This window comes from Mycolicibacterium setense (genome assembly GCF_000805385.1).
GTDB lineage: Bacteria > Actinomycetota > Actinomycetes > Mycobacteriales > Mycobacteriaceae > Mycobacterium > Mycobacterium setense.
The window spans coordinates 57,039-171,334 of record NZ_JTJW01000009.1; the positions used below are offsets into that span (position 1 = coordinate 57,039).

Below are 114,296 nucleotides of genomic sequence, written 5' to 3' on the forward strand. Positions count from 1 at the left end.
TGGGCTCGACGCCGAACGACGCGGCGATCAGCGGGATGGCCGGGACGATGATCGTCGCGTCGAGGATCTCCATGAACAGGCTGCCGGCAACCAGCAGCGCCATGCCGCGCGGGAAGCCCGGATTTTCGGGTACCGACATCACCCCGCCCGGCGCCGTCGAACCGGGGCGGTTACCCCACAGGTAATTGAGGCGCCGACCGCGGACGGCGGACACTGGCCACCATGAGTGTCCAGACCGGCCCGGCCGTCATGGCGCAGTTCCTGCCCCAGTCTCCTTTCGTCACCAAACTCGGCATCGTCGCCGAGAACCTGGACGGCCCCGAGGTGCGGCTGCGGCTGCCGTGGGATCCCGCGAACATCACGATCGCCGACATGGTGCACGGCGGTGCGATCGCGGCGTTGGCCGACGTCACGGTGATGGCCGCGGCATGGGCACAGGCCGAGGTTCCGGATTCCCTTCGCGGAGTGACGGTCTCGATGACGATCAACTATCTGGCACCGGCCCGGGCGACCGACCTGCTCGGCGTCGGGCGTGTGCTGCGTCAGGGTAGGTCCTTGGTGAATTGCGAGGTCGATGTCGTCACGCCCGACGGCGAAGCGGTGGCCAAGGCGATCGCGACGTACAAGGTGGGCTGAGCGCGCACCGAAACTCAGGTGTGCACTTCGTTGAGCTTGCCGGTGGAGACGTCGAAGATGAAGCCGCGCAACGATTCGTGCTTGGTGACGAACGGGCTGGCCTCGATCCGCCGCAATGACTGACGCACATCCTCTTCGAGGTCGACGAATGCCTCAGCCGCCCAGTTCGGCTTGATGCCGGTGTCGTCCTGGATCTGCTGTTTGAACCCGTCATCGGTGAAGGTCAACATGCCGCAGTCGGTGTGGTGGATCAAGATGATCTCCTTGGTCCCCAACAGCCGCTGACTGATGGCCAGTGACCGGATCTCGTCGTCGGTGATGACGCCGCCGGCGTTGCGGATGACATGAGCCTCACCGTCGCCCAGGCCGAGGATGCGGTAGACGTCCAACCTGGCATCCATGCAGGCCACCACCGCGACATGCTTGCTCGGCGGCAACGGCAGCGGCCCCGTGAAGGTCCTGGCATAGACCTCGTTGTTGGCCAGGTACTGATCGGTGACAGACATGCTTTGACGCTAGCCCCGTAGTGAGCGGCCCGGCTAGCGGCAGAATCACGCTGAGTCGATGGCCCGCGCCGAACGAGCGATGGCCGTCCTGCCGGGGGGCGCAGGACGGCCATCGCAGTTTCGGGGAGTGGTCAGCGACGCGGTGCCGACAGGTCGTAGACGGGCGTTTTTCCGACCATGGTCTTGGTGAAGTTCGCCTTCACCCAGTCGGTGATCTGTGCGGCACTACCGTGCTCTTCGTGCGGAGGCCCGCCGCGCCCGCCCTCTTGCCGGTCCAGGAAGTACCGGACCTGACCGTCGGCGACATACCGCTGGAACTGCGCCAGTGTCGGCGAGTTGTCGCTGCCGGTGAAGCCGCCGATCGCCATCAGCGACTCCCCTGTCTTGAGTTCGAGGTCGCTGACCATCATCGAACCCACACTGGCTGCGGCCCACCGGCCGTCGGCACCCGCGATGAGTTCGGCCAGGGCCGGGTCGTCGGCCCGCCCGAAGCCCGGCCCACCGGGCCCGCCCGGGCCACCGAAGCCCATGTCACGGTTGGGTCCCGAGGTGGCCATCGGCCCACCGCCGTGGACTTTGGCCACGGTCTCGACCGTGTACGCCGCGGTCGCACCCAAACCGAAGATCGCGGCGGCCACGACCACCACCGCGGGCAGCTTGCCCGGTCGGTGGGCGGCGATCGCCAGGGCCACCGCGGTCAGCACCGAACCGATCAGGACTATCCAGCGCAGCGCAGGCAGCCAGTCGGGGGTCCGTTCGAGCAGGACGAAGGCCCACACGCCCGTCCCGGCCAGCATGACCGCCAGCACCAGCCGCCAGACGAGCCGCCCACGCACACGCCACAATTCGGCGACAGAGATGCCCAGGACCGCGGCCACAGCGGGCGCGAGCGCCACGGTGTAGTAGGGGTGGATGATCCCGTCCATGAAGCTGAACACCACGGCGGTGACCAGAAGCCAGCCGCCCCACATCAGCAGGCCGGCCCGCAGCCCGGCGGTTCGTGTGGTCCGCCGGGTCAGCCAGAGTGCGGCCACCAGACCGATCAGCGCCGCGGGCAACAACCACGATGCCTCGGTGCCCATCGACAAGCCGAACATCCGGCCGATCCCCGGATCACCGCCGAACATCAGATTGGCGCCACCGCCGGGTCCATGACCCGGACCGGGGCCACCCGCGCCAGGACCACTGCCGGGCCCTCGGCCCTCCTGTCCCAGGATGCGTTGCAGGCCGTTGTAGCCGAATGCCAGCTGCAGCAGGCTGTTGTCGGTCGAGCCGGCGATGTACGGCCGGGAATCCGCCGGCCACAGCGCGACCAGGGCGATGTACCAACCCGACGAGACGATCATCGCCGCCGCGCCGATCAGCAAGGTGCCCAATCGTTTCCATACGCTCGCCGCGGGCGCGGCGACGAGGAACATCAAGGCCAGGCCCGGCACGATGAGGAACGCCTGCAGCATCTTTGTCAGGAAGGCGAAACCGAGCGCACATCCCGCCAGTGCCACCCACCCCGCGCTCGCCCTGCCCGACACCGGCCCGACCGCGCGGACCATGAAGTAGGCCGCCAGCACCAACAGCAGCACCAGGAGTGCATCGGGATTGTTGTAGCGAAACATCGAGGCCGCCACCGGCGTCAGCGCCAGTGCGACTCCGGCGATCAGTGCCGCTGCGGGACCACTGGTGCGCCGCACGGTGGCATACAGCAACGCCACGGCGCCCACACCCATCAGAGCCTGCGGCAGCAGCATGGTGAACTCGTTGAAACCGAAGACCCTGCCCGACAGCCCCATTGCCCACATCGCGGCCGGCGGCTTGTCCACGGTGATGGCATTGCCGGCGTCGAGCGACCCGAACAGCCAGGCCTTCCAGGACTGCGTTCCGGCCTGCGCCGCGGCCGCGTAATAGCTGTTGGCCCAACCCGACGATCCGAGCGCCCACAAATACAGCACCGCGGTGCCCGCCAGCAGTGCCCAGTACGACGGCCGAACCCAACGTGGAGTCACCGCATTCGATGGTTCCACGGTCACTGTGCCGGCATCGGGTGCCGCGTCAACGATGGTCGTCATATCCCTGTCTCTCGATTCAGCTCGGCGGCGCGCCGCATCCGCGATGGATGGAACACCCATCCTCGCAACAGGACGAAGCGCACCACGGTGGCAACAAGGTTGGCGGCCACCAACACCGCGATTTCGACCCCGCGGTGCGGCACGGGCGCCACCACATGCAGGAGCCCCAACGATCCACTGGTGATGGTCAGAGCGATCGCAAAAACTGTCAGGCCCTCAAGGTGATGCCGGGTGAGGCTGCCCGCCCCCGCGATTCCGAACGTGAACCGCCGGTTGGCGGCGGTGTTCCCGATCGCGGTCACCAACAGCGCGATCAGGTTGGCCGCCTGCGCCCCGACACCGGTACGCAGCGCCATGAACAACAACAGATAGGCCAGAGTCGAGACCACACCGACGGCGCCGAATCGCACCGCCTGGCGCAGCAATGACCCGGGAGCCGCCGATTTCCGCGACGATCCGAGCTGCGCGGCGATGGTGTGCACCGGAATCGATCCGTTGGCGAACCCGCGCAGCAACCGGCCGATGCCCTTGAGGTCGGCGGTGGCGGTGGCCACGATGTCGACCCGGCTGTCCGGATCGTCCACCCAGTCCACCGGAACCTCGTGGATACGAAGGCCGCTGCGCTCGGCCAGCACCAGCAGCTCGGTATCGAAGAACCATCCGGTATCGGCGACATGCGGCAGCAGCCGGTGCGCGACGTCGGCGCGGATCGCCTTGAAACCGCACTGCGCATCCGAGAACCGCGCCGCCAGCGTCGATTTCAGGATCAAGTTGTAGCAGCGCGAGATGAACTCACGTTTGACGCCACGGATCACCCGCGAGCCGCGGCCCAGCCGGGTGCCGATGGCCAGGTCGGAATGACCCGAGATCAGCGGCGCCACCAACGGTGCGAGCGCGGCCAGATCGGTGGACAGATCGACATCCATGTAGGCCAACACCGGGGCATCCGAGGACGACCACACCGCCCGCAGTGCGCGTCCACGGCCCTTCTCCTCCAATCGCACCACCCGCACACCGTCGAGTTCGGAAGCCAATTCGGCAGCGATGCGCGGAGTGTCGTCGACGCTGGCATTGTCGGCGATCGTGATGCGCACCGGCACAGCGAAGTTCTCTTCGAGGTAGCGGTGCAGCCGCCGCACCGAATGGGCAAGGGCGCCCTGCTCGTTGTACACCGGCACGACGACGTCGAGCACCGGAACCCCGGCCGCCCGGGCGGCCACCGCCGCGTTGGGCCGGGACGCGAATCGGAACCGCTGCTCGGGGTCTTGGACCAAGGTTGTCATGACTTCATCGTTCTCCGGCGGTGTGTGATCTGAGTTGGGCGAAGCTATGCGCCTGCTATGTGTTCGACGCACGGTGAGTCAGGTCGTAGATGGTCACCCCGTCGACGGTGATCGGGTTGTAGTGGGCCTGCACCCATTCCGCTATCTCGGTGGCCGCGCGACTGCCGGTCGGGGTATGCCCGCCGAATCCGCCCGCCATGATGCGGGATCGGATGAAGTAGTGGACCGCACCGTCATCGACCAGCCGCTGGAATTCCTGAAGCGTCGGCGCGGGATCGGTGCCGTTGAACCCGCCGACGGCCATCACCGGTGCGCGAGCGGCCAATTGGTATCCCGCGGCGTTCGACGATCCCACCACCGCGGCGGCCCACTGGTAGTCGCCGGCGTCGGCGGCGAGGGTCGCGGTCAGCGCCGGGCCGGGTTCCGGCGCCGCGAACAATCCGCCGAAACCGCCTCCGCGCGCGGGGCCCACGGACGGGATCGCCCCGGTGTGCGGGCTCGCCGCGGTGGCGATCGAGTATGCGGCCGGCCCAGCCAGACACGCCGCGAGGGCCAGCACCGCCGTCACCCGCACCAGCGGCCGGTCCAGCCGTCCCACCGCGAGCAGCAGCACAGCCGCGCCGACGCCACCAACCGCAACGGCGGCTCGCAACCACGGATACGGATCGTCATGCCGGCTCAGCAGCACCGCGGCCAGGATCGCGGTCACCAGCGCCGCTCCCGACATCGTGGTGGCGGCCCGGATGTCGGCGCGGTGCCGCCAGAGGAGCACGGCCCCGATGCCGGTCACCGCGCCAATCGCCGGGGCGAGCGCCACGGTGTAATAGGGATGCACGATGCCGTGCATGAAGCTGAACACCACAGCGGTCACCAACAGCCAACCGCCCCACAGGATCAGCGCGGCGCGGGTCGGATCCGTGCGGGCTGCCCGACGGGTCAGGTACAGGCCTGCCACCAGACAGATCAGGGCAGCGGGCAGCAACCAGGCGATATCTGCGCCCATCTGGGATCCGAGCAACCGGCCCGGCCCGACATCGAAGTTGAGATTGCCCAGGCCGCCGGTCTCCTCACCGGTCAGCCTTCCCAAACCGTTGTAACCCAAAGCCAATTCGACGATGCTGTCGTTCTGCGAGCCACCGATGTAAGGCCGCGACGATGCCGGCCACAGCTCCACCAACACCAGATACCAGCCACCGCTGAGCACCATCGCCGCGCCGGCGGCAATGACATCGAGCACACGCCGTCCAAGCGGACGGTCCCCGGCGATGAGCGCCGCGCCGGCGAAGGCCGGCAGCACCAGGAACGCCTGCAACATCTTGGCCAGGAATCCGAAGCCGACTGCGACGCCCGCGGCGACGAACCACCAACGGCTGGCATCCTTTTCGATTCCGCGCTGAATGCAGTAGGCCCCCGCGACGAGCAGCAACACCAACAGGGCGTCGGGATTGTTGAAGCGGAAGATCAACGCCGCCACCGGCGTCAGCGCCAGCACCGCACCGGCCAGCAGGCCGGCCCACGGTCCGGCCGCCCGACGCACCGCGGCACAGAGCAGCGCGACCGCACCGACCCCCATGAGCGCCTGCGGCACCAGAACACTCCACGAATTCAGCCCGAACAGCCGCACCGAGATGTCGATGATCCACAACGCCGCGGGTGTCTTGTCGACGGTGATGGCGTTGCCCGCATCGCTTGAGCCGAACAGCATCGCGGTCCAGTTCTGCGATCCGGCCTGTGCGGCGGCCGAGTAGAAGGCGTTGGCCCACCCGCTGATCGACAGGTTCCACAGATAGAGCACCGCGGTGCCGGACAGCAGCAGACCGAGGGCGATGCGTTGGGCGGTCGAGGTCGAGCTGCGAGGCGCCGACCGCTCGGGTGTCGCCACCGGCACCTCGGCAGCGGGATGCGCGGCAACAAGGGTCACCACTCCATGTTTGCCGTGGCCGCTAGGTGCCGGATTGGTCCATCCTGTGCGTGCCCTGTGAGCTCGGCCCGGGCAGGCGCACCACGAACTCGGTCGAACCCGGGCTGCTGGCAACCTCGATCGTGCCGCCGTGCGCCTTGACCACTGCGGCAACGATCGCCAGGCCCAGTCCCGTACTGCCCTCGCGCCGCGAACGCGACGAATCGCCGCGGGCAAACCGTTCGAACACGTCGGGCAACAGGCCCGGCGGTATGCCCGGGCCATCGTCGGTGACGGTGATCAGCACCGCATCCGGTTCAGGTTTCAGCGACACCGTGACCGAGGTGCCCGCAGGGGTGTGGGTACGAGCGTTGGCCAGCAGATTCGCCAGCACCTGGTGGAGCCTGGCCTCGTCGCCCTCGACCAACACCGGGTCGTCGGGCAGGTCGAGTGACCACCGGTGGTCCGGGCCTGCGATGTGCGCGTCGCTGACGGTGTCGACTACGAGCCGGGACAGGTCGACGCTCTCACTTTCCAGGGGCCGGCCGGCGTCGAGGCGGGCCAGCAACAGCATGTCCTCGACAAGCTGCGTCATCCGTGACGTCTCGGATTCCACCCGGTTCATCGCGTGGGCCACGTCAGCGGGCAGTTCGTCACGCTTGCGTTGGGCCAGTTCGGTGTAGCCGCGGATCGCCGCCAGCGGCGTCCGCAACTCGTGGCTGGCGTCGGCGACGAACTGGCGTACCCGGGTCTCACTGGCGTGCCGGGCCGACAGCGCACTCGCGATGCGGTCGAGCATCCGGTTCAGCGACGTGCCGAGTTGGCCGACCTCGGTGTGGGCGCCGGCCGGGTCGACTGGCACGATCGGCGTGGGCAGCTGCACCTCACCACGGTCGAGCTCGAGATCGGCCACTTTTCGCGCTGCCTCCGAAACCCGTGACAGCGGGGCGAGCTGGCGCCGGATGATCAGGATTCCGCCGGTCGTCGCGGCGATCAGCGCGATGGCCGCCAGCACACCGAACATTCCGAACACCCACAGCAGGGTGTCGTCGACGACGGCCGTGGGCAGCCCGGTCACGATGGTCTGTGGGCCACCGTGGCGGGGGTGCAGACCGATCAGCCGGTAGCGGCCCAGCCCGTCGAGGTCGACGGTTTCCGGAACGCGGTTCGCCGGGATCTGGGAAAGCTGTTCGGTGGCGGCCGCACTGACCTCGATCCGCTCCCCTTCGGCGGTGATCACACCCGCGTCCACCGGCCGGTTCGGCGCCACGACGGCCCCGACCGTGCGCGCAGCCTGTCCCGGTGCGTTGAGGAATCCGGGGCCCGGCCCCTGTTCGGGGTCGAAAACCACGCGGTAGCGCGGCCCGTGATGCGGTCGATCCTCGGGAGCCATCAGGACCGGCGGCGGGAAACCCTTGGGGGGCGGCGGCAACTCGAAGATGGCTGCCGAGCGCCGTCCGGCCTCGATGAGCTGCTCGTCGAGCTGGTGCATCAGAAACCGTTGCAGCGCAAACTCTGTCGCCACGCCGATGCTCGCACATACCACGGCCAGCAGCGCCACCTGGGTGACGACCAGCCGGGCCCGCAGCGACCAGGTCCGCGGTGAGAACCATCGGGTGGCGCTCGCGGTCCGCGTCATCACCTCAGCGCGCCGGCCGGAGAACATAACCCGCACCGCGCAGCGTGTGGATCATCGGTTCGCGTCCGCTGTCGATCTTCTTGCGCAGATACGAGACATACAGTTCGACGATGTTGGACCGTCCGCCGAAGTCGTAACTCCACACCCGATCCAGGATCTGCGCCTTGCTCAACACCCGCTTGGCATTGCGCATCATGAACCGCAGGAGTTCGAATTCGGTGGCGGTCAACGTGATCGGCTCACCACCGCGGGTCACCTCGTGACTGTCCTCGTCGAGTACCAGATCGCCGACGACGATCTTGGCGCCACCGTCTTCACTGGTCACCCCGGTGCGCCGCAGCAGCGCCCGCAGCCGCAGCACCACTTCCTCGAGGCTGAACGGCTTGGTCACATAGTCGTCGCCGCCTGCGGTGAGGCCGGCGATGCGATCCTCCACCGAGTCCTTGGCGGTCAGCAGCAGCAGGGGCAGGCCGGGAATCTGCTCGCGCAGTTTGCGCAGGACGTCCAGGCCGCTCATATCGGGCAGCATCACGTCGAGCACGACTACGTCGGGTGGGTTCTCCCGGGCCGCGGCCAGCGCACTCGCGCCGTCCCCGGCCGTCGCGATGTCCCAGCCCTCGTAACGCAGCGCCATCGAGACCAGTTCGGCCAGCACCGGCTCGTCATCGACCACCAGCACCCGGATCGGATTGCCGTCGGCGCGGCGCATGACGGCGCGCCCGGACTCGGAATCGGTGCCATTGGTCGTCGTACTCACCCGGTCATTATTCGTCCGCCCCATAGGCCCACACTGTGCGCTTTCTATGCGCAGGCTGTGAAGGCCTCAGAGTGCGCCCACAGCGGGCTCATAGGCAACATCTGCACCCTTGACCGCATGAGCATCCGACACACGGCCGCCGCGGTGGGCATCGCGGCGGCGATCGCCGGGCTCGGTGGCACGGCGATCTACGCCGCCACCGATACCCCCGGTGCCGGGTTTCCGGGCCCGCCGCGGGACCGGGCCGAGCCTGTCGCCGTTCACAGCGAAACGGTGCTGGCCGGCCGCGACGGCGGTTACACCACGGCGCTGACGCAGACCGGCACGATCACCGCACTGACCGCGGGCTCGGTCACCGTTCGCAGCACCGACGGCTTCACTCAGAGCTACATCGTGCCGCCGGCCGCCAAAACCCCGTTCGGGGTCGATGACCGGGTCGTGGTGCGCGCCACCCGCACGGGGCCAGCCTCAACCGACAAGCCCACCGTCACCAGTATGGGAGAGGTTCCGAACCCCGGGCCACCTTCGCCCTAGTTGCCGTACCCGTCGGGCAGTTCCACTTCCACCGTCGGCTTCGCGAACGACGTCTCCAGCTCTGTGGGAGCCGTGGTCTTGGTCACGGTTTCACCGACGTTGACCGCGGGCACGGCCGCACTGGTGGGCGCCTGGGCCATCATCGCGCCGACGGCGCCCATAGTTGCCACTGCGATCGCGCCCACACCGGCCATCGCGTAGTTGGTCCGCTTGTTGCGTTCGTCTCCTGTCACACCGAACTCCCTACCCGCAATGCACGGGTGGGGTAAACCGGCAGAATCGGGCACCGGTCGGCCGGATCAGCTCCGATCAGTGGGGTGTGGCAAATCCAGACGGCGTCGTCGCCGAGACGGTCGGCGAGGCCTCGGATGTTTCCGGAGCCGTCGGCGCAGTCGTCTCGGTGATGGTCTGTCCAGTGGTGATTGCCGGCGGTTCGACCCGCTGCTGGGCTCCGGCAGAACCGCCGCCCATGCCGATACCAATCACTGCCGTGGCTAACCCGCCGATCACGCCGACGCCGGCAGAGATCCGTTTCAGATTTCGCTGATTGTTTTCTTTCGCGCTACCCATGCGTTCACCTCCCGCCGCGTCTTATAACCACTGCGGGCGGAGGCAAAACAACTGCCTCGGGGCGATCAGTGCGTGGTGGCGAAACCTGACGGCGGCGTGTAGCCCCTCATCGCGGGTACCGCCATGGACACCGCCGGCGCGGTCGGCGGTGTGGTCTCGGTGCTGGTCTGACCGACGTTCATGTGCGCACCAGAGGCCAGGGCTTGAGAACCGGTCCCCAGCTGCCCGTCCGCGACCGCGCCGACCACGCCGAGGCCCACCACTGCCGTACCACCGGCCACCGCAGCGAGCACTTTCACATTCTTGAGTCCGCTGAGCTTCATGCGATCAGTGAACGCGCGATTTCTACGCCGACGCTGTGGCTCCGCTGTCAGTTACCCGCCGAGTCCGGACGACTGATTTACCCTGTCTGGCATGCAGCCGTGGGCGGGAAGAACCGGATGACGCGCTTTCTGGCGCGCCGGCTGCTCAATTACATCGTGTTGCTGGCCCTGGCATCGTTTCTGACGTTCACCCTGACTTCGCTGAACTTCAAACCCCTCGACAGTCTGGAACAGCGGAACCCGCGGCCACCGCAGTCGGCGATCGACGCCAAGAGTGCCGAGCTCGGTCTCGACAAGCCCATCCCGCTTCGGTACGCCTCCTGGGCCGCGGGCGCGGTCCGCGGAGATTTCGGCACAACGGTGACCGGGCAGCCGGTCGCCGACGAATTGTGGCGACGCATCGGGGTGACTCTGCGGCTACTGGTCATCGGTGCGATATCGGGCGCGGTGATCGGCGTGGTGGTCGGGGCCTGGGGTGCGATCCGGCAATACCGGCTGTCGGATCGCGTCATCACCGTGTTGTCCCTGCTGGTGATCAGCACCCCGTCGTTCGTGATCGCCAACATGCTGATCCTGGCGGCCCTCAACGTGAACTCGATGCTGGGCGTGCAAATTTTCGAGTACACCGGGGAGACGGCGCCGGTGCCCGTCGGCGGCGCCTGGGATCAGTTCGTGGACCGGCTGCAGCACCTCGTGTTGCCGACGTTCACGCTGGCCCTGATGGCGATCGCCGGCTACAGCCGCTACCAGCGCAACGCCATGCTCGACGTGCTGGGCCAGGACTTCATCCGCACCGCGCGGGCCAAGGGACTGACCCGGCGCCAGGCCTTGTTCAAGCACGGGCTGCGCACCGCGCTGATCCCGATGGCCACCCTGTTCGCCTATGGCGTCGCCGGATTGGTCACGGGTTCGGTGTTCGTCGAGAAGATCTTCGGCTGGCACGGCATGGGTGAATGGGTCGTCCAGGGCATCGCCACCCAGGACACCAACATCATCGCGGCCATCACGGTGTTCACCGGCACCGTGATCCTCGTTGCCGGTCTGCTCTCCGACGTCATCTATGCGTTCCTCGACCCGAGGGTGCGAGTCACGTGACCGAGACTTCTGCTGCCGCCACCGACGCCACCGCGGCCCGCTCGGGTCTGCACACCGAGGAGTTCGCGACCCGGCGCACCCTGGTGTTCCGCCGGTTCCTGCGCAACTGGCCGGCCGTGGTGTCGCTGACCCTGCTGGTGATCATGTTCGTGGCCTGCTACGCGCTGCCGTCGGTCCTGCCCTACAGCTATTCGGACCTCGACTACTACGCATTGCAAGAACCGCCGTCGACCGACCACTGGTTCGGCACCAACGCGCTGGGGCAGGACATCTTCGCCCAAACCTTGCGCGGCATGCAGAAATCCATGTTGATCGGTGTCTGCGTGGCGTTCATCTCGACCGTCATCGCCGCCACGGTCGGCTCGGTCGCCGGCTACTTCGGCGGCTGGCGTGATCGCACCCTCATGTGGATCGTCGACGTGCTTCTGGTGGTGCCCAGCTTCATCCTGATCGCGATCGTCACACCGCGGTTGAGCCAGTCCGACCGGGTGTTCTGGCTGATCGTGCTGCTGTCCGCGTTCAGCTGGATGATCAGTTCACGCATCGTGCGCGGGATGACCCTGAGCCTGCGGGAGCGCGAGTTCGTGTTGGCTGCCCGCTACATGGGTGTCAGTAGCCGGCGCATCATCGTGCGCCACATCCTGCCCAACGTGGCATCCATCCTGATCATCGACACCGCGCTCAATGTCGGCGTGGCCATCCTGTCCGAAACCGGTTTGAGCTACCTGGGATTCGGCATCCAGGCACCCGACGTATCGCTGGGCACGCTGATCGCCGACGGCACCAAATCCGCCACCACATTCCCCTGGGTGTTCCTGTTCCCGGCGGGGGTGTTGGTGCTGATCATCCTGTGCGCCAACCTGATCGGTGACGGCCTGCGCGACGCACTCGACCCGGGCAGCCGCGGGCTGCGGCGCCGGAGCCGGCGGCGGAAAGGCGCCCGATGACACGCCTGCTCGAAGTATCCGACCTGACGGTGGACTTCCCCACCGACACCGACGCGGTACACGCGGTGCGGGGCCTGAACTTTCACGTCGACGCGGGCGAGGTGGTGGCGCTCGTCGGTGAGTCCGGAGCCGGGAAATCGGCCGGCGCCATGGCGGTGGTCGGTCTGTTGCCGGAATTCGCGGAGGTCTCCGGATCCGTGCGCCTGCGCGGCCGGGAACTCCTCGGATTGTCGGACGCGCAACTGTCACAGGTCCGCGGCAACACCATCGGCACGGTATTCCAGGACCCGATGTCGGCACTCACCCCGGTCTACACCGTGGGTGATCAGATCGCCGAAGCCCTGCGCGTCCACAACCGCGATCTGGACCGGCGTGCGGCGCGAGTGCGCGCCGTCGAATTGCTCGAGCTGGTCGGTATCGCGCAGCCGGCACAACGAGCGCGTTCCTTCCCGCACGAGTTGTCCGGCGGCGAGCGCCAGCGCGTGGTCATCGCCATCGCCATCGCCAACGATCCCGATCTGCTGATCTGTGACGAGCCCACCACAGCTCTCGATGTCACGGTGCAGGCCCAGATCCTCGAAGTGCTCAAGACCGCGCGCGACGTCACCGGCGCCGGGGTGCTGATCATCACCCACGACCTCGGCGTGGTAGCCGAGTTCGCCGACCGGGCCCTGGTGATGTACGCAGGCCGGGCGGTCGAGGATGCGCCCGTAACCCGGCTGTACGAGCAGGCCAGGATGCCGTACACCGTCGGGTTGCTCGGCTCCGTACCGCGCCTGGATGCCCCGCAGGGCGCCCGCCTGGTGCCGATCCCCGGTGCGCCACCGTCTCTGACCACGGCGCCGCACGGTTGCCCGTTCGCCCCGCGCTGTCCGCTGGCCATCGATGAATGTGAGGCCGCAGAGCCCGACCTCGTCGAGCTGGCACCGGACCACCACGCCGCGTGTATCCGCACCGATCAGGTCGCCGGTCGCAGCGCCGCCGAGATCTATCAGGTTCCCGGCACCACGGGCACCACCGATGATGAGCCGGCCGCCGACCCCCAGGTGGTGCTGCGGGTGCTCGAGCTGTCCAAGACCTACAAGCTGACCAAAGGGGTGGTGCTGCGCAGGCAGGTCGGTGAGGTCCGCGCTGTCGACGATGTCAGTTTCGACCTGCGCAGCGGCCGCACGCTCGGCATCGTCGGCGAGTCCGGATCGGGCAAATCCACCACGCTGCATCAGATCCTGAATCTGGCTGCGCCGCAATCAGGTTCGATCGAGGTGCTCGGATCCGACGTGGCCACCCTCGACCGGAAAGCACGCCGCGCCCTGCGTACCGACCTTCAGGTGGTTTTCCAGGATCCGGTGGCGTCACTGGATCCGCGGCTGCCGGTGTCTGATGTATTGGCAGAGCCGTTGACCGCCAACGGTTTCGACAAACCCCGCATCGACGAACGGGTGGCCGAGCTGCTCGAGTTGGTGGGCCTGCGGCGCGCCGACGCCGGCCGCTACCCGGCGGAGTTCTCCGGCGGCCAGAAACAACGCATCGGAATCGCCCGCGCCCTGGCCTTGCAGCCCAAGATCATCGCACTCGACGAACCGGTCTCCGCACTGGACGTCTCCATCCAGGCCGGAATCATCAACCTGTTGCTGGACCTGCAGGACCGGTTCGGTCTGGCATATCTGTTCGTGTCCCACGACCTGTCCGTGGTCAAGCACCTGGCGCACGACGTCGCGGTGATGTACAAGGGCGCCGTCGTCGAACAGGGCTCCGGCGATGCGGTGTTCGCCGACCCTCAGCACGAATACACCCGCAAGTTGCTGGCCGCGGTGCCGCAACCCAGACCCGCCCGTTAGGTATTGCCGCATCCACGGGGTGCGGCATCTAGCATCGGTCTGGTGAACGGCTTCAAGGGGTTCAGGCTCCAGCGCATCGCCATCGTCGCAGCGGTCACCGCTCTTGCCCTGGCCGGGTGTTCGGGAGGCGACCGGGAAACCCCGTCGGCCGGCGGCAACGCCGAAGTTGGTAGCACCAACGACATCAACCCCCAGGACGTGGCGAACCTGCGCCAGGGCGGCAACCTGCGCCTGGCCTTGACCGAATTCCCGTCGAACTTCAACCCATTGCACATCGACGGCAACACCGGCGATGTCGGCTCACTGACCCGCGCCACGATGCCCCGCGCGTTCGTGATCGCGGCGGATGGTTCGGCGACGGTGAACACCGACTACTTCACCAACGTCGAACTGACGGGCACCAACCCGCAGGTGGTGACCTACACGATCAACCCCAAGGCGGTGTGGACCGACGGCACGCCGATCACCTGGGAGGACATCAAGGCCCAGAGCGAGGCCAACAGCGGGAAGGACCCCGCATTCGTCATCGCCGCGCCGAACGGCTTCGAGCGGGTGGCCTCGGTGACCCGCGGCGTCGATGACCGCCAGGCCGTGATGACCTTCGCCAAGCCCTATGCGGACTGGAAGGGCATGTTCGCCGGTAACGGCCGACTGCTGCCCAAGAGCATGACCGCGACCCCCGACGCCTTCAACAAGGCGCAGCTCAGCCAGCCCGGGCCGTCCGCGGGCCCGTTCCTGGTGTCCAACATCGACCGGGGTGCACAGCGGATCACCATGAGCCGCAACCCGAAATGGTGGGGCGCCCCACCGCTGCTGGACACCATCACCTATCTGGTGCTCGATGACGCCGCACGCATCCCGGCGCTCCAGAACAACACCATCGACGCCACCGGCACGACATCGCTGGACGAGCTGACCATCGCCCGCAAGACAGCCGGCATCAGCATCCGCCGGGCGCCATCGGCCAGTTGGTACCACCTGACCTTCAACGGCGCGCCGGGCTCGATCCTGGCCGACCCCGCCCTGCGCAGGGCGGTCGCCAAGGGCATCGACCGTCAGGCGCTGGCCAACATCACCCAGCGAGGTCTCACCGACAATCCGGCGCCGCTCAACAACCACATCTTCGTCGCGGGTCAGCAGGGCTATCAGGACAACGCCGCCTCGGTGGCCTTCGATCCCGAGAAAGCCAAGGCTGAACTGGACGCGCTGGGCTGGAAAGTCCCTGAGGGGCGGCAATTCCGGGAGAAGGACGGCAAGGAACTCGTGATCCGCAACGTGTTCTACGACGCGGGCAGCACCCGGCAGGTGGCCCAGATCGCGCAGAACATGCTGGGCCAGATCGGGGTGAACCTGAAGCTCGACACCAAGCCGGGCACCGGGTTCTTCACCAACTACATCATCAAGGGCGACTTCGACATCGCCCAGTTCGCCTTCCTGGGCGACGCGTTCCCGCTCAGCTCGCTGACCCAGATCTATACCCAGGACGGCGCCAGTAACTTCGGCAAGATCGGAAGCCCGGAGATCGACGCCAAGATCGAGCAGACGCTGGAAGAGCTGGACCCCGCTAAGGCGCTGACCTTGGCCAACGAGCTGGACCAGATGCTGTTCGAGGAGGTGTTCAGCCTCCCGCTGTTCCAGTCACCCGGAAACGTCGCGGTGCGCAGCAGTCTGGCCAATTTCGGGGCCGCCGGCCTGGCCGACACCGACTACACCAAGGTCGGTTTCGTCAAGTAGTCGGTGGGCATCGCCATCGGACGGAGGGCAACACCGCCTCGACGGCCATGGCTGCCTCGATCGCTGACACCGCCAACCGGACGACGGGCCGCGCGGGCATCGCGTCGAGCCCATCCGCGGTGGCCGAAAGTTGTTCCGCCGCACCGTCGACCACCGCCCGGATCACCGCGAACGCGGCTCGCTCCCGGGTATCGAGCACACTGTGGGCCACGGTCGGCATCCTCACCAGCACGGCATCGGGCACCAGCGCCGCGATCTGTTCGGCCACCGCCGGCGGCGTGGTCAGATCCCGGCCGCCGGACACCACTACCGTGCTCCAGTGGAACTGCGGCATTTCGGCCATCAGGTCGAAGGGCTCGGCCTCGAAAGGTTCGTAGAATTTCGCGCTGCCGATCATGTCGGCCATCTCGAGCGCAGGGTCCAGCGGCAATCCGTCCGGCACGCCGGCGTAGTTCAACTCGCGAAAGGCGATCCGCCCGACGAGGTCTACCTCGTTGCGGTACGGCGCTTTTCGCGTCGAGAGCCGGCTCAGGGCGGCAAGCGCCGACCACACCAGGGTGTGTCCGCCCAGCAGTAGATCGAGCTGGCGGTTCAACAGCGCCGCACCGCCGAATCCATACAGCAGCCCGGCCAGTTCGCCGCCTCTGGTGGCCAAAACCCCGTCGGCCACCAGGCGCCGGACCTTGGGGGCCAGCTCAGCAGTCTCGGGGTCCGAACCATCCCACAGCAGATCGCGAATGGCACCGCGCATGGCCTCGATGTCGGCGGTCGACAGCAGGGGCGAGTCCAGCACCATCGCCGCGATCCGGTCCGGGTGGCGCACCCCGAGCCCGGCGGCGATGTAGCTGCCGTACGACGTGCCGTAAAGCACGGCCTCGTGCACACCGGCGTCGTCGAGCACCGCGGCGACGTCATCGACCACCTGCTCGACGGTGATGGCCGACGGCGGCAGATCGGCGCCCGCATCGGTGTGCCGCGACATCCCGATCCCCCGGTGTTCGATCATGATCACGTCGAATCCGGCGGCGGTGGCGCGCCGGCGCAGCGCGCGGTAGGGCTGGATCGAGGCGACGCCGGGACCGCCCGGGATGATCACGACAGGGTGTGCCGATTTGCGGCCGGCCCGCACGTAGAACAGGTCGAACTGCTCGTCGGTGTCGGGACTGACCGGACGTCGCACTGCCCGCACCCCAGGTAGCGCGGCGAGCTTGTCGTGCACCCGCCTGCGCTTGGCGTTCATCGTCATTGCGCTCCATTGTGCCGCGCGACGCTCAGATCAGATAGATGGTGAAGATCGTCCCGAACAGCACCACCAACCACCCGTCGGTGGCGAGTTTGAGCCACCTCGGCGCGGTCCGGACCTCCATGAACTGCCGGATGATCAAGCGGGACTTGATCAGCGTCAGCGCGAGCACCAGCGCGGTGATCGGCACGCTGGCCCGCAGGGCCTCCGAGTACTGGGCCGGTGCCAGCCACCATGAGCCGACGGTGATGGCCACGAGTACGAGCCAGGTCCTGGTCACTGCCGTGTCGGTCATGCTCACCTCACCACGTACAGCAGGCCGAAGATGATCACCCAGAGCAGGTCGACCATGTGCCAGTAGACGGCGCCCGCCTCCACCACCGACGCCCGGCGGCGGGAGGGATTGCCCAGCTCCCGCACGATCACACCCAGCACGATGAGCCCGATCAGTACGTGGATCAGGTGTACGCCGGTGAGCACGTAATAGAACGAGTAGAACATCTCGGAGTTGGTGTGCCCGGCCCCGATCTTGACCACCCATTCGTAACCCTTGCATGCCATGAACATCAGGCCGCCGATTCCGCCGGCGTAGGTGAGCCGGATGGCGGACGCGTGACGGCCGGCCCGCGCGGCCAGCACCGCACGCGCCACCAACCAGGAACTGGTCAGCAGGACCACCGTGTTGAGGACGCCCACCGTGATGTCGAGATGCTGTTGGGCACGCAGGAATTCATCCGGATACATGCTCCGGTAGATCATGAACACGACGAAGTAGCCGCCGAAGATGACCAGATCACCCAGCACCATCACCCACATGTGGCCGTCGCCGGGAAGGTGGGCCGGCGTTGCCTCGGTTTGTGAGTCCGATTGCGTCAGAACAGGATCAGTCACCATTCACTCACTCCAGTCCCGGCTCTTCGGCCGTCTCACGCATCGCCGCCTGCCTCAGCAACACGGTCAGCGCCGAGAGCCACACCGAGAACACCACGACCGCGAGCCAGAACGCGATCGATCCGTTCCAGGCGAACGGCCCCGACTCGAAGACGAACATCTGGGTGGCGATCACCTCGGTGATGATCTGCCAGATTGTCACGTAGGCGAACCAGGCCGGGAAGACACCGTTCTTGTCATAGAGGATGGCGACGGCCAGCACCAGGTAGGCCGCTGTGAAACAGCCCAATGAGCCGTTGTACGACAGCATTCCGAGGTCGTAGAGCAAGCTGATCAATTCCGGGTCACGGTCGGGACGGAACGCGGCGGTGAGGAAACACACCGACACCAACAGGAACCCGGGCACCGCGCCGACACCCATGCCGCCGATATAGCCGTAGGCGAACGCCGACCCCACCGACATGCGCTTGATCTGATAGGCGACCAGCCCGTTGGTCATCGCCGCGCCGCCCAGCAGGATCAGCAGCAGGCAGAATCCGACCTTGATGGTCAGACCGTGCTCGGTGAAGAACGCCACCTTGTCCGCCGCGGTGACATCGGGCCGTGGTGGCGGTGTCACCCGCGTCAGGATGCAGATGATGACGCCGAAGGCCCCGTACCAGACCGGGAAAAACCAGGTCATCAACCGCACATCGGGCTTGCCCGGCGGCGCGTCGGTGAGCAGGGTCATGCTGTGACGCCCTCCTCCACAGCCTGATTGACCACCGCGCGGCGCAGCACGAAGAACATCACGACGACGAAGACGGCGAAGGCACCGTTGCGCAACCAGAAGGCCAGCACGCCATCCCAGGCCAGCGGTCCCGTGTGGAACACCGCCGCGCCGGCAGCCGGGATCATCGCCACCGCGGTTGCCAGCGAGTAATGCCCGACCCAGCGGGGAAATACCGGGTGTGGCCCGTTGTCGAAGTACACCGCGACCGCCAGGAGGGCGAACTGCGACACCACCATGCCCACCGGCGCGACGAACACGATCCAGGCCAGGTCGTTGAGCAGCAGGATCAACTCGGGATTGCGGTCCGGCCGAAACGCGGCCACCAGGAAGAAGACATTGGACAGCGCGAAGATCGTGGCGCCACTGATGACCGCCGTGAGGTAGCAGTAGGCGAACACGTGGCTCTGGGTCTTCATGCGCTTCATCTGGACGACGATCACCATGAAGAACGGCAGGATCAGGATGCCGCAGAGGTTGAACGTCACCTGGCTGAACCGGATCCATGCGGTGTGGTCGGCGTAGAACTCGGCGACCTGTTGCGCGTTCCAGGTCGGCGACATCGGTGGCCAGAAACCGGGAAACGCCAGCAACGCCACCAGCAGCACCGCCCCGACCACCGGCCCGGTCCACAGGCTCACCCACTGGGCCTTGATGTTCCCGGCTTTCGGCAGGTCTTGAACCTGCTCCAGGATCTGCACGCCAACCTCCTAAACTGACTTGAGTCAGATATTTATGTCGTCGAAACCGTAACGGCTGTCTGGATGAAATGAAAGAGCAATACTGAGTACAGTCAGTTTCCAGTTGTCGTAGCATCGGGCCGTGCTCACCGGACCGCCGCGCAGCCGCAAAGGCCTACAGACGCGGGAACGGTTACTGGGTGCGGCGATCTCCGAGTTCAAACGCGATGGCATGGCGGCGGCCGACACCGCCGCGATCGCTTCGGCCGCAGGGGTGGCCCACGGCACTTTCTTCTTTCACTTCCGCACCAAGGAGCACGTTCTGCTGGAGCTGGAACAGCGCGAGCAACTGCGGATGGCCACCGAACTCACCCGGTTCTTCGCCACACCGCACGATGTGCGCGCCACCCTGGCCGAATCCGTTCACATGCTGGAGAAACTGGAACAGCGCCTGGGTGGTTGCTTGTTCAAAGATTTTCTCGCCCTGCACTTTTCCACCACCCGGCCGCCATCGGAGGAATGGTCCAACCATCCCGTGATCGTCGCGGTGGTCGAGGAGCTACAGCGAGCTCAAGATCGCGGTGAGATCCCCGCCGAGGTGGACGTGATGCACAACGGCGTGTCCTTCCTGGTCGGGCTCTACGCGCTCTTGATCACCATCCCGGACGCGGCCGAGATCCGGGCACCGGTGATCGCCGAATACCTGACCACCTATCTGTACGGGCTGCGGGTGCGGTCTTAGGTTCGGGCTGATCCAAACGCGTGCCCACCGGTAACCCGGGCGGATACAACAGTGCGATGACCACCGTCGAGAACGTGACCCGTGTTTTGCCCGGTACGCCGGAATGGGACGACCTGCTGGCCTCGATCGCCGCGGGAGCCAAGGACCGCGACCTCAACGACGAGAATCCCTTCGATCAGGTCGCGGCACTGAAGCGGGCCGGGTTCGGAAGCCTGCGGCTTCCCGAATCCCTCGGTGGTGCCGGATTCACTGTGCCGCAGCTGTTCTCGGCGGTGATCGACGTGGCCAAGGCCGATCCCATCGTGGCCCACATCTTCCGGACCCACTTCTGGTTCACCGAGGAGCGGCTGCGCAGCGCCGACGATCCGGTGTCCAGGCACTGGCTGGACAAGATCGCCGATGGCAAGATCTTCGGCAACGCGTTCAGCGAGAAGGGCTCGCTGGCAGTCGGCAGCCTCGTGTTCAACACCCGGTTGCTGGCCGACGCCGAGACTCCGGGCGCCTTTCGGCTCACCGGCGAGAAGTACTACAGCACCGGCACCCTGTTCTCGGATTATCTGACCGTGACCGCCACCACCGACCACGACTCGGTGGCCAACGTCCTGGTGCCGACCGACCGTGACGGCGTCCGGCTCGTCGATGACTGGGACGGATTCGGCCAGCGCCGCACCGGAACCGGCACCACGACGCTGACCGATGTCGTGGTGGCGGCCGACGAGATCCTGTCCGATACGCCGTACGACGCCGAACCGGTGCCCACCGTGCAGTACGCCGCGTTGCAGTTGTTCATCCATGCCGTGGTCGCCGGCATCCTGGCCAATGTCGTCGATGACGGTGTGGCGCTGCTGCGCTCGCGCGAACGCAACTTCAGCCATGCCGTCACCGAACGGCCCACCGATGATCCCCTGTTGCAACGCCAGCTCGGGGTGCTGGCCAGCACGGCCTATGTGGCGCGGGCCGCGGTACTCGATGCGGCCGCCGCGATCGGGGCCGCCACCGATTCCGCCGTCGACGGGGTGCCCGACCCGCGGCTCGCCGCGGAAGCCCAGCTCAAGGTCGCCAAGGTCAAAGTCCACCTCGATGACGTCGCACCCGAAGCCGCTACCCGCCTGCTGGAACTCGGTGGCGCGAGCGCGGCCTCCCGGCAGCGCAACCTGGACCGGCACTGGCGCAACATCCGGACCATCACGCTGCACAATCCGGTGGCCTACAAGGCGCGGGTGATCGGTCAGAACCTGTTGCACGGCACGCCCGTTCCGGCCAACGCCTACTTCTGATTCCCGGCGATTTGTGTGCGCTTACCGGCGGTGAGCGCCGCTGAACGCACACAAGTCACTGGGTGATCAGGTCGGCCGCCTTCTCGCCGATCAGCACACTGGGCGCGTGGGTGTGGCCGCGGATGAGCGTCGGCATGACCGACGCGTCGGCGACCCGCAACGCATCGATTCCCCGCACCCGCAGTTGCGGGTCGACCACGCTGCGCTCGTCACGGCCCATGCGACAGGTGCCGACCGGGTGGTACAGCGTGTGTGACACCGATTCCAGTGCGCGCGTGAGTGTTTCGTCATCCAGCGTGGACGCGTTCAGTGTTGATGCATTCAGCGGCCTGGCGACCTTGCCGATCACATCCGCCAGCGCCGGAGACCGGGCGATCTCGGCACTCATCCGCAGTCCGGCCATCAATGCGGTGCGGTCGGCTTCATCGCTCAGGTAACGCGGGTCGATGATCGGTTTGTCCATCGGATCGGCCGACCGCAGCGTGATGGTGCCGTGACTGCGGGGCTTGAGGAGGATGGGGCCCATCACGATGGCGTGGCCATACGGGTCGCCGATGCCCTCGTCGAAGAAGGGTGCGGGAGCGAAGATCAGTTCCAGGTCGGGCAGTTCCAGTTCGGGCCTGCTTCGGACGAACCCGTACGCCTCACCGACATTGGAGGTCAGCATGCCCCGGCGCCGCGCCAGATAGTTCACCAACTCGAGCGGCTTCTCGGCGGCGAACAAGCTGTCGCTGCGGACGTCGAATCCCAGCGGAACCACCAGGTGGTCAAGGAGATTGTCGCCGACACCGGGTGCGTGCCGGGCCACCTCGATACCGTGACGGGACAGTTGGTCAGCGTCACCGATGCCGGACAGCATCAACAGTTGCGGCGAGTTGATCGCACCCCCACACAGGATCACCTCGCGGCGCGCCGTCACCACATCCCGGACACCGGCCTTGTCGAATTCGACCCCGACGGCACGGTTCCCGGCGAAAACGATCCGCGTGGCGGTGGCCTCGGTGAGCACGTTGAGGTTGTTCCGCCGCAGCGCCGGTTTGAGATAGGCATCGGCGGTGCTCCACCGGGCACCGCGGCGCTGGGTCACCCTGGTCTCGCAGAACCCGTCGTGCCCGCATTCCTTGGCCGCGGCCAGCCAGGCTGCCGTCGAACTGCGCGGGCTGCGTTGCGCCTCGATCACCAGCGGCCCGGCCTCGATCCGCTTCAGATACTTTTCCAGGCCGGCATAGTTCCAGTCTTCCCCGGCGTGTTCGCCCCACTCGTCGTAGTCGGCGGGAAACCCTGGGACCCACATCATGGCGTTCATCGACGATGAGCCGCCGAGGGTCTTGCCGCGCGGCCAATAGATCTGGCGGCCGCCGAGCTGCGGTTGCGGTTCAGTCAGGTAATCCCAGTCGACCTCGCTGCGGAACAGCTTGGAGAATGCCGCAGGGATATGGATGAATTTGTTGCGGTCGCGCGGCCCGGCCTCCAGTGCCAGCACCGACACGTCCGGCTGTGCGCTCAGCCGGTTCGCCAGTACCGCGCCTGCCGAGCCGGTCCCCACCACGATGTAGTCAGCCTCCACGTGGCGGAGTGTATGGCCCGGCGCGGGCAATCGCGGCTAATTCGCGGTGGCGGTCAGTTCGATGTGATGCGCCGCGCCGACGCTCGCGTACCGCTCCGGGCTGCAGGTCAACACGATGACCTGCCCGTCCCCGCCGACAGCGTCGAACACCGCGCCCATCTTGGTCAGCCGGTCCGGATCGGTGAAGCCGAGCGCGTCGTCGATGATGACGGGCACGCTGTCCTCCTTGGCCACCATCGAGGCGCCGGCCAGCCGCGCGACGATGGCCAGCTGCTCCTTGGCGCCGCCGGACAACGATTCGTAGGGCACTGTCCGCCCGGACAGCGTGCGGGTCCGGATGTTGAGGTCGCTGTCGACGTCGACCTCGAAGTCCTCACCGAACACGAGCCGGCCCAGCCGCTGCACTTCGAGGCGGAACGGATCGGCGTAGCGCTGCCGGGTGGCATCCCGGTGGCGCGCCATCACCGTCCGCAACGTCTCGGCCGCACGGGCCCGGCGGTGCACCCGTAGGTACTCCGCGTGGGCATGTTCGCGTTCGGTCTCGGCGGCATCCAGATGGCCCTTACGTCCCTGAGTGCCGTACACCTTGAGTTGTGCCGCCACCTCCCGCAGCGCCTCGACTGCGGACTCGTGGCGGGCATCCAGCAGCTCGGCGCGGCGGACCGCCTCGTCGAGCGTGGCGGTCACCGAATCGGGTTGGGTAGCCGACAATTCGGTACGCAGCGCGGCGACCCGGCCCGCAGTCGCGGTGGCCTCCTCGTCGGCGGCCTGGGCTTTGACCGCCAACTCGTCGTCGCCGGCCTGGGAACGCTGGACTTCCAACCGGCCGCCGGCCACCGTCAGCTCAGCCTGGGCGGTGGTGAGCTTGTCGCGGAGCACGCTGAGGCGGGTTGTTTTGTCCGCCAGCTTCTTCGCCGCTGCGGCCACCACCTTGCGGCTGGTCTCACAATCGGCCACCGCCTGGCGGTGGGCTGCCACGGCAGTGTCGAGTTCGGTCCGTGCGGTGGCGGCATCGGTAGGCCCGGCCAGATCGAACAACCCGTCCTCGGCGGGCTGACCGGCACGCAATTGCACCAGCCGCGATCGCAGATCAGCCAGATCGTCCTCACCGGTGAGCGCCTCGACCGTGGCCCGCAACCGATCCCGGCTGCCGAGCAGTTCGCGACGCCGGCCGTCGAGGGCACGCGCGGCCTCGACACCGTCGACGCCAGCCGCGGCCAGCGCCGCGGTCAGCACATTCTGCGCCTCGTCGAGGCGGGCCCGAGTCTGCGCGGCGGGCGCTCCCGGCACCACGCGCACCGTGAGCACACCGGGCACGTCGATCGCGGTGTCCGCGGTGGTGTTGACGGACCACGCAGTGCCGGCGTCCAGGGCAACCTGGGCGTCGTCCACCCGGACGTCGAGGTTCTCCGCCGCGACGAGTTCGATTCGCGCCGAGGCGAGTTCAGCCTGTCCTGCCGCACGTTCCACCGCGACCGCGGCCGCCTCGATGGCCCGCATGCCGGTGTCGTCGAGCGTGATCTCGGCGAGTTCGCTAGTGATGCGGTCCAGTTCCCGCGTGCCGGCGTCGATCTTGCTCAGCCGGGCGGCCAACCGATCGGCCTCGTCACGGTCGGTCATGCGCGTCAGCGTGGCGCGCGCGGCCTCTACCCGAAGCTCCTGCTCCTGCGCTGCCGCCCGAGCCTGCTCGGCGGCGGCTTCCGCCGCCTCGTGAACCTCACGCGCCGTAGTGGTCTCACCGTCGGCCACAACCAGGCCGGCCTCCAGCTCGGCGATGGTGGCGGCCCGCTCGTCGAGCTCGGCGCGCAGCCTCCGCCGTTCGGTGAGCGCACCGGCCGATGCCGCCTGGGCCAGTCGGGCCGCCGCAGCGACCATCTCGGCCTCCTTGAGCCGCTGCACGAGAGCGGCGACCGTCTCGGCAGCCTTGCGGGCCGCGGCCAGCCCGGCCCGGGCCTGTTCGCGTTGGCCCGTCAACCCGGTCACCTCGGCGCTCAGTTCGGTATGCCGGCGCACCGCGTCATCGACCTCGGCGACCGCCGCGGCGCACTGCGCCACCGCGCTCTCCGCGGCGGCGAGTCGCTTGGTCACCGTCGCCCACTCGCCGGTGGGCCGGCCGGTCGCGGTGAAGTAGCGCAGATACTCCGCGTCGATGCGTTCGATCAGCAGCGGCTCGTCCCCGGAGAGCGTGACGGCCTCGCCCGCAGCCACATCCAGCGCGCGCGCCAGCGCATCCGAACCCGACAGGTCGACCGGTGCGGTCGAGCCGGACTGCAGCACCCGCTGGGCCTGCCACAGGCTGGTGTCGACGGTCTCGGCGAGCATGGTCAGCACCCGCTCGTGCGCTTCGTCGCCGCTGAGCTGCGCGCGCACCGGCGCCAGCACGGTCAACTGCGTCTCGGCACGCTTGTGGAAGCGTTTGCGGTACATGAAGCGGTAAGGCCCGGTGGAGATTTCGGCCATCACCTCGGCGCCGACGTCGGCATGCGTCGGCTTGACCTGCTTGACTTCCTTCTTGCCCGAGCGGTCCTTGGCCTCCAGCAGCAGATCCAGCGCCTCGATCATCGAGGATTTGCCGATCTCATTGGCGCCGCTGACCACCACCACACCGTGATCGGGAAACTCGATCTCGCGGTGGGTGACGCCGCGATAGTTGGTCAGAACCAGGCGGTGCAGTTTCATGCCGCACTCCCGTTTGCTCTTCGCGCAAGCGGCTCATCGGCGCCCCTATGCACCAGGCGCAGCAGCAGGCCCAGTGCCGCGCGGGCGTCGTCGGCTCCGGCACCCTCGGTGCGGGCGGTGGCCACCAACTCGTCCACCGCGGCCGCCGCGAACCCGCCGATGCCCAGATCGTCGAACTCACCGTCTGCCGGCAGCACCGCGATCTCGGTGTGCCGCTCCCACAGCGTCAGCGCCGCGAACAGCCGGGCGTACTTGTCGAGGCATGCATCCAGTGCAGCCTTGTCCGTCACGGTCAGGGAGCCCGTCAACGCCAGCCGCACCACGGTACGTTCCTTGTCCGGCAACAGATCCAGATTGAGATCCAGGTCCGCCACGTCGCGGTCGGTGTCCACCTCACGACGCAGCGTGACGAACCGCCAGCGGCCCACCCGTTCGGAATCGACCCGGACACCGCGGTGCGGATCGGTCTCATCGATGTCGACCAGCAGCACATGGCCCGGATCGGATTCGATGTCGTCGTAGTTGGTCACCTCGGGTGAGCCCGAGTACCAGACCCGGCCAGTCGATCCGACCTCGGTGCGGGAGTGCTTGTCCCCCAACGCCACATAGTGCACCGCACCGCGCGCCAGGGCATCCTCGACCGCGGCCAGCCGGATCAGCGAGGGCTTGTCCTTGTCCGGGTCGAGGATGTCGACGCCGCCGTGGCCGACCACCACGCGGGTGACACCGTCGGCAGGCAGATCGGCGAGGACGTCCCCGATCAGATCGGAGGTGGGCGCCTTGGACCGCCACGGCGCCGCCACGATCTGCAGCCCGGGCCGCACCTCGTGCACGCCCGCGCGATCGAGGACCACGACGTTGTCCGGGCATTCGGCGGTGAACAGCGCACTGGTGTAGACCGACGCCGCGTCGAGCGGATCATGGTTGCCCGGCAGCAGATAAACGGGCACGCCGATGGCACGCATGGCCTCCAGCGACAAGCTGACCTCACGCGGGGCCAACTGGTTGTGCTCGAACACGTCCCCGGACACCACCACGAACTCCGCACCTGAGGCCGCGGCAACAGGACCCAGGGCCGCCACGGCCTCCCGGCGTGACGCCGAGTAGCGGGGCTGTGCCTCACCGTTCAAGAAGTGACGGGTCATGCCGAGTTGCCAGTCGGCGGTGTGCAGAAAACGCATGGGCCCCGTCCTTTCTCGTCGGCTCATCTTTCGAGCAAGGCGAGTGTAAAACCGGAGGCCGACAAGTCCCGGGACCTGCGGCGGCATGGCCGCGCCCGGGTGCCGATACCGTATGAAGAATGGCTAACCCGATTAGTCCGATCAGAACACTGCTGCTGATGCGCCACGCCAAGTCGGACTACCCCGACGGGGTGGCCGACCACGACCGCCCGCTGGCCCCGCGCGGCATCAGGGAGGCAGGGCTGGCCGGTGAGTGGATCCGGGACAATTTCGGCGCGGTGGACGCCGTGCTGTGCTCGACGGCGACGCGAACCCGTCAGACGTTGGAGCGCACCGGCATCGAGGCGCCCGTGCAGTTCGCCGACCGCATCTACGACGCCAGACCGGGCACCGTGATCGACGAGATCAACGGTGTGGCGTCCCGTTTCGGCTCCGACCCGTCGACGCTGCTGGTCATCGGCCACGAGCCGGCGATGTCCGCCGTCGCCCTCGGCCTCGCCGACGGCTCCAACCGCACTGCGGCGGAGAGCATCTCACTGAAGTTCCCGACCTCGGCGATCGCCATGCTGCGCACCGGCACACCCTGGGACCAGCTGGCACTGGGCGGTGCGACGCTGGTCCGGTTCCACGTACCCCGCTAGGAGTTGGTGGCCAGCGTCAGTTCCATGAGCTTGGTGGCCATCGGGCAGGCATCGATACCAGGGCCTTGCGGATTGACCCACCAACCGACCACACCGGCCGCGTCGCTGGCGACCCCACAGGCGCCGTTGAGACCCTCGGGCCGCATGATGATCGAATCCACACCGGCGATCCGGCGCTGCTCGATCGCATACTGCAGCTTCTCCGCGGTCTGACGTTCGTTCTCGAGGCTGCCCTGCTCGTACCAGAACCGGGTGATGTCGACGAGGCCGGCCGGATTGGCCGCCTGCCAGCGGCACACGGCGCCGACGAAGGTGCTCTGGATGTCGAGCGGGTCGGCACCCACCGTCTTGGCCAGGATGTCCGTGGTCAGGACGTCACATTCCTTGAGCAGGTTCGGGTAGGTCTTCTCGGACTTGTTGTTGCTCGGGCCGCCACTGGAGCCTTCTTTGGCCGCTGTGCCGTCGACCGTGTTGGTGCAACCGGTCAGCCCGACGAACAGCGCCAGCGCGCCCATCAACGGGGCGAGCCCGCGCTTGACTGAATTGCTCCTCGCGTGCGCGGTCATCATTTGGAATTCACAATCGACTGGCGGGTCAGCTCCTTGGCGACCTCGCACGGATCGGGATAGGGCTTCTGGTCGAAGCTCACGGACCACTCGATGAAATCGTCGTCGAACTGGATACCGATCTCACACAGGTTCACGTCGCCGGCCTTGAGCGGGTTCTCCCCGACGGCGATGAAGCCGCCGTGTCCCTCGATGTTGATGTCCTCCACGCTGGTCCGCGACAGCTCCTCGGTCTTGCGTTCACGGCCGATCGGGCTTCCCCGGAACCAGGTGAACGAGAAGTGCGGCCCCAGGATGCTGCCACCCTGCAACCACTGGCAGCCCGACGAATTGGTCGCGGTGTTGACCAGCCCCTGTACCTGGGTCAGCTCGGTCACCGTCTGATCCGTCACGCCGCCGCAATGCGGGAAATGCGGGCCGTGCTCACCTGAGCCACCGGCACTCTGCGTCTCGGTTTTCGGAACCTCAGGGGACGCCGGCTCGCCGGACGAGCAGGCGGCGAACACCGGAACCATTGCCGCAGCCAACACCGCGAAGGCTCTGGCGTGGGCGAATCGTGGCTTGGCGGCCGTGCGGACAGTCACGCCATGCACTGTAGCGGCAACACCTACGCGGTATCCCGACATGCCGACTGACCTGGACTTTCACCGAGGCGGACACGATACGGCCGGACACCGACGACACCGCGCCGGTGTGCGAGAGTAGCCAGATGCTCTGGGCGCTGCTGCGACAGTACGTGCGGCCGTACCGGCGGCTGCTCGCGGTCGTCGCGACCCTCCAGGTGATCAGCACCCTGGCCTCGCTGTACCTGCCCACGGTCAACGCGGCCATCATCGACGACGGAGTGGCCAAAGGCGATACCGAACGAATCGTCGAACTCGGCGGCGTCATGCTGGGTGTCACCGGTCTGCAGGTGGCGTGTGCGATCGGGGCGGTGTTCTTCGGATCGCGCGCGGCCATGAGCTTCGGCCGCGATCTGCGCTCGGCGATCTTCCACCACGTCACCACGTTCTCGGCGGAGGAGACCGCGCGGTTCGGCGCCCCGTCGCTGCTGACCCGCACCACCAACGACGTCGGTCAGATCCAGCAGCTGCTCCAGATGACGGCCACCATCCTGATCACCGCACCGATCATGTCGATCGGCGGAATCCTGATGGCACTGCACCAGGACGCCGGGTTGTCGTGGCTGCTTCTGGTCAGCGTGCCGGTGCTGGCGCTGACGAACTACTGGATCATCAGGCACCTGATGCCGATCTTCCGCCGGATGCAGCGGTTGATCGACGGGATCAACCGGGTGATGCGCGATCAGCTGTCCGGTATCCGGGTGATCCGCGCCTTCGCCCGCGAACCGGTCGAACAGCGCCGCTTCGCCGACTCCAGCGGGGCCCTGTCGGCCACCGCCCTGGAAGCCGGACAATGGCAGGCGCTGATGCTGCCGGCCACCACCCTGGTGATCAACGTCTCGAGTGTCGCTCTGATCTGGTTCGGCGGGCTGCGCATCGACGCCGGGCACATGCAGGTGGGTTCCTTGATCGCCTTCCTGGCGTACTTCATGCAGATCCTGATGGCCGTGCTGATGGCGACGGTGCTGGGGGTGATGCTGCCGCGCGCGTCGGTGTGTGCCGAGCGGGTCACCGGAGTGCTGGCCACCAGGCCGCGGATCACCAGCCCGGCCGACCCGGTCCGTCTGCCGGGCCTCACCGGCGAGATCGACTTCGATGCCGCGTCATTCAGCTATCCCGGCGCCGACCGGCCTGTGCTGCAGCAGGTTTCGTTTCACGCCCGGCGCGGCACCACGACGGCAGTCGTGGGTTCCACCGGTTCGGGCAAATCCACCCTGCTGGCGATGATCTGCCGGTTCTACGACGTCACCTCCGGTGCGGTCCGAGTCGACGGTGTGGATGTCCGCGAACTCGATCTCGAACAGCTGTGGGCGACCATCGGTCTGGTCCCCCAGCGCGGCTACCTGTTCTCCGGGACCATCGCCGAGAACCTGCGCTACGGGGCCGCGCCGGGACAGGAACTCACCGAGGAACAGATGTGGGAGGCGCTGCGCATCGCCGCGGCCGACGACTTCGTGCGCGCCCACCCCGACGGGCTGGAACGCCCGGTGGCCCAGGGCGGCATCAATTTCTCGGGCGGGCAGCGACAGCGGCTGGCGATCGCGCGGGCCGTGATCCGCCGACCCGCGATCTACCTTTTCGATGACGCGTTCTCGGCGCTCGACGTACACACCGATGCCCGCGTGCGGGCCGCACTGCGCGAGGTGTCCGCCGACGCCACCGTGGTGATCGTGTCGCAACGGATCTCGACCGTGATCGAGGCCGACCAGGTGGTCGTGATCGAAGACGGCCGCGTCGTCGGCGTGGGCACCCACGAGTCCTTGCTCGCCGATTGCCCCGCCTATGCCGACTTCGCCGCATCGCAGGCGATCACCGCCGGAGACCCGCGATGACCGGCCCCGTGCTGCGCCGCAGCGGGACGCCCGCTCCCCCGGTGGAGCGCACCCGCGACTTCCGCGGCTCGGCCGTGCGCCTGCTCAAGCGCCTGGTGCCGCAACGTGGTCTGGCCATCTCGGTGGTATTGCTCGGCGTGGCCGGTATCGCCATCGGGGTGATCGGGCCCCGGATTCTCGGCCACGCCACCGACCTGCTGTTCAACGGCGTGATCGGACGTGAGTTGCCTGCGGGGATGACCAAGGAACAGGCGATCGCCGCGGCCCGGGCCCGCGGCGACACCACGTTCGCCGATCTGCTGTCGGGGATGAACGTCATCCCCGGCCACGGCGTGGACTTCCCGGCGGTAGCCCGGACTCTGGCCTTGGCGCTCGGCCTGTATCTGCTTGCCGCGGCCTTGGTTTGGCTGCAGGCCAGATTGCTCAACGTGACCGTGCAACGCACGATGGTGGCGCTTCGGGCCGATGTCGAGGACAAGCTGCACCGACTTCCGCTGTCCTACTTCGATTCCCGTCAGCGCGGTGAAGTGCTCAGCCGGGTGACCAACGACATCGACAACATCCAGGGCTCGGTGTCCATGACCGTCAGCCAACTGCTGACGTCGGTGCTGACAGTCTTCGCGGTGCTGGTGATGATGCTGACCATCTCGCCGCTGTTGGCGCTGCTGACCGTCGTCACGGTGCCTTTGTCCCTGTGGGTGATCCGCTGGATCACCCGCCGTTCGCAACCGCTGTTCGTCGCGCAGTGGCGCAACACCGGGCGCCTGGCCGCCCACATCGAGGAGACCTACAGCGGTTTCACGATCGTGAAGACCTTCGGCCACCGGGAGGCGGCACAGCAGCGCTTCGACGAACTCAACGACGAGGTCTACCGGTCCAGCATCGGGGCGCAGTTCTTCTCGGGACTGGTGGGCCCGGCGACGAGTTTCATCGGCAACCTCAGCTATGTTGCCGTCGCCGTGGTGGGCGGCCTGCAGGTGGCGACGGGGCAGATCACGCTGGGCAGCATCCAGGCGTTCATCCAGTACGTGCGGCAGTTCAACCAGCCGCTGGGCCAGGTGGCCGGGATGTACAACACTCTGCAGTCCGGGATCGCCAGTGCCGAGCGTGTTTTCGAGCTGCTCGATACCGAGGAAGAATCCCCCGAACCGGCACCGGCCCTGGAAATCCGCAGTGGCCGCGTCGAATTCGACCGGGTCAATTTCAGTTATCTGCCGGGCACCCCGGTGATCGAAGACCTGTCACTGGTGGCCGAACCGGGCAGCACCGTGGCGATCGTGGGCCCCACCGGGGCAGGCAAGACGACGTGCGTGAACCTGCTGATGCGGTTCTACGACGTCGATTCCGGCCGGATCCTGGTCGACGGTGTGGACATCTCGACGGTGAGCAGGCAGTCACTGCGGTCCTCGATCGGCATGGTGCTGCAGGACACCTGGTTGTTCGGCGGCACCATCTACGACAACATCGCCTACGGCAGGCCCGATGCGACCGCGGACGAGGTGCTCGAGGCGGCCAGGGCGGCGTATGTGGACCGGTTCGTGCACACCCTGCCGAACGGGTACGACACCCGCGTCGACGACGACGGTGGTGCCATCAGCGCCGGGGAGAAGCAGTTGATCACGATCGCCCGGGCGGTGCTGGCGCGTCCGCGGGTGCTCGTGCTCGACGAGGCGACCAGCGCGGTGGACACCCGCACCGAGCTGCTGATCCAGCAGGCGATGGCCGAGCTGCGCCGCGACCGGACGAGTTTCATCATCGCCCACCGCCTTTCGACGATTCGCGACGCCGACCTGATCCTGGTGATGGATGCCGGCCGCATCATCGAACGCGGTACCCATGCGGAGCTGATGGCAGGGCACGGCCGGTATTGGGAGATGACCCAGGTTTAGCCTCCAGATTCCGTTACAAATTGTAGTGTCGGTGTAATGACGACCAGTACCGTGCACACGTTCTGCCGGTACTGCCTGGCCTCCTGCGGCCTGGAGGTGACGGTCGAGGACAATCGCGTGCTGAAGATCGCCGCGGACAAACTCAATCCGCACACCTGGGGTGATTTCTGCGCGAAGGGCCGCACTGCCGGTCAAGTGGTGGAACATCCGCGCCGCATCCTGGCGCCGATGCGCCGGGTCGGTGACACCTACGTCGAGGCCAGCTGGGACGAGGCGATCGGCGACATCGCGCAGCGGATGAACCGCATCATCGACACCGGCGGTCCGGATGCGGTCGCCGCCTATTACGGAAATCCGGCCGGATATTCGTCGTCGAATCTGGTGTTCATGAACGCCTGGCTGGACGCCGTCGGCACCTACAACCGCTACGCAGTCGGATCGGTGGACCAGAACGCGCTGCACGTGGTGGCCGAGGCCATGTACGGATCACCGTTGATGGTGCCGGTGTCCGATGTCGACAATTGCGACTACTTCCTGATCGTCGGTGCCAATCCGGCTGTGAGCGCGTGGAATTGGGTCGAATCGGTGCCGGGCGGCTGGCGCCGCGCGCTGGCCCGCCAGAAGCGGGGCGCCCGCATCGTGGTGGTGGACCCGATCCGCACCGAGAGCGCGCAGGCGGCGGATCTTCATCTGGCGGTACGTCCGGGCGAGGACTGGGCGCTGCTGCTGGCGATGGTCAAGGTCATCCTCGACGAGGGACGCGAGCACCGGGCCGATTGCACCGAACTGGCCACTGGAGTGCCCGACCTACGGGCCTTGGTCGCCGATGCCGACCTCGACGATCTGGCCACCCGCTGCGACATCGCCCGCGATGAGATCGAGCGGGTGGCGCGCGAATTCGCCTCGGCGCCAGGGGCCATGGTCATCACCCGCACCGGGGTGTCACTGCACACCGCGGGCACGGTGGCCGAATGGCTGGGTCACGTGCTCAACCTGATCACCGGTCGGATGGACCGTCCCGGCGGGCGCCGTTTCGAACCGGGCTACGTCGACACCCTGCGGTTGGCCGGACTGGCAGCCACCCGGCCGCACACCAGCCGGGTGGCCGGACGCGATCTCGTGGCCGGCGCGCACGCGCTGGCCGAGCTGCCCGACGAGATCACCACACCGGGTCGAGGCCAGATCCGTGCGCTGCTGATCAACTCCGGGAATCCGGTGATCTCGGGGCCCGACGGGGCGAGGCTCGATGAAGCCCTGTCTCAGCTGGACCTGCTGGTTGCCATCGATCTGGTGCAGCGCGAGAGCCACCGGCATGCGCACTGGCTGCTGCCCGCGGTGCATTGGCTGGAACGCGACGATCTGCTGGCCTTCACCAGCGGCATGCACGACGAACCGTACGTGCAGTACGGCGGGAGGGCCGTCGAGCCGCCGGCCGGCGCTCGCGAGGAGTGGGAGATCTTCGCCGACCTGGCACTGGCGATGCGCCGTCCGCTGTTCGGCGCCAAAGGATTCAACGCATTCGTCCGCGCCACGCGCTGGCTGGCGGCACGGACCCGGCGGCCTGGATATTCGTTCGGTCCGCACTGGATGGACCGTCTGATCATCCTGACGTCGCGCAAGATCGACGGGCACAAGCTCACCTGGCGTGAGCTGAAGGCGCATCCACACGGCCTGGTACTCGGGCCCCGGCGGTTCGGCCGGTTCCGCGATGCGTTGCGAACCCCGGACCACAGAGTCCATGCGGCGCCGGCTGAATTCGTGGCGCGGGCCCGGGAACTGCTCGCCACGCCGGACCCCGGTGCGCCGGAAGGTTTCCCGTTCCTACTGGGCAACCGGCGCCGGCGGCATTCGATGAACTCGTGGCTGAACGAGTTGCCCGGCCTGCATCCGGGCGGCAGGGACAATGAGGTGCTGCTGCACCCGTTGGACGCCGCGGCACTGGGCATCGCGCCGGGCGACCGGGTGCGGGTGTTCTCACCGGTGGGCCGAGTGGAGGTGACGGCCGCTCTCAGCGACCGGCCCCGCCGCGGCGTGGTGGTGCTCGATCACGGTTGGGGCTCAGGCGTTTTCGATCCACACCACGGAGGCGCACCGGAATCCTACGGGGTCAACCGCAACCTGCTGGCTGACCGGACGTCGATGGATCCGCTGTCGCAGACCTCGGCGCTGGGCTCGGTGTACGTCGGGATCGAGCGACTCTAGACGCCGGGGCCCTCTGCGCGCAGATCGTCGACTGCCTTCATGGCGTCGCGCAGCTTGTCCAGCCACTCGTCGGTGTGCTGGCCGACCAGCCGCACCGACCAGGCCAGCGCATCGGAGCGAGAACGGGCCACGCCGGCGTCGACCAATGTGTCGAGCACCTGCCGTTCGGGCTGCTTGAGTCGGGTCATCACCGGTACGGCGATGTGGGTGAACAGGATTCGCTCCGGCTCGCCCTCGCCCGTGTCGATCTCCACGCCCCAGGAGACCTTGCGGTCGAACCGGCCCTGCGCCTCGTCCGCGATGCGCATGCGTTCGCTACGCGTCTCTTCCCGGAACCGTGAGGCCCGTCCGGAGGCGCGTGCCTTGGTCTCGGAACCTTCGGGGTCGGGCAGTCTGCCGATCACGGTGATCTCTTCACGGTCCACGATCACGGTCGGATCGCCGGTGAACCAGGCCTCGGGCAACCGGCCCGCGAACCATTCAGCGGCTTCCTCCGCGGAGCGGCGGTGGTGTTGATATTTCGTCATGATTACATGATTACACCGTTACACCGCTGATAGGGTGGCGTTCACCACCGGCGAACGTGGGTTCTCCGCGGCTGTGCGGTCAGTTGCGCTTGAGCAACAGCGCGGCCCCGCCGGCCAGCACCAGGGCTACCAGTAGCAGCCCTGCCCATCCGGGACCGGCCAGCCACCACACGGCACCCAGCACGATGAGCGCCGGTGACACCGCGAACAGCACCATGCCGGGGTGCTGCTTGAAGACCGCGAGCGCACCCTGAGCACGGATCGGGTCGATTTCCTTTGCCATGCGACAAGAATGCCAGGGCTTTGCCGCGTCCGTGACTTGTAACCTGGTGTCGATTTCGACTCGACCAGACGATTCAAGGAGACACCGTGAGCGCACCCGGACAACCCGGCTGGCTGCCCGACCCCGAAGGCCGCTACGAGTACCGGTGGTGGGACGGTCAATCCTGGACCGACCAGGTCTCCCACCAGGGCCAGGCCGGCCGCGCGCCACTCGGGGGTGCACCGCAACAGCCGCAGCAGCCGCAACAGCAGCGACACCCGCAGCAGTCCCAGCCTCAGACCCACGCACAGGCACAGGGCGACGGGTTCGCCGGGATCAGCGGAGACCTGGTCGACGGACGGTTCAGCGAGAAAGAGGCGACGCCGATCGCCAACCAGAACAAGAAGATGCTGCGCGTGCGCCTGGGCGAACCGTTCATGGCCCGGCAGGGCTCGATGGTCGCCTATCAGGGCAACGTGGACTTCGCCTTCGAGGGTGGTGGCGCCTCGAAGTTCATCAAGAAGGCCCTCACCGGGGAAGGCCTTCCTCTGATGCGCTGCCAGGGCCAGGGCGATGTGTTCCTCGCCGATCAGGGTTTCGACGTCCACATGCTGCAGCTGTCCAACTCGGGCCTGTCGATCAGCGGCAAGAACGTGCTGGCCTTCTCGTCGAGCCTGGACTGGAACATCGAGCGGGTCCGCGGCGGCAGCATCGCCACCGGCGGCCTGTTCAACACCACCCTGCGCGGCACCGGGTGGGTAGCGCTGACCACCGACGGCCCGCCCGTGGTGCTCAACGCCGCCGAGGCGCCGACCTTCGCCGACACCAATGCGGTGGTGGCCTGGTCGGCCCACCTGCAGACGCAACTCAAGACCAGCTTCAAGGCGGGCGCGCTGATCGGCCGGGGTTCCGGTGAAGCCGTGCAGGTCGCATTCCACGGCAACGGCTTCGTGATCGTGCAGCCGTCGGAGGGCGTCACGGTCCCGATGCAGTGACCGACATGTTCGGCGCCAGCCGGCCGCCGTCCCGCATCAGCACGTAGAGCGCCGCCGCGGACACCAGCCCGATTGCAGTGAGGCCCAGCCACACCAGTTCGGCCAGGCCCGCGGCGCGCGCAGCGCCGATCAGGGAGCCGGTGGCCACGTTGCCCAGCAGGATCCCGATGCCGACGACCGTGTTGTAGAACCCGTAGTGGGTCGCCACCAGCCGATTTCCCGACAACGCCACGACGGTGTCCATCTCGAACGGGAACACCGCGGCCGAGCCGAGGGCTAGCAGCGCCGAGGAACCGAGCAACGCGGCCACCGCGGCGGCGTCGCCGAACCGGTCGCCGTCGGGCACCACGGCCATCGGGACGAACGCCGCAGCCAACACCAGCAGGCCCACCACGAGGCTGCGACGGGATCCCCAGCGGTCGGAGAACCACCTCGTGATGCGCAACTGGCCGCCCACCGCGATCAGCCCCGATATCACGAACACCGCTGCCACCAGGGCAGTTTCGTTCCCTGGTCGCAGCGCGGCCGCTTGCAGCGGCAACGCCAGGTACACCTGGAAGGACAGCACGTAAGAGCCGATCATCGCCACCGCGAACAACAGGAACCCGCGGTTGGCGACGACGCCGCGCCAGTCGTCGAGGACCGACGTACGTTCGGCCACGGGTTCGGCGCGATGCCGCGGGAGCGCCAGCAGCTGAGCCACCGTGAGCACCGCGAAGACCCCTGCCGCCACCGCTGCCGTCACCCGGAAATCGAAGGCCAGCAACGCCATTCCCGCGAGCGGGCCCAGCAGGATCCCGGCCTGGTAGAAGACGTTGAACGTGGCGAAGGCCTCGACGCGCCGGTCACCGGCATCGGCGGCGAGATACGCGCGCACCGCCGGGTTGAACAGCGCCCCGGCGAAACCTGTTGCTGCCGAGGCGATCAGCATTGCCGGCAGCGAATCCGCGACAACGAGAAGGCCGAACCCCGCGGTGCGCAACAGACACCCGGCGACGATCAGCGGCTTGTAGCCCAGCCGGTCGGCCAGCGTGCCGCCGACGATGAACATGCCCTGCTGGGAGAAGTTGCGTACGCCGAGTACCAGGCCCACCGCCCATGCCGCCAGGCCGAGCGGCCCCGCCAGATAGCCGGCCAGATATGGCATCAGCATGTAGAAGCCGAGATTGATGCCGAATTGGTTGACCATCAACAGCCGGCTGGGCAGGTCGAAGCTGCGGAACTGCGTGATGAGCCCACTCATCGGCGCACCGCCGTCGGGTCGACGACTGTCTCGCACCGCGTCCAGGTCTGCACCACGCGGTCGCCCGGATCGACGATTGTCTCCGGTTCATCGGCCGGTTGGTGGTCGAGCAGTCCGAGCTCACGGCAGTAGTCGTCGTTGTACACCGTGTCGAAATAGCGCTGCGGTCCGTCGGGGAACACCGCGGCGATCGTGGTGTCCGCCGGGTGGTTTCGCGCTGCCCATCCCGCGACCAGACCGACCGCGCCGACGCTCCAGCCCCCGCTGGCGTAGTACGTCGACGCCAGCGTCCGGGCCGCCCACACCGCGTCGGCCGGCGCGACCCAGTGCACCTCGTCGAATGCGGCGTAATCCACGTTTCGGGGATAGATGCTCGAACCGAGACCCCGCATGACGCGCGTCGCGGCAGGTTGACCGAAGATCGTCGACCCGATGGTGTCCACCCCGATCAGGCGCATATTGGGGTTGAACTCGCGCAGCACCCGCGCCACCCCGGCCGAATGCCCGCCGGTGCCGACGGAGCAGACCAGCACGTCGACATGGCCGATCTGGGCATTGAGCTCCAGCGCCAGCGGCCGGTAGGCCTCGACGTTGTCGGGGTTGTTGTACTGGTCCGGGTACCAGGCGTTCTCGTCAACCGCGAGCAGTTCGGCCACCCGGTCCCGCCGGGCCTGCTGCCAGCCCCCGGTGGGGTGTGGTTCGGTCACCGTCGAAACGTGGGCACCGTAGGCGGTCAACATGCGCTCGATGATGGGTTCCAGACCGGGATCGGTCACCACCGTCACCGGGTGGTGATAGATCGTCCCCGCGAATGCGAGGCCCAGACCCAATGTGCCGCTGGTTGATTCGATGATTCGGCCGCCCGGCTTCAGGTCGCCGCGGGCGCGGGCCTGCTCGACCATGTACATGGCGGGCCGGTCCTTCATGCCGCCGGGGTTGAAACCTTCGAGTTTGGCCCAGAATCCGTGCCCGGCATCGGCGAACGGAGTGGACACCCACAGGGTGGGAGTGTGACCGACCATGGTGTTGGGACCGCGGTTTCGGCGCAGTACGTGAAATGAACGGGTGGACAGGGCATGGTTCATCGATTTGCCGTTTCTGTACCTCGGAGCCGCGCTGCGCGCGGCAACTGACCTGGACAGCGTTGGGGCAGCCACGCATTGAGCGCAGGCCCCGTGCCCGAGATCAGCGGCGCGCGATACAGATCCGGATCAGAAGTCTTTGGCCGGCAAGGAGAACACCACGTTGGTCCGGCGGCCCCCGCTGTGACCACACCACGGCGCACCCGCACAGCAGCGCGCAGCCGACGATGAAGCCCACCACCGACAGCGTGGCGGCAGTGGCGGTGCCCCGTGGCAGCACCGCGGCGGCGAAAGCGTCCGGTGTGTGCGAAGCCGGGCTGTCACCGATGTGCGGGTGGTCCAGCATCATCAGTTCGGCGCCGTCGCCGATAGCAGCAGAGACCGCGTGAGGCAGATGCGTCGGGTGATCGTGGTTCGCGGATTGCCACTGGCCGGCAAGGCCGGCGACCCACACGGCGATCACCATCATGGCCGCCAGCCGTGACAGTGAAAGCATGCGAGACTCGCGTGACATCACGATGTTTCCGATTGTAGCGATACGAAATTCACGATTCTGGTTGTGCGTGAATCGAATCCAACCCGTGACTCCCCCGCGATCAACGGAATCGCCTCAGCCGCAGACTGTTGCTGACCACGAACACCGAGGAGAACGCCATGGCGGCGCCGGCCAGCATGGGGTTGAGCAGTCCGGCAGCGGCCAGTGGCAACGCGGCGACGTTGTAGGCGAAGGCCCAGAACAGGTTGCCCTTGATCGTGGCCAGCGTGCGCCGGGACAGCCGGATGGCGTCGGCGGCCGTCCGCAGATCGCCACGCACCAGAGTCAGGTCACTCGCCTCGATCGCCACGTCGGTGCCGGTACCCATGGCCAGGCCGAGATCGGCCTGGGCCAGCGCCGCAGCGTCGTTGACGCCGTCACCGACCATGGCCACCACCCGGCCCTCGTCCTGCAGGCGTTTGATCAGATCGACCTTGTCCTGCGGCATCACCTCGGCGTAAACCCGTTGCACACCAACCTGTTCAGCGATGGTTCGGGCTGCAGCCTCGTTGTCGCCGGTCAGCATGATCGGCTCCAGGCCGAGGGCACGCAGCTGCTCGATCGCGTCCTTCGAGGTGGGCTTTACCGCGTCCGCGACCACCAGCACCGCGCGCGCCTGCCCGTCCCAACCCACGGCAATCGCCGTGCTGCCCAGGTTCTGCGCCTCACGCATCGCGGTATCAAGCTCGGGAGGCAACTGCTGTCCCCAGTCGGCCAGCAACTGGCGCCGTCCCAACACCAGGGCATGGCCGTCGACGACGCCCTGCACCCCGAGGCCCGCCACGTTGGCGAAACCGTCCACCGCGGGCAGCTCCCCGACCTTTTCGCGGGCGCCCTTGGCAATGGCCCGCGCGATCGGGTGCTCGGAACCGTCCTCGACCGCACCGGCCAGCCGCAGCACCTCGGCGGGATCCTCTCCGGCAGCGGTGATCACGTCGAGCAGCGTCATCGCTCCGGTGGTCACCGTCCCGGTCTTGTCCAGCACCACGGTGTCGACGCGGCGGGTGGACTCCAGCACCTCGGGGCCCTTGATCAGGATGCCGAGCTGAGCACCACGGCCCGTGCCGACCAGCAGCGCCGTCGGAGTGGCCAGGCCCAGCGCACACGGGCAGGCGATGATCAACACCGCCACCGCTGCGGTGAACGCCGCGGCCACCGATCCGCCGGTTCCCATCCAGAAACCCAGGGTTCCCACCGCGAGCGCGATCACGATGGGCACGAAGACTGCGGAAACCTTGTCGGCCAGGCGCTGTGCCTGCGCCTTGCCGGACTGCGCATCCTCGACCAGCCGGGCCATCTGGGCCAGCTGGGTGTCGGATCCGATTCGCTTGGCCCGCACCACCAGCCGGCCACCCACGTTGACCGTCGCGCCGACGACCTGGTCGCCCGGGCCGACTTCGACCGGCACCGATTCGCCGGTGAGCATCGATGCATCCACCGCTGATGCCCCGTCGACGACCTCGCCGTCGGTCGCGATCTTCTCGCCGGGCCGGACCACGAACTCGTCGCCCACGACCAGTGACTCGACGGGAACGCGTTGTTCCACACCGTCTCTGAGAACTGCGACATCCTTGGCACCAAGTTCGAGCAACGCACGCAGGGCTGCCCCAGCACGCCGCTTGGACCGAGCCTCGAAGTACCGGCCGGCCAAGATGAAGGTCGTGACGCCCGCGGCGACTTCGAGGTAGATGTTGCCGGTGCCGTCGGATTGCGAGATGGACAGCGAGAACGGATGCGTCATACCCGGCATCCCGGCGGTACCCCAGAACAGCGCGTACAGCGACCAGCCGAACGCCGCGATGGTGCCCATCGAGATGAGCGTGTCCATGGTGGCGGTGCCGTGGCGCAGATTGGTCCAGGCGGCCCGGTGGAACGGCAGCGCGCCCCACACCACGACCGGCGCGGCCAGGGTCAACGAAAGCCACTGCCAGTTGGTGAACTGCAGTGCCGGGACCATCGCCATCGCGATCACCGGGATGGTCAGCACGGCCGACACGATCAGCCGGGTCCGCAACGCGGCGGTCGGATCGTCCTCGACGTGGCTCTCGCCCGGTTCGGTGGCGGGCAATTGTGCTGTGTAACCCGCGGTTTCGACGACCTCGATCAACTGCTCGGGCGTCACCTCACCCGCCACGTCGACGGTGGCCTTCTCGGTCGCGAAATTCACCGTCGCCGTGACGCCGTCAAGGTTGTTGAGCTTGCGCTCGATGCGTCCGGCACACGAGGCACACGTCATCCCGCCGATCTCCAGTACGACGTGCCCGGTCGCGGTGGTCACGGTGCCCCCTCAACGGTGAATTCAGCGGTGTGCACCACATCGCGGTGCTTGAAGTCCAGGAACAGCCGGTAGGTGCCGGCACTGGGAAGCGTGGTGTGGAACGCAATCTGCGGACCCGGCGCAGTGGCCGGGTCGGCCGCGTCGCTCATCGGATGGACGTGCAGATACTCCAGATCCGACGCGCGCACCGCGACCAGGTGCCCGTAGGCGCCCAGGTACGGCTGCAGATCGGTGACCGGCTTGCCGTCGCGGCTGACCGTGAGCGTCATCTCCGAGGGTTGGCCGGCCTTGGCCACTCCGGCGAGCGTCACGGTGTAGCCGTCGACCATGGCGGTCCCGGACGGCGCCGGCAGAGGCCGCGGCTCGTACTTGCCGGCAACGGTCATATCGGCTCCCAGGGTGACCGCACGGCCGTCGGCCGGTACGAAATCGGCGAACACCCGGTAGTCGCCCGGCTCGGTGAGAGCCAGCGGAACGCTCCAGGTGCCGGAATCGTCGAGCACCGGATGCACATGCTGGTAGTCGGCGAGATCGCGGCGCACCACGATCAGGTGCAGCATCTTCTCGTGACTCTCGACGTACTCGGTCACCGGGGCGCCGGAGCCGTCGACGATGCGGAACCGCAGCGGCACCGCAGCGCCGGGCGACAGTGCGGTCTCATCGAGTTGAAGCGTGTACTGCGCCCCATGGACGGAACCGTGCCCGGCGCCGTGGCCTTCGGCGGGATCGCCGGACGGCATGACCGCAGCGCCGATCCCGAAGGACACGGCGAATACCAGCACCAGTCCGACGACGAACCCGATGAGCTTCTGCGGTGTACTCATGATCGACCCCGACTCAACTCGCGACGGCGTAGCCGGCCTCGGCCACCGCGTCACTGATCGCGGCCGGATCGAGCCGGCTCTCGCTGTCGATGGTCACCAGCCCGGAAGCCAAGTCCACCTCGACGGTGCGCACACCGGGAAGTCCACCGACCTCTTCACGCACCGACGTGGCGCAATGCCCACAGGTCATGCCGATGACGGTCACGGATTGGGTACTCATGAAATTTCCTCCTGGAGCGAGCTCGTAGTCGATTCATACTATACCCCCCTAGGGTATGAAATGCATGGCTCCCCCGGTCCTCTCCTGCACTATGGGCTGATGGAGCACAATCCGGGCGGCTACCGGGCCCTGGTAGTCGACGACGAAGCCCCGCTCGCCGAGGTGATCGCGAGCTACCTCACCCGCGACCAGTTCGAGGTCACCATCGCCCGCGACGGGACAGAGGCACTGCGGCTGGCCCGCGAGGTCGACCCGGACGTGGTCGTCCTCGACCTCGGCCTGCCCGGCATCGACGGTGTGGAAGTCTGCCGGTCGCTGCGCACGTTCTCCGACGCCTACGTGGTGATGCTGACCGCCCGCGACACCGAGATGGACACCATCGTCGGACTGTCGGTGGGCGCCGACGACTACATGACAAAACCGTTCAGTCCACGCGAGCTGGTGGCCAGGGTCCGGGCGATGCTGCGCCGGCCGCGCGTCTCCTCCCCCACGGTGACCGACGGCCGAGTGTTCGGGGCGCTGCGCATCGACGTCGACGGACGCCAGGTCTTCCTCGACAGTGAGCCGATCATGCTGACGCGTACCGAGTTCGATGTGCTCGCCGCCCTCTCGGCGCGTCCCGGAGTGGCGCTCAGTCGGCGTCAGATACTCGAATCTGTCTGGGAGACCCACTATGTCGGAAACGAACATCTCGTCGACGTCCATATCGGTCACCTCCGCCGCAAACTGGGCGACGATCCCGCCGACCCGATGTACGTGATCACCGTGCGCGGCGTCGGATACCGCATGGGCACCGGGCAGGACAGCCGGCGATGAGCGTGGGTTTGCGTACTCGACTGCTGTCGGCTCAGGCCCTGGTGCTGCTGGCCGGTGCGGGCACCACCGGACTGGTGGCCGCCGTCGTCGGGCCGCCACTGTTCCGCGAACATCTCCACCGCGCAGGGGTCTCCGGTGATTCGGCCGAGCAGATGCACGCCGAGGAGGCCTACGTCTACGCCACGGCGATCTCGATCGGCGTCGCGTCGTGTGTCGCGATACTTGCCGCCCTCATCGTCACCTGGTACTTCGGCAGGCGCCTGCAGCGGTCGCTGACCCAGGTGTCCCAGGCCGCCACGGCCATCGCCGACGGCCGCTTCGACTCCCGAGTACCGCCGGCCCATCTGGGCGACGAATTCGACTCCCTGGAAAGCTCTTTCAATCAGATGGCCGGGAGATTGGCGGCCGTCGACGCCGGCCGCCGCAGGTTGTTCAGCGATCTTGCCCATGAGATCCGCACTCCGATTTCGGTGTTGGAGGCCTACTTCGAGGCGATCGAAGACGGGGTGAGAACCCTTGACCCCGACACGGTTTCGATGCTGCGCCAGCAGACCCACCGGCTGGTCCGATTCGCGGGCGACGCGGCCGCCCTGGCCAAGGCCGAGGAAAGCCCGGACACGGTCACCCCGGCGGCGGTGGCGCCGCACACCGTGGTGGGCGCCGCCGTGGCCGCAGCCCAGGACCGGTTCGACGACAAGGGCGTCACACTGAGCTGGCGGGCAGACCAGGATCTGCCGCCGCTGTGGGCCGATCCGCACCGGCTGGCTCAGATCCTGGGCAACCTGCTCGACAATGCGCTGCGGCACACCCCGGCCGGGGGCCGGGTGACGATCGAGGCCACGGCCGGCCCGGACACCAGCGTCACCCTGAGGGTGGCCGATACCGGGGAGGGCATCCCTGCCGAGCACCTGTCCCATGTCTTCGAGCGGTTCTACCGGGCCGACTCGGCCCGCGACCGCGACCACGGCGGATCCGGCATCGGGTTGGCGATCGTGAAGGCCTTGGTCGAGGCCCACCGCGGCCGCATCAGCGCAGCCAGTTCGGAGTCCGGGACCACCTTCACGATCGTCCTGCCGACCGGTTAGAGCGAGCCCAAGATCTGGCGCATGGTGTCGATCTCCTGCTGCTGGGTTTTCACGATGGTTCGGGCCATCTCAACCGCAGCCGGGTACTGACCGTCCTCGATTTCGTCCTGGGCCATCGTGATCGCGCCCTCGTGGTGAGCGATCATGTGCGTCAGGTACAGCTTGGCGGCTTCGGCGCCCTGGGCATTGCGGAGCGCGGTCATATCGGCGTCCGACACCATGCCCTGCATGGCGGGCATGTCACCCTGGCCCATGTTCCCGTGGCCCATATCGCCGTGACCCATGTCGCCGCCGCCCTGCTGCGGCATCGGTGGCATCGGCGGGTTTCCCCACTGCTTCAGCCAGCCCTGCATCTGCTCGATCTCCGGGGCCTGAGCACCCTTGATCTGGCCGGCCAGCTCGGTCACTCGCGGATCGATGCCCTGCTTGGCCAGCAGTACGTCACTCATCTCGACTGCCTGCTGATGGTGCGGAATCATGTGCTGGGCGAACATCACATCGGCATCGTTGTGCGCCTCGTTGCTGACCGGCGAGCCGGCGGCCGCCGAGGTGGTCGTGCTCTTGGTCATTTCCAGATCGGCGGTCCGGTCTGCCTGGTCATTGCTACAGCCTGCCACCAAGGCCGCCGCGACCGCCGCGCCGGCACTCAGCATCATCAGTTTCGTCATGTCTCAAGGGTGCCGAGACTCGATGTGGCTGCACTAGTGGTTCGATGAAGATTCGACAAAGCTCGCCAGACCGCTATGCGGGCCTGGCGCGGAAGAGCTTCACCTCGCTCTTGACGCCCTTGAGGCGCCGGGCCCCGGCGAACGACCAGGTGAATTGGTCCTGATCGCCTTCGGTCCCGGCGATCGCCGTGCGGGTGGACTCGGCCACCAGCACGGTCCCGGGCCGCGCCGCCCCGGTGACCCGGCTGGCCAGATTCACCGAGCTGCCGAACCAGTCACCGGCCCGGCTGACCGCGGGCCCGGTCGCGAGGCCGACCCGCAGCCGGGGGAAATCAGCATGCGTTTCGGTGGCTGCCACCAACCGCAGCGCCGCATCGAGCAGCGCCGCCGGATCGGTGCTGACCAGCATCACGGCGTCACCGATCGTCTTGATCAGCCGCACCGGGCCGACGGCCACGTCGCGCGCGGCGTCGGCCAGCCGATTCGCCAGCCGCTCAAGATCTTCGGGCTGCACGACCTCGCCGAGCCGGGTGAACCCGACGATGTCGGCGAATGCGATGGTGACCAACCTGGCACCGGGCAGCGGAAGCCCTTCGGCCCGCTCTGAAGCGCTCACCGCCTCGGTCTCCATCGCGTGCCGCAGCTGGACGAACAACATGTCCCGGATCATCGGACCGATCAGCGGAGCCGCCTCGGCCACCAGCGCCTCGCTGGCCTTGGCGGTTTCCAGTTCCGTGGCCCCGGGCGTCAGCACCGCCGCCAGCGCGGCATACCGCATCACCTCGGCGGCCCGGCCGAGCCCCTCCGACAACACCCGGGTGATCAACACGAGTTCATCCGGGGCGATACCGAGTTCCAGGAACCGCTCGGCGAAGCCGACGGCCTCGGCATCGGCCCGCAACAGCACCGCGGCATCGGGATCCTCGACGGTTGCCAGCCCCATCGCCCGTTGCAGTCGCTGGACGAGACCGACATCCAGTCCGGTCTGCTCGCTGATCTCGCGGGTGGACACGTAGGTGCCGTCGTCCCCGGCCACCCGGCGCGAGGCGAGCAACATCGGGGTGACGGCCTGACGGATCTGATCGGCTGTGATGCCGCGCGAGAGCAGCCATTCGACCAGCTCGGCACGCTGTGCACCGGCCTCGCCGTCGAGCCCGTCCAGGAGAGTGGGGTCGGCCGCCATCAGGACAAGGTATACCCACGCACTGCGTGAACCGCCGGAGCTGTCGACGAAATCAGCAGTGTCGACATGTCCTGCGGATACCGAACGTCCACGACCACCGAGTCCCCGAAGCGGTAAGGCTTGCCTGCCACCAAGCCCACGAACTGCTTACGCAGCCGCGACATCTCGGCGCGCACCGTCACCACCCTCGACCGATCGCCATAGAGATCCTCGGCCAGTTCCGGTGCGGACCGGCCCTGCCGGTTGGTCGCCAGCACCAACAGGATCTCGGCGTGCCGGCTGGAGATGCTGCGACGCCAGTTGCCGAACTGGCCCGCCATCTCCAGCGACGGTTCGCTGTCGCGCAGGTCGAGGATGACCCGCGACGGCGCCGCGACGGACTCGGCGTCGTCGGTGATCCGCACCAGCCACCCGCCCGGCAGCGCCTCCACATCGCACATGCCGAACGGAGGTATCCACACCCGTCCCGGCAATCCGTTCTCGGGCAACAGGATCCGATTGTGCAACGGCAAGGAGTCCACCGCGGCGACCCAGCCTTCGGCATCGACGGCGAGCGCCGGGTTACCCACCCTGGCCAAGATGGGGGCCGCCACTGCGCGCAACCGGTTCAACGTACGGTCATGCGCCTCGCGCAAATGCGATTCCGCCAGCCGCGCCACCAGATCCACCAGGGCGACAGTGGTCGGATGCACCGTCGAGGCCGGGCCGGACACATCCACGATGCCGATGACCTGGCCGGTTCGGGGATCGCGAATCGGAGCGCCCGCACAGGTCCACGGGTGGTGGCTGCGCAGGAAATGCTCAGCCGAGAAGATCTGTACCGCACGATGTGACGCCAGCGCCGTACCGATCCCATTGGTGCCCACGGCGTTCTCACTCCATGTCGCGCCCTCGATGAAACCGAGGCGATCGGCGAGGCTGAGGACACGCGGCGAGCCCGAGCGCCACAGCACCCGGCCCCGGGCATCGGCCACCACGAGGATGTTGTCACCCTCTTCGATCACCGACTCCAGCCCACGCGACACGTCCTCGAGCACCGCGATGAGCCCGGACTGCTGCCGCAGCAGCTCCAGCCCGCTTGTCTCGACCTGCGGTGGCACATGATGATCCGGGTTTATCCCTTTGGCGCGCAGCCGATTCCAGGAGTCCTCGATCACCGCCCGGGGGCGCGCGGGCGAACGGTCACCCGACATGGTCGCGTCGTAAACCGCCGACAAGAGCATGGCGTACCGCCGCGGATCCTCACCAGGTGACACCGCGGGCTCAGGTACCGACGAACCTGCCATCACCGCCGATTGTGCTCCACATCACATCGGGAAGCCAATCTCGTGTCACCGATACACCAATTCCCGTCGATCAGACCCGCCTGACCAGTCAGGTACTCGGCATCAGGTCCGGCCAGACAGGCGACGAATCCGGCCGGGTCCACAGAGTCCCGATCACTCACGTCGGTGACGAAAGTCATTGCTTTCGACCTGATTTCGGCTCTGCGGCGACCGCGTCGATTCCGTCCGGTGCTACGTCGACCAGCGCCACCGTGCTCTGCAGCGTCACGAGGCGCCTCCGCTCGGATCGACCAGAACTTTCATCTTCGCCCCTGCGTGCAGGGCTTCGAATCCCTCGTCGATCACGTCGTCGATCGCGATGGGCGTGACCCATCCCCTCGTGTCGTACCCACCCTGTGCCATCAGGCCGATGACCGCCTCGAAATCCGCCGAGGTGTAGCACAGCGAGCCCTGGATACGGGACTCGTTCATCACCAGATTGAGCAGTGGTGTCGCCAGCGGCTTCTCGTAGATCGCAACGCTGACCGTGGGTTTGCGCGCCCCCACGCACGCCGTGGCGGCCGCGATGGCCGGTGCCACACCGGCGGCGTCGAATGCGGCGTCGGCACCGCGTCCTTCGGTGTGATCGGCGATGAAAGCCGGGACATCTGTGGCTGTCGGGTCCAGAGTCTTGGCGCCGAGCGCCTCGATCGCAGTTCTGCGGGTGGACGACGGTTCGCAGACGTACACGTCGTCGAGCCCCTTGCCCCGCAGCGCGAACCACAGGCCGATGCCGATCGGCCCGGCGCCGAAGATCACGGCGGTGTGCAGCGGGCCGACCTCGGCCAGGGTCGCGGCGTGGTAGGCCACCGACATCGGCTCGACCAACGCACCGAGTTCGAGGGAGACATTGTCGGGAAGCCGGTGCAGCATTTCTGTCGGCACCACGGTGTACTCCGCCATTCCGCCGTCGGACATCAGGCCGTGGAAGCCGATCTGCCGACACACGTTGTACGTGCCGGCCCGGCAGGGCGCGCAGTGCCCGCAGCGGTAAATCGGCTCGATGGCGACCCGGTCGCCCGCGGCGTAGTCCGTCACGCCGGCACCCACCTCGGTGATGGTTCCCGAGAACTCGTGACCCATGGTCAGCGGAAGCTGCCGGCCGGTCAACGGATGCGGCGCCGTCGGCACGAAGATCGGCCCTGCATAGTATTCATGCAGGTCAGTACCGCAGATCCCGTTGAAGCCCACCTTGATCTTGACGGTGCCGGGTGTGGGATCAGGCTCGGGCACATCGGCGACTTCGACCTTGTTCGGTCCGTAGTACACGGCTGCTTTCATAGTGGACTGTCTAGGCGACCTGCCGGGTGCGTCGTAAGGGTTGCAAGACGTTGCGCTCTCAAGCGCCGGTGCGATGCAACCCTGTGCAACCCTTGTTGCGCTTGCGGGCACGGTGTGGGCTGGGCCACATGACACAGACCACCGCCGCACCGCTGGCCACACTGTCACCGCAGGAACGGGTCGACGCCTGGCTGGCCGATTTCGAATCCGCACTGGCCGATCGGGACATCGAACGCGTCGTCGGCAAGTTCGCCACCGACAGCTTCTGGCGTGACCTGGTCGCATTCACCTGGAACCTCAAGACCCTCGAGGGCCGGGACGGCATGGCCGACATGCTGACGGCCCGGCTGGCCGACACCGACCCGTCCGGGTTCCGGACAGCAGAAACCCCGACCGAGGAATTCGACGGCGACCACGTTGTCACCTCAGCGTTCATCGAGTTCGAGACCGCGGTCGGCCGAGGCAAGGGACACCTGCGGCTGCGGGACGAGCTGGGCTGGACCCTGTTGACCACACTGCAGGAGCTCAAGGGCCACGAGGAGCGCAAGGGCGCCAACCGGCCGCTGGGCGCTGTACACGGCTCCGATCCGGACCGGCGATCGTGGGCCGAGAAGCGCCTCGACGAGGATCTGACCCTGGGCTACAGCGAGCAGCCCTACATCGTCGTGATCGGCGGTGGCCAGGGCGGTATCGCACTGGGCGCCCGGCTGCGCCAGCTCGGCGTGCCGGCCATCGTCGTCGACCAACACGAACGGCCCGGCGACCAGTGGCGCAAGCGCTACAAGTCGCTGTGCCTGCACGACCCGGTCTGGTACGACCATCTGCCCTACCTGCCGTTCCCGGCCAACTGGCCGGTGTTCGCACCCAAGGACAAGATCGGCGACTGGCTGGAGTTCTACACCCGGGTCATGGAGGTGCCGTACTGGAGCTCGACGACCTGCCTGTCGGCGTCCTACGACGAGGACGAGCAGCGGTGGACCGTCGAGGTGAACCGCAACGGCGAGCCCGTCACACTGCGTCCCGCGCAGCTGGTGCTGGCCACCGGGATGTCGGGCAAGCCCAGCATTCCGACTCTCCCGGGCCAGGAGACCTTCCGCGGCGAGCAGCACCATTCCAGCCACCACCCGGGCCCCGACCAGTACACGGGCAAGCGAGTCGTGGTGATCGGCTCCAACAACTCCGCACACGACATCTGTAAAGCGTTGTACGAGAACTACGTCGACGTCACGATGGTGCAGCGCTCATCGACTCACATCGTGCGCTCGGAATCACTGATGGAGCTTGGCCTCGGCGACCTGTATTCGGAACGGGCCGTCGCGGCGGGAATGACCACCGAGAAAGCCGACCTGACCTTCGCGTCCCTGCCGTACGCCATCATGGCCGACTTCCAGCGACCCATCTACGATGCAATTCGCCAGCGGGACAAGGACTTCTACGCCCGATTGGAAGCCGCCGGATTCGAACTCGACTTCGGCGACGACGACTCGGGCCTGTTCATGAAGTACCTCCGCCGCGGCTCGGGCTATTACATCGACGTCGGCGCCTGCGAGCTGATCGCCGACGGCAGCATCAAACTCGCGCACGGCGAGGTGGACCGGCTGACCGAGAACTCGGTGATCCTGGCCGACGGCACCGAACTGCCCGCCGACGTGGTGGTGTACGCCACCGGGTTCGGCTCGATGAACGGCTGGGCTGCCGATCTGATCAGCCAGGAAGTCGCCGACCGGATCGGCAAGGTCTGGGGCCTGGGGTCGGGCACCACCAAGGACCCCGGGCCGTGGGAGGGCGAACAGCGCAACATGTGGAAGCCCACCCAACAGCCCAACCTGTGGCTGCACGGCGGCAATCTGCACCAATCCCGGCACTATTCGCTGTATCTGGCGTTGCAGCTCAAGGCCCGCTATGAGGGCCTGGCAACGCCGGTGTACGGACTGCAGGAGGTCCACCACCTGAGCTGACGACCCACGATATGGCGCCCCGAACGTGACATAACCCCCACGCCGTTCGGGGCGCCCGCGTGGGTGCAGGTATACAGGCAGGATGCGCCGATGGCTGTGGGGTGTGGCAGCAGCGCTGGTCGTGATCCTGGGTGTGACGGCCTGCGGGTACTGGGTGTCGAATGCGCGGACGTTCCAGTTGGCCGGCCGGTTGGTGGACCGGGTCGAGACGGCTGACAAGGTGGTGGCGCTGACGCTCGATGACGGCCCGACTGACCTGACGCCCGAGGTACTCAAAATCCTTGCCGATGCCCAGGTGCCGGCCACCTTCTATCTCACCGGCCGCGAGTTGGAGGCCGCGCCCCAGCAGGGCGCGGCAATCGCGGCCGCGGGCCACGAGATCGGCAATCACAGCTACTCGCATCAGCGGATGGTGCTGATGTCGCCGGGCACCGTGGCCGGTGAGATCGAGCGGACCGACACCGCCATCCGGGCGACGGGCTATCAGGGCTCGATCACCTTTCGGCCGCCCTACGGAAAGAAGCTGTGGACCCTGCCGCATTACCTGTCCACCCATGATCGGACCACCGTCACCTGGGACGTCGAACCCGATTCGGCCACCGGGGCCGACGCGAATGCGATCGCCGCGGAGACGGTTTCACGCGTACGGCCGGGATCGATCATCCTGTTGCACGTCATGTACGGCAGCCGGGCCGCGTCACGGTCCGCCATCCCGCTGATCGTCGACGAATTGCGCTCGGCGGGCTACCGATTCGTCACCGTGTCCGACCTGCTGGGCCGGGCATGACCGAACTTCTGCACGGGCTGGCGCCGATCGTCGGCGACCATCCGCGGGTGCTGGTCCTGGGCAACATGCCCAGCGTGATGTCGCTGGCTTCCGGTGAGTACTACGGCAATCCGCGCAACGCGTTCTGGCGGATCACCGGCTCTCTGTTCGGGTTTCGTCCTGATGCGCCCTATTCAGAGCGGGTTGCCGCTCTGTGCGCTCACCAGGTGGCGGTGTGGGATGTGCTGCGGTCCTGCCGGCGTGCGGGCAGCCTGGACTCGGCAGTGGAACGGGACAGCATGGTGCCCAACGATTTCGCCTCATTCTTCGCCACGCACCGCACGGTCGAGCGGCTGGTGTTCAATGGCGCCGCCGCCGAGGCGAACTACTTGCGGCTGGTCGGCTCTCCCTCGTTGCCCTGGCTACGAGCGCCCTCGACCAGCCCGGCTCAAACCATGCGTTTCGAGGACAAGATGGCGGCCTGGCGGGTGGCGCTGGGCGGTTAGACCAGCCGGTCGACGATGTTCTTGGCCTCCTTGAGCCCTAACCCAGTCTCGTCACGCAACAACTTGATGGCGGCGATCTTGTTGCCCTGAAGGGCGAGCTGGCGGACCATCTGACTGCCCATCATCTCGTTGGCGTGACCGATCGGCGGCGGAACCGAACGACCTGCGGCCGCGGCGGCACGCTCAAGCGCGGCAACTCGCCGCTCGAGTTCCTCGACGCGACGGCGCAGATCATTTGAATCGTCGTGGCCACCACCGAAAATTCCCATGTGCCAAGTGTGGCCCAAACTGTGTTGCCGGGCCCAACCCCTGTTAATTGCCTTTTGCCCACGCCCACGCGGTAAGGCGCCAGTCTGGGCCGGCTTTGCGAAGCGCGACCGTATACAACGAACCAGTTTGAGTGACCTGCTTACCGCGCAGGTCGAACGTCATTTTCGCGGGGACGACGACATAGGCGTTCTCGCCGTTGACGTCGACGTGCCGTGGCTCGCCCAGCGCGATGCGGTAGCCCGAAGCGCCGAGGTGCTCGCCCTCGGCAAGCACGTCGCGCCACCAGTCCTCTGCGGCTGTCGACCCTTGCCAGACATGGGGTGACATTCCATCGAGAATTTGCATCGGGTCGGCGCAGGTCGCGGCCATCGCCGCCGGGTCACCGTTATTGAAGGCTTCTACGTATTGGCGCACTGCCGCCATTGGGTCGACCGAAACAGTCATGGCGTTGGTCCCCTGTCTGTTGGTCATACTCTAGGCGGACGGGACACGCGCGGCGGGTGAATCGCTCTGCGGTTCATCTTGGTTCAACCGCCAAAACCGCATCGCCGAACACTACGAACCACCACCACCATTCTGAGTGTCAGCCGCGTACTCCCCCGGTGTGCTGCCCAGCATGGCCCGGAAGTCGTTGATGAAATGGGCCTGGTCATACCAGCCGAGCCGCACGGCCAGATCGGCGAAATCCACGCCGGGTGAACTCTCGATCTCCAGCGCCGCCTGCTGCAGGCGGTACCGGCACAGCACCCACTTCACCGTCACCCCGACATAGCGGCGGAATACTCGCTGGGTGGTCCGCGAACTCCACGGCGAGAGGGCCATGACCTGCTCCACGCGATGCAATGACGCGTCGTCACGCATCCGATCGATCAACGGGACAAGCGCACGATAGGTCGCATCCAACGGCGCTGTCGTATCCACGATCCTGGCCTCCAGGCGGGCGTGGACGGTGGCCACATCCTCACCCAGAACCAATGGCGCACCGAATAATTCGTCACCCGCCGGGACGACTCGCCCGGTCATTGCGGCAGCGTCCCCGCCGAAGCGTGCGGTGAAGCCGCCGGGCCGGAATCGTGCGCCGACCACACCGCCCCGACCGCTGATCGTGATACGGAAGACCTTGGGCACCACCCCGTGCAGCAACGTGTTGGGAAGCCGATGACCATGGCGCACAACGTCATCTCCCCACTCACGGGTGAGATGCATGGCCGGAAAGGTGATGACTGTGCTCTCGAACGGACCGGCCTCACGCCGGTCCCAGGTCACCGACCAGAAATGCTCGACGAACCTCCCGGCCTCCGCCGTCGGCGCCCACCTGTGCAGGTCGAAAGCCGAGGCATTGCCGGCGCGGCCGACCACGCCCCGCACTGGCACGTTTTGGTCTGGCGCGTTTTTCCAAGCGGCCATGGACCACAGCCTACGAAACTGGTCGGTATGAGTGTCACAACGATTCCGCAGGGCTACACCAGCCTGACCCCGTTCATCTGCGTCGACGGCGCCGCCAAGGCGATCACGTTCTACCAGAAGGTGTTCGGCGCCGACGTCGTCGAGCGGATGGACGGACCCGACGGCAGCGTCGCACATGCCGAACTGGACTTCGGCAGCGGCCGGCTGCAACTCGGAGACCCGCAGGAGGCCTTTCAGATCGCCGCCCCGACACCGGGCGCCGCCGCGACCCATTCCATCGGGCTGTACTGCCCCGACGTCGACGAGGTGGTGGCCCGGGCCGAGAAGGCCGGAGCGACGATCCGAGAACCCGCGCAGACCTTCGTCACCGGCGACCGGTTCGCCTCCATCCTCGACCCGTTCGGCCAGCGCTGGACCGTGATGACCCGCGTCGAGGACCTCACGCCGGCCGAACGCGAACGCCGCGTCGCCGAATGGGCGGCGACCGCCGGAGGCTAACGTGGCGGGATGTCTTGCGTGTTCTGCGCCATCGTCGCCGGGACGGCCCCCGCCATCCGCATCTACGAGGACGACGACTACCTGGGAATCCTCGACATCAGGCCGTTCACGCGGGGACACACCCTGGTCATTCCCAAGCGGCACACCGTCGACCTGACCGACACCCCGCCGGAGACGGTGGCCGCGATGGCGGGCATCGGTCAGCGCATCGCTCGGGCCGCCCGGCGATCGGGACTGCACGCCGACGGCAACAACATCGTGATCAACGACGGTAAAGCCGCGTTTCAGAGTGTGTTCCACATCCACCTTCATGTGCTGCCCCGCCAGACGGGCGACAAATTGTCCTTCGTGAAGGGCATGGTGGTGCGCCGAGACCCCGACCGGGAGGAGTCGGGGCGGCTGCTACGTGCGGCATTGGCAGAACTCGACGCCGCCGAGCACGATTGACGCCATGAGTGATCTGTCCCCCGTGGAGAAGATCGGCCTCCGGCTACTACACGTCCACGACCTGATCTACCAGAAGTCGAACGGGATGATCGGGCACCGCCTCCCCGGCGTTCCGCCCAGCCTGCTGCTGCGCACCACGGGCGCCAAGACCGGCCAGCCCCGGATCAATACGCTGAGTTACGCCCGCGACGGCAAGGATTACCTGGTGGTCGCCTCGATGGGCGGCGCCCCACGGTCACCGGGTTGGTACCACAACCTGAAAGCCCAGCCCCGCATCGAGATCAACGTCGGGCCGCGCCGGCTCAGCGTCACGGCCAGACCCGTGCTGCCCGACGATCCTGACTACCAGCGGTTGTGGAAGATCGTCAACGACAACAACTCTCACCGCTACGACGCATACCAGAAAAAGACCAGCCGACCGATTCCGATCGTGGTACTGACCCCTGCGGGCTAGAACAGTTCCTTCGCCAGCAGTTCCAAGGTGGTGACGCGCGCCGTCGCGGTGGCCGGGTCCGCGCCGCGGCGGGCCGAACCCACCGGGTTGACCATGACCTCGTCGACGCCGAATTCTTCGGCCAGGGCACGCACCTGATCGGCTGCTTCGGTGGGTGAGCCCACCACGGCGCGCTTGAGCCCGGAAGCCACGACGGCCTGTGCCTGCGGGCTGAGGGTCCCCGACTCTGCCACGGCCTCGGCATCCTCGACCAGATCGAGCGCCCCGAGGGGTTGGCCGGTGCGGAGCCGGCCCATCATCTGCAACTGCGGCAGGAGCAAGGCCTCGGCCTCCTCCGTGGTCTCCGCCACCGAGGCGTTGACAGTCAGGAAAGTCACGGGCTCGGAAGCCAAATCGCTGGGCTGGAACTCGTCGCGGTAGACCGCCAGGGCCTCCGCCGTGCCCTGACCGGAGAAATGGTGTGCGAACACGTACGGCAACCCCTTGGCGGCAGCCAGGTGCGCCGAGTACATCGACGATCCGAGCAACCACATCCGCGGTTCGGTGACCGCGGCCGGCGTCGCCTTGAGCACGTAGTTTTCCCGCATCAGGTCGCGCGGCAACGGCACCCGCACGCCGCGGGTGCCCATCAGGGCCACCACGTCGTCGAGGTACTGCGGAAACGCCTCGATGTCGCGATCGTCGCGGCCGGCGGCGCCACGCAACGCCAGTGAGGTGACCGGGTCAGACCCCGGGGCCCGGCCGATACCGAGGTCGATACGGCCCGGATAAGCGGCCTCCAGCAGAGCGAACTGCTCGGCCACCGCGAGCGGCGCATGGTTGGGCAACATCACCCCGCCCGAACCCAGCCGAAGCTGGTCAGTGTGCGCGGCCAGGTGCGCGATCAGCACCGGCGGGCTGGTGGCAGCCACCGCCGGCATGTTGTGGTGCTCGGCGAGCCAGTAGCGGGTATATCCCAGCCGGTCAGCCGTCTGCGCCAGATGAGTCGTTGCCGTCAGAGCATCGGCAGTGGACTGGTCGGTACGCACCGGGACGAGGTCGAGAACGGAAAGCCGCATGACAGCGTCAACGTCATCACCCGCCGTGTTCGTTCCCGGCGCGGGCGTTCCCGAGCAACTTGGCGGTCACGAAGATGTCGTCGAGCATGGCCTCGGTCAGCCGGCCGGTGAACGTATTCTGCTGGCTCGGATGAAAGCAGCCCAGCAGCGTGACGGGGCCGAAAGCAGAGGTCAGAGTCGCGGTCGCGCCATGGCCGAACTTGGGCGCGGGTTTGATCTTCGAGCCGATCAGCTCCAGCGCAGCCCGCCACGCGAAGCCGCCCAACGCGATGACCACCCGCACAGACGGCCCGACGAGTCGCCATTCGGCCTGCAGCCAGGCCGCACAGGTGGCCCGCTCCGCCGGGGTGGGCGCGTTGGCCGGCGGGGCGCAGCGCACCGCGGCGGCCATGCGGGTGTCGATCAACCGCATGCCGTCGGCGGCGTCGACGCACACCGCCTGATTCGCCAGCCCGGCCCGGTGCAACGCAGCGAACAGAAAATCCCCGGACCGGTCGCCGGTGAACACCCGCCCCGTGCGGTTGGCACCGTTGGCGGCCGGTGCCAGCCCGACGATGAAGATGCCGGGCTGCTCGGCACCGAAACCGGGGGCAGGTCTACCCCAATATGGTTGGTCGGCAAAGGATTTCCGCTTGGCCACGGCGACCTCTTCACGCCAGGCAACCAGCCGGGGGCAGGCCCGGCACACCGAGATCTGCCCATCGAGCTCATCCACCGTGGCGGCCCGGGCGGCCAGCCGGCGCACCTGCGCTGCGGTCTTGGCCACCGGCGTCGACGCCTCCGCCGGATCGCCTGGCCAGCCCGAGCCGGGCGGCACGGGCGAGCTGAACAGGTCCCCCGTCCGCGGATGTGGGAGTTGAGACATCGACACCTCGTCCACTGTGCCCGAAAATACGGCGCGGCGGGTGCGGGTGCGCTGTTAGATTCGGCCGCGATACCCATGACCAACACCAGGCGCGGCCCACTGCTGCTGATCCTGTTCGCCGCATTGATGGCCGGCGCGGGAAACGGAATCACGATTGTCGCGTTCCCGTGGCTGGTGTTGCAGCGCAACGGATCCGCGCTCGACGCGTCGATCGTCGCGATGGCCGGGACCTTGCCGCTGCTGATCGCCACGCTGATCGCCGGGGCCGCCGTCGACTATCTGGGCCGCAGGCGAGTCTCGATGATCTCCGATCTGCTCTCGGCCGTGTCGGTCGCCGCGGTTCCGGTACTGGCCCTGACCTTCGGCGTCGACGCGGTCAATGTCCTTGCGCTGGCGGTGCTGGCCGGTTTGGGCGCATTCTTCGATCCGGCCGGAATGACCGCCCGCGAGACCATGTTGCCCGAGGCGGCGGGCCGGGCCGGCTGGACGCTGGACCACGCCAACAGCGTGTACGAGGCCGTGTTCAACCTTGCCTACATCGTCGGACCGGGTATCGGCGGCCTGTTGATCGCCACCCTCGGAGGAATCAACACGATGTGGGTGACCGCCGGGGCGTTCTGCTGTTCCATCCTGGCCATCTCGGTGCTTCGGCTGGAGGGAGCGGGCGCCCCGGACCGTTCGGTGCTGACCGGGGGCGTGTGGGCCGGCATCGTCGAAGGTCTGCGATTCGTCTGGCACACACCGGTATTGCGCACTCTGGCGATCGTCGACCTGGTGGCCACCGGGCTCTACATGCCGATGGAGTCGGTTCTGTTCCCCAAATACTTCACCGACCGCGATGAGCCCACCGAACTTGGCTGGGTGCTGATGGCGCTGAGCATCGGCGGGTTGCTCGGCGCGCTCGGCTACGCGGTGATGTCACGACCGCGAGCGGTCAATGGGTCGAAGTACATGAGCCGGCGGGCCACCATGCTGACCGCGGTGATCACGCTCGGCGTGGCGATGACCGTGATCGCCTTTCTGCCACCGCTCCCCTTGATCCTTGTGCTGTGCGCGATCGTCGGCTTCGTCTACGGACCGATCGCGCCCATCTACAACTACGTCATGCAGACCACCGCCCCGCCGCACCTGCGCGGGCGCGTGGTCGGGGTGATGGGCTCACTGGCCTACGCGGCGGGTCCGCTGGGGCTGATCCTGGCCGGGCCGCTGGCCGATGCGGCCGGCCTGCACGTGACATTCCTGGCGCTGTCCCTGCCGATGCTGCTGCTCGGGGTGGTTGCGGTGTTCCTGCCCGCGCTGCGTGCGTTGGACCGACATCGCGATTGACCAGCACCCCATCGCAGAGTCAGCCGCCCGAACTACGATTCCGGTGTGGAATCCGCGCTGCAGACACTGATCAGCGAACTACCCGAGGGGGTCGTCGTCACCGACCCCGACATCCTGGCGTCCTACCGTCAGGACCGGGCCGCCGATCCGGCCGCGGGCACTCCGATGGCCGTGGTCCGGCCCACCCGCACCGAGGAGGTGCAGGCCGTACTGCGCTGGGCCAGCACACACCGGGTGGCGGTGGTGCCACGCGGCGCAGGCACCGGATTGTCCGGTGGCGCGACAGCGCTCGACGGCGGCATCGTGCTGTCCACCGAGAAGATGCGGGACATCACCGTCGACCAGGTCACCCGCACCGCCGTCGTGCAGCCGGGCCTGCTCAACGCCGAGGTTAAGAAAGCCGTTGCCGCACATGGTCTCTGGTACCCACCAGACCCGTCGTCGTTCGAGATCTGCAGCATCGGCGGCAATGTCGCCACCAACGCGGGAGGGCTGTGCTGCGTCAAGTACGGCGTGACCACCGACTACGTGCTGGGCCTGCAGGTGGTGCTGGCCGACGGCACCGCAGTGCGCCTCGGCGGCCCGCGCCTGAAAGACGTTGCGGGCCTGAGCCTGACCAAACTGTTCGTCGGCAGCGAGGGCACTCTCGGCGTCGTCACCGAGGCGACGCTGCGGCTGCTGCCGCCGCAGCACTCCCCCTGCACCGTGGTGGCCACGTTCGATTCCGTGGAAGCCGCATCGAACTCGGTCGTGAAGATCACCGGCAAGATCCGGCCGTCGATGCTGGAATTCATGGACGCCGTGGCGATCAACGCCGTCGAGGACAAGCTCAAGATGGGCCTGGACCGCACAGCCGCGGCGATGATGGTGGCCGCCTCCGACGACCGCGGAGCCGCGGGCGCCGACGACGCCGAATTCATGGCTCAGGTGTTCACCGAATGCGGTGCCACCGAGGTGTTTTCCACCTCCGACCCGGACGAGGGCGAGGCCTTCGTGGCGGCCCGCCGGTTCGCCATCCCAGCCGTCGAGGCCAAGGGATCGCTACTACTCGAGGACGTCGGGGTGCCACTGCCCGCACTGGCCGAGCTGGTCAGCGGGGTGGCAGCGATCGCGGCCCACCGGGATCTGCTGATCTCGGTGATCGCCCATGCCGGCGACGGCAACACCCACCCGCTGATCGTGTTCGACCCGGCGGATGCCGACATGGCCGCGCGGGCTCAGCTGGCCTTCGGCGAGATCATGGACCTGGCTGTGGGTTTGGGCGGCACCATCACCGGCGAGCACGGTGTCGGCCGGCTCAAGCAGCCGTGGCTGGCCGGCCAGATCGGTCCTGACGCTCTTGCGCTCAATCACCGGATCAAGCAGGCGCTGGACCCGCAGAACATCCTCAATCCCGGCGCGGCGATCTAGGTCACGCCCATCAGGCTCAGCAGAACGCCTGTGCGCCAGGTGATCAATCCCGCGAAGACCACCAGCACCGCCACCGACACCGCCGCCTGAATCGCGTTTCTGCGCTCGCGCGGGGCGTATACGAAGGCCGCGGCGACCGCGGCCCCGGTGATCAGTCCGCCGATGTGGCCCTGCCAGCTGATGGCTCCGGTTCCGAGCGCGGGCCCGACGAAGGTGAACACGAGGTTGAGGATGACCACGGCGGCGATCGAGCGGACGTCGAGATTGAGCTTGCGGGCCACCACGAAGATCGCGCCGAACAGGCCGAAGATCGCGCCGGAGGCTCCGGCGGTCGCGGAGTTGATCGGCGACAGCAGGTAGACCAGGACGGAGCCACCGAGCCCGCTGAGCGCGTACAGCGTCCCGAACCGCAACCGGCCCAGCCACTGCTCCAGCGGCGGCCCCACGACGTACAGCGCCCACATGTTGAACAGCAGGTGCATCGCGCCGTAGTGCAGGAACATCGACGTGACCAGGCGGTAGTACTCGTCATGCGCGGCAACGCCGGGCGCCCACAGCGTGAGCTCCCTCTCCAGGTTTCCCGACGCCATCTGCAGCACGAACATCACCACGTTGACGGCGATGAGGGTGTAGGTCAGGATCGGCGCTCCCGTGCGCGCCTTTCCACCGAACTGGGTGCGCGGTTCCCGCACCGCCTTGGCGCCCTCGTTCACGCAATCCACGCATTGATGGCCCACGGCCGCCGACCGCATGCACTCCGGGCAGACGGGACGCTGACACCGAGTGCACCGCACATACGTGGGACGGTCCGGATGCCGGTAACACGTCGGCGTCTGGGCAGGTAGCTGCGGCGTGCCGGGGATGCTCATCAGTTCCGAGCCTATCCGGCGGACCCGCTATTGACACTGCACGCCTGAATGTCGTACGAATAAGACATGGCAGCGACTTTGTCTCACAGCCCCGCCCGGTTCATACCCGCCGACGCCGACACCTGGCCCAACCCATGGCCGATGTACGCCGCACTGCGCGACCACGACCCGGTACACCACGTGGTGCCCGACGAGTCTCCGGAGCACGACTACTACGTGCTGTCCCGGCACGCCGACATCTGGTCCGCAGCCCGCGACCACGGGACGTTCTCCTCGGCGCAGGGCCTGACGATCACCTACGGCGAGCTGGACATGATCGGACTGGCCGACAACCCGCCGTTCGTCATGCAGGACCCGCCGGTGCACACCGAGTTCCGCAAGCTCGTCTCCCGCGGTTTCACCCCGCGACAGGTGGAAGCCGTCGAACCGAAGGTCCGGGAGTTCGTCGTCGAGCGCCTCGAGGGGTTGCGCTCGAACGGCGGCGGGGACATCGTCACCGAACTGTTCAAGCCACTGCCGTCGATGGTCGTGGCGCACTACCTGGGCGTGCCCGAGGCCGACCGGGACCAGTTCGACGGCTGGACCGACGCCATCGTCGCCGCGAACAGTTCGGCCGGCGGCATCACCGAGGCCATGGGGACCGCGGGTGCCGCGGTGGCCTCGATGATGGGCTACTTCTCCGAGCTCATCGAACGGCGCCGCCGCGAGCCCGGTGACGACACCATCTCCCACCTGGTGGCCGCCGGCGTGGGGGCCGACGGCGACATCGCCGGCGTGCTGTCGATCCTGGCCTTCACCTTCACCATGGTCACCGGCGGCAACGACACCACCACCGGAATGCTCGGCGGCGCAGTGCAACTCCTGCAGCAGCGGCCCGATCAACGCCGACTCCTGATCGATGACCCGGAGCTGATCCCGGAGGCGATCGACGAGTTCCTGCGGTTGACCTCCCCCGTGCAGGGCCTGGCCCGCACCACCACCCGCGACGTCACCATCGGCGACACCACCATCCCCGCCGGACGCAAGACCCTGCTGCTGTACGGCTCGGGCAACCGTGACGAACGCGAATTCGGAGACAACGCAGCCGAGCTCGATGTGCGGCGAGCCCCGCGAAATATCCTCACCTTCAGCCACGGCGCCCATTTCTGCCTCGGCGCCGCGGCCGCCCGGATGCAATCCCGCGTGGCGCTGACCGAGTTGCTTTCGCGCTACCCGGATTTCGAGGCCGACCTGGATTCAGTGGAATGGGCCGGAGGCAGCTACGTGCGACGGCCACTGTCAGTGCAATTCCGGGCAGGAACCTGATGTCCCGTGACTGGTTGTCGGCCCGGCGGTCCGAAGTGGCCGCCGACCACATCCTGGACGCGGCCGACGCCCTGTTCACCCGCCAGGAGGCGGCGACCGTCGGGATGCACGAGATCGCGTCGGCCGCAGGCTGTTCCCGTGCCACCCTGTACCGGTACTTCGAGAATCGGGATGCGCTCTACACCGCCTACGTGCACCGCGAGGCGCGCCGGCTCTACGAAGAGGTCAGCGAGCAGGTGGCCACCGTCACCGATCCGGCGCAACGACTGATCGAAGGCGTGATCACCGCACTGAACGCCGTACGCAGCAGTCCGGCCCTGGCCTCGTGGTTCGCCACGGCGCAACGGCCGATCGGCGGTGAGATGGCCGAGCACTCAGAGGTGATCCGGGCCCTGGTCGAGGGGTTCGTGCGTTCGCTGGCCGCCGGCGCAGCCGGCAATGCGGACGAGGCGACAGGGACCGCAGGAGCTGACCAGGTAGGCCGTCGCGCCCGGTGGCTGGTGCGGGTCATGGTGTCGATGCTGGTGTTCCCCGGCGTCGACGAGGCCGACGAGCGCACCATGCTGGCCGAGTTCGTCGCCCCACTGGTGATTCCGGCGCAATTGCCCGTGGAGTAGCCGATTGCCGGGCGCGACGGGCTGATCGGCCCCATACTTCGGATATGGCCAACCGCCGGACGCCGCTGCCGCCGCTGCCCACGGCATCCACCATCGCCGAGGTGGTCTCGACCATCGACACGATCACCGACTGGGCCGCGGAAACCTCAAGCCGACTGGGCTATTTCGCCGCCCTGTACAAGCGGATCACCATCGCGGTCGGCACCGCGGTCGAGGAAGGGGCATTCGAGGACGGTCCCCGTATGGACCGCCTCGACGCGGCGTTCGCCTCCCGGTACTTCGACGCGCTCAACGGCCACTTCCACCCCGACCGCTATCCCAAGCCCACCCGGTCGTGGCGAGCGACGTTCGAGTGGGCGCACAAGCCCGAGCCAATCCTGGTGCAGCACATGCTTGCCGGGGTTACCGCCCACATCGTCCTGGACCTCGGCATCGCGGTGCAGGGTCTGGTCGGCGCAGGCAAACTGCCCTCGCTGCACAAGGATTTCGACACCATCAACGCCGTGCTGGCCAGCCAGGTCGGCGGCGTCGTCAACGACATCAACGAACTCTCACCGGCGCTGGCCGACATCTACGCCGTGCTCCGACAGCATCAGATCTTCGTCCTCAACGAGGCCATCCGTTCCCTGCGCGACAGCGCCTGGCGGTTCGCCACGGTGCTGGCCCTTGAGCCCGGGTTCGCTCGACCGGCCACGATCTGGGCGCGCGACCTGCAGGTCAGTCGGCAGGCGCAGGCCGCCTTCGACCCGCCCAGCCTGGTCGGTGCCTTCGATCTGGCGATCAAGGAGATCGCCGCGCGCGAGAGCCGCGATGTGGCCCGCAACGTAGCGGTGCTCGACGAGATCGCCGAGACGCCCGCACCGATCCAGACCGCGCTGTGACGGCGCGCTATTGCCGCGAGATGGCGATGTTGAGCTTGTCCTCCGCAGTCACCAAGTGGTCATGACCATCCACACCGATGTCGAGAACCACCCGGTCGATCTTGCCGGTGAACCTGTTGCCGTGCGGTCCATAATCGGGTGACGTCGGTGAGCCGGTATCGGAGCCGACGTCACAAGCCTCGTCGGCGGAGAACGCCATGGGCTCGGTCTGCTCGACGCGCCCGGTGCCGATGGTCTTACCGTCGCAAGACAGCGTAATGGTCCCGCCCTTGCCCAAACCTCCACCGTCGTAGGCGAACTCCATGCGGACCTCATGGTTGCCCGCGGGGATGGGCTCGTCGGCGGTGGTGTAGTAGTACTCAATGCCGAAGAAGTTGTAGCAGTATTTGAGCCTGCCCTCGTGGGCGTAGAGACACCAGCCACCGACGCCGCCACCCTGGCTGACGATCACACCTGCGGCACCGCCGGCGGGCACCGTGATCTTCGCCGTGACCGAATGCGACTTGTTCTTGATGTTGAGCACACAGTTCTCCAGCAGCCGCATGCCCGAGAACAGCACCTGGGTATCGCCCTTGATCAGCTGAGGACGCCCGGCGATGTCGGGGTTGAACCGCTCGAAGGACCGATCGTCGATCGGAATCACGTTGTACTTCGTGGCCTCGATCAGCCACAGCCGTTGCAGTTCAGCGAGTTTGGCCGGATCCTCCGCCGCGAGATCGTGCGCCTGAGTCCAATCGTCGGGGCCGTACAGCTCCCAGACATCGTCATCGAGCGAGGGTTGATCGTTCAGCCAGGGCGTGCGGTGTTTGGTGACCGCCGTCCAGCCCTTGTGATAGATGCCGCGGTTGCCGAACATCTCGAAGTACTGCACTGTGTGGTTCTCAGGGGCGCGGCCGTCGCGCAACGTCGCCAGCATGCTCACGCCTTCCAGCGGTGCCTGCTGAATGCTGTTCACCACCATCGGCGCGGGGATGTTGGCCGCCTCAAGAATCGTCGGCGCGACATCGATCACGTGGTGGAACTGATCCCGCGTCTCCCCATGGCCCGCAATGCCTTTCGGCCAGTGGACAACGGTGCCGTTGCGGGTGCCGCCCCAGTGCGAGGCCACCTGCTTGGTCCACTGGTACGGCCCGCACAGCGCGTGTGCCCAGCCGACCGCGTAGTGGTTGTAGGCATCGGGTGTCCCGAACAAGTCGATCTTGGACAACAGGAACTCCGGCGTCTCGATACCGGCCAGACCGTTCAGGGTGCACATTTCGTTGAAGCACCCGTTCGGGGTGCCTTCGGCCGACGCGCCGTTGTCACCGAGGATGTAGTAGATCAGGGTGTTGTCCAGAGCCCCGAGATCTTCGATCGCATCGACCAGCCGGCCGACCTCGTGGTCGGTCTGCTCCAGGAATCCTGCGTAGATCTCCATCTGTCGAGCCAGCACCGGCTTGAGCTCCGCCGGCATGTCGTCCCACGCCGGGATCTCGTCGTGCCGCGCGGTGAGCTCGGCGTCCTCGGGGACCACGCCCAGCGCCTTCTGTTTGGGAAGCATCTGCTCGCGCAGCACGTCCCAGCCATCGTCGAACTTGCCCTGGTACTTGTCCGACCACACCTTGGGCACATGGTGCGGGGCATGAGTGGCACCCGGCGCGAAGTACATGAAGAACGGCTTGTCCGGAGTGAGCGCCTGTTGTTGGCGCACCCAGGTGATGGCCCGGTCCGCCAGATCTTCGGTGAGGGTGTAGCCCTCCTCCGGTGTCTTCTCCGGTTCGACGGGCTTGGTGCCCTCGTAGAGCCCGGGGTAGTACTGATTGGCCTCGCCACCGATGAACCCGTAGAAGTGCTCGAAACCCGAGCCTGTGGGCCACTGCCCGAACGGTCCGACCGGCGACACCTCCCAGACCGGAACCTCATGGCACTTGCCGAACTGGCTGGTGGAATAGCCGTTCAGCCGCAGGGTCTCGGCGATGGGAGCCTTGTCCTTGGGCCGCACACTGCTGTACCCCGGCGCCGAGGTGGCGATTTCCGTGATGCCACCCATCCCGACCGAGTGGTGGTTGCGTCCGGTCAGCATCGCCTGGCGCGTCGGCGAGCACAGCGCCGTGGTGTGGAATCGGTTGAGCTTCACCCCATTGGCGGCCAGTCGTTCGGCGGTCGGGGTATTGCACGGGCCGCCGAAGGCCGAGCTGGCACCGAATCCGACATCGTCGATCAGGACGATGAGGACATTGGGCGCGCCTTCGGGCGGGCGCAACATGGTGATCGGCGGATAGGTGGTGTCCGGGTCCTTGGCGTCATACGTGGTCAACCCGACGTGCTGGACATCCGGGATCGGGAGGATGTCGCGGCGAATGGGGTCTGGTGTGTTCACGCGCATGTCCGCTCGCAGAAGAGCCCGCTGCTCGGGCCCGAGACGCCCAGACTATGCGCCGCGCGCTCCCACCATGGGCATTATTGACGGTCAGGCCACCCAATAGGCCTGAGCTTTAATGGATTTACGCGAGAGGTTGTACTCCTCGCGAAACACCCGGGCCACCGCGCGGGTGGTGCGGTTGTTGCACGCCACCCAGCCGAAGTGATCGGAGGCGTCGAACGCCGAGGAGCTGACCGCCTCGACCAGTGCCTCCTCGTCGCGGTCCACCCAGGTGATGTCGGCAGCACCGGCGACCGGCAGCTCCCGGTCGTCGTCGTGGCCGGCCTCCAGGAACACCCGCGCCGGGGTATCCCCGATCGCATCGAGCAGCGAATTGATGGCCGGCAGGGACGCGGTGTCACCGACGATCACATAACCGGCTGGCGCCGGCTCGGGCAGCGTGAAGTTGCTGCCCAGCACCGTGACGTCCAGAACGTCGCCCGGCCGGGCGGCCCGGGCCCAGCTGGTCGCGATGCCGTCGTGCATCGCAAAATCGATGTCGACGGTCCCGGCCTCGACATCCGGGTTGACCAGCGTGTAGCCACGTTGGTGCGCCTTGCCGCCGTCGGGGAACCACCCCCGGACCCACATCGTCGGATGCACCCGCTGTTCGGCGAGCAGCTTTTCCGCGCGGAAGTGCAGTCTCAAGTAATTCGGCGTGAGTTCGGTGTTGCCGATGACCGTCAATTGATAGTCGCCGCCCCGCCACAGCTTGACGAGAGCACCTTCCAGTCCACGTGACGCCTTCTGCTCGGCCATCCCCATACCTTTCGCCAGTTCGTTAGGTAAGCATATCCTAACTCCGTAGCGCTGTGGCGAGCTCGCCTGCCCGGACCGCGACGTTCGACAGCAAGGTGGCTCCGAGTCCATGGGTGTGCTCGACTGCCGAACCGTTGAGATAGATGTCGCCCGGCGCGCCGGCCTTCGCCCGCAGCCGATAATCACGACTCACGACGGGGCGATGCCGATCGTCGAATTCGTAGTGAGCGGCCACGTCGCCGAGGAGCTCCGCGACATTCGTCGGCGCATACCCCGTCGCGTACACGATGGCGTCGCAGTCCAGAGTCTCCCGTGACCCGTCGACCAGTGCGGTGACCGTCACCTGAACACCGTCAGCGTGCTCCTCGACCCTCGAGATGATCGATGCCTTGTGCATGTGCAGCCGCCGGTCAGCAGCCACCAGCTCGGCGTACTCCCTGTCGTACAGATCCGCGATCAACTCCGGTTCCACCGCCGAGTAGTTAGACGAACGGTGATAGTCGAGGAGGCGTTGGCGGACCTGCTCGTCGGCGCCATAGAACACATCGACCGCCGACGGGTCGAACATCCGGTTGGCGAACGCACTGTCATCAGCCACGCTGTAGCCGTACCGCGCGAACACCGAATGCACCTGGGCCCCGGCGAACCCGCGGTGCAGGTAGGCGACCACCTCCGCCGCGCTCTGCCCCGCACCGACGACCACGAACCGGCGCGGCGAGCGTGCGGGCAGGGCAGCGACACCGCTGAGCAGACAATGACTGTGCCATTGGCGGAGACTCGGCCGCACACCGGCAGGCAATACCGGCCGCAAACCGACGCCCAGCACCAGAGCGCCGGCCGAAAACCGCCGCCCGTCATCGGTATGGACCACAAATCCGTCATCCGAGGCGGCCACCGAGACCGCCCGGCTGCCATAACGAACTTCGTCTGCGAAATGCCCTGCCGCCCACTCCAGGTAGTCGTGGAATTCCAGCCGGCTGGGAAACACGTTGTGCCGGCCGATGAAGTCGACGAGCCGCCCGCGTTCGCTGAGATAGTTGACAAAGGTGAAGTTGCTCTTGGCATTCCGGAGGGTGACCAGGTCCTTGAGGAACGGGATCTGCATGCGCGCACCCGGCAGCAGCATGTCCCGGTGCCAGCCGAACCGCGGCTGGGCCTCGAGAAATGTCGCACGCGTGGCCTGTTCGGCCAGTGCGATCGCCAAAGCGAGGTTGGACGGGCCGAATCCGATGCCCAGCAACGGCAGTTCAGGTCTGGACATGGGTGCGGGTCAACCGTTGCAGGTAGTTCTCCCGCACCATGTCCCGGTTGATCAGGACGACAAAGTCGGCCATGTCGAAATCCGGGTCATAGGACGGCTCACCGCAGATCACCCCGCCGATCCGCAGACTGCCCGCCACCATCGGCGGTAGCCTCACCCGACCAGGGTCGGGCAGCTCATCAAGACTCAACCCATTGACGCGCACAGGGTTTCGTGGCGTCACCCGGTACTCGCCGGGTGCGCAGCTACCGCTGAGCGCGGCATCGCGCACCCCCCGCACCAACGCGCCGCGGGGACCACCGTCCTCCATCCGCACCGACAGACATCCGATCGCCCACTCGTATCCGGTCAAATCCTGGTAGCGCAGGATCCCCGACCACAGCAGCGCCACCACAGCTCCGCTTCGATGGTCCGGATGCACGCTCACCCGGCCCAGTTCGACCAGCGACGGCCGCAGCCGATCCAGCCCGGGGCTCATGTCGAAGATGGTGTCGGCGAACACTCCGCCCGCAGCCAGCGCTCCGTCCGGCGGGAGCAAGCGGTAGCAGCCCACGATCTGGCCCGTAGTCTCATCCCTGGCGAGCAGATGGTTGCTGTGCGGATCGAACTGGTCGACGTCGATCATCTGACCCGTCAGTGGTCCGCGAACGGCCTGCGGCAGCGTCGCCCCCATCTCCTCGGCGAAGGTCTGGTAGCGCAACCGTTGAGCCGCTTCGATCTCGGCGGAGTCGGTGGAGATCAAGATTGTGTAGCGGCCGGTGTCGGCCGCTGAAATCAGAACTGCCCCACCCTCCATAGTTTGCGAAAGTAGACGCATCGCCGTCGTCCTGCACGATATTTCGCGATACCGCGTCGAACAGTGACGCCGACGTCAATCTCGCGCGTCGACAACCTCAGCAACGATCTCCTGACGGCGGCCCACCGCGATCAACACCGCGACCAGAATCAGTCCGGCGGTCGCCGACCCGGACGCCGCGACCAGGGTCGCCTGCATCCCGGCGGCGCTGGCTTCCCGTGCCGCCGGATCGATCGCAGGCAGCGCCGCCCCGACGTCACCGGCGTGACTACTGAACAGCGCCCCGAGACCGGCCACACCGGCGACGATGCCGACCTGACGGACCGTACTGACTGTGCCCGTTGCCATTCCGGCGTCCTCGACGCTCACGAACCGCAGCGCGGCCTCCGACGTCAATGCCGCCAGTCCGCCGAGGCCGAGCCCCGCCACGATCGAGCCACCGATGAAATGCGTCCACGCTGTCATCGCCGAAACACCGGTCATCAACCACAGCCCTGCTGCGATCAACGCGGCACCGGCCGGGATCACCAGCGGCACCGGCACCCGCCGGGCCGCCACCATGGCCAGCGGGGCACCCGCCACGATCGACACAGTCAGTGGCAGTGCCCGCAGACCGGCCTCAAATGCACTGAACCCCAGGGTGTTCATGAAGTACAACGCCAGGTAGTTGGTCGCGGCCATCAGCGTGGCCGCGGCCACGAAGGCCGCCAGCGCCACCCCGGCGAAACCGGGCCTGCGCAGCATCGCCAGATCCAGCATGGGCTCGGCGACCCGCGTCTCCCACCACCCGAAGACCACGAGCGTGATGACGCAGAACGCACTCAAACCGGCCAACAGCGGTCCGCGCCAGTCGTACCGGTCGCCTTCGATCAGCACGTAAACTCCGGCGAACAGCGCAGCGGACAGCAGCATGGTGCCCACGCCGTCCACCGGGCGGGCTTGCGCAGCACGGTTTTCCGGGATGTAGCGAGCGCCGATCACCAACGCGGCCACCCCGATCGGGACATTGACCATGAAGATCGCCGGCCAGCCGAAGCCGTCCACCAGGGCGCCCCCGAGCAGCGGACCCACCGCCCCACCCGCGCCCATCACCGCGCCGTATGTGGCGATCGCGCCGGACCGGCCCCGTCCCGGCGGGTACACCGCAGCGACCAGTGGCAACGAAACGCCCAGGAGCACTGCTCCGGCCGCGCCTTGGACGGCCCGAGTGGCGTTGAGCATCTCGATCGTCGTGGCCAGTGCACACCCGAGAGAGGCCAGCGTGAACACCGTCATCCCGCCGAGGTACAGCCGACGGCGGCCGATCCGGTCACCCACCGTTGCGGCGGTCAGCAACAGCGCCGCCATCGGTAGCGCGTAACCGTCGACGACCCACTGCAGCCCGCTCAGCCGGGCACCGAGTGTGGACTGGATATCGGCGAGTGCCGCAGACACGATCGTCATGTCGAGCAACAGCATGAACACCGCCAGGCAGACCGCCAGCAGCGTCAGATGCGGGCGGCGCTCCGTCACGAACGGACCCGCGTGAACCTGTGCAACAGCCACGCTGCCGGAATGGTGAACACCATCGTGAGCACGAACAGGCTGAACATCGACCCGGTGTAGACCGGATCGCGCATCACCTCGACCATCACCAGTTCCATAATCATCAGGTGGATCAGGAAGATCTCGTAGGAGATCTCACCGAGAAAGACCATCGGTCGCGACGCCAGAAACCGGTTGTACCAACCACGGTCACCGAGCGCCGGCGGCGCAACCAACAAAGCTGCGATGACCGCGTAGAAGAACGTCTTGAACAACGCCTCGCTCAACTTGGCCGGCGACGTGGTCGGCTCCCCCGCGATCGGCGTCGACGCGATGAAATAACACACCACCGCCAACGGCACACACACCATGGCGTAGCCACGGACCTTGAGCTGCCCCAGCACCGTCAGCGCCATCCCCGCCACGAACCACGCCAGGTAGGTGGGCAGCCAAAGCCGGGCGCCATCAGGCAGATTCAGCGAATCGTGCACGATCGTCAGCCATATCGGCGACACCGCGGCGAACAACGCCAAACCGAAGAACAACAACCCCGGCCGCCAGCGTCGCCGGCACAGCACCACCATCAACAGGTAGGCCATCAGCGGCAGCACCACGTAGAACGCCGCCTCCACCGCCAAGCTCCACATCTGGGTCAACCCCTGATGAAGGTAGGAGAACAGATAGTTGTCGGTGTAGATCTGGGTCAGCGTCAGATTGCGGAACAGCCCGATCCAGGTGTGCCCGGGATTCGGCCCCCCGGTACGAAAGTGATAGAGCAGGTAGGCGATCAGCACCGCCACCACGTAGGCCGGCATGATGCGTCGCACCCGGTGCCAGGCATAGCGGCGCACCGACGGCCAAGCGTCACCTGTGGCCGCGGCTGGATCTGATTCGCGGCTCGCCGCGGCCTTCACCCACGGCCGGAACAACAGGAAACCGCTCAGCACGAAGAAAATCGGCACACCGATCTCGGCACGCGAATACACCAGGCCCAGATATCCCTGCGGGTACTTCCCAGTGGTGTAGGCCGCGTGCGTCACCACCACCAGAATGGCGGCCACCGCGCGGATTCCGGTCAGTGCGGCGACGCGCGTCGAAGCGGAGGCCCCCGCGTCTACCGACTCAAGACCCCCCTGATCCGCCGGCCCCGTCACGCTTCTGGAGACCGTCACTTGGTCTTCCGGTGCGGCTTCCCCGAACGCTCTTTGTTCTCGGATCGGCCTTTGTACTCGGAACGGCCCTTGTACTCGCGGCGCGGTCCACGGTCGGCACGTTCACCGCCACGCTCCGGTTCCAGATTGATCAACATGCCCGAGATCCGGGTGTTCTCCAGCGCTTTGAGCGTCTTGCTGGGCAACTTCTCGGGCAGCTCCACCAGCGAGTAGTCCCCGCGGATGGTGATGTGACCGAATTCGTTGCGGTGCAGCCCGCCCTCGTTGGCGATCGCGCCGACGATGTGGCCGGGGCCCACCTTGTGCCGCTTGCCCACCGAGATCCGGTACGTCGCCAGACCTTCGGGCCGCGGACGCTCCTTGCGCGGGGGCCGCTCGCCCCGATCATCACGGTCACGCTCCCGGCGCTTCTCCGGCGGCGGTTCGGTCATCAGGAATTCTTCACCGTTGCGCGATTGCAGTGCGAGCGCGGCGGCGATGTCGACCATCGGCACGTCGTTCTCGTGCTCGTAGTCCTCGATGATCCGCCGGAACAATTCGAGGCCCGGAGCGTTGAGCGAATCGGTGATCGAGTCACGGAATTTGGCCACGCGCTGCGCGTTGACGTCATCGACGCTGGGCAGCTCGGCCTCGATGACCTTCGACCGGGTGTGCTTCTCGATCGACTTGAGCAGGTGGCGTTCGCGCGGGGTGACGAACAGCAGCGCATGCCCGGAGCGGCCGGCCCGGCCGGTGCGGCCGATGCGGTGCACGTACGACTCGGTGTCGTGCGGGATGTCGTAGTTGACGACATGCGAGATGCGCTCGACGTCCAAACCGCGCGCGGCGACGTCGGTGGCGACCAGGATGTCGATCGTGCCGTCCTTCAGCGCGGCGATGGTGCGCTCACGCTGGGCCTGGTTGATGTCGCCGTTGATGGCCGCGGCGGCGAAACCGCGGGCCTTGAGCCGCTCGGCGACCTCCTCGGTGGCCTGCTTGGTGCGGACGAACACGATCATCGCGTCGCCCTCCTCGACCTCGAGCACCCGCGTCAGCGCATCCAGCTTGCGCGCACCGGCCACCTGGATGAACCGCTGCGTGATGTTCTCCGCGGTGGCGGTCTTGGCCTTGACCGTGACCTCGACCGGATCGTGAAGGTATTTGGTGGTGATCTTGCGGATGGCCGGCGGCATGGTGGCCGAGAACAGCGCCACCTGCTTGTACTCGGGGGTGTCGGCGAGGATCCGCTCGACCTCTTCGGCGAAGCCCATGGTGAGCATCTCGTCGGCCTCGTCGAGCACCAGATAGTCCAGGTTGGACAGATCCAGCGTGCCGCGCTCGAGGTGATCGATCACCCGCCCCGGGGTGCCCACCACGACCTGCGCGCCGCGCCTCAGCCCGGACAGCTGCACGGTGTAGGACGCTCCGCCGTAGATCGGCAACACGTTGACCGCGGGCAGATGCGCGCCGTACCTGCCGAATGCCTCGGCGACCTGCAATGCCAGCTCACGGGTCGGCGCCAGCACCAGGGCCTGGGTGCGGCGGCTCTCGGTGTCGATCTTCGACAGGATGGGGATGGCGAAGGCCGCGGTCTTGCCGGTACCGGTCTGGGCGAGCCCGACCACATCGGAGCCCGCCAGCATCGCCGGAATGGTCGCGGCCTGGATCGCCGAAGGCGTCTCGTAGCCGACATCATTGACTGCCTTCAGCACTGCAGGGTGAATCTGCAGGTCGGCAAACGTTGGGGCGGTATCCCCCGAATCCGGTTCTGGCGAGCTCATCGGTTCAGAAGTCTAGTGCCAATCGGACGGAATCCCGGCCGCGCGCCTGCACAAACCCGCCACGGGGCCACGGTAGGTTGCCCAACTGTGAAACGGGTCGCAACGTTCGCGACGGCGCCAGGGGCCATCTTGGCAGCCGCGCTCACGCTCACGGCGTGCGGATCAGGAGATTCCACCGTCTCCAAAACCCCTGACTCCGGACCCGGCCCCGCGCCGACCTCGGTGTCCGCACCTGTCGCCAAGGCCGCGCCGACCTCGGCACCACCACAGGCCGATCCGTGCGCGGTGAACCTGGCCGCCCCGGAGATCGCCAAGGCCGTCTCCGAGCTGCCTCGGGACCCGCGCAGCAACCAGGCTTGGAGCCCCGAGCCCCTCGCGGGCAACTACAACGAGTGCGCCCAGCTGTCTGCGGTGATCGTGCGGGCCAACACCAACTCAGAACACCCCAACACCCGGGCCGTCCTGTTTCACCTCGGCAAGTTCATCCCCACCGGGGTTCCCGACACGTACGGCTTCAACGGCATCGACAAGACAGCCACCACCGGCGACACCGTGGCACTGCAGTACTCCGGCGGACTCCACGGACTGGCCAGCACGGTGAAGTTCCGCTGGAACGGCGGCGGTGTGGAGTTGATGGGCAACATCTAGCTTTTCGCGCCAGAGACGCAAAGTGTCGGCGCCCTCACCTACAGTGGCAGCGTGTTCGTCACCGACGACGGCCCGTCGGGGCCGACCGTCATCTACAGCGCCTCGGACCTGGCCGCGGCGGCCCGCTGCGAGTACGCCCTGCTGCGTTCGTTCGACGCACAGCTGGGCCGTGGCCCAGCGGTGTCGTCCGACGACGAATTACTCGCTCGCACCGCACAACTCGGCACCGAACACGAGCAGCGCCACCTGGAACAGTTACGAACCGACGCGGGACCGTCTGAGGTGACCGTGATCGGCCGGCCCAGTTACACAGTGGCCGGGCTGAGCGCCGCCGCCGGGGCCACCCTGGAGGCCGCGCGGCGTCGCGACCCGGTGATCTATCAGGCGGCGATGTTCGACGGCCGGTTTGCCGGGTTCGCCGATTTCCTGATCTGGGACGGTGACCGCTACCGCCTGCGGGACACCAAACTTTCCCGCTCGGTGAAGGTCGAGGCGCTGCTTCAGCTGGCCGCCTACGCCGACGTGCTGTCGCGCGCCGGCGTGCCGGTGGCCGATGAGGTCGACCTGGTCCTCGGCGACGGCGGGATGTCCAGCTACCGCGTCGCCGAACTGCTCGCGGTGTACCGGCCGCGGCGCACCGCCCTGCAGGCACTGCTCGACGGTCATCTGGCCGGCGGCGCCGCCGTGCGCTGGTCCGACGACACGGTGCGGGCATGTTTCGGCTGCGGTGAGTGCGAGCAACAGATCCGCGCCACCGACGACCTGTTCCTCGTCGCCGGAATTCGGTCCGGGCAGCGCGCCCGGCTCATCGAGGCCGGTGTCACCACCACCCGTCAATTGGCCGACCACACCGATGCGGTGCCCGGGTTGGCCCAGCGCACCCTCACTGCGCTCAGGGGCCAGGCCCGCCTTCAAGTGGCGCCGCAGCCAGATGGCAAGCCGCCGTATGAGGTCATCGATCCGCAACCACTGATGCTGCTGCCGGATCCGGACAAGGGCGACCTGTTCTTCGACTACGAGGGCGACCCGTTGTGGACGGCCAACGGCCACGACTGGGGCCTGGAATACCTGTGGGGCGTCCTGGGCGCGGAGGGGAATTTCCAGCCGTTGTGGGCGCACGACCGGGCCAGCGAACGCCAGGTACTCATCGATTTCCTGGATCTGGTCCGCAAGCGGCGCAAGCGTTTTCCCAAGATGCACATCTACCACTACGCGCCCTATGAGCGCAGCACCCTGCTGCGGCTGGCCGGGCGCTACGGGGTGGGCGAGAACGACGTCGACGACCTGCTGCGCAACGGCATCCTGGTCGACCTGCTCCCGTTGGTACGCAAGAGCATTCGCGTCGGCACCGAGAACTACAGCATCAAATCGCTGGAACCGCTGTACATGGGTAACGAGCTGCGCGACGGGGAGGTCACCAAGGCCACCGATTCGATCACCGAATACGCGCGCTACTGCGCACTGCGCGATGCCGGTCACCACGACGAGGCCGCCACCGTGCTCAAGGAGATCGAGGACTACAACCGCTACGACTGCCGGTCCACCCACCGATTGCGGGACTGGCTGATCAACCGGGCCTTCGAGGCGGGGGTGCCACCGCGCGGCCCACAACCGGTGCGCGACGGCGCGCCGATCGAGAAGGCCGACGCCGTCGACCGCAAGCTGCTGCGCTTCGCCGGCGACGGGGTGGAACCCCGAACGGCCGAGCAGCAGGCGGCGGCACTCGTCGCGGCAGCCCGCGGCTTCCACAAACGTGAGGACAAACCGTTCTGGTGGGGCCATTTCGACCGGCTCAACAATCCTGTCGACGAATGGGCCGACAGCACAGGCGTTTTCGTCGCCGACGAGGCTCAGGTGGTCACCGACTGGCACATCCCGCCCCGAGCCCGTAAACCGCAGCGGCAGGTCCGGCTGACCGGCACCATCGACTCCGGCGAGCTGGGTACCGAGGTCTATGCGCTCTACACCGCGCCGGCCCCGGCCGGCCTGTCGGACGACCCGGACCGCCGCGGCTTCGGCAGCGCCGCCGTCATCGGCTGCGACAACCCGGATGCGCCGACCGAGGTGCTGATCACCGAACGCCAGCCCACCGGCGGCGACGCGTTCACCCAGGTGCCGTTCGCGCTGACCCCCGGTCCGCCGATCAACACCCGCCCCTTGCAAGTGTCCATCGACGGTACGGCGGCCACCGTGAGCGCGGGCCTGCCGACGCTTCCCGCCGACGCGGTGACCGACATCCTGCTGCGGCGCCCGCCACGCACCGTGAGCGGCCGGCCACTGCCCCGCACCGGCGAACCCGCCGCCGACATCACGGCGGCCCTGCTGGATCTGGATTGCTCGTACATCGCGGTACACGGGCCGCCGGGCACCGGCAAGACCCACACCTCGGCGCAGATCATCGCCCGGCTGGTCAACGAAAACGGTTGGCGCGTCGGCATTGTCGCACAGTCACATGCGGTGATCGAGCACCTGCTGGACCAGGTGCTCGACGCCGGCGTGGATGCGGCGCGGGTGGCCAAGAAACGCAAGGGCGCCGACCCGCGGTGGACCGAGATCGACCAGAACCACTACGCCTCGTTCATCGCCGACCACCCCGGATGCGTGATCGGAGGTACCGCATGGGATTTCGCGAACGAAGCGCGGGTACCGCGGCAATGCCTCGACTTGCTGGTGCTCGAAGAGGCCGGCCAGTTCAACCTCGCCAACACCATCGCGGTCGCACCGGCCGCGCGCAATCTGCTGCTCCTGGGCGATCCGCAGCAACTCCCCCAGGTCTGCCAGGGCACCCACCCCGCACCGGTCGATGATTCCGCGTTGGGCTGGCTGGTCGAGGGTGCACACACGTTGCCGGCCGATCGCGGCTATTTTCTGGACTGCTCGTTCCGGATGCATCCGGCGGTATGCGGACCGGTGTCACGACTGTCGTATGACGGTCGGCTGCAGTCACACGAAAAGGTCAGTGCCGCACGCAAACTCGACGGCATCGAACCCGGCGTTCGCGCCCTTGAGGTCGCACACCTCGGCAATTCGACCGACAGTCCCGAAGAAGCCGACGCGATCGTCGCGGCCATCACCGGCCTGCTCGGCACCACGTGGACCGACGAGCACGGCAGCACGCCGCTGGGCCAGGACCACGTCCTGGTGGTGACGCCGTACAACGCCCAGGTGACCACGGTGCGTCGAGCCCTCGACGCGGCGGGCCTGACCGAGGTGCAGGCCGGCACGGTGGACAAGTTCCAGGGCAGACAGGCGCCCGTCGTGTTCGTATCGATGACGGCGTCCTCGGCGGCCGACGTGCCGCGCGGCATCGGGTTCCTGCTGAACCGCAACCGGCTCAACGTGGCGATCAGCCGGGCCAAATACGTCGCGTACATCGTGCGCTCACCTCAGCTCACCGACTATCTGCCGGCTCAGCCCGACAGCCTCATCGCACTCGGCGCGTTCCTGGCCCTGACCGATCCTGTGATACACCCAATCCGTGACTGAAACGCTTACCGAAACGCTTGCCGGGATTGTCGGTGCCGGTTACGTCACCACCGACCCCGACGTACTGGACGGCCGCTCCGTCGACCACACCGGGCGTTACCGCGGGCAGGCCACGGCGCTGGTGCGCCCCGGTAACGCAGATGAAGTGGCCGCGGTGCTGCGGGCCTGCCGCGATGCGGGAGCGTGTGTCACGGTGCAGGGCGGCCGCACCTCACTGGTTGCCGGGACGGTGCCCGAGAACGACGACATCCTGCTGTCCACCGAGCGACTCACCGGGATCGGCGCCGTCGACACCGTCGAGCGCCGGGTCAGCGTCGGCGCCGGGACCACCCTGGCCGCCGTGCAACAGGCCGCCGCGGCGGCCGGTCTGCTGTTCGGGGTCGACCTCGCAGCACGCGAATCGGCCACGGTCGGCGGCATGGCCTCCACCAACGCCGGGGGTCTGCGCACCGTCCGCTACGGCAACATGGGCGAGCAGGTGCTGGGTCTGGACGTCGCGCTGCCCGACGGGTCGGTGGTCAACCGGCACAGCCGGGTACGTCGCGACAACACCGGCTACGACCTCGGCTCCCTGTTCGTCGGCGCCGAGGGCACGCTCGGCGTGATCACCGCACTGGACCTGCGGCTGCATCCCACGCCCACCCACCGGGTCACGGCGATCTGCGGGTTCGCCGATCTGGGTGCGCTGGTCGACGCCGGCCGGACCTTTCGCGACCTCGAGGGCATCGCCGCCCTGGAGTTGATCGACGCCAGAGCCAGCGCGCTGACCGCCGAGCACCTGGGCGTCGGCGCACCGGTCGACGGCGCCTGGCAGCTGTTGATCGAATTGGCCGGCGACGGCGAGCAGACCGAACGCCTGGCCGACGCGCTGGAGGGCACCGACATCTGCGGCGAACCGGCAGTCGGCGTCGACACGAATGCCCAGCAGCGGTTGTGGCAGGTACGCGAATCGGTGGCCGAGGTGCTCGGACTGTTCGGCCCACCACTGAAATTCGATGTGTCGCTGCCGTTGTCGGCGATCCAGGACTTCGCCGAGGCGGCCGCCGGATTGATCGCCGGGCATGCACCTGAGGCCATCCCGGTGCTGTTCGGCCATATCGGCGAGGGCAACCTGCACCTCAATGTGCTGCGCTGCGGGCTGGACGCCGAGGCAGCGCTGTACGCCGGGATGATGGCGCTGATCGCCGACAGCGGCGGCAACGTCAGCTCCGAACACGGCGTGGGCTCACGCAAGCGCGACTACGTGGCGATGTCACGCACCGAGGCCGACATCGCCGCCATGCGCACGGTCAAGGCCGCGTTCGATCCGGACGGCTACCTGAATCCCGCGGTGCTGTTTCGCTGAGCCACCGGCACCGCCCGGAACGCGTCCGTCACGGCATCGTCGTCCATGTCCCCGTCGTACATGTCCCCGTCGTCGAGCACGTCCCCGTCGTCGTGGGTCAGCACGAACTCGACGTAGTCGTCGTCATCGTCGTCGCGGGGGTCCAGGTATGGCTCCGGATTCGCTTGCGGCAATGCGGGCTCGGCATCGAAACCGAGCAAGAACAGAGCCGCCACCACACCGAACAGTGCGACGAACGCGGGCAGCAGCATCGACTGCGACATCGCCGCGGCGAACGGCGCGTGCAGGAACTCCGGCAGCTCGGCGGCCGCTCCCTCGCCGCGGGGCGCCGCGCCCGCTGCCCCAGGCATCTCGGCACCGATCCGCGACGTCATGTAGGCCGCGATCCCGGCACTACCGAGCACCGACCCCACCTGACGGGTGGCGTTGTACACGCCTGACCCGGCCCCGGCCAGATCCGGCGGCAGGTTGCGGGTCGCGGTGGCCGCCAGCGGGGACCAGATGAACGCCATGCCGATGCCCATCACCAGCTGCGGCAGCAGCAGCCGCCAGATCGGCGTCGTCGGCGTCATGTCGAACGCCAGCCAGGTCAACCCGATGGCCATGGCCGAGAAACCGAACCCGATCACCGGTGTCGGATGGGCCCGGTCGACGATGCGGCCCACCAGCGGCGCCAAGACACCGCTGGCGATCGCGGTCGGCGCGGTCAGCAGGGCCGCGCGGATCGGCGAAAGCCCGCACACCGTCTGGGCGTAGAACATCAACGGCAGGATCATCGCGGTCACCGCGAACCCGATCGTCGCGACACCCAGATTGGCCAGGCTGAAATCGCGGTCTTGGAAGATCCGCAGCGGGATCAGCGGCTCGGCGGTGTTGACGGCCTGCCAGCACACGAACGCCACCATCACGGCGATGCCGACGGCACCCGTGGCCCACACCCACGGCGCCCAGTCCCGCGACTGGCCCTCCTGCAGGGCGAAAACGATCAGGAACATGCCGACGCCGGACAACACCACGCCCAGTACGTCGAACCGGTGCGGCGCAGTGGGTAACGCCGGAACCAGCCACACCGCCAGCGCCAGGCCCAGGATTCCGATCGGCACGTTGACGAAGAAGATCCACTGCCAGCCCAGTCCCCCGACCAGCACGCCACCGGCCAGCGGCCCGACCAGGGTGGCCACCCCGGCGGTCGCACCCCACACGCTCATCGCCACCCCGCGCCGCTCGGGCGGGAAGATCCGGGTGATGGTCGACAAGGTCTGCGGCGTCAACAGCGCCGCGCCGATGCCCTGCACCACGCGGGCGGCGATGAGCATCTCGAGGCTGCCGGCCAGCCCGCACCACAGCGAGGCCGCGGTGAACACGGCCAACCCGGCCAGATAGAGATTCTTGGGCCCGTACACATCGCCCAGCCGCCCGGCGACGAGCAGCGGCACCGCATAGGCGAGCAGATAGGCACTGGTCACCCAGATCACGCCGTCGTAATCGGCGCCGAGCGCATCCATGATCGTCGGGTTCGCGACCGCGACGATCGTCGCGTCGACCAGGATCATGAAGAAGCCGACCATCATGGCCCACAGCGCGTTCCACGGATTGTCCGCACGCGCGGGCACACGGCCCTGCGGGCGCGAAGTACGGGCGTTGAGCGCTGGCGACATGTCGAATGTGGTGGGTTGGGCCTGGGGTCCGACCTTTGTTGGTTGTTGGCGGGCGCAGCCGACGCTACCCGGGACCGGGTCAGGCCGGTTCGACAACCGCCTCGGGAACCACGTCGAGTGAGTCGCCTGAGTATTCGCCGGGGTCCGCCTCGGCGTTACGCCGACCGACCAGCAGCAGGGCCACCAAGGCGATCGCCATCCCCGCCGTCATCACCCACGACAAGGCCAGTGCGCCGTTGCCGAGCGCCCCGATCGCCGGGGCCACCGCGGCACCGAGCCCGAACTGTGCCGCGCCCAGCAGGGCGGCCGCCGTGCCCGCGGCATCGGGGTGCCGCGACAGCGCGACGGCCGGGGCATTGGGAAGCACCAGGCCCATCCCGGCCAGGATCGCCAGCACCGGCACCACGAACGCAGCCAGCCCACCCACATGCGCGACGGTCAACACGACGAACACCGCCCCGGCCAACACCGACCAGCTCAGCGCCGCCATGGTGATGGCCTGGGGCGAGAACCGGCGCAGCAGCACCACGTTGAACTGGGTGGCGCCGATCAACGAGATCGCCCCCGCGGCGAACACCAGCGCGAACGCCTGCTGATCCAGACCGTAATGGCCCTGCAGTACGAACGGGGCCGCCGAGATGTAGGCGAACAGTCCGGACATTCCCAGCGCGGCGACCAGGACGAGGATCACGAATCGCGCGTCGCGCAGCAGCTCGGCGTACGTGCCGATGATTCCGGCCACCGCGAGCGGGCGCCGGTGCGAAACCGGCAGCGTCTCGGGCAGGGCCAGCGCGGCCATCGCCAACAGTGCTCCGGCCACCACCACGAGCGCGACGAAGACCCAGTGCCACGAGCCGTGCAACAGCACCGCCGCACCCAACGACGGCGCCAGCACCGGGGCCACCCCCAGCACCAGCATCAACCGCGACATCACGGTGGCCGCCACAGTGCCGCTGTACAGGTCACCGACCACGGCGATGGCCACGACCGACGCGGCTGCCGCACCCATGCCCTGCAGGCCGCGCGCCAGCCCCAAGATCGTGATGTCGGGCGCCAGGACACACAGCACCGAGGCCACCATGTGCAGCACGATGCCCGCGATCAAGGGGCGTCTGCGGCCCAGCGAATCCGACAGCGGGCCGACGATCAGCTGACCGAGGGCCAGGCCGGCCAGGGTGCCGGTGAGCGTCAACTGTGACACCGAAGAAGAGACCGAGAGCTCGTCGGCGATCTTGGGTAGCGCCGGCAGGTACATGTCGATGGTCAGCGGACCCAGGGCCACCAGAGCGCCCAGCACCAGGATCATCCGGATCCGGCCCGGCATCCGAATGTCGGCCGTCACCGATGTCGTCTGGTCCACGTCGGGCGATGATGCCATGAAGTTGAACAGCCCCGCATTCGAGTTTTTTGTTCCCCGTTTCGCGCGGCGGGTATACACAGTGACAGCCGTCACCCTCGGGCACCGGCAGCCTGTCGTCGTTCGTTCTCCCTGCGTCAGGCCACGGGTTAGCCTGGCAACCGACGATGGGTTCACAACTGGGAGGCCCCGAAGTGTTTGCGCGGTCGAAGTCGCAGCTACCGGCGAAGGTCGAGGAAACCGAAGACCCCAGCGCGGCGGCCAAGGTGCTGTCCCACCTCATCGAACGCGGCTCGCGCGTTCAAGCCCCTGCGGTCAAGGCCTACGTGGACCGGCTGCGCAGCCACCAGCCCGATGCCACGCCGGCAGAGATCGTCACCCGGCTCGAGAAGCACTACCTGGCGGCGGTGATGGCCAGCGGCGCCGCTGTCGGCTCCGCGGCGGCGTTCCCGGGCATCGGAACCCTGGTCGCACTGTCGGCCGTGGCCGGTGAGACCGTCGTGTTCCTGGAAGCCACATCGGTGTTCGTGCTCGCGGTCGCCGAGGTGCACGGCATCCCCGCCGAGCACCGCGAACGACGCCGTGCGCTGGTGCTCTCCGTCCTGGTCGGCGACGACAGCAAGCACGCCATCGCCGACCTCATCGGCACCGGTCGCACCAGCGGTGCCTGGCTGTCCGACGGCGCCGCGACGCTGCCACTGCCCGCGGTCTCGCAGCTCAACTCCCGGCTGCTCAAGTACTTCGTCAAGCGGTATACGCTCAAGCGCGGCGCGATGGCTTTCGGCAAGATGCTGCCGGTGGGCATCGGGGCTGTCATCGGCGGTGTCGGCAACCGGTTGATGGGTAAGAAGATCGTCGCCAACGCCCGCCAGGCGTTCGGCGCGCCCCCGCCGCGGTGGCCTGCAACGTTGCATGTGCTGCCGTCCGCCGCGTCAGCCACCCCCATGCCGACCTCGGGTGGGCCCGAAAGGCGATAGCCTTTATGCGGCGGTCGGACGGGGCCAACCGCCCACACAAGAACACAAGCGGCAAGCCTCCTTGTGACGGCGAGCCGGACACAAGAATCGAGGCGAGTGTCTGCCGTGAGCAGTTCACCTTCACCATTCGGGCAGAACGAGTGGTTGGTCGAGGAGATGTATCGCAAGTTCCGCGAGGATCCCTCTTCGGTGGATCCGAGTTGGCACGAATTTCTGGTCGACTACTCCCCTGAGCCCACCACCGACAGCACCGTCGCCAACGGCCAGCCGGCCGCGCAGGCCGCACCCGCTGCCCCTCCGGCGGCTCCGGCAGCTCCCGCCAAGGCCGCTGCGGCTCCGGCCGCTCCGGCAGCCCCCGCCAAGGCAGCTCCGGCAGCTCCCGCCAAGGCGGCTCCGGCCAAACCCGCGAAGGCAGGCCCGACCGCGGCCGAAGGTGACGAGTCACAGGTGCTGCGCGGTGCGGCGGCAGCCGTCGTCAAGAACATGAACGCCTCGCTGGAGGTGCCCACCGCGACGAGTGTGCGGGCCATCCCGGCCAAGCTGATGATCGACAACCGCGTCGTCATCAACAACCACCTCAAGCGCACCCGCGGCGGCAAGGTCAGCTTCACCCACCTGCTCGGCTACGCCATCGTGCAGGCGGTCAAGAAGTTCCCGAACATGAACCGGTACTTCGCCGAGGTCAACGGCAAGCCCGCCGCGGTCACCCCGGCCCACACCAATCTGGGCCTGGCCATCGACCTACCCGGCAAGGACGGCAGTCGATCACTGGTCGTGGCCGCGATCAAGCGTTGCGAGACAATGCAATTCGGCCAGTTCATCGCAGCCTACGAGGACATCGTGCGCCGGGCCCGCGACGGCAAGCTGACCGCCGAGGATTTCTCCGGCGTGAGCATCTCGCTGACCAACCCCGGCACCATCGGGACCGTGCACTCGGTGCCCCGACTCATGCAGGGTCAGGGCGCGATCATCGGCGCAGGCGCGATGGAGTACCCGGCGGAGTTCCAGGGCGCCAGCGAGGAGCGCATCGCCGATCTGGGCATCGGCAAGCTGATCACCCTGACCTCGACCTACGATCACCGCATCATCCAGGGCGCCGAGTCCGGCGACTTCCTGCGCACCATCCATCAACTGCTGCTCGATGACGAGTTCTTCGACGAGATCTTCCGCGAGCTGGGCATCCCATATGAGCCGGTGCGCTGGCGCGTCGACAATCCGGATTCCATCGCCGACAAGAACGCGCGGGTAATCGAGCTGATCGCGGCCTACCGCAACCGCGGCCACCTGATGGCCGACATCGACCCGCTGCGGCTGGACAACACTCGGTTCCGCAGCCACCCGGATCTGGACGTCAACACCCACGGCCTGACCCTGTGGGATCTGGACCGCGAGTTCAAGGTCGACGGGTTCGCGGGCAAGCAGTACATGAAGCTGCGCGACGTGCTCTCGGTGCTGCGCGACGCGTACTGCCGCCACATCGGTGTCGAGTACACCCACATCCTCGAACCCGAGCAGCAGCGCTGGCTCCAGGAGCGCGTCGAGATCAAGCACGACAAGCCGACCGTCGCCGAGCAGAAGTACATTCTGAGCAAGCTCAATGCGGCCGAGGCGTTCGAGACGTTCCTGCAGACCAAATACGTTGGGCAGAAGCGGTTCTCGCTCGAAGGCGCAGAGACCGTGATCCCGATGATGGACGCCGCGATCGACCAGTGCGCAGAACACGCGCTCGACGAGGTGGTCATCGGCATGCCGCACCGCGGCCGGCTCAACGTGCTGGCCAATATCGTCGGCAAGCCGTACAGCCAGATCTTCACCGAGTTCGAGGGCAACCTCAACCCGTCCCAGGCGCACGGCTCCGGAGACGTGAAGTACCACCTGGGTGCGACCGGCACCTACATCCAGATGTTCGGCGACAACGACATCGAGGTGTCGCTGACCGCCAACCCGTCGCACCTCGAAGCGGTCGACCCGGTGCTCGAGGGCCTGGTGCGGGCCAAGCAGGATCTGCTGGACAGCGGCAAGGACGCCGACGGCTCCGGTGAATATCCCGTGGTTCCGCTGATGCTGCACGGCGATGCGGCATTCGCCGGCCAGGGCGTGGTCGCCGAGACACTGAACCTGGCCCTGCTCGACGGCTACCGCACCGGCGGCACCATCCACATCGTGGTCAACAACCAGATCGGGTTCACCACGGCGCCAACGGATTCGCGCTCCAGCGAGTACTGCACCGACGTGGCCAAGATGATCGGCGCGCCGATCTTCCACGTCAACGGCGACGATCCCGAGGCCTGCGCCTGGGTGGCACGCCTGGCAGTGGACTTCCGGCAGGCGTTCAAGAAGGACGTCGTCATCGACATGCTGTGCTACCGCCGCCGCGGCCACAACGAAGGCGACGACCCGTCGATGACCCAGCCGTACATGTACGACGTCATCGACACCAAGCGCGGCTCCCGCAAGGCCTACACCGAAGCCCTGATCGGCCGCGGCGACATCTCGATGAAGGAAGCCGAGGACGCCCTCCGCGACTACCAGGGCCAGCTCGAGCGGGTCTTCAACGAGGTGCGCGAGCTGGAGAAGCACGCGGCCGAGCCCAGCGAGTCCGTCGAAGCCGATCAGCAGATCCCGCAGCGCCTCGCGACCGCGGTGGACAAGTCCCTGCTGGCCCGGATCGGCGATGCCCACCTGGCCCTGCCGGACGGATTCACCGTGCACCCGCGCGTCAAGCCGGTGCTGGAGAAGCGCCGGGAGATGGCCTACGAGGGCAAGGTCGACTGGGCGTTCGCCGAGCTGCTGGCGCTCGGGTCGCTCATCTCGGAGGGCAAGCTGGTCCGACTGAGCGGCCAGGACACCCAGCGCGGCACGTTCACCCAGCGCCACGCCGTGATCGTCGACCGCAAGACCGGCGAGGAGTTCACGCCGCTGCAGCTGCTGGCCACCACCACGGACGGCACCGCGACCGGCGGCAAGTTCCTGGTGTACAACTCGGCGCTGTCCGAGTACGCCGCCGTGGGCTTCGAATACGGCTACTCGGTGGGCAACCCGGACGCGATGGTGTTGTGGGAGGCGCAGTTCGGCGACTTCGTCAACGGCGCCCAGTCGATCATCGACGAGTTCATCTCGTCCGGTGAGGCCAAGTGGGGTCAGCTCTCCGACGTCGTGCTGCTGTTGCCGCACGGTCACGAGGGGCAGGGTCCCGACCACACCTCGGGCCGCATCGAGCGCTTCCTGCAGCTGTGGGCCGAGGGTTCGATGACCATCGCGGTGCCGTCGACCCCGGCGAACTACTTCCACCTGCTCCGCCGCCACGGACTCGACGGGATCCAGCGTCCGCTGATCGTCTTCACCCCGAAGTCGATGCTGCGCAACAAGGCCGCCGTCAGCGACATCCGCGACTTCACCGAGAACAAGTTCCGCTCGGTGCTGGAGGAATCCGTCTACACCGACGGCGAGGGCGACCGCGGCAAGGTCACCCGGGTCCTGCTCTGCAGCGGAAAGATCTACTACGACCTCGCCGCCCGCAAGGCCAAGGACAACCGTGAGGACGTCGCGATCGTGCGTCTCGAGCAGCTCGCCCCGCTGCCGCGTCGCCGGCTGGCCGAGACCCTCGACCGCTACCCGAACGCCACGGAGAAGTTCTGGGTGCAGGAGGAGCCGGCCAACCAGGGTGCGTGGCCGTCACTGGGCCTGACCCTGCCCGAGGTGCTGCCGGATTACTTCACTCCGATCAAGCGCATCTCGCGGCGCGCGATGTCGGCGCCGTCCTCGGGTTCGTCGAAGGTGCACGCTGTGGAACAGCAGGAGATCATCGACGAGGCGTTCGGCTGAGCCGGGTCATCAGCCCGAAGCGAACGCCGAGGAGCATCTAGTCTGCGCGAGGCGTTCGGCTAGACGTCAGCTCCGCCCCGATCAACGAAATGGTCGCTGCCGCACGACGGTAGCGACCATTTCGTTTATTTCGCTGCGGGTTTCGATCAGGATGCGCGCAACGGTGTGCGGGCCCGGCCGCGCTGACTAGACAACTAGGGTGACTTTGACCCCGGCGGCTGTGCCCACTCAGACCGGCCCGGCCACGCCCACCACCCCGAACACGGTGCGCACCGCGGTGCTGGCCAGCGTGCTCGGGACCACGATCGAGTGGTACGACTTCTTCCTATATGCCACGGCCGCGAGCCTGGTGTTCAACCACACCTTCTTCCCCGACCAGAGCTCGTTCGTCGGCACCATGCTGGCCTTCGCCACGTTCGCGGTCGGGTTCCTGGTCAGGCCTATCGGCGGGTTCGTCTTCGGACACATCGGCGACCGGATCGGCCGGAAGAAGACGCTGGCGCTGACCATGCTGTTGATGGGCGCGGCCACCGCGCTGATGGGTGTGCTGCCCACCGCCGCACAGATCGGTGTGCTGGCTCCGGTCCTGCTTCTCCTGCTGCGTGTGGTTCAGGGATTCGCCCTCGGCGGTGAGTGGGCGGGCGCGGTGCTGCTGGCCGTCGAGCACAGCCCGCGCCATCGCCGCGGGCTGTTCGGCAGCATCCCCCAGGTGGGACTCGCCCTGGGCCTGGCCCTTGGCACCGGGGTGTTCGTGCTGTTGCAGGTGTGGTTGTCGGCCGAGGCATTCCAGACCTACGGGTGGCGGATCGCGTTCCTGTTCAGCGTCGTGCTGGTGATCTTCGGCGTCGTGGTGCGGTTCCGGGTGGCCGAGACGCCGGCGTTCGAGAAGTTGCGCGACGACGACGAACGTTCGACGGTCCCCGTGAAGGAAATCTTCCGTCCCCCGACGCTGCGCTCGACCGTGCTGGGCCTGCTGTCACGGTGGGGCGAGGGCGCCGCGTTCAACACCTGGGGCGTGTTCACCATCTCCTATGCCACCGCCACCCTGCATCTGGGCAAGGTGCCGGTGCTGGTTGTGGTGACGGCGGCGGCGTTGCTGATGGCGGTGCTGCTGCCGGTGTCGGGTCTGCTGGCCGACCGGTTCAGCCCGAAAGCCGTCTACGCCTCCGGCATCGCCGCCTATGCCGTCGTGGTGTTCCCGGCGTTCGCATTGTTCGGCACCGGCAGCATCGTGGCGTATGCGGTGGGAATGTTGTTGGCGTTCGGCGTCATTCATGCCTGGTTCTACGGAGCGCAGGGCACGCTGTACGCGTCCCTGTTCCCGACCCGGACCCGCTACACCGGGTTGTCGACGGTGTATCAGCTCTCCGGTGTGTACGCCTCGGGCCTGACGCCGCTGATCCTCACGGCGTTGATCGCCGCGGGCGGTGGCACGCCCTGGCTGGCGTGCGGATACCTGGTGGCCACCGCGGTGGTCAGCGTCATCGCCACCCTGCTGCTGCGGCCCGAGCATTAGAACCGTCAGCACGTGAGTATCAGCGGGCCCGATTCGGTGATCGCCACGGTGTTCTCGGTGTGGGCGGTGCGCGAGCCGTCGGCCGATCGGATCGTCCAGCCGTCGCGGTCGTAGACGATGCGGTTGGTGCCCGCGGCCAGCCACGGCTCGAGCGCCAGCGTCATCCCCGCACGCAACGGCATTCCGCGGCCCGGCTTGCCCCGGTTGGGCACATGTGGGTCCTCATGCATGGTCCGGCCCAGTCCGTGCCCGCCGAAATCGGTGTTGACGGAGTAGCCGTAGTCGGCGGCGACGGCTCCGATGGCGGCCGAGATGTCGCCGAGTCGATTGCCGGGTCGCGCCTCGGCGGTTCCGGCGGCCAGCGCCTCCTCGGTGGCACGGACCAGGCGCACGTCGGCGGCCGCGGGCGTCCCCACGATCACGGTGCGGGCCGCGTCGGCGACCCATCCGTCGATCGACACGGCGAAGTCCATGGTCAGCACATCACCGTCGCACAGCCGATAGCTGTGTGGAAGACCGTGCAGCACAGCGTCATTGACCGACAGGCAGATGACGTTGCGGAACGGACCTCTACCGAATGACGGATCGTAGTCCCAGTAGCAGGACTCGGCCCCGCGCCGTTTGACCATGTCGCGGGCGTGGTGTTCGAGATCCAGCAAGTTGACGCCGACCTCGGCGAGCCCGCTCAGCTCACCGAGGACCTCGGCCACGAACCGTCCGGTGACCCGCATCTTCTCGATCTCGTCGGCGGTCTTCAGCTCGATCATGTCTCCACCTTCCCGGTATTTAAATACCAACACTAGCGGTATATAAATACCGGCGCTACCGTGGTGTCGTGGTCCGCACCCCGCTCACCCCCGCACAGATCGCTGCCGGCCGACGACTCGGCGAGACGCTGCGGGCCGCCCGGGCCGACCGATCGCTCGACGAGGTGGCCGAGCACGCGGGCATCTCACCGGAGACCCTGCGCAAGATCGAGACGGGCCGACTGCCCTCCCCCGCGTTCGGCACGGTCGTCGGGCTCAGCGACGCCCTCGGGATCCCGCTGGAAACCCTGGCCGACGTGTGGCGCCCCATCAGCGCGGCGGCGTCGTAGCCCGGCACACACGGGACCGCGGGTACCGGCTAATCTCGACACCATTCGAACCACACAAAGGGAGTGTTCTATGGAGGGCTTCGCCGGAAAGGTCGCCGTCGTCACCGGCGCCGGATCGGGAATCGGACAGGCGCTGGCCATTGAACTCGGACGTTCCGGGGCCAAGCTGGCGATCAGCGATGTCGACGTCGAGGGTCTGGCCGTCACCGAGGAACGGCTCAAGGCGATCGGTGCAGAGGTGAAGTCCGACCGGCTCGACGTCACCGAGCGTGAGGCGTTCCTGCTGTACGCCGACGCGGTCAAGGAGCACTTCGGCAAGGTCAACCAGATCTACAACAACGCGGGTATCGCCTTCACCGGTGACGTCGAGGTCAGCGGGTTCAAGGACATCGAGCGGGTGATGGACGTCGACTACTGGGGCGTCGTCAACGGCACCAAGGCGTTCCTGCCGCACCTGATCGCGTCCGGCGACGGACACGTCGTCAACGTGTCGAGCTTGTTCGGCATCTTCTCGGTTCCGGGCCAGGCGGCCTACAACTCGGCCAAGTTCGCGGTCCGCGGCTTCACCGAGGCCCTGCGTCAGGAAATGATCGTGGCCAAGCACCCGGTCAAGGTGACGTGCGTGCATCCGGGCGGCATCAAGACCGCCATCGCGCGCAATGCCACCGCCGCCGAGGGGCTGGACCAGAAGGCGCTCGCCGAGTCCTTCGACAAGAAGCTGGCCAACACCACCCCGCAGCGGGCGGCCAAGATCATCCTCGAAGCCGTGCGCAAGAACAAGGCGCGCGTGCTCGTCGGGCCCGACGCCAAGATCCTCGACGTGATCGTCCGGATCACCGGCTCCGGCTACCAGCGTCTGTTCGCCTCGGCGGTCGGAAAGGCCATGCCGAGCTGACGCTAGTGGCCCAGCGGGTTGGCCTGCAGGAACGCATCGGCCACCGCGCCGGGATCTTTGCCCTCGGTGACCTGCCTGCGCATATCGGCCAGTGATCCGGTGTCGAGGACGCCGGCGATCTCGTTGAGCGCCAGAACCTGACGTTCGTCGAGCGTGTTGCGGCGATACAGCGGCACCACGTTCTCGCCACGGATCAGGGAGGTCTTGTCGGCCAGCACGGTCAGATCCGACGGGATCGCCGGATCGGCCGTCGTCGACCACGCCGCGTTGATCTTCCCGGCCCGCAGCGCCGCGAACAGCGCTTTGTCGTCGGGGAACCTGCCGGCCTCCGGCAGGGTGCAGGAACCCACCACCTCGGGCACCTTGGCGCCGGCCACCGCACCCGGCCGGGCCTTGGCGCAGTTGCGGCGCACGGCGCTCAGATCGGTCCCACCCCAGGCTTTCGCCGTGGCCTCGGTGACCACCAACGCCGGCTTGTCCTGCGCCGACATGGTGTAGTCACCGGCCGCGACACCCTCGGGTAACGCCGACACCAGATCCCGATAGACCTGCTCATCCGCGCGGGCCGTCGCCGTCGGATTCAGCGCGGTCAGGAACCGGCCGGTGAACCCGGGCTGCACGGTGACCGATCCGGAATCAAGCACACCTGGGACACCAGCGGTCTCGGTGACCACGGCCGCGGTGCCGTAGTAGCGCAGCGCCGCCGCATAGAGATGCCCGAGCAGCACCGACTCGGGCGCCGGCCCCGCCCCCACCGCGAGAGCGGCGGGGGCCGAGTGGCCACACCCCGCCGACGCCAGCGCGAACAGCACCAGCAGCGCCAACGCCAGCATGCGGCGCATCGGTGAGCTCAGGACTCTGCGGAGTCAACCGCCGCCGCGACCGCGGCCGCCACCGCAGGGCCGACCCGCGGATCCAGCGCGCTGGGCACGATGTGGTCGACCGCCAGATCGTCGCCGACAACCGAGAAGATGGCCTCGGCAGCCGCCACCTTCATCTTCTCGGTGATGCGACGGGCTCCGGCGTCGAGCGCACCGCGGAACACCCCGGGGAAGGCCAGCACGTTGTTGATCTGGTTCGGGAAGTCGCTGCGCCCGGTCGCCACGACCGCGGCGTATTTGCGGGCGGCATCCGGGTGGATCTCCGGATCCGGGTTGGACAACGCGAAGACGATGCTGTTGGGCGCCATCGTCGCGATGAGTTCCTCGGGCACGACGCCGGCCGACACTCCGAGGAAGACGTCGGCACCATCGAGCGCCTCGGCCACCCCACCGGTGAGCTTGCGCGGGTTGGTACGCCCGGCCAGCTCCGCCTTGAAACTGTTGAGGTTGTCGCGGCCGGAGTGCACGATGCCCTGCGAATCGAGCACAACGACGTCGGAGATGCCCTTGTTCAGCAGGATGTTGGCGCAGGCCACACCCGCGGCACCGGCACCGGAGATGACGACGCGCAGCGAGTGGATGTCACGCTCCAGCACCTTGGTGGCACCCAGCAACGCGGCCAGCACCACGATGGCGGTGCCGTGCTGATCGTCGTGCATCACCGGGCAGTCCAGCGCCTCGATGACCCGGCGCTCGATCTCGAAGCAGCGCGGGGCGGAGATGTCTTCCAGGTTCACCGCGCCGAACGTCGGACGCAGCCGGATCAGGGTCTCGACGATCTCGTCGGGATCCTTGGTGGCGAGCACAATTGGGATCGAGTTCAGCCCGCCGAAGGACTTGAACAGCGCGCTCTTGCCCTCCATGACCGGCAGCGACGCCGCGGGACCGATGTCGCCGAGGCCCAGCACGGCGGTGCCGTCGCTGACCACCGCGACCAGGCGGTTGGCCCAGGTGTATTTGGCGGCCAGCGTGTGATCAGTGGCGATCGCCCGGCTCACCTGGGCGACGCCGGGGGTGTAGGCGATCGACAGCGCACGCTGGGTGTCCAGCGGCTCCTTCAACTCGACCGAGAGCTTTCCGTCCTCATGGTGTTCGAAGATCTCGGCGTCTTCGATGACAACTTGTGGGGTGCGCTCCGCTGACGAGCGCTCGGGCGAGGAGGCGACTGTACTTTCCGACACGGCGCAAGGGTACTTCAATGCCATTTCTCACACGGCCGGGTTCCCCGCTGGTGAGGGTTACGCAACAGTAGTTTCGCGTAGCATTCGATGTGCTGATCAGGTTGCTGTACATCGCGCAGGAAGGTCGGAGTCCATGCCCTCATTCCGCGCCTTGCCACCGGCCCTGCGATCGACCGCAAGGCCCCGGCCTGCCGACCCCGCCGTCCCGACGATCCACGTTCCGGTCGCGCGCGCAATGGTCGACTGTGGGGTCTACTGCGACGGATCCCGCCTGCCCGGCAAGTACACCCACGCCGCTGCGCTGAACAAAGTCCATGAGCTGGAGCGCGCCGACAAGAAGGCATTCGTCTGGATCGGGCTGCACGAACCCGACGAGTTCCAGATGCAGGCGGTTGCCGAAGTGTTCGGCCTGCACGAGCTGGCCGTGGAGGATGCGGTGCACGCGCATCAGCGGCCCAAACTGGAGCGCTACGACAGAACCCTGTTCCTGGTGCTCAAGACCGTCAACTACATCGCCCACGAGTCCGGCACGGCCGCTGGTGAGATCGTCGAGACCGGCGAGATCATGATCTTCGTCGGCCCCGATTTCGTCGTGACCGTCCGACATGGCGAGCACAGCGGATTGGCCGGCGTGCGCAGTCGGATGGACGCCACTCCGGCAAGCCTCAAGCTGGGCCCGTACGCGGTCATGCACGCCATCGCCGACCACGTGGTGGACAGCTACCTCGACATCACCGACCTGATGGAAACCGATATCGACGCGATGGAGGAGAACGTCTTCTCCCCGCTGGTCGAGACCAATATCGAAGCCATCTATCTGCTCAAGCGAGAGGTCGTCGAGTTGCGCCGGTCGGTCAGCCCGCTCACCCTGGCGCTGCAGCGACTCGGTACCGACCATAACGACCTGGTGTCGGTCGAAGTTCGGCGGTATCTGCGTGACGTGCTCGACCACAATGTCCAAGCGTCCGAGCGGATCGCCAGCTACGACGACATGCTCAGCTCACTGGTGCAGGCCGCACTCGGCAAGGTCGCGATGCAGCAGAACGTGGACATGCGCAAGATCTCGGCATATGTCGCGATCGCGGCAGTACCCACCATGATCGCCGGCATCTACGGCATGAATTTCGAGCACATGCCCGAACTCAAAGAGGTCTGGGGCTACCCAGCCATCCTGATCTTGATGGTGACGGTCTGCGGGTTCCTGTACGTGACGTTCCGCCGTAACCACTGGCTCTAACTGGGATTCGCAGCCCTTCGGGCCGGGTTCAGCACGTCCACCCCGTCGGTCTGCCACGCCTCACGCATCGCGTCGGCACCCTTGAGCCGCACCCAGGCCGCTTCGGTGGCGGTGATCGGGGTGGCCGACAGCACCGTCACCGCTGACAGCGGATCGGGCAGGCTGACCTCACCAATATCGCCGGCGCCCAACAGGAATGCACTGAAGGGTGCGGAGTCGAACAACTGCGTCTCCAGGTCGACCAGCGCGTCGGCCTCCAGGACCAGCCCCTCCACCGCGGGCGCCGCGGCCAGCACGGCCAGCGACCGGGCCAGGCCGTTGGGGGTCGGACCACGCAGTGACAACATCACCTCGGCCCGGGGACCGTGGATCGGATCGGACACCAGCTCGGTCGGATCGAACATCGGGTGACGTGAACAGCCCAGCGTCACATAGTGATACAGATCCTGCGCGGCACCGCCGGCCCGGAGATCCGGGCCGAAGCGGAGGACGTCGATGCGCTCGGTTCCCAGGAACGTGACGCTGGCGCTGACGGGTTCCGAGGTGATGCCGAGAGCACCGAAGTACTCGCCCAGATGGGCGCGGACGGCAGCCAGGACGTCGATCACTCTTCTGTCGGTTCTCCGGCCGCTTCGGGCTCGGCGGGCTCGGGCTCGGCGGGCGCTTCGGGCTCGGGCTCGGGCTCGGGCTCGGACGCTTCTGCCGGATCCGTGCGGGTCAGGTTCAACCCGGTCTCGGCATCGAAGATCACCAACTTCGTGGTGTCGAACGCCAACTGGATCGGCTGACCAGCGGCCGCAGTGGATTCTGCGGATACGCGCGCCACGAACTCGTTGGCGCCCGAACCCGAATCAGCGGCCAGTTCGGCAAGCTGGGCCGCCTCGGCGCCGGCCCCTTCGATGGTGAAGTGCACGTACTTGTCGGCACCGAGCGACTCGACGATGTCGGCGCGCACGGGGAAGCTCAGCGCCCGGATCCGGGCGTACCCGTCGAGCAGCGAAGCGTCCTCCAGATGCTCGGGACGGATCCCGACGATGATGTTGTCCGGCTTGGGCTGACGTGCCAGCAGATCATGCACCTGCTGGGTCAGGGTGACGTCGCCGAACGGCAGCCGCACCCCGACATCGGTGAAGGTGGCCGGGAAGAAGTTCATCGCCGGTGACCCGATGAATCCGGCCACGAACAGATTCGCCGGGTTGTTGTACAGCTCGTCGGGCGTGCCGATCTGCTGAATCTCGCCCGCCAGCAACACCACAACGCGATCGCCCAGCGTCATCGCCTCTGTCTGATCGTGCGTCACGTAGACCGTGGTGGTGCCCAGCCGGCTCTGCAGCCGCGCGATCTCGGCGCGCATCTGCACGCGCAGCTTGGCGTCCAGGTTGCTCAGCGGCTCGTCCATGAGGAATGCCTTGGGACGGCGCACGATCGCCCGGCCCATCGCCACCCGCTGACGCTGCCCGCCGGACAGCTGCGCCGGCTTACGGTCGAGCAGTTCGGTCAGGTCCAGGATCTTGGCAGTCTCCTCGACCTTGGCTGCGATCTCATCCTTCTTGAGCTTGGCCAGGGTCAGCGGGAACGCGATGTTCTGGCGCACCGTCATGTGTGGGTAGAGCGCATACGACTGGAACACCATCGCGATATCGCGATCCTTGGGTGCCTTCTCGTTGACCCGCTCACCACCGATGCGCAGTTCGCCCGACGAGATGTCGTCAAGTCCGGCAATCATGTTCAGGGTGGTGGACTTCCCGCATCCCGACGGGCCGACGAGAATGATGAACTCGCCGTCGGCGATGGTCATCGAGAACTCTTTGACGGCTGCCCTGGTACCGCCTGCGCCGTCCGGGTAACTCTTGGTGACCCGGTCCAACACGATTTCGGCCATCCAATTACCCCTTTACCGCACCGGATGTCAGGCCAGCGACGATGCGCCGCTGGAAGATGAGAACAAAGATAATGATCGGGATGGTGATGACCATCGCGCCCGCCGCGATCGACCCGGTCGGCTCCTCGAATTGCGAACTGCCGGTGAAGTTCGCGATCGCCACGGGCGCGGTGATCGCCCGCTCAGTGGCGGTCAGCGACAACGCCAGCAGCAGGTCGTTCCACGCGAAGATGAACACCAGGATGGCCGCGGTGACGATGCCCGGCGCCGCGAGCGGTGCGATCACCTTGCGGAAGGCCTGAGCCGGGGTCGCCCCGTCCATCTTGGCGGCCTTCTCCAGATCCCATGGGATCTCCCGGAAGAATGCCGACAGTGTGTAGATCGCCAGCGGCAGCGCGAACGTGATGTAGGGAATGATCAGCCCGGGCCAGGTGTCGAACAAGCCGATCGTCCGCCACAGGTTGAAGATCGGGGTCACCAAGGAGATCTGCGGGAACATCGCGATCAACAGCGCGACGCCGACCAACAGCTTCTTGCCGGGGAAATCCAGCCGCGCCACCGCGTAGGCGGCCATGCCACCGATCACCACCGCGATCACCGTGGTGATGAGTCCGATGCCGATCGAGTTGACCAACGCCGAGGTGAAGATGTTCCCGGTGAAGATGCCCTTGTAGTTGTCGAACGTGATCTCCGCCGGAATGAGCTTGCCGTCCTTGACACTTGACGTCGGCTTCAATGACAGCGACAGGATCCACAACACCGGAATCAGCGCGTAGAGCACCACCAGAATGTTCACGACGGTCCAGCCGGTCGCGCGCCGCGCACTCACTCGCTCGGTCATCGACACTGTCCTCTGCTCTTCGCGCGAGCGCTCATCGGCCCTCCACCTCTGCGCCGGGCGCCGACGCACCGAAGATCTTGATGAAGACGAACGCGATGACCGCCACCGACAAGAAGATCAATACGCTGATGGCCGAACCCAATCCGAGGTTGAACGCCTTGAACAGGTTGTCATACCCCAGGATCGAGACCGATCCGGTGCTGTTGGCACCACCGGTCAACACATAGATGTTGTCGAAGATCCGGAACGCGTCGAGGGTGCGGAACAGCAGCGCGACCAGAATGGCCGGTTTGATCAGCGGCAGAATCACTTTCACCAGCCGTGTCCAGGCCCCCGCGCCGTCGACCTCGGCTGCGTTGAGCAGATCCTGCGGCACCAGCGCCAGGCCGGCCAGCAACAGCAGCGCCATGAACGGCGTGGTCTTCCACACCTCGGCGAGCACGATGATGGCCAGCGAAGGCAGCTGTTCGGTCAAAGGGGCACTGCCGTCGGGCAGCAGGTTGGCCAGGTAACCCGTGCCCGGCGTCCAGGCGTAGTACCAGCTGTAGGAGGCCGCCACCGTCACGATGCCGTAGGGAATCAGCACCGCGGTACGGACCACGCCCCTGCCGAAGATGGTGCGGTGCATGACGAGTGCCAATGCCATGCCGAGCACGAACTCGATGGCCACAGAGACGACGGTGATCGCCAGGGTCACCGCGAACGCCGTCCACCAGTAGCGGTCGGTGAGAATGGTCTGGTAGTTGGCGAAGCCGACGAACGCGGTGTCGTCGGGTGCGGCCAGGTTGTAACGCTGCAGGCTCAGCCACACCGCATATCCGATCGGATACGCGGTCACCGCGATCATCAGGACCACCGCGGGGGCGATCAGCCCGAACGCCAACTTGCGCTCGGAGGCGCGGTTGGCCGTCGTGGCGGTTGTCGCCGAAGTCATGGGATCAGCCCCTTGCCGTCGATGGCCTTCTGCACCTGTTCGGTCAGCTCATCGGCGGTGTGCTCCGGGTCGATGTCGGTGATCGGGGCCAGGGTTGCCGAAATGCGGGTGGACACAGCCTGATACACCGGTGTGGCGGGGCGCACCGCGGCGTTGGTCAGCTGCTCGCGGATGATCGCGTACTGCGGATACTTGGCCTGGAACGCCGGATCGTCATACAGCGATTCACGCACCGCGGGCAGCCCGCCCTCGACCGAGGTGTAGCGCTGGTTCTCCACGTTGCGCAGGCATCGGATGGCTTCGAAGGCCTCGGCCTTGTGCTGGCTGGTCTTGGCCACCGCGAGGTTCAGCCCGCCGATCGTCACCTTGGCCTGTTCCCCGTCCAACACGCCCGGGTAGTTGGCGAATCCGAACACCGGCTTGCTGGCCTCGTACGCCGATTCGAATTGCTCATCGGTGGGAGAGAAGGTGCCCAGATCGTTGATGGCCCCGGCGAGATCGGGACGTTCGTCGAGCGGCAGGAAGTTCACACCGCCCTTGACCGCGTTCTCCAACAAAGACGGCAGCACGTAGGGCCAGTTCACCTCCAGCGCGGCCTTGCCCTGCTCGAGGGCCAACCGGGCGGTGGTCTCATCGGTCTGGGTCACCGACGGATCGGCACCGGGCGCGGTGGCAACCGATTTGATGACCTGCAGCGCCTTGACTGTGGCCGCGCGGTGCTCCGGGGTGTCGGTCAGGGTGACGGACTTGCCGTCATCGGAGAGCACCTGACCGCCCGCACTGGCCAGCAGGGTGTTGAACCATACGACGAGGCCTTCGTACTGCTTGGCCTGTACCGCAATCCAACTGGGCTTACCCGCCGCATGCAGGCGGTTCGCCTCGGAAACCATGCCATCCCAGGTTGACGGCGGCGCGTCCATCAAATCGGCCCGGTACCAGAGCAATTGGGTGTTGGTGGTAATGGGCGATGCGTACAGCTTGTCTTGCCAGCGCGCGGTCTCCAGCGGTCCGGGCAAGGTGTTCTCCGTCGCGTCGGACTCGGCCTCACCCGCCGGATCCTCGGACAGCGGGACGGCCCAGCCCGCCTCGGCGAACTCGGCTGTCCACACCACGTCGAGCGCCATGATGTCGAGCGTCTTGTCGTTGCCGGTCAGCCGCCGGGCAAGCTGCAACCGTTGGTCGTCAGCGCCTTTCGGCAAACTCACCTGCTTGATGGTGAAGCGGTCGCCGAGTTCGGCGTTGCAGCGTTTGGCCACGGCGGTGAAAGTCGCCATCTCGTTGGCCGGGGTGTAGTAGTTGATGACGATCCCGTCATCGCCCTTACCACAACCCGACACCACCGAGGCCGTCGTCAACGCGGCCACTGCCGCAGCACATAGCCGCCGAGCGCGCACCGCTGTGCCTCCCGTTCGCATTCGATGTCGCCGCCGGAGCGGCTCCCGCGCGCAAACCGTAGAGCGATGCCCGCATATGTGCAACAGTTTGGGCGTGCCGCGTCACAATCGTGACCTGCGGACATTTGCCACTACGGCCGGGGTGCGGCCCGGTATCGCGTCAGATCGTCAAGCGGGCCAGCAGATCCCGGCCCTGTTCGGCGCCCTGCGGATCGCACAGGACGTCGTAGCGGCCTGCGACCAGCTGCATTGTCGAACTGAAATCTCTTGTGCCGCGAGCCATCGCATACGGGATGGCCGAGGTGATCAGGCCGAAGAAGACGCCGGCGATCAAGCCGGTGAGCAGCGCGCTCCACGGATTGGGGCTGAAGAACCCGAGGATCAGGCCGATGAACAGGCCGAGCCAGGCGCCCGAGAGCACGCCGCCGCCGAGCACCTTCGGCCAACTCAGCCGGCCGGTGACGCGCTCGACCTGCATCAGATCCACCCCGACGATCGTCACCTGCTGCACCGGGAACTGCTGGTCGGACAGGTAGTCGACGGCCCGCTGGGCCTCCGCGTACGTCGGGTAGGAACCGATCGGCCAGCCTTTGGGCGGCGTCGGCAATGCGCCGCGCGCGGCAGGCGCCGCACCCGGTGTCTGACCGGACTGAAATGGGCTCGTCATCGACCTTCACTCTCCTCCGCACCGCCTGATGCGGCGGCTCTCATTACAGCAACGCCCTGGCACCGGGTTTGGTGCCGCCGTCACGCCCCCGGGGTGCCGCCGTCCGTGCGCTAGGTTGATCAGCATGACAAACCCGGACGGCAACGCGGGCGAAACGCCGCCATCCGACCCCGGCCCCCAGCCGTCCGAACCGTTGTCCGGTGGCTACGAAGCACCTTCCATCGAACATTCCCAGGATCGGCCGCAGAGCGGCGGGACGCAACCGCCATACGAGTTCGAACCGCAGGCCTACGACGTCAATCCGGCGTATCCGCCTGCGATGGACTATCCCGCGGACATTCCACACGGCTACGCACCGCCGCCGCCGTTCCCGGGCGCGTCCGGCTATCCCCCGCCGTATCCCCCTCCGCTGCCCGGATATCCACCGCCGCCGGGTTACGGCATGCCGGGCTACCCCGGCGGCTACGGGATGTCGCCGTCCAACACCACCAACGGGCTGGCCATCGGGTCGCTCGTCGTCTCGATCCTGTCGCTGTTCCTGTGCGGGATCGGACTGCTTCCCGCCCTGGTCGGTGTCGGCCTCGGATTCGCTGCGCTCAATCAGATCAAGGGAAGTGGACAGTCGGGCTTCGGTGCGGGAAGCGCACAGTCAGGCTTCGGTGCGGGAAGCGGACAATCAGGCCAGGGCCTGGCGACCGCCGGCATCATCGTCGGCGTGCTCAGCCTCTTGTTCAACGGCGGCTGGCTCCTGCTCATCCTGGCGGGCACACTCAGCACCTGACCGCTGATGCCGCAACGAGTTGCGGTGTGGCACTAGATGTCCCGCGTCAGCTCGGCGGCCGGAACGGTTCGGCCAGCCGGCTCATCCCCGCTGCCCGGCCTTTGCCTGCGATCACCAGCGCCATCTTGCGGCTGGCCTCGTCGATCATCTCGTCGCCCAGCATCACCGCGCCCCTGGCCCCACCCGCGTGCGAGGTGTGCCATTCATAGGCATCGAGGATCAGCTCGGCACGGTCGTAGTCAGCCTGCCGCGGACTGAAGATCTCGTTGCCCGCCTCGATCTGGTCCGGGTGCAGGACCCACTTGCCGTCGTAGCCCAGTGCGGCCGAACGGCCGGCCACCCGGCGGAACCCGTCCACGTCGCGCACCTTCACGTAGGGCCCGTCGATCGCGTTGATGCCGCGCGCCCGGGCTGCCACCAGGATCCGCATCAGCACGTGGTGGTGGGCGTCGCCGATGTCGTAGCCGTCGGGCTGCCCGCCGACCTCCAGCGTGCGCATGTTCAGGCTGGCCGCCATGTCGCCGGGCCCGAGCACCAGTGCCTGCACCCGCGGGGCTGCCGCGATCGCGTCGATATTGGTCAGCCCCTGCGCATTCTCGATCTGGGCCTCGACACCGATGCCGCCCGGCTCGAGACCGTGGGTGGCCTCCAGCTGGCTGAGCAGCAGATCGAGGGCCTGGACATGGGATGCCTCGGTCACCTTCGGCAACACGATGAGGTCCAGCAGGCCGCCGGCCCGCGACACCACCTCGATCACGTCGGCGTAGGTCCACGGCGTGCTCCAGTCGTTGACCCGTACGCCGCGCAGCTGTCCGGCCCAGCCGTCGTCGGCCAGCGCCACCGCCACCTGGGTACGGGCCGACGCCTTGGCGTCGGCAGCGACCGCGTCCTCCAGGTCGAGGAACACCTCGTCGGCCGGCAGACTTTTGGCCTTCTCGATCATCTTCAGGCTGCTTCCCGGAACCGAGAGGCACGTTCTACGGGGCCGATACGTGTTCTCCACGACCACAGTCTCTACCCTTTGACTCATGGCGGCGGTGAACAGGGTCTACGCGGCCCGACTGGCGGGGATGGTCGTGCTGGGCCCCGACGGGGAGTCCATCGGCCGTGTCCGCGACGTGGTGATCAGCATCAGTATCGTCCGCCAGCAACCTCGTGTTCTCGGCCTGGTCGTCGAATTGCTCACCCGGCGAAGGATTTTCGTTCCGATCCTGCGGGTGACGGCGATCGAGCCGGGTTCGGTGACGCTGGCGACCGGCAGTGTGTCGCTGCGTCGCTTCGCGCAACGGCCCGGCGAGGTGCTGGTGTTGGGCCAGGTGCTCGAGACCCGGGTGCGGGTCGACGATCCCGATCTGGAGCAACTGGCCGGAATCGACGTCGTGGTAGTCGATCTGGGAATCGAGCAGACCCGGACCCGTGACTGGATGGTGACGCGGGTGGCCGTGCGCCCTCAGCGACGGCTGGGCCGGCGCAGCAACATCCACGTCATCGAATGGCAGAACGTGCACGGGCTGACGCCGTCGGGCCTGGCGATGCCCGATCAGGGAGTGGCCTCACTGCTCGAGCAGTTCGAGGGACAGCGCCCGGTCGAGGTCGCCGAGGCCCTGCGCGAGCTGCCGGTCAAACGGCGTTACGAGCTGTACCGGGCGTTCGACGACGAGCGTCTGGCCGACGTGCTGCAGGAGCTGCCCGAGGACGAGCAGGCCGCGGTGCTGCGCCAGCTGAACACCGAACGCGCCGCCGACGTGCTTGAGGCGATGGATCCCGACGACGCCGCCGACGTGCTGGGCTCCATGACCCCGGCGGACGCCGAGACGCTGCTGCGGAAGATGGACCCCGAGGATTCCGAGGACGTGCGCCGGCTGCTGGCGCACTCCCCCGACACCGCGGGCGGCCTGATGACCAGCGAGCCGGTGGTCCTGGCCCCCGACGTCACCGTCGCCGAGGCGCTGGCGCGAATCCGCGACCCCGATCTGACCCCGGCGCTGGCCTCGATGGCGTTCGTGACGCGGCCGCCGAGCGCCACCCCGACCGGGCACTACCTGGGCTGTGTGCACCTGCAGCGGCTGTTGCGGGAGCCGCCCGCAGCGCTGGTGAGCGGCATCGTCGACACCGATCTGCCCAGCCTCAGCCCGGCCGATTCACTGGCCGCAGTGACGCGCTACTTCGCCGCGTACAACCTGGTGTGCGGACCGGTGGTCGACGAGGAGAGCCACCTGCTGGGCGCGGTGTCGGTCGACGACGTTCTCGACCACATGTTGCCCGACGACTGGCGTGAACGTGACGAGCCCGAACTCCCGGTGGCGGGCTCATGAGCGAAGCTTGCGAGCGAATCATCGACGCGGAATGCGGTAACCGAGCCTGCGAGGGGGCCGCATGAGCGATTCGACGGCGCGCCAGCGGCTGGACACCCCGCGCGCGACCCGTGGCTTCGGCCTGCACGTAGACGTCGAGGCGGTCGGCCGGTTCAGTGAATCGATCGCCCGTTTCCTCGGCACCGGGCGCTACCTGGCGATCCAGACCATGGTGGTGATCGTCTGGATCATCCTGAACATCGGCGTATTCACATTCGAATGGGATCCGTACCCGTTCATCCTGCTCAACCTGGCCTTCTCGACCCAGGCCGCGTATGCCGCCCCACTGATCCTGCTGGCCCAGAACCGCCAGGAGAACCGGGACCGCGTCTCGCTGGAAGAGGACCGGCGCCGGGCCGAGCAGACCAAGGCCGACACCGAGTATCTGGCCCGCGAGCTGGCGTCGCTGCGGCTGGCGGTCGGTGAGGTCGTCACGCGCGATTACCTGCGCCGTGAGCTGGAGGAGCTGCGGGAACTGATCACCGACCTCAACCCGCAGCCAGATCCCGACCGCCCCACGTCGAGCAAAGTCGACGGGGCCGAGCGCAGGACCAAACGCAGTGGTTGATCACGCTGTCCACCATTGTCGTAACAACGGAAACCGCGACTATGTATGGTGACTTGGTTCACAACGTGATATTTGGCCAAAGCTGATCTAAGGACGGGTAAGTGCGCGTAGGGGGAGGAGCGGTGATCGCAACCGCTCGGCGCCGTATGAGCCAGCTTGTGCGCTCGCCCGCACTCGGCGTGGCCGTCCTGGCCCCCATCGTGCTGGTCGCCGGCGCCGGATCGGCCGCCCCGAGCGCCGACGTGTCCAACGCCGCCGTCACTCCGCTGGCCGCGGTCGAACCGCGGGTCGACCGCTCGGGCCCCGCTGTGGTCGCAGCCGCCAGGCCGCCGACCAACTTCCGCATCAAGTCGATGAACACGATTTCGGCTCCGCCGCCCGCGTTCGTCGTCAATTCCCCTGGCGCCCTTGGCATCCCAGGGACCTCGCTCAAGGCGTACCGCAACGCCGAACGGATGATGGCCGCGGCCTATCCCGGCTGCGGTATCAGCTGGAATCTGCTGGCCGGTATCGGACGGATCGAATCCGGGCACGCCAACGGTGGCGCCACCGATGCCCGCGGCACTGCCGTGCGCCCCATCTACGGCCCCGCGCTCGACGGCACCTTGCCGGGCAACGAGATCATCATCCAGAGCGCTCAGGCCGGAAGGATCTCCTACGTCCGGGCGATGGGCCCGATGCAGTTCCTGCCCGGAACCTGGGCGCGCTACGCCTCCGACGGCGACGGCGACGGCAAGGCAGATGTGCAGAACGTGTACGACTCGGCGCTGGCCGCCGCCCGCTATCTGTGCAGCGGGGGGCTCAACCTGCGCGATCAGTCCCAGGTCATGTCGGCCATCCTCCGGTACAACAACTCGGTGGCCTACGCCCGCAACGTGTTGGGCTGGGCCGCGGCGTACGCCACAGGCGTGGTGCCGGTCGACCTGCCCGAGATCACCGGGTCCATTCCGCCGATCGGCGATTCCCATCTGGACAACCCGGAAGGCCTCGGCCCCGGCCTGCCCTCCGATGCCACCGGCCTGCCCGCAGGTGATCCGCTGGCCCTGATTCCGCTGCTCAACCGCAATGAGACCGGCACGCAGAACGTTCCCGGGTTCGCACCGGGACAGGTGCTCGGCCCATTGCCCGGTCCGGCACAGGCCATCCCGACGCCCACGCCGGAGGCGCCGCCGCGGTGGATCCCGCCGTGGGAGCAACCACCACGCCAGCCGACATGTGTCGTGTTCTGCCTTGGCGAACAGGCTCCCCCGCCGGCTCCCGTCCCTGGACCGCAGCAGCTTCCGCCACCCGCGCCGGGCCTCGGCCCGCAGCAGGCTCCGCCGGCCGGACCTCCGCCGGCAGGCCCTCCGCCCGCGGGCCCTGCGCCCGCCCCGGTTGGCCCGCCGATCGAGGCGGCACCGCCGGCCCCGGCGCTCGGGCCGGCACTCGGACCGGCCCCCGGCCCCGCCCCGGGTCCCGCCTGACGCTGGTCTGAAGCGGCCTGGATCAGAGAGGCCGCGGCGCCGCCGTAGACTCGGCGGTGATGTCCGAATCTGCCACTGAGCTGCAATCCGCGGTTCGCGCCGCGCTGGCCAAGGTGATCGACCCCGAATTGCGGAGGCCGATCACCGAACTCGGCATGGTCAAGAACATCTCGATCGAAGCCGACCACGGCGTACATGTCGAGATCTACTTGACCACCGCGGCCTGCCCGAAGAAGAACGAGATCTCCGACCTGGTGAAGGCCGCCGTCACCGACGTCCCCGGTACCGGCGCCGTCAAGGTGAGCCTCGACGTGATGGACGACGAGCAGCGCGCCGAGTTGCGCAAGATGCTGCGCGGCGATTCCCGCGAGCCGGTGATCCCATTCGCCCAGCCCAATTCCCTGACCCGGGTCTACGCGGTGGCCTCCGGTAAGGGTGGCGTCGGCAAGTCGAGCGTCACGGTCAACCTGGCCGCCGCGATGGCCGCCCGCGGGTTGTCCGTCGGCCTGCTGGATGCCGACATCTACGGCCACTCGGTGCCACGGATGATGGGCACCAACGATCGGCCCACGCAGGTCGACTCGATGATCCTGCCGCCGATCGCCCACGACGTGAAGGTCATCTCGATCGCGATGTTCACCCAGGGCAACACGCCCGTGGTGTGGCGCGGGCCGATGCTGCACCGGGCGCTTCAGCAGTTCCTGGCCGATGTCTACTGGGGCGATCTGGACGTGCTGCTGCTCGACCTGCCGCCCGGCACCGGCGATATCGCCATCTCGGTCGCCCAGCTGATCCCCGGCGCGGAGATCCTCGTGGTGACCACGCCACAGATGGCTGCCGCCGAGGTGGCCGAGCGGGCCGGCGCGATCGCCCTGCAGACCCGCCAGCGCATCGCGGGCGTGGTGGAGAACATGTCGGGCCTACAGATGCCCGACGGCACCGTCATGCAGCTCTTCGGCGAGGGCGGTGGCCGTCAGGTGGCCGAGTCCCTGACCCGCTCGGTGGGCGCCGAGGTGCCGCTGCTCGGTCAGGTCCCGCTGGACCCGGCCCTGGTGACCGCGGGTGACTCCGGCGTGCCGCTGGTGTTGTCCGCGCCCGACTCAGCGGCGGGCGCCGAGCTGCGCAAGATCGCCGAGGGATTGTCGGCCCGCAAGCGCGGCCTGGCCGGGATGTCGCTGGGCTTGGATACCGCGCGCCGCTAAGTGGCGTCGGGGTCGAATGTGGGGCCGGTCGGCTTGTCTGCGGGCTTGGCCGCAGGATCGCCGACGGGCTTGTCGTTCGGTGCTGCCGGCGGTTGCGTCTTGCTGTCGTCGAAGGCGCCGGTCAGGAATGAATCGTCACCATCGAGCAGGTGCTTGGTGATCGCGGCCCGCGGGGTCATGCCGCGCAGCTTCTGGAGTTCGGCGAGGGGTTGGCGAAGGTCGTCGAACTCCGGCCCGAGATCCTGACGTAACTGGGTGGTCGCGCCGCTGACGTAGTCGCGGGCCTGCTTGAGGGCACCGGAGGTCCATCGGATGGCCCCGGGCAGACGCTCGGGCCCCAGGATCACCAGACCGGCGATCACCAGGACCAGCATCTCCCCCCACCCGATGTTCGCGAACATCGCTACTGCGCTTTTTGATCGTCGCCGATCGGCGTGACCATGAACGTCATCGGCCGACCGTCGCGAAGCACCTCGATCGGGGCTTCCTGCCCGATCTTGAGTTGACGCACCGCGACCACCATCTCATCGGCATCGGCGACCTTGCGGTCACCGACCTTGACCACCACGTCGTTCTCCAGGATGCCGGCCTTGTCGGCCGGGCCGCCTGCGTTGACGTTGCGGACCTGCGCGCCCGAGGCCACGCTGTTGCTCACCGTGACGGCGCTGAGCAGCAGGGTCGGATGCGCGACCTTGCCGTCCTTGATCAGGTTCTCGACGACCTGCTTCACCTCGTTGACCGGGATCGCGAAGCCCAGGCCACTGGCGCTGTCCGACAAGGACTTTCCGGCCGTGTTGATGCCGATCACCTCGGAGGACATGTTGATCAGCGGGCCACCGGAGTTGCCGTGGTTGATCGAGGCATCGGTCTGCAGCCCGTCGATCACGGTGTCGGTGTCGGAACCTTCACCCGAGAGCGGCACCGGCCGGTGCAGCGCGCTGATGATGCCGTGGGTGACCGTGCTGCGCAGCCCGAGCGGGGCGCCGGCTGCGATCACTTCCTCACCGACGCGCACCTTCTCGGAATCACCGAATCGCGCAACGGCGAGGTTGTCGACGTTGTCGACCTTGAGCACTGCCAGATCGGTCTTGGGGTCGCGGCCGACCAGGTTGGCGGGCACTTCCTTGCCGTCGTTGAACACCACGGTGATCTGGTAATCCGCCGGCTTGCTCGCGGCATCGGAGATGACGTGGTTGTTGGTGACGATATAGCCCTTGCCGTCGACCACGACGCCCGAACCCTGCGAGCCCTCGGTCTTGCTCTTGGCCTCGATGGTCACCACGGAATCCTCGACCGCGGAGGCGACGGTGGCGAAGCGACCGGCGTCGGGGGACGGAAGGTCACCGGTCTCCAGCGTCACCTTGGAGGTCGTGAAGGCCTGCACGGTGCCCGCGGTCTTCTGCCCGACCCAGCCGCCGATGAACGCGATCAACCCGGCGACGATGAACAGGATCACCAGCGACGGCCACGACACCCGGCCGCCGAACAGGACCTCGCGGGCGCCCAGCTTGCCGATCGGGGCCGCCGAGACCACCGGCGCAGCCGGTGCCTGAGCAGGGGTGCCCAGCGCCGGAATGGCGCCCGGATCGCGCCAGGGATCGTCGAAATCGTCGTCGCCGGTGTTGCGCTCGGCCTCGAGGGCGCCGGCGTCGGCTGGATGCCGCTGCAGGGAGTCACCACTGGCGGAGGGACGGCCGAACGCCTCGGCCAGCACAGGATCGGGCGGTTGGTCCTTGGGGGCGTACTCACCCTGGTCCTGGTACTTCTCCGCGCCGAGGAACGAGCCGTCGACGCCGGCGGGCCGCCCGAACGTGCGCTGCGACAACTGGTCGACGGGTGGCCGCTCGACAGGGCGCGGTTCCAGACGGCCGCTCTCGTCGGACTGGTCCTGGTTGGTCACCGGTGTATCACTCTCTATCGGAGCGCCTGCCCCAGCCGGATAGGCCGACGCCGGTCACTGATCGCCTTGCTGTGCAGCCTACCGGCGCTTACGCCGACTCCGCGTCGGGTCATCGGCAAACTGAGGCGGTTCGCCGACCTCGGCCGGGGGCTCTGGGCTGTGGTGCGGTATCTGCGACAACAGTCCCAACAGGGAATTCGGAATGGCTATCGGACACGAGTCCCGCAATGCGGCCCGGGCCTGACCCTGGGCATCCACCTCGGCGGCGCAATCCGGGCACAGGGACAAGTGATGGGCGGCCCGCAGGTGAGCACTCATCCGCAGCTCGCCGTCGACGAACGCCGCAATGGCCTCGGTCGAGAGGTGCTCGGTGGAGCCGAACTGACGAGGTGCGCCCACCGGGGCGTCACTTTGAGAGGCGAACTGCGCAGGCAACCAGGAGAAAGCCCGACGGAACACATGTCCCGGGTCGACCATCACCCAGCTCCTTTCGCCGCGCCCAATTGTCCTGACCCGAATGTAGCGCGACCGGGCGCGCTGAACACCAACCACCACTAGGCGGATTTGGCGGTTTCCGGCGAGTTCTTCGCCAGATACTCGCGCAACGCCTGCCTGCCGCGGTGAATGCGGCTGCGCACCGTGCCGAGTTTGACGCCCAGCGTGGCGCCGATCTCCTCATAGGACAGACCCTCGATGTCGCACAGGACCACCGCGGCACGGAACTCCGGGGCCAGTGAATCCAAGGCGGCCTGCAGGTCGGCACCCAACCGCGAGTCGTGGTAGATCTGCTCGGGATTCGGGTCGTCGGCGGGCACGCGGTCGTAGTCCTCGGGCAGCGCTTCCATCCGGATACGCCCGCGGCGACGGACCATGTCCAGGAACAGGTTCGTGGTGATGCGGTGCAACCAGCCCTCGAAGGTGCCCGGCTGGTAGTTCTGCACCGAGCGGAACACCCGGATGAAGGTTTCCTGCGTGAGGTCCTCGGCGTCGTGCTGGTTGCCCGAGAGGCGGTAGGCCAGTCGGTACACCCGGTCCGCGTGTTGACGGACCAGCTCATCCCATGACGGCATGGCGGCCTGATCGCCGGTCGCGTCGAATACCGCGGTACCGGTCAGTTCATCGGACGGCTCGACCCATTCACCTGCGGTGAACTGCTCCAGGTGTGCCATTGACACCGGGGCATGTTGGGCTGCCGGGTTCGAGATAACAGCGTCGACGCTCGTCGGATCCTCCTCGTCACAGATTTCACCCAGCTCAACACGATTCATGACTTGGTTATTCCGAGTGCTGTCCTGATTGTGCTGGGCGGTGCGCCAGCGGGCGCGGTGTTCCATGCCGATACCGTTCCTGATCCCGGTGTGGTGGAGATATGAGCAATCTGAACTTTCCCTGAGAATGCCGAGGATACGTCCGGTTACCTGCCCAAACCAGCGAATATCCGGCCGGTGACAACCGCCACCCACGGGCGTGTCGCGACGGCGCCCCGCCGGTCTGGCTTACGCTGCGGGCATGGTCAGCTCCAACCACGGTCACGCCGAGGCGATCGTGACGCATGCCGAACGGTCGATCTCCGAAGACGAGATCGTCGCGGCTGCCCGCGAGCGGGCCGAAGAACTCGGCGCAGGCGCCGTCACCCCGGCCGTCGGAGCCTTGCTGAGCGTGCTCGCACGGCTCACCGGGGGTCGGGCGGTGGTGGAGGTCGGCACCGGAGCCGGCGTCAGCGGGCTGTGGCTGTTGTCCGGTATGAGCGACGACGGCGTGCTGACCACGATCGACGTCGAGCCCGAGCACCAGCGCATCGCCAAGCAGGGGTTCAGCGAGGCCGGTGTCGGTCCTGGACGCACCCGGCTGATCAGCGGGCGCGCCCAGGAGGTCCTGACCCGGCTCGCCGACGAGTCCTACGACCTGGTGTTCATCGACGCCGAGCCGATCGACCAGCCACAGTTCGTGGCCGAAGGTGTGCGGCTCCTACGTTCCGGCGGCGCGATCGTGCTGCACCGGGCCGCGCTCGGCGGCCGGGCCGGCGACGCCTCCGCCAACGATGCGGAGGTCAATGCTGTGCGCGAAGCAGCGCGGCTGATCGCCGAGGACGAGCGGCTCACGCCCGTCCTGATCCCGTTGGGCGACGGCCTGCTGGCCGCCGCTCGCGACTGACTTTTCTCGCCCCTTTCCCGGCCTCACCCCTCACTGCGGGGTGGGGCCGAAGTTTTTTACGGATTCCTGACGCGTTACCCCCTTGACCGCGCGCTGAACGCGCGTTTAGCGTATTGAACATGCGTTCAGTCGATGATCGGACAGCGTTGGCACGGATTCGCGACGCCGCGATCGAGCAGTACGGGCAGCACGGATTCAGCGTGGGACTGCGCACCATCGCCGAGGCTGCCGGTGTCAGCGCCGCCTTGGTCATCCACCACTTCGGCTCCAAGGAAGGCCTGCGTAAGGCGTGCGACGCCTATGTGGCCGAGGTGGTGCGCGAGGCCAAGACCGAGTCCATGCAGAGCGCTGATCCCGCGACGTGGATGGCCCAGATGGCCGAGATCGAGTCCTACGCACCGCTGATGGCCTACCTGGTCCGCAGCATGCAATCGGGAAGCGATCTGGCGAAGGCGTTCTGGCGCACCATGCTGGACAACGCCGAGGAATACCTCGAAGAGGGCGTGCGCACCGGACTGCTCAAACCCAGCCGCGACCCGCGAGCCCGGGCGCGGTTCATGGCGATATGCAGCGGCGGCGGGTTCCTGCTGTACCTGCAGCTGCACGACGACCCGACCGATCTGCGCCGGGTGCTGCGCGATTACGGCGAGGAGATGATGCTGCCCGCCCTCGAGCTCTACACCGAGGGCCTGATGACCGACTCGACGATGTACGACGCCTTCATGCACCGACGCGAACAGGGCGTTCCGTTCAGCTCCACATCCGCCACCGACACCGACCGAAAGGAACCGGCATGACCGCTCAAACCTTCTTCGCCCTGTTCTGGGGCTGGCTCACGATCATCGTCGTCGCCATGTTCTTCGCTCGTCCGCAAGCCCTGCACGATGTCAAACACCTCATCGTCGAGAACCGGGCATTCGGACTCACCTACGGCTTCATGTCGCTGTTCCTCGGCCTGGCATCGGTTCTGCTGCACAACGTCTGGGAACTGAACTGGCACGTGCTCATCACGATCTTCGGCTGGCTGGCACTGATCAAGGGAGTGATCGTCATTGCGTGGCCGGAAATTTCGAAGAACACCAAATACGAAACCCGCGTCATGACCACCCGCATCGCACTCATCGTCGTAGGCGCCCTGGCAGTGTGGCTGCTCGGCGCCAGCTACGCCTGACCCAGTGAGGACACCCATGGCCAATCGATCCGTTTCTGTCGAAATACGCGGCCTGTCAAAATCTTTCGGACGCACCAAGGCGCTCGATGGATTGAACCTGACTGTCTCCCCCGGCGACGTCACCGGCTTCCTCGGACCCAACGGCGCGGGGAAGTCCACCACGATCCGGGTACTGCTGGGCCTGCTGCGCGCCGACAGCGGCACCGTACGGCTCCTGGGCGGCGACCCGTGGCGCGACGCGGTCGCCCTGCACCGCCGGATCGCCTATGTTCCCGGCGATGTCACGTTGTGGCCCAACCTGACCGGTATGCAGGCCATCGACTTCTTGTGCCGGCTGCGCGGCAACGGCGTCGACACCCGGCGCCGCGACGAGTTGATCGAACGGTTCGAACTGGACCCGCACAAGTTGGCGCGCACCTACTCCAAGGGCAACCGGCAGAAGGTCGCCATCGTCGCGGCGTTCAGCTGTCATTCTGAGCTCTACATCCTCGACGAACCCACCTCCGGGCTGGACCCGTTGATGGAGAAGGCATTTCAGCGATGCGTGGCCGAGGTCGCCGGCCAGGGCGCCGCGGTCCTGTTGTCCAGCCACATCCTCGCCGAGGTGGAAAAGCTCTGCGACAACGTCACGATCATCCGGTCGGGACGCACGGTGCGCTCCGGAACCCTGGAAGAGCTGCGACATCTGATGCGCACCAAGGTGATCGCACGCACCCGGTCCGACGGCCGGGCACTGCGAAACACACCCTACGTTCACGACTTCACCAGCCGGGACGGCGCCGTGAGCTTCTCGGTGGACCGCAACGACATCGAGTTCGCCTTGGATCACCTCACCGATCTCGGCATCGAAGACCTCACTGTCACACCGGCGTCACTGGAGGACATGTTCCTGCGCGAGTACCAGGGGGTGGCCCGGTGACGACGACCGCGCCGGCCAGGGCTTCGCGCCCGGCGCCAACGGCGACGTCACCCTTCACCGGTACCGCAGTGCTGTTGCGGCTGGCGCTGCGCCGGGACCGGGTGCGGCTCAGCGTGTGGCTGGCAGTGCTGACGCTGATGATGGTGTACGCCCCCAACGCCATTCAATTGGCCTATCCGGGCGAAGAACAGAGACTCGCCCGTGTCAACCTGCTCAAGACGCCGGCCGGGATGATGCTCGGCGGCCCCATGTTCGGCGTCAACGAGACCGACCTCGGCGTGATGATGGCCAACGAGCTGACGCTCACGCTGACCATCGCAACCTCGATCCTGGCCATTCTCACGGTGATTCGTCATACCCGCGCCGAAGAGGAGAACGGCACCGCCGAGTTGGTGCTCTCCTCTGTGGTGGGTCGGTACGCCCGGACCGCCGCGGCCCTCATCCTGGTCGGCGGCCTCAACGCCGTGCTGGCCCTCACCATGACCCTGGCGATGGCCTCCACCGGCTTCGGCATCCTCGACACCGCGGCCATGTGCCTGGGCATCACCGGGGTGGCCATGGTGTTCGGTGCGGTCGCCGCCGTGACCGCACAACTCTGGCGGCAGGCCCGGACCGCGTCGGGTGCGGCGATGGCGGTGCTGGCGCTGGCCGCGCTGGTGCGTGGGGCCGGCGACGTCATCGACAACTCGGGCAGTGCCCTGAGCTGGTTCTCCCCGATCGCCTGGGCGCAGCAGATGCGACCCTTCGTCGACCTGCGCTGGTGGCCGTTCGGCTTGTTGGTGGTCCTGACGGTCGCGCTGATGGCAGTGGCCGCGGTGCTGGAGCGTCGTCGTCAATACGACGCAGGCACCATCGCATCCTCCGGGGAGAAGCCTGACGCGCCCACGATCACCGGCCCGCTGCGCCTGCACGTCGCGCTGCAGCGGGGCCAGACGATCGGTTGGGCGACAGGACTGTTCGTGGCCGGGCTGGTCTTCGGCTCGATGACCAAAGCCCTGCTGGATGCGGCCGAGACCAACGAGTTGATCGCCCGGTTGCTCTCCACCACCGGCAATGACGGCATCTACACCACCATGACGCAGTTCCTGGCCGCGGCGGCCTGCGCGTACGTCGCCTCGGCGGTGCTGCGGGTGTACACCGACGAGCAGAACGGGCTGGGCGAGCCGGTGCTGGCCGGTGCGGTGTCGCGGTGGCGCTGGCTGTTGGGCGCGGTCTGCTGCGCAGTGGCGGGAGCCGCGATCCTGATGTTCTGCGCGGGGCTGGGCAACGGCCTGGGCGCGGGGCTGACGCTGGGCGAGCCCGGCACGATCATCCGCCTCACCCTGGCCGCGCTGGCCTATCTGCCCGCGCTCGCCGTGGTGGGCTCGATCGCCGCGCTGGCCGTGGCACTACGTGCGCCGTGGATCGCGTGGCTGGCAGTCACGTTCGTGATCACCACGTTGTATCTCGGCGCGCTGTTGCGCCTGCCGCGCTGGCTGCTCGACCTGTCCCCGGTGGGCCAGACCACCGTACCCAGCAGTTTCCCGGCGACTGCGTTGGTCGTAATGATCGTCGCCGCAACGGTTTTGGCGGCGGTTGCGGGCTGGATCTATCGCAACCGCGACGCGGCGTGAACTCGAACAGGAGGCAACTGATGAAACTCGCACTTCAGACAATCGCTTCAGGCGTGTTCGGCCTGGCACTCTTCGCCGTCACGCTGTTCTGGCCGGCCGGCACGTTCGACTATTGGCAGGCTTGGGTTTTCATCGCCGTGTTCATGGCGACCACCATCGTCCCGAGCTTCTACCTCGCGGTCAAAGACCCCGCGGCCCTGCAACGACGTCTGAAGGGCGGCCCCACCGCGGAAACGCGGATCGTGCAGAAGATCGTCATCTGGGCGATCACGGTGTCGGCCTTCGCAGCATTCGTCCTCAGTGCCCTCGACCACCGGTTCGGCTGGTCGAGCGTGCCGACCGCGGTGGTCGTCCTCGGCAACGTCGTGGTGGCGGTCGGACTGGTCCTCGCACAGGCTGTGGTCTTCCAGAACAGCTTCGCCGGCGCCAGCATCCGGGTGGAGGACCAACAGCCGCTCGTGTCGACGGGTCTCTACGGTCTGGTCCGTCATCCGATGTACTTCGGCGCGGTGGTGATGATGTTCGGCACCCCGTTGGCGCTGGGTTCCTACTGGGCCCTGCTCGTGTCCATCGCCTCGGTACCGATTTTCGGGGTGCGGATCGCCGACGAGGAGAAGATGCTGCGCACCGAACTCGACGGCTACGACGAGTACGTCCAGAAGGTCCACTACCGGCTTTTGCCCTACGTCTGGTGAGAGCGCTGACATGAAGGTCGGCCTACAGGCAGCGGCGTCCGTCGTCGTCGGGTTCGCGGTCTTCGGGATCCTCGTCTTCGCGCCCGCCGGCACGTTCGACTACTGGCAGGGTTCCGCCAACGTCAAGGTGGAGGCCGGCCAGGCGGTGGTGTCCACCGGCCTGTACGGGCTCGTCCGCCACCCGATGTACTTCGGCAACGTGGTCATGCTGGTCGGGTTGCCGCCGGCTCTCGGCTCCTACTGGGCGCTGCTGTTCATCGTCCCGGGACTGGTCGTGCTGAGCGTGCGCATCCTCGACGAGGAGAAGTTGCTGCGCGCCGAGTTGGATGGCTACGACGCGTACACGCGCAAGGTCCGCTACCGGCTGCGCCGCGTAGCTGTTCTGGATGACCACGAGCATCGCGATACCGAGTCC

The 114,296-nt window shown here is 67.3% G+C and carries 107 protein-coding genes and 2 pseudogenes (1 of these 109 only partly in view); 47 read left to right on the plus strand and 62 right to left on the minus strand.

Features of this window, described 5'->3' with window-relative positions; translation table 11 throughout:
* A protein-coding gene (locus tag QQ25_RS22900) for an MFS transporter (protein ID WP_162627875.1) crosses the window boundary here: on the minus strand, window positions 1-103 show its 5' end (the start). Its footprint begins 1,244 nt before the window's first position; the window shows 103 of its 1,347 coding nt (coding positions 1-103); the start codon lies at window positions 101-103; its stop codon lies beyond the left edge, outside the window.
* A gap of 119 nt (window positions 104-222) precedes the next feature.
* Here QQ25_RS22900 and QQ25_RS22905 point away from each other — a divergent pair, with 119 nt between their 5' ends.
* Window positions 223-636, plus strand: coding sequence for a PaaI family thioesterase (locus QQ25_RS22905; RefSeq protein ID WP_039323477.1), 414 nt, complete (start codon window positions 223-225; stop codon window positions 634-636).
* Between the two features lie 14 nt (window positions 637-650).
* Here the strand turns inward: QQ25_RS22905 and QQ25_RS22910 are convergent, their stop codons facing one another.
* From QQ25_RS22910 to QQ25_RS22935, 6 genes are all read right to left on the minus strand, one after another.
* Window positions 651-1,142, minus strand: coding sequence for a beta-class carbonic anhydrase (locus QQ25_RS22910; protein ID WP_039323480.1), 492 nt, complete (start codon window positions 1,140-1,142; stop codon window positions 651-653).
* Between the two features lie 131 nt (window positions 1,143-1,273).
* Window positions 1,274-3,205, minus strand: a complete 1,932-nt coding sequence (locus QQ25_RS22915) for an ArnT family glycosyltransferase (protein ID WP_039381282.1) — start codon at window positions 3,203-3,205, stop codon at window positions 1,274-1,276.
* Window positions 3,202-4,488: a bifunctional glycosyltransferase family 2/GtrA family protein gene (locus tag QQ25_RS22920; RefSeq protein ID WP_039323484.1), complete on the minus strand. Its 1,287-nt coding sequence runs from the start codon at window positions 4,486-4,488 to the stop codon at window positions 3,202-3,204. Before QQ25_RS22920 ends, QQ25_RS22915 begins: the two co-directional genes overlap by 4 nt.
* 55 nt (window positions 4,489-4,543) lie before the next feature.
* A complete protein-coding gene (locus QQ25_RS22925; protein WP_234711974.1) occupies window positions 4,544-6,376 on the minus strand; it encodes an ArnT family glycosyltransferase in 1,833 nt (610 codons plus the stop codon).
* Between the two features lie 55 nt (window positions 6,377-6,431).
* Window positions 6,432-8,054 (minus strand): sensor histidine kinase, encoded by a 1,623-nt coding sequence (locus QQ25_RS22930; RefSeq protein WP_039381283.1) that lies wholly within the window; start codon window positions 8,052-8,054, stop codon window positions 6,432-6,434.
* Complete coding sequence (locus QQ25_RS22935) at window positions 8,032-8,736, minus strand: response regulator transcription factor (protein WP_029108164.1); 705 nt, start codon at window positions 8,734-8,736, stop codon at window positions 8,032-8,034. The genes QQ25_RS22930 and QQ25_RS22935 overlap by 23 nt, the downstream gene beginning before the upstream one ends.
* A gap of 165 nt (window positions 8,737-8,901) precedes the next feature.
* On the opposite strand from QQ25_RS22935, the gene QQ25_RS22940 reads away from it, so the two are divergent.
* Window positions 8,902-9,318 carry a hypothetical protein gene (locus QQ25_RS22940; RefSeq protein WP_039381286.1) on the plus strand — a complete coding sequence of 139 codons (417 nt, stop codon included), beginning with the start codon at window positions 8,902-8,904 and terminating at the stop codon, window positions 9,316-9,318.
* Here QQ25_RS22940 and QQ25_RS22945 read toward each other — a convergent pair.
* The 3 genes from QQ25_RS22945 to QQ25_RS22955 all read right to left on the minus strand — a co-directional run bounded on the left by QQ25_RS22945 (window position 9,315) and on the right by QQ25_RS22955 (window position 10,211).
* The gene (locus QQ25_RS22945; RefSeq protein WP_234711964.1) at window positions 9,315-9,551 is read right to left on the minus strand and encodes a hypothetical protein; all 237 of its coding nucleotides are present in this window, start codon (window positions 9,549-9,551) and stop codon (window positions 9,315-9,317) included. The genes QQ25_RS22940 and QQ25_RS22945 overlap by 4 nt on opposite strands.
* Window positions 9,552-9,627: 76 nt before the next feature.
* Entirely contained in the window at window positions 9,628-9,888 is a 261-nt protein-coding gene (locus QQ25_RS30250; RefSeq protein ID WP_082017653.1) for a hypothetical protein, read from the minus strand.
* Window positions 9,889-9,953: 65 nt separating this feature from the next.
* Window positions 9,954-10,211, minus strand: a complete 258-nt coding sequence (locus tag QQ25_RS22955; protein ID WP_039381289.1) for a hypothetical protein — start codon at window positions 10,209-10,211, stop codon at window positions 9,954-9,956.
* A 117-nt stretch (window positions 10,212-10,328) separates the two neighbouring features.
* Here QQ25_RS22955 and QQ25_RS22960 point away from each other — a divergent pair, with 117 nt between their 5' ends.
* The 4 genes from QQ25_RS22960 to QQ25_RS22975 are packed head-to-tail and all read left to right on the plus strand — an operon-like array spanning window position 10,329 to window position 15,825.
* The gene (locus QQ25_RS22960) at window positions 10,329-11,306 is read left to right on the plus strand and encodes an oligopeptide ABC transporter permease OppB (RefSeq protein WP_039324414.1); all 978 of its coding nucleotides are present in this window, start codon (window positions 10,329-10,331) and stop codon (window positions 11,304-11,306) included.
* Window positions 11,303-12,253, plus strand: coding sequence for an oligopeptide ABC transporter permease OppC (locus tag QQ25_RS22965; protein WP_039323498.1), 951 nt, complete (start codon window positions 11,303-11,305; stop codon window positions 12,251-12,253). The genes QQ25_RS22960 and QQ25_RS22965 overlap by 4 nt, the downstream gene beginning before the upstream one ends.
* Entirely contained in the window at window positions 12,250-14,091 is a 1,842-nt protein-coding gene (locus QQ25_RS22970; RefSeq protein WP_039381291.1) for an oligopeptide ABC transporter ATP-binding protein OppD, read from the plus strand. The genes QQ25_RS22965 and QQ25_RS22970 overlap by 4 nt, the downstream gene beginning before the upstream one ends.
* 42 nt (window positions 14,092-14,133) lie before the next feature.
* Complete coding sequence (locus tag QQ25_RS22975; protein WP_039323504.1) at window positions 14,134-15,825, plus strand: oligopeptide ABC transporter substrate-binding protein OppA; 1,692 nt, start codon at window positions 14,134-14,136, stop codon at window positions 15,823-15,825.
* On the opposite strand, the gene QQ25_RS22980 is transcribed toward QQ25_RS22975, so the two are convergent.
* The 5 genes from QQ25_RS22980 to QQ25_RS23000 form a co-directional block, all read right to left on the minus strand.
* On the minus strand, window positions 15,818-17,071 hold the full coding sequence (locus tag QQ25_RS22980) for an alpha/beta fold hydrolase (RefSeq protein WP_039381294.1): 1,254 nt from the start codon (window positions 17,069-17,071) through the stop codon (window positions 15,818-15,820). The two genes, QQ25_RS22975 and QQ25_RS22980, sit on opposite strands and share 8 nt — an antisense overlap.
* 25 nt (window positions 17,072-17,096) lie before the next feature.
* The gene (locus tag QQ25_RS22985) at window positions 17,097-17,363 is read right to left on the minus strand and encodes a cytochrome C oxidase subunit IV family protein (protein ID WP_039381297.1); all 267 of its coding nucleotides are present in this window, start codon (window positions 17,361-17,363) and stop codon (window positions 17,097-17,099) included.
* 2 nt (window positions 17,364-17,365) lie between these two features.
* A complete protein-coding gene (locus tag QQ25_RS22990; protein WP_198530862.1) occupies window positions 17,366-17,884 on the minus strand; it encodes a cytochrome c oxidase subunit 3 in 519 nt (172 codons plus the stop codon).
* 82 nt (window positions 17,885-17,966) lie between these two features.
* On the minus strand, window positions 17,967-18,689 hold the full coding sequence (locus QQ25_RS22995; RefSeq protein ID WP_039381298.1) for a hypothetical protein: 723 nt from the start codon (window positions 18,687-18,689) through the stop codon (window positions 17,967-17,969).
* Complete coding sequence (locus QQ25_RS23000) at window positions 18,686-19,429, minus strand: hypothetical protein (protein WP_039323521.1); 744 nt, start codon at window positions 19,427-19,429, stop codon at window positions 18,686-18,688. The genes QQ25_RS22995 and QQ25_RS23000 overlap by 4 nt, the downstream gene beginning before the upstream one ends.
* A 121-nt stretch (window positions 19,430-19,550) precedes the next feature.
* On the opposite strand from QQ25_RS23000, the gene QQ25_RS23005 reads away from it, so the two are divergent.
* Both QQ25_RS23005 and QQ25_RS23010 read left to right on the plus strand, forming a co-directional pair.
* On the plus strand, window positions 19,551-20,150 hold the full coding sequence (locus tag QQ25_RS23005; RefSeq protein WP_039323523.1) for a TetR family transcriptional regulator: 600 nt from the start codon (window positions 19,551-19,553) through the stop codon (window positions 20,148-20,150).
* A gap of 56 nt (window positions 20,151-20,206) precedes the next feature.
* A complete protein-coding gene (locus QQ25_RS23010; protein WP_039323524.1) occupies window positions 20,207-21,427 on the plus strand; it encodes an acyl-CoA dehydrogenase family protein in 1,221 nt (406 codons plus the stop codon).
* 55 nt (window positions 21,428-21,482) lie between these two features.
* Here the strand turns inward: QQ25_RS23010 and QQ25_RS23015 are convergent, their stop codons facing one another.
* Genes QQ25_RS23015 through QQ25_RS23025 form a run of 3 tightly spaced genes read right to left on the minus strand, consistent with a single transcriptional unit; the run spans window position 21,483 to window position 26,854 of the window.
* Window positions 21,483-22,994 carry a GMC family oxidoreductase gene (locus QQ25_RS23015; protein WP_039381301.1) on the minus strand — a complete coding sequence of 504 codons (1,512 nt, stop codon included), beginning with the start codon at window positions 22,992-22,994 and terminating at the stop codon, window positions 21,483-21,485.
* A gap of 36 nt (window positions 22,995-23,030) precedes the next feature.
* Window positions 23,031-25,673, minus strand: a complete 2,643-nt coding sequence (locus QQ25_RS23020; RefSeq protein ID WP_039381302.1) for an AAA family ATPase — start codon at window positions 25,671-25,673, stop codon at window positions 23,031-23,033.
* Window positions 25,670-26,854: a metallophosphoesterase family protein gene (locus QQ25_RS23025; RefSeq protein ID WP_039381303.1), complete on the minus strand. Its 1,185-nt coding sequence runs from the start codon at window positions 26,852-26,854 to the stop codon at window positions 25,670-25,672. The genes QQ25_RS23020 and QQ25_RS23025 overlap by 4 nt, the downstream gene beginning before the upstream one ends.
* A gap of 119 nt (window positions 26,855-26,973) precedes the next feature.
* On the opposite strand from QQ25_RS23025, the gene QQ25_RS23030 reads away from it, so the two are divergent.
* Window positions 26,974-27,495 carry a SixA phosphatase family protein gene (locus QQ25_RS23030; protein ID WP_198530853.1) on the plus strand — a complete coding sequence of 174 codons (522 nt, stop codon included), beginning with the start codon at window positions 26,974-26,976 and terminating at the stop codon, window positions 27,493-27,495.
* Here the strand turns inward: QQ25_RS23030 and QQ25_RS23035 are convergent.
* Both QQ25_RS23035 and QQ25_RS23040 read right to left on the minus strand, forming a co-directional pair.
* Window positions 27,492-28,010, minus strand: coding sequence for a DUF3558 domain-containing protein (locus QQ25_RS23035; protein ID WP_234706196.1), 519 nt, complete (start codon window positions 28,008-28,010; stop codon window positions 27,492-27,494). The two genes, QQ25_RS23030 and QQ25_RS23035, sit on opposite strands and share 4 nt — an antisense overlap.
* A 50-nt stretch (window positions 28,011-28,060) precedes the next feature.
* Window positions 28,061-28,654, minus strand: coding sequence for a DUF3558 domain-containing protein (locus QQ25_RS23040; RefSeq protein ID WP_064871005.1), 594 nt, complete (start codon window positions 28,652-28,654; stop codon window positions 28,061-28,063).
* Window positions 28,655-28,770: 116 nt separating this feature from the next.
* Between QQ25_RS23040 and QQ25_RS23045 the strand changes: the two genes are divergently transcribed.
* From QQ25_RS23045 to QQ25_RS23055, 3 genes are read left to right on the plus strand one after another with little or no spacing between them, the layout of a single operon-like run.
* On the plus strand, window positions 28,771-30,516 hold the full coding sequence (locus tag QQ25_RS23045; RefSeq protein WP_039381306.1) for an ABC transporter ATP-binding protein: 1,746 nt from the start codon (window positions 28,771-28,773) through the stop codon (window positions 30,514-30,516).
* Window positions 30,513-32,405, plus strand: a complete 1,893-nt coding sequence (locus QQ25_RS23050) for an ABC transporter ATP-binding protein (protein ID WP_039381307.1) — start codon at window positions 30,513-30,515, stop codon at window positions 32,403-32,405. The genes QQ25_RS23045 and QQ25_RS23050 overlap by 4 nt, the downstream gene beginning before the upstream one ends.
* A 36-nt stretch (window positions 32,406-32,441) precedes the next feature.
* A complete protein-coding gene (locus tag QQ25_RS23055; RefSeq protein ID WP_039381308.1) occupies window positions 32,442-34,607 on the plus strand; it encodes a molybdopterin-containing oxidoreductase family protein in 2,166 nt (721 codons plus the stop codon).
* Here the strand turns inward: QQ25_RS23055 and QQ25_RS23060 are convergent.
* Together QQ25_RS23060 and QQ25_RS23065 are read right to left on the minus strand one after the other, a co-directional pair.
* Window positions 34,604-35,134, minus strand: a complete 531-nt coding sequence (locus QQ25_RS23060) for an ATP-binding transcription factor AbmR (protein ID WP_039381309.1) — start codon at window positions 35,132-35,134, stop codon at window positions 34,604-34,606. The genes QQ25_RS23055 and QQ25_RS23060 overlap by 4 nt on opposite strands.
* Before the next feature lie 79 nt (window positions 35,135-35,213).
* Window positions 35,214-35,417 carry a hypothetical protein gene (locus tag QQ25_RS23065; protein ID WP_039323535.1) on the minus strand — a complete coding sequence of 68 codons (204 nt, stop codon included), beginning with the start codon at window positions 35,415-35,417 and terminating at the stop codon, window positions 35,214-35,216.
* An 86-nt stretch (window positions 35,418-35,503) separates the two neighbouring features.
* Here QQ25_RS23065 and QQ25_RS23070 point away from each other — a divergent pair, with 86 nt between their 5' ends.
* Window positions 35,504-36,391, plus strand: a complete 888-nt coding sequence (locus tag QQ25_RS23070) for an AIM24 family protein (RefSeq protein WP_039323536.1) — start codon at window positions 35,504-35,506, stop codon at window positions 36,389-36,391.
* On the opposite strand, the gene QQ25_RS23075 is transcribed toward QQ25_RS23070, so the two are convergent.
* The 6 genes from QQ25_RS23075 to QQ25_RS23100 form a co-directional block, all read right to left on the minus strand.
* Window positions 36,372-37,634 (minus strand): MFS transporter, encoded by a 1,263-nt coding sequence (locus tag QQ25_RS23075; RefSeq protein ID WP_039324422.1) that lies wholly within the window; start codon window positions 37,632-37,634, stop codon window positions 36,372-36,374. The two genes, QQ25_RS23070 and QQ25_RS23075, sit on opposite strands and share 20 nt — an antisense overlap.
* Window positions 37,631-38,719, minus strand: coding sequence for a PLP-dependent cysteine synthase family protein (locus QQ25_RS23080; protein ID WP_039381310.1), 1,089 nt, complete (start codon window positions 38,717-38,719; stop codon window positions 37,631-37,633). Before QQ25_RS23080 ends, QQ25_RS23075 begins: the two co-directional genes overlap by 4 nt.
* Before the next feature lie 100 nt (window positions 38,720-38,819).
* Window positions 38,820-39,230 (minus strand): putative copper homeostasis (lipo)protein LpqS, encoded by a 411-nt coding sequence (gene lpqS, locus QQ25_RS29815; RefSeq protein WP_131546208.1) that lies wholly within the window; start codon window positions 39,228-39,230, stop codon window positions 38,820-38,822.
* 82 nt (window positions 39,231-39,312) lie between these two features.
* A complete protein-coding gene (locus QQ25_RS23090; protein ID WP_039381311.1) occupies window positions 39,313-41,529 on the minus strand; it encodes a heavy metal translocating P-type ATPase in 2,217 nt (738 codons plus the stop codon).
* Window positions 41,526-42,353 (minus strand): DUF8832 domain-containing protein, encoded by an 828-nt coding sequence (locus QQ25_RS23095; protein ID WP_039381312.1) that lies wholly within the window; start codon window positions 42,351-42,353, stop codon window positions 41,526-41,528. The genes QQ25_RS23090 and QQ25_RS23095 overlap by 4 nt, the downstream gene beginning before the upstream one ends.
* 13 nt (window positions 42,354-42,366) lie before the next feature.
* Entirely contained in the window at window positions 42,367-42,573 is a 207-nt protein-coding gene (locus tag QQ25_RS23100; RefSeq protein ID WP_039323540.1) for a heavy-metal-associated domain-containing protein, read from the minus strand.
* Window positions 42,574-42,672: 99 nt separating this feature from the next.
* Between QQ25_RS23100 and QQ25_RS23105 the strand changes: the two genes are divergently transcribed.
* Complete coding sequence (locus tag QQ25_RS23105; protein WP_039324427.1) at window positions 42,673-43,389, plus strand: response regulator; 717 nt, start codon at window positions 42,673-42,675, stop codon at window positions 43,387-43,389.
* Entirely contained in the window at window positions 43,386-44,474 is a 1,089-nt protein-coding gene (locus QQ25_RS23110; RefSeq protein ID WP_039381314.1) for a HAMP domain-containing sensor histidine kinase, read from the plus strand. The genes QQ25_RS23105 and QQ25_RS23110 overlap by 4 nt, the downstream gene beginning before the upstream one ends.
* On the opposite strand, the gene QQ25_RS23115 is transcribed toward QQ25_RS23110, so the two are convergent.
* From QQ25_RS23115 to QQ25_RS23135, 5 genes and pseudogenes are all read right to left on the minus strand, one after another.
* Entirely contained in the window at window positions 44,471-45,142 is a 672-nt protein-coding gene (locus tag QQ25_RS23115) for a DUF305 domain-containing protein (RefSeq protein WP_039323542.1), read from the minus strand. The two genes, QQ25_RS23110 and QQ25_RS23115, sit on opposite strands and share 4 nt — an antisense overlap.
* 73 nt (window positions 45,143-45,215) lie before the next feature.
* Complete coding sequence (locus QQ25_RS23120) at window positions 45,216-46,325, minus strand: adenylate/guanylate cyclase domain-containing protein (RefSeq protein WP_039323543.1); 1,110 nt, start codon at window positions 46,323-46,325, stop codon at window positions 45,216-45,218.
* Complete coding sequence (locus QQ25_RS23125) at window positions 46,325-47,611, minus strand: GAF domain-containing protein (RefSeq protein WP_039381315.1); 1,287 nt, start codon at window positions 47,609-47,611, stop codon at window positions 46,325-46,327. The genes QQ25_RS23120 and QQ25_RS23125 overlap by 1 nt, the downstream gene beginning before the upstream one ends.
* A gap of 45 nt (window positions 47,612-47,656) precedes the next feature.
* Window positions 47,657-47,736 (minus strand): annotated as a pseudogene (locus tag QQ25_RS31655) (diacetyl reductase); the annotation flags it as partial.
* A 139-nt stretch (window positions 47,737-47,875) separates the two neighbouring features.
* Window positions 47,876-48,931 carry a 2,3-butanediol dehydrogenase gene (locus QQ25_RS23135; protein WP_039381318.1) on the minus strand — a complete coding sequence of 352 codons (1,056 nt, stop codon included), beginning with the start codon at window positions 48,929-48,931 and terminating at the stop codon, window positions 47,876-47,878.
* A gap of 128 nt (window positions 48,932-49,059) precedes the next feature.
* On the opposite strand from QQ25_RS23135, the gene QQ25_RS23140 reads away from it, so the two are divergent.
* The 3 genes from QQ25_RS23140 to QQ25_RS23150 all read left to right on the plus strand — a co-directional run bounded on the left by QQ25_RS23140 (window position 49,060) and on the right by QQ25_RS23150 (window position 52,161).
* Window positions 49,060-50,889, plus strand: coding sequence for a flavin-containing monooxygenase (locus QQ25_RS23140; RefSeq protein WP_039381319.1), 1,830 nt, complete (start codon window positions 49,060-49,062; stop codon window positions 50,887-50,889).
* A gap of 82 nt (window positions 50,890-50,971) precedes the next feature.
* Window positions 50,972-51,676, plus strand: coding sequence for a polysaccharide deacetylase family protein (locus QQ25_RS23145; RefSeq protein WP_039381321.1), 705 nt, complete (start codon window positions 50,972-50,974; stop codon window positions 51,674-51,676).
* A complete protein-coding gene (locus QQ25_RS23150; protein WP_039381323.1) occupies window positions 51,673-52,161 on the plus strand; it encodes a DNA-deoxyinosine glycosylase in 489 nt (162 codons plus the stop codon). The genes QQ25_RS23145 and QQ25_RS23150 overlap by 4 nt, the downstream gene beginning before the upstream one ends.
* Here QQ25_RS23150 and QQ25_RS23155 read toward each other — a convergent pair.
* The 3 genes from QQ25_RS23155 to QQ25_RS23165 form a co-directional block, all read right to left on the minus strand.
* Complete coding sequence (locus QQ25_RS23155) at window positions 52,158-52,430, minus strand: ribosomal protein L7/L12 (RefSeq protein ID WP_039323549.1); 273 nt, start codon at window positions 52,428-52,430, stop codon at window positions 52,158-52,160. The genes QQ25_RS23150 and QQ25_RS23155 overlap by 4 nt on opposite strands.
* 43 nt (window positions 52,431-52,473) lie before the next feature.
* Window positions 52,474-52,875 (minus strand): nuclear transport factor 2 family protein, encoded by a 402-nt coding sequence (locus QQ25_RS23160; RefSeq protein WP_039324429.1) that lies wholly within the window; start codon window positions 52,873-52,875, stop codon window positions 52,474-52,476.
* Window positions 52,876-52,986: 111 nt separating this feature from the next.
* Entirely contained in the window at window positions 52,987-53,838 is an 852-nt protein-coding gene (locus QQ25_RS23165; protein WP_039381324.1) for an AraC family transcriptional regulator, read from the minus strand.
* A gap of 27 nt (window positions 53,839-53,865) precedes the next feature.
* On the opposite strand from QQ25_RS23165, the gene QQ25_RS23170 reads away from it, so the two are divergent.
* From QQ25_RS23170 to QQ25_RS23180, 3 genes are read left to right on the plus strand one after another with little or no spacing between them, the layout of a single operon-like run.
* Window positions 53,866-54,336, plus strand: a complete 471-nt coding sequence (locus QQ25_RS23170; RefSeq protein WP_039381326.1) for a VOC family protein — start codon at window positions 53,866-53,868, stop codon at window positions 54,334-54,336.
* Window positions 54,337-54,345: 9 nt separating this feature from the next.
* On the plus strand, window positions 54,346-54,783 hold the full coding sequence (locus QQ25_RS23175) for an HIT family protein (RefSeq protein ID WP_039323552.1): 438 nt from the start codon (window positions 54,346-54,348) through the stop codon (window positions 54,781-54,783).
* Window positions 54,784-54,787: 4 nt separating this feature from the next.
* Complete coding sequence (locus QQ25_RS23180; protein WP_039381328.1) at window positions 54,788-55,237, plus strand: nitroreductase family deazaflavin-dependent oxidoreductase; 450 nt, start codon at window positions 54,788-54,790, stop codon at window positions 55,235-55,237.
* Here the strand turns inward: QQ25_RS23180 and QQ25_RS23185 are convergent.
* A complete protein-coding gene (locus tag QQ25_RS23185; protein ID WP_039323554.1) occupies window positions 55,234-56,295 on the minus strand; it encodes an LLM class flavin-dependent oxidoreductase in 1,062 nt (353 codons plus the stop codon). The genes QQ25_RS23180 and QQ25_RS23185 overlap by 4 nt on opposite strands.
* Window positions 56,296-56,311: 16 nt before the next feature.
* On the minus strand, window positions 56,312-57,160 hold the full coding sequence (locus tag QQ25_RS23190) for a uracil-DNA glycosylase (RefSeq protein ID WP_039324431.1): 849 nt from the start codon (window positions 57,158-57,160) through the stop codon (window positions 56,312-56,314).
* Window positions 57,161-57,235: 75 nt separating this feature from the next.
* On the opposite strand from QQ25_RS23190, the gene tap reads away from it, so the two are divergent.
* Both tap and QQ25_RS23200 read left to right on the plus strand, forming a co-directional pair.
* Entirely contained in the window at window positions 57,236-58,486 is a 1,251-nt protein-coding gene (gene tap / locus QQ25_RS23195; RefSeq protein WP_039381330.1) for a multidrug efflux MFS transporter Tap, read from the plus strand.
* Between the two features lie 45 nt (window positions 58,487-58,531).
* Window positions 58,532-59,896 carry an FAD-binding oxidoreductase gene (locus QQ25_RS23200; protein WP_039323557.1) on the plus strand — a complete coding sequence of 455 codons (1,365 nt, stop codon included), beginning with the start codon at window positions 58,532-58,534 and terminating at the stop codon, window positions 59,894-59,896.
* Here QQ25_RS23200 and QQ25_RS23205 read toward each other — a convergent pair.
* Window positions 59,893-60,765, minus strand: a complete 873-nt coding sequence (locus tag QQ25_RS23205) for a rhomboid family intramembrane serine protease (protein WP_165612139.1) — start codon at window positions 60,763-60,765, stop codon at window positions 59,893-59,895. The genes QQ25_RS23200 and QQ25_RS23205 overlap by 4 nt on opposite strands.
* A 66-nt stretch (window positions 60,766-60,831) precedes the next feature.
* Here QQ25_RS23205 and QQ25_RS23210 point away from each other — a divergent pair, with 66 nt between their 5' ends.
* From QQ25_RS23210 to QQ25_RS23220, 3 genes are read left to right on the plus strand one after another with little or no spacing between them, the layout of a single operon-like run.
* Window positions 60,832-62,070 carry a cytochrome P450 gene (locus QQ25_RS23210; protein WP_039381332.1) on the plus strand — a complete coding sequence of 413 codons (1,239 nt, stop codon included), beginning with the start codon at window positions 60,832-60,834 and terminating at the stop codon, window positions 62,068-62,070.
* The gene (locus QQ25_RS23215) at window positions 62,070-62,687 is read left to right on the plus strand and encodes a TetR/AcrR family transcriptional regulator (RefSeq protein ID WP_039323560.1); all 618 of its coding nucleotides are present in this window, start codon (window positions 62,070-62,072) and stop codon (window positions 62,685-62,687) included. The genes QQ25_RS23210 and QQ25_RS23215 overlap by 1 nt, the downstream gene beginning before the upstream one ends.
* 44 nt (window positions 62,688-62,731) lie before the next feature.
* A complete protein-coding gene (locus QQ25_RS23220) occupies window positions 62,732-63,568 on the plus strand; it encodes a DUF5995 family protein (RefSeq protein WP_039381333.1) in 837 nt (278 codons plus the stop codon).
* 7 nt (window positions 63,569-63,575) lie between these two features.
* On the opposite strand, the gene QQ25_RS23225 is transcribed toward QQ25_RS23220, so the two are convergent.
* The 7 genes from QQ25_RS23225 to QQ25_RS23255 all read right to left on the minus strand — a co-directional run bounded on the left by QQ25_RS23225 (window position 63,576) and on the right by QQ25_RS23255 (window position 73,241).
* Entirely contained in the window at window positions 63,576-65,927 is a 2,352-nt protein-coding gene (locus QQ25_RS23225; protein ID WP_409370975.1) for an arylsulfatase, read from the minus strand.
* 90 nt (window positions 65,928-66,017) lie between these two features.
* On the minus strand, window positions 66,018-66,728 hold the full coding sequence (locus QQ25_RS23230) for a siderophore-interacting protein (RefSeq protein WP_039323565.1): 711 nt from the start codon (window positions 66,726-66,728) through the stop codon (window positions 66,018-66,020).
* Between the two features lie 37 nt (window positions 66,729-66,765).
* Window positions 66,766-67,989 (minus strand): lysine N(6)-hydroxylase/L-ornithine N(5)-oxygenase family protein, encoded by a 1,224-nt coding sequence (locus tag QQ25_RS23235; protein WP_457920762.1) that lies wholly within the window; start codon window positions 67,987-67,989, stop codon window positions 66,766-66,768.
* A complete protein-coding gene (locus QQ25_RS23240) occupies window positions 67,976-68,785 on the minus strand; it encodes a GNAT family N-acetyltransferase (protein ID WP_039381338.1) in 810 nt (269 codons plus the stop codon). The genes QQ25_RS23235 and QQ25_RS23240 overlap by 14 nt, the downstream gene beginning before the upstream one ends.
* Window positions 68,786-68,860: 75 nt before the next feature.
* Complete coding sequence (locus tag QQ25_RS23245; protein WP_052236053.1) at window positions 68,861-70,276, minus strand: MFS transporter; 1,416 nt, start codon at window positions 70,274-70,276, stop codon at window positions 68,861-68,863.
* Window positions 70,277-70,293: 17 nt separating this feature from the next.
* Window positions 70,294-71,481 (minus strand): acyltransferase family protein, encoded by a 1,188-nt coding sequence (locus QQ25_RS23250; protein ID WP_039381341.1) that lies wholly within the window; start codon window positions 71,479-71,481, stop codon window positions 70,294-70,296.
* Window positions 71,478-73,241 (minus strand): DEAD/DEAH box helicase, encoded by a 1,764-nt coding sequence (locus QQ25_RS23255; RefSeq protein ID WP_039323569.1) that lies wholly within the window; start codon window positions 73,239-73,241, stop codon window positions 71,478-71,480. Before QQ25_RS23255 ends, QQ25_RS23250 begins: the two co-directional genes overlap by 4 nt.
* 87 nt (window positions 73,242-73,328) lie before the next feature.
* Between QQ25_RS23255 and QQ25_RS23260 the strand changes: the two genes are divergently transcribed.
* The 3 genes from QQ25_RS23260 to QQ25_RS23270 are packed head-to-tail and all read left to right on the plus strand — an operon-like array spanning window position 73,329 to window position 78,720.
* Window positions 73,329-73,889: an LppP/LprE family lipoprotein gene (locus tag QQ25_RS23260; RefSeq protein WP_052236008.1), complete on the plus strand. Its 561-nt coding sequence runs from the start codon at window positions 73,329-73,331 to the stop codon at window positions 73,887-73,889.
* A 51-nt stretch (window positions 73,890-73,940) separates the two neighbouring features.
* The gene (locus QQ25_RS23265) at window positions 73,941-77,375 is read left to right on the plus strand and encodes a TM0106 family RecB-like putative nuclease (RefSeq protein ID WP_039323575.1); all 3,435 of its coding nucleotides are present in this window, start codon (window positions 73,941-73,943) and stop codon (window positions 77,373-77,375) included.
* Window positions 77,368-78,720 (plus strand): FAD-binding oxidoreductase, encoded by a 1,353-nt coding sequence (locus QQ25_RS23270; RefSeq protein ID WP_039323576.1) that lies wholly within the window; start codon window positions 77,368-77,370, stop codon window positions 78,718-78,720. Before QQ25_RS23265 ends, QQ25_RS23270 begins: the two co-directional genes overlap by 8 nt.
* Here the strand turns inward: QQ25_RS23270 and QQ25_RS23275 are convergent.
* Window positions 78,690-80,378 carry a DHA2 family efflux MFS transporter permease subunit gene (locus QQ25_RS23275; RefSeq protein ID WP_039323577.1) on the minus strand — a complete coding sequence of 563 codons (1,689 nt, stop codon included), beginning with the start codon at window positions 80,376-80,378 and terminating at the stop codon, window positions 78,690-78,692. The genes QQ25_RS23270 and QQ25_RS23275 overlap by 31 nt on opposite strands.
* Before the next feature lie 79 nt (window positions 80,379-80,457).
* Window positions 80,458-81,756, minus strand: coding sequence for a multidrug effflux MFS transporter (locus QQ25_RS23280; RefSeq protein ID WP_039323582.1), 1,299 nt, complete (start codon window positions 81,754-81,756; stop codon window positions 80,458-80,460).
* A 173-nt stretch (window positions 81,757-81,929) separates the two neighbouring features.
* Here QQ25_RS23280 and QQ25_RS23285 point away from each other — a divergent pair, with 173 nt between their 5' ends.
* The 3 genes from QQ25_RS23285 to QQ25_RS23295 all read left to right on the plus strand — a co-directional run bounded on the left by QQ25_RS23285 (window position 81,930) and on the right by QQ25_RS23295 (window position 88,053).
* Window positions 81,930-82,712, plus strand: coding sequence for a hypothetical protein (locus QQ25_RS23285; protein WP_198530864.1), 783 nt, complete (start codon window positions 81,930-81,932; stop codon window positions 82,710-82,712).
* Between the two features lie 105 nt (window positions 82,713-82,817).
* Entirely contained in the window at window positions 82,818-86,537 is a 3,720-nt protein-coding gene (locus QQ25_RS23290) for a multifunctional oxoglutarate decarboxylase/oxoglutarate dehydrogenase thiamine pyrophosphate-binding subunit/dihydrolipoyllysine-residue succinyltransferase subunit (protein ID WP_039323584.1), read from the plus strand.
* Window positions 86,538-86,742: 205 nt separating this feature from the next.
* Window positions 86,743-88,053, plus strand: a complete 1,311-nt coding sequence (locus tag QQ25_RS23295; RefSeq protein WP_276014513.1) for an MFS transporter — start codon at window positions 86,743-86,745, stop codon at window positions 88,051-88,053.
* Between the two features lie 5 nt (window positions 88,054-88,058).
* Here the strand turns inward: QQ25_RS23295 and map are convergent, their stop codons facing one another.
* Window positions 88,059-88,820: a type I methionyl aminopeptidase gene (map, locus tag QQ25_RS23300; protein WP_039323588.1), complete on the minus strand. Its 762-nt coding sequence runs from the start codon at window positions 88,818-88,820 to the stop codon at window positions 88,059-88,061.
* Window positions 88,821-88,888: 68 nt separating this feature from the next.
* Between map and QQ25_RS23305 the strand changes: the two genes are divergently transcribed.
* Together QQ25_RS23305 and QQ25_RS23310 are read left to right on the plus strand one after the other, a co-directional pair.
* Window positions 88,889-89,149 (plus strand): helix-turn-helix domain-containing protein, encoded by a 261-nt coding sequence (locus QQ25_RS23305; protein WP_039323590.1) that lies wholly within the window; start codon window positions 88,889-88,891, stop codon window positions 89,147-89,149.
* A gap of 70 nt (window positions 89,150-89,219) precedes the next feature.
* Window positions 89,220-90,044, plus strand: coding sequence for an SDR family NAD(P)-dependent oxidoreductase (locus QQ25_RS23310; protein WP_039323593.1), 825 nt, complete (start codon window positions 89,220-89,222; stop codon window positions 90,042-90,044).
* Window positions 90,045-90,046: 2 nt separating this feature from the next.
* On the opposite strand, the gene QQ25_RS23315 is transcribed toward QQ25_RS23310, so the two are convergent.
* Window positions 90,047-90,886 carry a glycine betaine ABC transporter substrate-binding protein gene (locus QQ25_RS23315; RefSeq protein WP_039381346.1) on the minus strand — a complete coding sequence of 280 codons (840 nt, stop codon included), beginning with the start codon at window positions 90,884-90,886 and terminating at the stop codon, window positions 90,047-90,049.
* An 8-nt stretch (window positions 90,887-90,894) separates the two neighbouring features.
* Entirely contained in the window at window positions 90,895-92,106 is a 1,212-nt protein-coding gene (locus tag QQ25_RS23320) for an NAD(P)-dependent malic enzyme (protein WP_039381349.1), read from the minus strand.
* 133 nt (window positions 92,107-92,239) lie between these two features.
* Here QQ25_RS23320 and corA point away from each other — a divergent pair, with 133 nt between their 5' ends.
* Window positions 92,240-93,343, plus strand: a complete 1,104-nt coding sequence (gene corA, locus QQ25_RS23325) for a magnesium/cobalt transporter CorA (RefSeq protein ID WP_039381351.1) — start codon at window positions 92,240-92,242, stop codon at window positions 93,341-93,343.
* Here the strand turns inward: corA and QQ25_RS23330 are convergent.
* From QQ25_RS23330 to QQ25_RS23355, 6 genes are all read right to left on the minus strand, one after another.
* Entirely contained in the window at window positions 93,340-93,951 is a 612-nt protein-coding gene (locus QQ25_RS23330) for a suppressor of fused domain protein (RefSeq protein WP_039381354.1), read from the minus strand. The genes corA and QQ25_RS23330 overlap by 4 nt on opposite strands.
* Entirely contained in the window at window positions 93,948-95,225 is a 1,278-nt protein-coding gene (locus tag QQ25_RS23335) for an ABC transporter ATP-binding protein (protein WP_039381356.1), read from the minus strand. The genes QQ25_RS23330 and QQ25_RS23335 overlap by 4 nt, the downstream gene beginning before the upstream one ends.
* 4 nt (window positions 95,226-95,229) lie before the next feature.
* Window positions 95,230-96,054 carry a carbohydrate ABC transporter permease gene (locus QQ25_RS23340; RefSeq protein WP_198530865.1) on the minus strand — a complete coding sequence of 275 codons (825 nt, stop codon included), beginning with the start codon at window positions 96,052-96,054 and terminating at the stop codon, window positions 95,230-95,232.
* A 43-nt stretch (window positions 96,055-96,097) separates the two neighbouring features.
* Complete coding sequence (locus QQ25_RS23345; protein WP_039323606.1) at window positions 96,098-97,000, minus strand: carbohydrate ABC transporter permease; 903 nt, start codon at window positions 96,998-97,000, stop codon at window positions 96,098-96,100.
* Window positions 96,997-98,394, minus strand: coding sequence for an ABC transporter substrate-binding protein (locus QQ25_RS23350; RefSeq protein WP_039381358.1), 1,398 nt, complete (start codon window positions 98,392-98,394; stop codon window positions 96,997-96,999). Before QQ25_RS23350 ends, QQ25_RS23345 begins: the two co-directional genes overlap by 4 nt.
* A 160-nt stretch (window positions 98,395-98,554) precedes the next feature.
* Window positions 98,555-99,061 (minus strand): YflT domain-containing protein, encoded by a 507-nt coding sequence (locus QQ25_RS23355; RefSeq protein WP_039323611.1) that lies wholly within the window; start codon window positions 99,059-99,061, stop codon window positions 98,555-98,557.
* A gap of 124 nt (window positions 99,062-99,185) precedes the next feature.
* Between QQ25_RS23355 and QQ25_RS23360 the strand changes: the two genes are divergently transcribed.
* Entirely contained in the window at window positions 99,186-99,842 is a 657-nt protein-coding gene (locus QQ25_RS23360; RefSeq protein ID WP_039323613.1) for a DUF4190 domain-containing protein, read from the plus strand.
* A 46-nt stretch (window positions 99,843-99,888) separates the two neighbouring features.
* Here the strand turns inward: QQ25_RS23360 and QQ25_RS23365 are convergent, their stop codons facing one another.
* Window positions 99,889-100,845 carry an HpcH/HpaI aldolase/citrate lyase family protein gene (locus tag QQ25_RS23365; protein ID WP_101906595.1) on the minus strand — a complete coding sequence of 319 codons (957 nt, stop codon included), beginning with the start codon at window positions 100,843-100,845 and terminating at the stop codon, window positions 99,889-99,891.
* Between the two features lie 25 nt (window positions 100,846-100,870).
* On the opposite strand from QQ25_RS23365, the gene QQ25_RS23370 reads away from it, so the two are divergent.
* From QQ25_RS23370 to QQ25_RS23385, 4 genes are all read left to right on the plus strand, one after another.
* Window positions 100,871-102,157: a magnesium transporter MgtE N-terminal domain-containing protein gene (locus tag QQ25_RS23370; protein ID WP_039323616.1), complete on the plus strand. Its 1,287-nt coding sequence runs from the start codon at window positions 100,871-100,873 to the stop codon at window positions 102,155-102,157.
* A gap of 61 nt (window positions 102,158-102,218) precedes the next feature.
* Entirely contained in the window at window positions 102,219-102,764 is a 546-nt protein-coding gene (locus QQ25_RS23375) for a DUF1003 domain-containing protein (protein WP_039323618.1), read from the plus strand.
* A gap of 146 nt (window positions 102,765-102,910) precedes the next feature.
* Window positions 102,911-104,227: a lytic transglycosylase domain-containing protein gene (locus QQ25_RS23380; RefSeq protein ID WP_052236011.1), complete on the plus strand. Its 1,317-nt coding sequence runs from the start codon at window positions 102,911-102,913 to the stop codon at window positions 104,225-104,227.
* 59 nt (window positions 104,228-104,286) lie between these two features.
* A complete protein-coding gene (locus QQ25_RS23385; RefSeq protein WP_039323620.1) occupies window positions 104,287-105,429 on the plus strand; it encodes an Mrp/NBP35 family ATP-binding protein in 1,143 nt (380 codons plus the stop codon).
* On the opposite strand, the gene tatB is transcribed toward QQ25_RS23385, so the two are convergent.
* The 4 genes from tatB to sigE form a co-directional block, all read right to left on the minus strand.
* Complete coding sequence (gene tatB, locus QQ25_RS23390) at window positions 105,426-105,830, minus strand: Sec-independent protein translocase protein TatB (RefSeq protein ID WP_039323621.1); 405 nt, start codon at window positions 105,828-105,830, stop codon at window positions 105,426-105,428. The genes QQ25_RS23385 and tatB overlap by 4 nt on opposite strands.
* Before the next feature lie 2 nt (window positions 105,831-105,832).
* On the minus strand, window positions 105,833-107,329 hold the full coding sequence (gene htrA, locus QQ25_RS23395; protein WP_039323623.1) for a serine protease HtrA: 1,497 nt from the start codon (window positions 107,327-107,329) through the stop codon (window positions 105,833-105,835).
* 78 nt (window positions 107,330-107,407) lie between these two features.
* Window positions 107,408-107,806: an anti-sigma E factor RseA gene (gene rseA, locus QQ25_RS23400; RefSeq protein ID WP_039324444.1), complete on the minus strand. Its 399-nt coding sequence runs from the start codon at window positions 107,804-107,806 to the stop codon at window positions 107,408-107,410.
* Between the two features lie 77 nt (window positions 107,807-107,883).
* Complete coding sequence (gene sigE / locus QQ25_RS23405; protein WP_039323625.1) at window positions 107,884-108,663, minus strand: RNA polymerase sigma factor SigE; 780 nt, start codon at window positions 108,661-108,663, stop codon at window positions 107,884-107,886.
* Window positions 108,664-108,838: 175 nt separating this feature from the next.
* Here sigE and QQ25_RS23410 point away from each other — a divergent pair, with 175 nt between their 5' ends.
* The 7 genes and pseudogenes from QQ25_RS23410 to QQ25_RS23440 form a co-directional block, all read left to right on the plus strand.
* Window positions 108,839-109,483 (plus strand): O-methyltransferase, encoded by a 645-nt coding sequence (locus QQ25_RS23410; protein WP_039381360.1) that lies wholly within the window; start codon window positions 108,839-108,841, stop codon window positions 109,481-109,483.
* A gap of 119 nt (window positions 109,484-109,602) precedes the next feature.
* On the plus strand, window positions 109,603-110,280 hold the full coding sequence (locus QQ25_RS23415; protein WP_039381362.1) for a TetR/AcrR family transcriptional regulator: 678 nt from the start codon (window positions 109,603-109,605) through the stop codon (window positions 110,278-110,280).
* Window positions 110,277-110,654 carry a hypothetical protein gene (locus tag QQ25_RS23420; protein ID WP_039323632.1) on the plus strand — a complete coding sequence of 126 codons (378 nt, stop codon included), beginning with the start codon at window positions 110,277-110,279 and terminating at the stop codon, window positions 110,652-110,654. Before QQ25_RS23415 ends, QQ25_RS23420 begins: the two co-directional genes overlap by 4 nt.
* Window positions 110,655-110,670: 16 nt before the next feature.
* The gene (locus QQ25_RS23425; RefSeq protein ID WP_039323635.1) at window positions 110,671-111,573 is read left to right on the plus strand and encodes an ABC transporter ATP-binding protein; all 903 of its coding nucleotides are present in this window, start codon (window positions 110,671-110,673) and stop codon (window positions 111,571-111,573) included.
* Window positions 111,570-113,186 carry an ABC transporter permease gene (locus QQ25_RS23430; RefSeq protein WP_039381364.1) on the plus strand — a complete coding sequence of 539 codons (1,617 nt, stop codon included), beginning with the start codon at window positions 111,570-111,572 and terminating at the stop codon, window positions 113,184-113,186. Before QQ25_RS23425 ends, QQ25_RS23430 begins: the two co-directional genes overlap by 4 nt.
* Window positions 113,187-113,206: 20 nt before the next feature.
* Complete coding sequence (locus QQ25_RS23435) at window positions 113,207-113,881, plus strand: methyltransferase family protein (protein WP_039381366.1); 675 nt, start codon at window positions 113,207-113,209, stop codon at window positions 113,879-113,881.
* 112 nt (window positions 113,882-113,993) lie between these two features.
* Window positions 113,994-114,248 (plus strand): annotated as a pseudogene (locus QQ25_RS23440) (methyltransferase family protein); the annotation flags it as partial.
* Window positions 114,249-114,296 lie beyond the last annotated feature (48 nt).

Bases quoted from the DNA above. Each gene is read 5' to 3' on its own strand.
- QQ25_RS22905 (WP_039323477.1), top strand. From the start codon at position 223: ATGAGTGTCCAGACCGGCCCGGCCGTCATGGCGCAGTTCCTGCCCCAG.
- QQ25_RS22910 (WP_039323480.1), bottom strand. From the start codon at position 1,142: ATGTCTGTCACCGATCAGTACCTGGCCAACAACGAGGTCTATGCCAGG.
- QQ25_RS22915 (WP_039381282.1), bottom strand. From the start codon at position 3,205: ATGACGACCATCGTTGACGCGGCACCCGATGCCGGCACAGTGACCGTG.
- QQ25_RS22920 (WP_039323484.1), bottom strand. From the start codon at position 4,488: ATGACAACCTTGGTCCAAGACCCCGAGCAGCGGTTCCGATTCGCGTCC.
- QQ25_RS22930 (WP_039381283.1), bottom strand. From the start codon at position 8,054: ATGTTCTCCGGCCGGCGCGCTGAGGTGATGACGCGGACCGCGAGCGCC.
- QQ25_RS22935 (WP_029108164.1), bottom strand. From the start codon at position 8,736: ATGCGCCGCGCCGACGGCAATCCGATCCGGGTGCTGGTGGTCGATGAC.
- QQ25_RS22940 (WP_039381286.1), top strand. From the start codon at position 8,902: ATGAGCATCCGACACACGGCCGCCGCGGTGGGCATCGCGGCGGCGATC.
- QQ25_RS30250 (WP_082017653.1), bottom strand. From the start codon at position 9,888: ATGGGTAGCGCGAAAGAAAACAATCAGCGAAATCTGAAACGGATCTCT.
- QQ25_RS22955 (WP_039381289.1), bottom strand. From the start codon at position 10,211: ATGAAGCTCAGCGGACTCAAGAATGTGAAAGTGCTCGCTGCGGTGGCC.
- QQ25_RS22960 (WP_039324414.1), top strand. From the start codon at position 10,329: ATGACGCGCTTTCTGGCGCGCCGGCTGCTCAATTACATCGTGTTGCTG.
- QQ25_RS22970 (WP_039381291.1), top strand. From the start codon at position 12,250: ATGACACGCCTGCTCGAAGTATCCGACCTGACGGTGGACTTCCCCACC.
- QQ25_RS22980 (WP_039381294.1), bottom strand. From the start codon at position 17,071: ATGACGATGAACGCCAAGCGCAGGCGGGTGCACGACAAGCTCGCCGCG.
- QQ25_RS22985 (WP_039381297.1), bottom strand. From the start codon at position 17,363: ATGACCGACACGGCAGTGACCAGGACCTGGCTCGTACTCGTGGCCATC.
- QQ25_RS22990 (WP_198530862.1), bottom strand. From the start codon at position 17,884: ATGTGGGTGATGGTGCTGGGTGATCTGGTCATCTTCGGCGGCTACTTC.
- QQ25_RS22995 (WP_039381298.1), bottom strand. From the start codon at position 18,689: ATGACCCTGCTCACCGACGCGCCGCCGGGCAAGCCCGATGTGCGGTTG.
- QQ25_RS23010 (WP_039323524.1), top strand. From the start codon at position 20,207: ATGACCACCGTCGAGAACGTGACCCGTGTTTTGCCCGGTACGCCGGAA.
- QQ25_RS23020 (WP_039381302.1), bottom strand. From the start codon at position 25,673: ATGAAACTGCACCGCCTGGTTCTGACCAACTATCGCGGCGTCACCCAC.
- QQ25_RS23025 (WP_039381303.1), bottom strand. From the start codon at position 26,854: ATGCGTTTTCTGCACACCGCCGACTGGCAACTCGGCATGACCCGTCAC.
- QQ25_RS23030 (WP_198530853.1), top strand. From the start codon at position 26,974: ATGGCTAACCCGATTAGTCCGATCAGAACACTGCTGCTGATGCGCCAC.
- QQ25_RS23035 (WP_234706196.1), bottom strand. From the start codon at position 28,010: ATGGGCGCGCTGGCGCTGTTCGTCGGGCTGACCGGTTGCACCAACACG.
- QQ25_RS23045 (WP_039381306.1), top strand. From the start codon at position 28,771: ATGCTCTGGGCGCTGCTGCGACAGTACGTGCGGCCGTACCGGCGGCTG.
- QQ25_RS23050 (WP_039381307.1), top strand. From the start codon at position 30,513: ATGACCGGCCCCGTGCTGCGCCGCAGCGGGACGCCCGCTCCCCCGGTG.
- QQ25_RS23055 (WP_039381308.1), top strand. From the start codon at position 32,442: ATGACGACCAGTACCGTGCACACGTTCTGCCGGTACTGCCTGGCCTCC.
- QQ25_RS23060 (WP_039381309.1), bottom strand. From the start codon at position 35,134: ATGACGAAATATCAACACCACCGCCGCTCCGCGGAGGAAGCCGCTGAA.
- QQ25_RS23065 (WP_039323535.1), bottom strand. From the start codon at position 35,417: ATGGCAAAGGAAATCGACCCGATCCGTGCTCAGGGTGCGCTCGCGGTC.
- QQ25_RS23075 (WP_039324422.1), bottom strand. From the start codon at position 37,634: ATGAGTGGGCTCATCACGCAGTTCCGCAGCTTCGACCTGCCCAGCCGG.
- QQ25_RS23080 (WP_039381310.1), bottom strand. From the start codon at position 38,719: ATGAACCATGCCCTGTCCACCCGTTCATTTCACGTACTGCGCCGAAAC.
- lpqS (WP_131546208.1), bottom strand. From the start codon at position 39,230: ATGTCACGCGAGTCTCGCATGCTTTCACTGTCACGGCTGGCGGCCATG.
- QQ25_RS23095 (WP_039381312.1), bottom strand. From the start codon at position 42,353: ATGAGTACACCGCAGAAGCTCATCGGGTTCGTCGTCGGACTGGTGCTG.
- QQ25_RS23100 (WP_039323540.1), bottom strand. From the start codon at position 42,573: ATGAGTACCCAATCCGTGACCGTCATCGGCATGACCTGTGGGCATTGC.
- QQ25_RS23105 (WP_039324427.1), top strand. From the start codon at position 42,673: ATGGAGCACAATCCGGGCGGCTACCGGGCCCTGGTAGTCGACGACGAA.
- QQ25_RS23110 (WP_039381314.1), top strand. From the start codon at position 43,386: ATGAGCGTGGGTTTGCGTACTCGACTGCTGTCGGCTCAGGCCCTGGTG.
- QQ25_RS23115 (WP_039323542.1), bottom strand. From the start codon at position 45,142: ATGACGAAACTGATGATGCTGAGTGCCGGCGCGGCGGTCGCGGCGGCC.
- QQ25_RS23120 (WP_039323543.1), bottom strand. From the start codon at position 46,325: ATGGCGGCCGACCCCACTCTCCTGGACGGGCTCGACGGCGAGGCCGGT.
- QQ25_RS23125 (WP_039381315.1), bottom strand. From the start codon at position 47,611: ATGGCAGGTTCGTCGGTACCTGAGCCCGCGGTGTCACCTGGTGAGGAT.
- QQ25_RS23135 (WP_039381318.1), bottom strand. From the start codon at position 48,931: ATGAAAGCAGCCGTGTACTACGGACCGAACAAGGTCGAAGTCGCCGAT.
- QQ25_RS23140 (WP_039381319.1), top strand. From the start codon at position 49,060: ATGACACAGACCACCGCCGCACCGCTGGCCACACTGTCACCGCAGGAA.
- QQ25_RS23145 (WP_039381321.1), top strand. From the start codon at position 50,972: ATGCGCCGATGGCTGTGGGGTGTGGCAGCAGCGCTGGTCGTGATCCTG.
- QQ25_RS23150 (WP_039381323.1), top strand. From the start codon at position 51,673: ATGACCGAACTTCTGCACGGGCTGGCGCCGATCGTCGGCGACCATCCG.
- QQ25_RS23155 (WP_039323549.1), bottom strand. From the start codon at position 52,430: ATGGGAATTTTCGGTGGTGGCCACGACGATTCAAATGATCTGCGCCGT.
- QQ25_RS23160 (WP_039324429.1), bottom strand. From the start codon at position 52,875: ATGACTGTTTCGGTCGACCCAATGGCGGCAGTGCGCCAATACGTAGAA.
- QQ25_RS23165 (WP_039381324.1), bottom strand. From the start codon at position 53,838: ATGGCCGCTTGGAAAAACGCGCCAGACCAAAACGTGCCAGTGCGGGGC.
- QQ25_RS23170 (WP_039381326.1), top strand. From the start codon at position 53,866: ATGAGTGTCACAACGATTCCGCAGGGCTACACCAGCCTGACCCCGTTC.
- QQ25_RS23175 (WP_039323552.1), top strand. From the start codon at position 54,346: ATGTCTTGCGTGTTCTGCGCCATCGTCGCCGGGACGGCCCCCGCCATC.
- QQ25_RS23180 (WP_039381328.1), top strand. From the start codon at position 54,788: ATGAGTGATCTGTCCCCCGTGGAGAAGATCGGCCTCCGGCTACTACAC.
- QQ25_RS23185 (WP_039323554.1), bottom strand. From the start codon at position 56,295: ATGCGGCTTTCCGTTCTCGACCTCGTCCCGGTGCGTACCGACCAGTCC.
- QQ25_RS23190 (WP_039324431.1), bottom strand. From the start codon at position 57,160: ATGTCTCAACTCCCACATCCGCGGACGGGGGACCTGTTCAGCTCGCCC.
- tap (WP_039381330.1), top strand. From the start codon at position 57,236: ATGACCAACACCAGGCGCGGCCCACTGCTGCTGATCCTGTTCGCCGCA.
- QQ25_RS23205 (WP_165612139.1), bottom strand. From the start codon at position 60,765: ATGAGCATCCCCGGCACGCCGCAGCTACCTGCCCAGACGCCGACGTGT.
- QQ25_RS23210 (WP_039381332.1), top strand. From the start codon at position 60,832: ATGGCAGCGACTTTGTCTCACAGCCCCGCCCGGTTCATACCCGCCGAC.
- QQ25_RS23215 (WP_039323560.1), top strand. From the start codon at position 62,070: ATGTCCCGTGACTGGTTGTCGGCCCGGCGGTCCGAAGTGGCCGCCGAC.
- QQ25_RS23220 (WP_039381333.1), top strand. From the start codon at position 62,732: ATGGCCAACCGCCGGACGCCGCTGCCGCCGCTGCCCACGGCATCCACC.
- QQ25_RS23230 (WP_039323565.1), bottom strand. From the start codon at position 66,728: ATGGCCGAGCAGAAGGCGTCACGTGGACTGGAAGGTGCTCTCGTCAAG.
- QQ25_RS23235 (WP_457920762.1), bottom strand. From the start codon at position 67,989: ATGTCCAGACCTGAACTGCCGTTGCTGGGCATCGGATTCGGCCCGTCC.
- QQ25_RS23240 (WP_039381338.1), bottom strand. From the start codon at position 68,785: ATGGAGGGTGGGGCAGTTCTGATTTCAGCGGCCGACACCGGCCGCTAC.
- QQ25_RS23255 (WP_039323569.1), bottom strand. From the start codon at position 73,241: ATGAGCTCGCCAGAACCGGATTCGGGGGATACCGCCCCAACGTTTGCC.
- QQ25_RS23275 (WP_039323577.1), bottom strand. From the start codon at position 80,378: ATGTCGCCAGCGCTCAACGCCCGTACTTCGCGCCCGCAGGGCCGTGTG.
- QQ25_RS23280 (WP_039323582.1), bottom strand. From the start codon at position 81,756: ATGGCATCATCGCCCGACGTGGACCAGACGACATCGGTGACGGCCGAC.
- map (WP_039323588.1), bottom strand. From the start codon at position 88,820: ATGATCGAGCTGAAGACCGCCGACGAGATCGAGAAGATGCGGGTCACC.
- QQ25_RS23310 (WP_039323593.1), top strand. From the start codon at position 89,220: ATGGAGGGCTTCGCCGGAAAGGTCGCCGTCGTCACCGGCGCCGGATCG.
- QQ25_RS23315 (WP_039381346.1), bottom strand. From the start codon at position 90,886: ATGCGCCGCATGCTGGCGTTGGCGCTGCTGGTGCTGTTCGCGCTGGCG.
- corA (WP_039381351.1), top strand. From the start codon at position 92,240: ATGCCCTCATTCCGCGCCTTGCCACCGGCCCTGCGATCGACCGCAAGG.
- QQ25_RS23335 (WP_039381356.1), bottom strand. From the start codon at position 95,225: ATGGCCGAAATCGTGTTGGACCGGGTCACCAAGAGTTACCCGGACGGC.
- QQ25_RS23345 (WP_039323606.1), bottom strand. From the start codon at position 97,000: ATGACTTCGGCGACAACCGCCACGACGGCCAACCGCGCCTCCGAGCGC.
- QQ25_RS23355 (WP_039323611.1), bottom strand. From the start codon at position 99,061: ATGACGAGCCCATTTCAGTCCGGTCAGACACCGGGTGCGGCGCCTGCC.
- QQ25_RS23360 (WP_039323613.1), top strand. From the start codon at position 99,186: ATGACAAACCCGGACGGCAACGCGGGCGAAACGCCGCCATCCGACCCC.
- QQ25_RS23370 (WP_039323616.1), top strand. From the start codon at position 100,871: ATGGCGGCGGTGAACAGGGTCTACGCGGCCCGACTGGCGGGGATGGTC.
- QQ25_RS23375 (WP_039323618.1), top strand. From the start codon at position 102,219: ATGAGCGATTCGACGGCGCGCCAGCGGCTGGACACCCCGCGCGCGACC.
- QQ25_RS23380 (WP_052236011.1), top strand. From the start codon at position 102,911: ATGAGCCAGCTTGTGCGCTCGCCCGCACTCGGCGTGGCCGTCCTGGCC.
- QQ25_RS23385 (WP_039323620.1), top strand. From the start codon at position 104,287: ATGTCCGAATCTGCCACTGAGCTGCAATCCGCGGTTCGCGCCGCGCTG.
- tatB (WP_039323621.1), bottom strand. From the start codon at position 105,830: ATGTTCGCGAACATCGGGTGGGGGGAGATGCTGGTCCTGGTGATCGCC.
- rseA (WP_039324444.1), bottom strand. From the start codon at position 107,806: ATGGTCGACCCGGGACATGTGTTCCGTCGGGCTTTCTCCTGGTTGCCT.
- sigE (WP_039323625.1), bottom strand. From the start codon at position 108,663: ATGGAACACCGCGCCCGCTGGCGCACCGCCCAGCACAATCAGGACAGC.
- QQ25_RS23410 (WP_039381360.1), top strand. From the start codon at position 108,839: ATGGTCAGCTCCAACCACGGTCACGCCGAGGCGATCGTGACGCATGCC.
- QQ25_RS23415 (WP_039381362.1), top strand. From the start codon at position 109,603: ATGCGTTCAGTCGATGATCGGACAGCGTTGGCACGGATTCGCGACGCC.
- QQ25_RS23420 (WP_039323632.1), top strand. From the start codon at position 110,277: ATGACCGCTCAAACCTTCTTCGCCCTGTTCTGGGGCTGGCTCACGATC.
- QQ25_RS23425 (WP_039323635.1), top strand. From the start codon at position 110,671: ATGGCCAATCGATCCGTTTCTGTCGAAATACGCGGCCTGTCAAAATCT.
- QQ25_RS23435 (WP_039381366.1), top strand. From the start codon at position 113,207: ATGAAACTCGCACTTCAGACAATCGCTTCAGGCGTGTTCGGCCTGGCA.